This window comes from Botryobacter ruber, from assembly GCF_003347595.2.
Taxonomy (GTDB): Bacteria; Bacteroidota; Bacteroidia; order Cytophagales; family Hymenobacteraceae; genus Pontibacter; species Pontibacter ruber_A.
Window position 1 is genome coordinate 172,627 of sequence record NZ_QCZK02000041.1, and the last position, 85,848, is coordinate 258,474.

Here is an 85,848-nt window from a genome sequence, read left to right on the forward strand (position 1 = left end):
CCATGAAGTGGTGGTTGGTTTTAAACTCCGAAATGTGGCGAAGGTTCACTGCCCGCAGTGGGCCTGGTAGAAGGAACGCTTATCAAAGCAGTAAATTCATGAATTTGAAATATACTTTTCATTTTGTAACAGTTCATGTAGTGCCCTCTAACCTACAGTTTCATTGTTAACCTAAGCGCTCCTCGGCCGCGCGGCCGCGTTTTCGCTTCCGTCGCTGTCTACATGAACCTGCCCTCGCTCCGCTGCGGGCTGCTGAGCAGAGCTCAGCACCGGAACATGTAGAAGGCTCCTCCTGCGAAAACTGGAAAATCTTTTCCTTCGAGCTTTAATAAGTTACCCTTGCTAGCTTTGAATGTCAAACAAAATATATTTTAATTCACAAATTAATGTTAAAACGAAAAAGGGGAGCTACTCAAGCAGTAGGCTCCCTTTTTCGTTTTATTGACCTCCGGAATGTGCAGAGGCTGTGGTGGCAGGTGCTGTAGCATAAAATCACGCTAAAACGTTGAAATTAATCTGCTGCTCCTGCCACCATTCCCGCTGCTGCCCCTTAGCAGGCGCAGCGCAGCATTCTACTGAATCTCCTCAGCTTTAAAGCCGGCTTTCTGCACCGTGCTTTGAATTTCCTGCGGCTCCAGCGAGTCGGTCGTTACCTCCAGCACTTTATTTGGATTGTCGGTATCTACTTTCCACTCCTTAACACCTTCCATTTTATTCAGATGAGGTGTTACAGCTCGTACACAGCTGCCGCAATTGATGGTTGTTTTAAATTTATACGTCTTCATATTTAACATAATTAATTAACTATTAAAAATTCACTACATTATTAATTTGAACATTAGTATGAGGCTTGAAAATTTTCAACCCCACAAAACTTTCTAACTCTTCACATTTCTACCTCTCTACCTCCTAAACTCCCAAACTTTCCAACTTCCCTACTTGTTTTTCAGGCGCAGGCTGTTGCCTACTACCGATACGGAACTCAAAGCCATGGCAGCGCCTGCGATCATCGGGTTGAGTAAAAAGCCCGTGAAGGGATACAGCAGTCCGGCTGCCACCGGGATACAGATCACGTTGTAGAAGAAGGCCCAGAACAGGTTCTGCCGGATGGTCTGCACTGTGGCCCGCGACAGCTTAACGGCTGCTGCTACCTGGCGCAGGTCGGAACGCATCAGCGTGATGCCCGCCACATCCATGGCTACATCGGTACCGTGCCCCATGGCGATGCTTACATCGGCGGTTGCCAGGGCCTGCGCATCGTTTATACCGTCACCCACCATGGCCACTGTTTTGCCTGCTGCCTGCAGTTTTTTCACGAAATCAGCCTTGTCCTGCGGGAGCATCTCGGCCTGGTAATGCGCCACTCCTACTTGTCCGGCTACGGCAGCTGCGGTCTGGGCGTTGTCGCCGGTGAGCATGTACACCTCCAGTCCCGCTTCCGTCAGCGCATGCACACCTTCTGCCGCACCTGGTTTTACGGGGTCGCTAACTGCAAAAACAGCGATGGCTTCTGCATGATTGCTGAAGAAGATGGCAGTTTTGGCCTCCTGCTGCAGCCTGGTTGCCGCCTGCTGCAATGTTGGCGATACCTGTACCCCCTCCTGGCGGAGCAGTTTCTCGTTCCCGGCCAGGTAGCGGGTGCCGTTAAACTCAGCTTCGATACCCAAACCGGTGATGCTGCTGAAGGTAAGCGGATGCAAAGTTTTTTTCCCGGCTTCTTTGTAGAATGTGTACACTGCCTGCGCAATCGGGTGCTCCGACTGGGCCTCCATCGAATAAAAAATCTGCTCCAGCGCTTCCTTGTTCGTCACATCCTCCGACCAGACCACATCGGTTACAGCCGGTTTGCCCGTGGTGATGGTGCCTGTTTTGTCCAGCAGCACCGCATTTACCCGGTGTGCCCGCTCCAGGCTCTCGGCATCTTTTATCAGGATGCCTTTTTCAGCGCCACGACCTACGCCTACCATAATGGCTGTTGGCGTAGCCAGTCCCAGCGCACAGGGACAGGCAATTACGAGCACCGAGATCATAGAGATAAAGGCATGCGTCAGGTGCGCCTGTCCGCCCACTATAAACCACACGGCAAAGGTCAGGAGGGCGATGCCCAGTACCACCGGCACAAAAATTCCGGCAATCTTATCCACGAGCCGCTGCACGGGCGCTTTGCTGCCCTGCGCTTCCTGCACCATCCGGATGATGTGGGCCAGCGTAGTTTCGCCGCCGGTTTTGCGGGCAATCAGCTGCAGGCTCCCCTTTTGGTTGATGGTGCCGGCAAACACCATATCGGCTACCTTTTTCTGCACCGGCAGCGGCTCTCCGCTCAGCATGCTTTCGTCTACGTACGAAGCACCGGCCACTACCTCGCCGTCTACCGGCACCCGGTCGCCTGGCAGCAGCACAACCCGGTCGCCTACGATTACTTCCTCCAGGCTGATTTCCGCTTCCGAATTGTTCCGGATCACCCGGACTGTTTTCGGCTGCAGCCCCATCAGCTTTTTAATAGCAGCGGAACTCCGGTCTTTGGCATTTTCCTCCAGGTACTTGCCCAGCAGAATAAACGCAATAATAACCGCCACCGCCTCGTAGTACACATGCGGATCAAGGTTACGGCTCTGGAAAAAGTCCGGGTAAACCGTGTTAAACACACTGAAGATAAAGGCGATGCCCGTGCTCAGGGCCACCAGCGTATCCATGTTGGCCCGTTTGTGTTTGGCCTGTTGCCATGCCCCCACAAAAAAGCGTTGTCCTGCCCACAGGAGCACCGGCGTTGTGAGCGCCAGCATGGCCCAATTGCCCCACGTGAAGGTATCATGAAAAAACATGCCGATAACAAACACCGGAAAGGCCAGCACGGCCGCTACAATCGTTTTAAACTTCAGCTGCGCCAGCGCCGCCTCCTGCCTTTCCTCCAGTTCTTCGGCCGTTTGCTGCTCCACCAGCATGTCGAACCCGATCTCCTTTACCGTATCGCGCAGTTGCTCCTGGTTTACCACCTCCGGGTCGAAGGCAACCTGTACGGTTTTGGCAGCAAAATTTACGTTGGCCTCTTCTACTCCCGGCGTGGCACTCAGCATACTTTCTATACTTGCAGCACAGGAAGCACAAGTCATTCCTTCTACCGGGTAAGTTTTTTTTTGATATTTAGTTTCTGCTACTGTTTCCATTACTTAGCCTGTTAATATGTTACAAAGATACGTACATGCCCAGGCCAGGGCTTTACACATTTGTACCTATGATTTACAGATTTTTTATATAGCAGTTCTTTTTGTAAATTGAAGGTTCGCTTAACATAAATTTTTAAAATTCCAACAATATTTAATTATCAAAATATAAAACTTTTATCATCTAACATAAGTTATATGATATTATTCAAATAATAAATAGGCAGATACTAACAAAAATAAAAGGAACTAAAACAACTGCCATAAACTTATAAAGGCAGGGGGTATTGCCTTCTTGTATTAAAAATAGACATTAGGAGGTATGGATAACTGTTACATTGGCTCCCGAACTGCCTGTTTAGATGATTTATCATGAAATGAGCCCTTTTCAAAAAGTTAAAAACAAGTTATTTTATCCTGGGGGTAGTGTAATACGCTCAGTCACCATAGCCTTTTCTCTTATTCTATTAGTACTCCTGGCTGTAAGCGCTTTATCGTTTTTAGGCGCACAGAAGATAGAGCGAAAATATAAACTGGTGGTTTCAGACGCCATGCGCAAACTGGAGCTTGTCAGCAAACTGCACGAAAACGAAGATATTATTTACAATGATGTGCTGGGGCACCTCTCCACCTCCAGCCCCAAAATCAAAGCCCATTACGAAGAACGCATTGCTACCGTAAACAAGGAAACCACCGAAATTCTGCAGCAACTCCGGGAGCTGCTCCAGCACGATGGCAGGCTTATCATTTTAAATGAGTATGAACAGGAACGAACCGACTATGCCCAATTTATTCAAACCCACCTGAAACGCAGCAAAGAGGGCAAGTATACCAAGGCAGAACTGATCAGTTCGTTTACACTGGCATCTGTTTCGAGCACCCAGCAACGCCTGCTGGTACAGTTAAAAGACAGCATCCGGAGTGTAGCCAGAGAAAGGGGCGACAGGGCCATAGAGTCTGTTACGAGTAACATCCGGAACTTTAACCTGCTGTTGCTGGTAGCCATGCTGCTGGCCATTGCCTCCGGGTCGCTGGTGCAGGGCATCATTAAACGTTTGAAGCGGGACAACCTGCTCCTTAATGCCGAGATCAAAGACAGGCAACAGCTGGAAGTGGCCCTGAGCGAAAGCCAGCGTCAGTACAAAAACCTGTTTAACTATAATCCTGTCCCGCTCTGGGTTTACAACCTGCAGGACCTTGGCTTTATCGAGGTAAACGAGGCAGCTATAAAAGAATATGGCTACACCCGCGAAGAGTTCCTGGAGCTGAAACTTGCCGACATTATTGCCCCGGAAGATGCGCAGATACTGGATGAAATAGTAGCGGGCACTGCCAGGGGCGCCTCTATGGCCAACAACTGGCGCCATAAACGAAAAGACGATACCGTATTCTGTGTCGAAACCATTGCCCATGCCCTGCCTGCTGCAGGCGATCTGTTCCCGGGCATAGTGGTAGCCATAAACGTAGACGAAAGGCAACGTGCACTGCGCCAGCTGCGGCATAACGAGAAGCAGTTGCGCGAAGTCAGCTCCAGTATACCCGGAGCTGTTTTCCAGTTTCAGCTCAATGCCGAATGGGAGCCCTCCTTTACCTTTATCAGCGAAGGTATTAAAAGACTGTATGGCGTAACACCCGCCGAAGTGTATGCCAATGCGGCAGTTGTGTACAAGCACATACACCCCGGCGACCAGCAACGTGTCCGCAATGCGGTCCGGATTTCTTCCGGAAGACTTACCCCGCTGGAGGAAGAGTACAGGCTGTGGCTTCCGGAACAGGAAGTCTGGAAATGGATCCGGGTTCACGGCCTCCCAACCCTGAAAGAAAATGTGGTTACCTGGAACGGTACTTTTATTGACATTACCAAGCAGAAAGAGGCCCAGAAAAAGCTGATCGGCTCTGAGGCAAACCTGCGCGCGCTGCTAAACAGTTCGCCACAGGCCATCTACCTGCTCGACGACAGCATGCATGTACTCCTCTTTAACAAAGTAGCCATGCGGGAGGTATCTACGTACCTGTTCAAGGAGCTGACCATCGGGCAAAGCATCCTGCAGTTCATAGACGAAGAATCTGCCGAAAGCATGAAAGAGAACCATACCAGGGCAATGCAGGGGGAAACCATTATTTATGAAACAGGAAGAGGCAACCAGTGGTACGAGATCGCATACCGCCCAATTGTAGGCCCCGACGGCAAAGTGTTGGCCGTGGCTTTCAGCACGCTGGATATTTCGGAGCAAAAGCACACCCTGGAAACCATCAGACGCAGCGAGATGCAGCTGGCCCGTGCCCAGCAGCTGGCCCACCTGGGTAACTGGGAGTATGATGTACAACGTGATGAAATGTCGTGGTCGGATGGCGTTTATTCCATCTTTGCTATCAACAAAGATACATTTCACCCCACCATCCTGAACAAAATTGCCTTCGTTCACCCCGACGATAGGGTACGCGTACGCGAAAAGCTGGAAGCCTCCATTCAGGAAAACAAGCTTTTCACGGATGAGTACCGCATTGTGCGTGCCGACGGCAAGGAGCGGGTACTTTACGAAATAGCAGAAACAGAGAACGATGAAACAGGAAAAGCAGTAAAAATATCGGGGGCCGTGCAGGACATAACCGACCGCAAAGAAGCCGAGCGCGCCGTAACCGAAGCCAAAAACCTGCTGCAGTCCACACTCGAGAACATTCCGGAGGTAATTTTCTCGACCGATGAGAAGTTCCTGATCCGGTACATCAGCCCGCAGTGCCTGGAGCTGACAGGCTTTGCCGAACCCGCCTTTTATAAAAAGCCTGCTTTATGGTTCAAGATGATCCACAAAAAAGACAGGCGGATGCTCTCGACCCTGGTTATACCCAACCTGCTTGCCGGGCACCGGCAGCAGTGCGAAGTCCGGATCTGTACGAAAGATAAAACAGAGAAGTGGCTCCTGTTACGGCTTTCTCCTTTGCTGGATACGGCGGCAGGACGTGTGGTACGGATCGACGGTTCTGCAGCTGACATGACCCAGTACAAAATGGCCGAAGAAAAACGCAACCAGCTGACAGAGGAACTGCTCCGGCAGAACCAGAACCTGCAGCAGTTTGCCTATATCGTGTCGCATAACCTGCGTGCGCCTATTGCCAATATTCTGGGCCTCACCTCTATTTACGACCGTAAACAGCTGAACAACGACCGGAACATCAAGGTAATTGACGGCCTCCAGAAGTCTACCAGGCTGCTCGATACCACCATCCGCGATCTGAATGATATCCTCACGATCCGGAGCGACATTAAAAATTTACAGGAAGAAGTTTATTTTAACCAGATACTGGATGAGATAAAAGACAGCCTCTCCGAAGACATCGCAAGAGCCGGAGCCGAGATTGTTTTCGATTTTCATGAAGCCCCCAGTATTATTACCATTAAAAGTTATTTAAATAGCATTATGCTAAACCTGATAGCAAATGCGCTCAAATACAGGGCACCGAAGAGAAATTTAGTGGTACAGCTCAAAACTTTCCGGGTTCCTAACTATATTTGCCTTAGTGTTGGCGATAATGGCCTGGGTATAGATCTGGAAAAATTCAAAGATAAAATTTTTGGTCTGTATAAACGTTTTCATTCGGGTACCGATGGCAAAGGAATTGGCCTGCATTTAGTTAAAACACAGGCAGAACTGCTGGGCGGACGGGTGGAAGTAGAAAGCCAGGTAGATGTAGGAACTACTTTTATAGTGTATTTTAAAAGTTAAAGGGGTAAATGAGTACTTTAAAAAGAGTTGTTCTGATTGATGATGATCAGGTTAATAATTTTGTATGCGAAAGTATTATTAAAAATGAAAAATTCGCCGATGAAGTTATTAGCTTTGAGTGGGCTGAAGATGCATTGTCATTTTTAAAAGAAACTTCAGAACACGACCCCTCCCGTTTTCCGGAACTTATATTCCTGGACATTAATATGCCTGGCATGGATGGATGGGCTTTTATGGATGAGTACCGCCTGCTGCCTCATGAAGTAACGGAAAAATGCAGCCTCTTTGTACTTTCTTCGGCTGTGGACCGCAAAGACATTATGTCGGCCAAAAACCACCAGGAAGTAAGAGATTTCTTTTCCAAACCGCTTTCTCCTGAAATACTGGAGTTTATCAAGGAAGAATTTTTAACGGAACTACATTAGGCTGCTCCCCGGCCTTGTGGTGTTCACCATGCATTACTGCACCTGGTCCAGGGGCTTTCGCTGCTGCGAGGTGTTTTTCTTGTAATCGCTGGGTGTTTGCCCGGTAACCTGCTTAAACTGGTTCGAGAGGTGCGCCACGCTGCTGTAGCCGAGCTGGTAGGCAATCTGGCTTAAAGTGAACTCGTTGTACGCCAGCAGTTCTTTCGCTCTTTCCACTTTCTGCAGCACCAGGTAGCGCGCGATGGTCGTTTGCTCTTCCGAGGAGAAAAGGCTGCTTAAGTAGGCATAGTCGCGGCCGATTACTTTTTCCAGGTAGTCCGACAGGTTTACCTGCAGGTCTTCCAGCCCGCCCGAACGCACCAGCTCAATAATGGCAATCTTGATCTGCTCCACCGTTTCCGCCTTCTTGTCTTCGAGGAGCTCGAAGCCGTTGGCGGCCAGCGCCTTTCGTATGTGTTCCAGCTGAGCAGCAGAGGGTTCATCCCGGAGCAGCACCGAACCTAACTGTACCTCCAGCACCGGTTGCTGCAGGCGTTCCAGTTCTTCCGTTACCACCTTAATGCAGCGCGGGCAAACCATATTACGGATATGAAGCATGTATTGAGCCATTTGAATAGTTGAAAGCAGGAGGAACAAAGCTGCTCCCCCTGTTCTGTGGTATACGGTGTTACTGTTTGTCCCGGATAGTTGCCTGCACTTCGCCGCACTCCAGCATGGCATCGCCATAATAAGGGTTTCGCACCTCTTTTTTGCTGCTGAGCCAGCTGCCACCTGCATTGTTGTTGGCCATCGGGCAATATTGCTTGTACACGGTGCTGCCGGCGCCAAATGCTTCCGTAGCGGCAATCATGTTGGTGGAAAGGGCTGTAAACGCTTTGCGCTGCTGGCCCAGGTCGGTGGTACCGGCAATGTCGGCTGCCCCCGCTTGCAGTTCTCCTGCTACCGAGCGCCATTTCTGAGCCGCATCTCCTTCCAGCATGGAGGCATCTACATCCTCGAGGCTGGCCACCAACGCGGTTGCATGCTGCTTTGCCTCGTCGGCATTGCTCGCCACCAGGGCATCCTTCAGCGCCAGGTAGTTTGCCGTTGCCAGCTCAAATGCATTTTTAAACGTTTCGGGCGTTTCGTAAGCAGCCTGAATTACGTTTCCGTCTGTTTCAGTTGCTTCTTCCTCGGCGTATTCGTCTGTTTCAACCGCTGTGCCTGCTTCGTCGGTGTTGCCTGAGCAGGAGGTGAAAGCAGGTATTCCCGCCGTCAGGGCCAGCGACAGGACCGCCATGGTCATAAAGTTCTTTTTCATGTAACTGTTCTTGCTTAATCTACTGGTAAACTTACAAAATTTTTCGGCTTTCCGCTGTAATAACCCCTCCTGCTCCGGTTTTGCCCATAAACAGGAGCAGCAAAGGCTCTGGTGACAGTGGCTGCAGAATAAAAACTACCCGTAGGCGGGAGTACCAGGCAGCAAACCAGTCCGGATTGTTTTGCTGCCGCAGCCACCAGAGCCTTTGCTGCTCCTTTTGAATTAATTGGGGCCTGAACACGTTGAGAGGGTATACCGTAGCGGCAGCTTTCGTACCGAAGCACCTGCTTCCGGAATAATTAAAACGGGTAAGCAAATTTTTAACCTTACCTTTACAAAGAATTTAAAGACAAAAGATGACATTTAATCAACTACAACTTATAGATCCGATTCTGCGGGCAGTAGAGGCAGAAGGTTATACCTCTCCCACGCCCATACAGGCACAAGCCATTCCGAAAGTACTGGAAGGCCACGATCTGTTAGGTTGTGCACAAACCGGCACAGGCAAAACAGCAGCCTTTGCCATCCCTATTCTGCAACAGCTGCAGCAAAAGCGAACCCAGGGCAGAAACTTTTCCACTGCCATTAAAACCCTGATCCTGACTCCTACACGCGAACTGGCCATCCAGATAGGCGAAAGCTTTACGGCTTACGGCAAGTATACGGCTGTAAAACACACGGTTATTTTTGGCGGCGTTTCGCAGCACCCACAAACGGAGGCATTACGCAGAGGTGTGGACGTAGTAGTAGCAACCCCGGGCCGTTTACTCGACCTGATCCAGCAGGGCTTTATCAGCCTTCGGAACATCGAGGTGTTTGTGCTGGACGAGGCAGACCGGATGCTGGACATGGGCTTTATCCATGACATTAAAAAAATTATCCCGATGCTGCCCAAAAACAGGCAGTCGTTGTTTTTCTCCGCCACCATGCCCGCCGAAATCCAGAAGCTGGCCGATACCATCCTGAAAAACCCGGTGAAGGTGGAAGTAACACCTGTTTCTTCCACCGCCGACAAGGTAGAGCAAACCATTTACATGGTAGAGAAAAGCGACAAACGCTCGCTGCTGCGCCACATCCTGAAAGACGGTTCTATTGCACGGGTGCTGGTGTTTACACGTACCAAGCATGGCGCCGACCGTGTAGCCAAGGAACTGAACAAGTCAGAAATTCAGGCGGAGGCGATACACGGCAACAAATCGCAGAATGCCAGGCAGCGGGCTTTAACCAACTTTAAAGCAGGCACCACCCGCGTGCTGGTAGCTACCGACATTGCAGCCCGTGGCATCGATGTGGAAGAGCTGTCGCATGTGATTAACTACGAACTGCCGAACGAGCCGGAAACCTACGTGCACCGCATTGGCCGCACCGGTCGTGCCGGGAACAAGGGAATAGCACTTTCTTTTTGTGATGCAGAAGAGCGTGCTTACTTAAAGAGCATCCAGAAACTGATCAACAAAAGCCTGGATGTAAACAAAGACCACCCTTATGTTTCTGCTGTAGCCGAAACGGAGGTGCGTAGCGCTGCAAAGCCGGCTGCCGGTAAACCAGGAAACAAAAACAACCGGAACCGGAATAACTGGCGGAACCGCAAAGCTGCCAAAGCATAATCGGCTGATTTTTTCATCACAAAAAAAATCAAAAAGAACATACCAGAAAAGTCAACCTGGCTAAGCCCTGCTCCTAAAGCAGGGCTCTTTCTTTTGTTTTACTTTTTATTTACCACATAACAATCCTTTAATTTTTCACATGAAATAAAAATATTTTTTTATTTCCTAAGCACCCCACCAGGCACCTGCTTCTACTGGTTTAAGCACCGGCCCCTTCCTTTATATATTCAAGTTTAACATTGGTTTAAAAATATTTGTCAAAAATATTTACTAATGAATATATATTTATTTGTAAGATACTAATTATATTAGAGGTTATAAATTGAAAAACCAAACCTGTAAACGTAATTCGTATGAAAAAACTTCTTGTATCGTTCCTGTTCAGTTTAGCAGTAAGTGCTCCTTCATTTGCACAGGAAGCACCTAAACACCTGTCGCCTGAAGCTGAAAAATATTGTACAGAACTAACCAGGGCAATGGCTGCTGAGATACAGTTAAATGAAGCGGAATTTATTGTGTTAAAATCCCTGAACAGGGAAATGATGCTGAAGTCGGAAGAAATAAAAAGCACCTATGCAAACGATGCTGCCACCAAGGAGAAGAAAATGAAAGAAATAATTGCTGGCTTCAACAGCAAACTAACCCCGGTATTAAGGCCTTACCAGTTACAGGCTTTTTCTGCTATGAGCCTCAGCGCTAACACCTGGGCGGTATCAGATTCAAAAATAGCTGTTACCTCTAAATAACCCGGTAAAGGAAGTGCATAAACAAGCCGTGGGCGCCCCGGAATTTCCGGGGCGCCCACGGCTTGTTTTGTTTTTAGTTTATTTAGTATCCAAACTGGTTCGCAGGTATCTTACAACTTACCGGATACTGTCTCTGCCCTTTTCATCGTCCCGCTTGTCGGGGTTTTCTATTTCACGGTCTTTCCCGAGCGGCTGGTCGCCTGTTCTGATGCCGTTAACGCCACCGCTCATGGCTGTGTCGCTGCCTTCGAATTCAAAACCGGGTCCCTGGGCAAATTCCTCCGTGCTATTGGGGTTGTTGCCGCCATAACCTGTGGTTTCGTTGCCGTGTATGCGGAGATTCTCCAGCCTGTCTTTCTGGTCCCCCCGTTCGAGCGCTCCGTTAAGCCCAACATTTCGTTTTGCAGAAGGATCAGGACGATTACTCATGGTCATTCGCTTGTTGTAATCATCAAATATATTTTTCACGCCATCAGCTGGCTTGCGTTTTTCTTCATCTTTAGCCATTTCTCTAAATCTTAAGTTACATTATTAGATATACGCTCCCGGAAAAGACTTGTTCCCGGCAAGAAAGGCAGCCATAGAAAAAAGGAAGTTGTAGTATGAATTCTTCTGGTATTTTTGCAGTCGTAACGGCAGCCCTGCGCTACCTTTAAGGCGTGTTAATTTCAGATAAAACCGTTGCTATGGCACCACTTCCGGTGTTATTTCGTTACAAAGCAGATCTACTACCATGATACAGATGAAATTATCTAAAATATATAACTTCCGGGAGATGAACTCCTACCAGTTTGTTGCCGTAACGGGCCTTGTCATGACGGTGGTGGCGCATATAATCCTGGCCCTTATCGGAAAAAGAGTCGAAAACTTTGAGGCGCTGTACCTGTGCTGGACGGTTTTCTTTGCGCTGGGCACCATTGCCAACTACCGAAGCAAGCCCGAAGACCACGACCACCATCATCACCACTAAAAAGTGTAAACTCCTGCTGCCACCATTTCCTTTGCGGCACAAACAGGAGCAAAGGCTGTGGTGAGAGCAGGAGCCAACAAAAACAAACCTCCCCTGAAACAGGAGAGGCCTGAAAAATCACAAAACTTAAACTTTAACCAAAATACGTTAGAAAGAAAACCCGACAGAGCCTTTTATCACGCCGTTGTACGTTTCGAAACGGCGGTTGCTGTCGACGGTGGTGAGGCCGTAATCGTAGCCGGCACTGATGCTCAGGCCGCTGCTGAAGCGGTAACCCAGGCCACCGGTCAGCGCCACATCAAACTCACGCATGCCGCTCTTCATATCCCACTCCCTGTTCAGCACATTAAAACCTAATGCACCGGCACGGGCCTGTATCTTATTGGAGAGCAGGTACGACACCTGCGGACCGGCAAACAAGTTAAACCCTTCGCCCACATAAATTTTTGCCAGCACCGGCAACTCCAGGTATTCTGCTTTGTTGGTGATGGTCGCTTTCACATTCAGGAACTCGGTCTCTTTCCAGGGCAGGGTACCTACTACACGGGTACCTTTCTGCGAGTACAGCAGTCCCGGCTCAATTTCGAACCCCGGAGCAACCGGTATGCTGATAAAACCGCCGGCATGGAAGCCTTCGCGCATCTCCTGCTTTATGGCGCCATCCGCAAACTCAAAAAGATTGTTGATGCTCTCTACACTTTCGCCCTGCCAGTTCGCCATATTCAAACCGGCCCTGATGCCGACACGCACGGGTTGCTGCTGCGCAACTACCTGGGTGGCAGCTACTGCCATCACCACTACCAGAAGTAAAAATATCTTTTTCATGACTCTGCTTTTCTAAAATCCTATAAAGTACAGCTGCGCAGCTGTTAACACAGTTTGTAAAAACCGTGCCAGAACGAGACCAGTTTTTCAACCGAACCACACAACACATCACAACAACCTGTTTATCAAAATCTTAAATCATAATAAAAATTTCACCTTTAATTTTTCCGGTTGATTTCGGAGCTGGCGCCTTGGCGATAGAGGCTGTAAGCGTACCTTTGCGCTTGGTTAAACAAGCAAAAGCGTAAACACAGAATTGCATGAACGATAAGAAGCAGGTGCAACTGCAACGGCTGGTGGTGCACCGGGTAGGCAACAAAGCAAAAGAAGAAGGTGTAATTATTTCGAAAGACCTGGTGGACCTGCGGGATGAACAGCTGAACGACCTGTTGCTGAACTATTTTCTGACACCATTTAAGCAGGAAGAATTTTTCCGGTTTACGCATACCTCCGACCTGGCCCTGAACGAGCTGTTTGCCTACGCAACGCTCCTGTTTAACGAGCCCGCCAATTTTCATGAGTACTCGGTACACATCCTCAACCACCTGTATGAGCAGTCGGACCATCCGAAAGTAAAGAGCGGGGAACTGTATGTGGCGCATTTTTTGGGTTGCAACGTGGAAGGCGAGGAACTGGTAGACGCCATCGGCATTTTCAAGTCGGAAAATAAAGATACCTTTCTTACGTTCCAGGACCAGGACGACGATCTGCAGGTGAACTACCACTTTGGGGTTAACATAAAGAGCGTAGACAAAGGCTGCCTTATTTTTAACACCGAAGCAGAAGACGGGTACCGCGTAAAACTGGTGGATGCCAACAGCACCGACGCCCTGTTCTGGAAAGAGGATTTCCTGAACATAACGGAGCTGAAAGACACTAACTTTACTACCAAAACCTACCTGAACCTCTGCAAGGACTATTCGGAAGAGGTTTTTGCCCAGAGCGAGAGCAAGAAAGAGCAGATAGAGTTTATCAGCCGTTCTGTGGATTATTTTTCAAAGAACGAGACCTTCGACCTGGAAGAATTCACGAGCAGCGTGATTGAAGAGCCGGAATCGGCGGAGCGGTTTAAAAACTATTCACAGGCCTTTGCCGAGGAGCGTGGCCTGGAAGACTTCAGCGGGTTTGCCATCAACAAAAACACCGTCCGCAATATGAAGCGCAAATTCCGCAACTTCATCAAACTCGACACGCAGATCGAAATCAAGTTCAGCGGCTACAACCCGGAGCAAAGCGAGCAGTACATGGAGCGCGGTTTCGACGAAGAACGCGGCATGCATTTTTACAAAGTATATTTCCACAGCGAAAGCTAAGGGAGTTTGGGAGTTTGGGAGTTAGAAAGGTAGAAAGGTAGAATTTGTAGGGGTTGAAAATATTCAACCCTTTAAGAGAGAGGTAGTGAACATGTAGGGGTTGAAGATTTTCAACCCTGTAACAGAAAGTTAAAGCGTTGGGTGTTATGATCTGTAGAGACGCGGTGCCCGCGTCTCCTGCACAAATCACAAACAAATCCAATCAATCCTACTATTCCTTAAATCTTCTTAATCTTGTTCAGACAGAATAATTCCGTAAATCCTGATTCAGACTAATATAAAATCACAAAGATCACACATCATTACCATCAACGGTTCAGACAGTATTTATAACCACCTGAAACTTAATCGCTTTACTTTCAGTTGCATATTGTCGTAAAAGATAATTCAGCAACCGGAATGGTTTTTGAAGAAGCTTATACTTTCACATGAAGCCTATGAAACACGTAACATTTGCCTTAATCTTCTTTTTTGCGTCTACAGCACTGTTTGCGCAGACAACTACTGCCTCTGCGGTGCAACAGGACCCAAAAGCAGGCCAAAGTACTAATAAAACACTCGAGCAACGCGCCGACGAAATTACGGCCGGTATGGTAAAGCACCTCCATTTATCCGGCGAGCAGGCCAAAAAGGTCAGAGCGATTAATCTTGCCAACATGCAGCATGCCGAAGCAGCCCGCGTGAAGTATAAAAATGATCCGAAGCAGTTTGCACACCAGATGGAGATTATTAGCGAGACCAGGCTGCAGCAGATAAAGGAAGCGCTCACGCAGCAGCAGTTTGAGCAGTACCAGGCCCGCCGCGAAGAGAAAATGGGCGTGCCGCGCGAAGCCCGGAGCAATCCGGGAGCCAGGCAGCAGGAAAGCTCTTACCAGAACCAGTATTAGACCCACAAAGAGGCAGGCGACCAACCTGCCTCTTTTTTTTTGCACCCCCGCCAAATAAAAATAGCCGCTGCACCTCCCTCCATAGCCACACCACAACAACTAACTCAGGATAAGCTATTTGCACGTAAAAAAAGTTTACTGCACCTGCCACCACTGCCGCTGCTGCTACCGTCTTTTTTAACAATAATTTTAACAGGTACCATTTGCAAAATAAAATCTGTCGCTTACCTTTGCCATTGTTTAGAATAAGTCTAAATAAAAATAAACTTTTAAGACAAATTGTATATGAAAAAACTATGTACCCTTTTTGCGCTACTGGTCCTTGTGCTGCAGGTGCAGGCCCAGACCGGAAACATCAAAGGCATTGTGCGGACATCGGACGGAGAACCTGCCGAGTTTGTAAACGTGGGCTTGAAAGGAACATCGCTCGGAGCCACCGCCGACAAAAACGGGAATTACCATTTTAAAAATATTCAGCCCGGCCGCTATACGCTGGTAGCAACGTTGGTGGGCCTGCAGCCACAGGAACAACTGGTGGTACTGCTGGCCAACGAAACACTGGAAGTTAATTTTACACTGCAGGAAACAGCCCAAAAGCTGCAGGAAGTGGTGATATCAGCCAACTCGAACAAATACCGGCAGCCGAACCTCTCCTCTTCCCTCCGCCTCCGCACGCCTGTACTGGAAACACCCCAGAACATACAGGTGGTAACTAATGCCGTGCTGGCCGACCAGCAGGTGTTCGACATGCTGGAAGGCGTAACCCGTAACGTAAGCGGTGTAACACGGCTGGAGCACTGGGACAACTATGCCCGCATCAACATGCGCGGTTCGCAGATTGCAGCTTTCCGTAACGGCATGAATGTGCAGATGCCCTGGGGGCCGCTGGCGGAAGACATGTCGGTAGTAGACCGGATTGAATTTGTGAAAGGGCCGGCAGGTTTTATGATGGCGAACGGCGAACCCAGTGGTTTTTACAACATCGTTACGAAAAAACCGACAGGCCTTACCAAAGGCGAGGCAGCTTTTACCCTTGGCAGCTTCCAGACCTACCGCGCCACCCTGGACCTGGACGGAAAACTTTCTTCCAACGGCAAACTGCTCTACCGCCTCAACCTGATGGGCCAGCAGAAAGGCTCACACCGCGACTACGAATACAACAACCGCTACACTGTGGCGCCGGTTCTTAAATACCTCTTCTCCGATAACACCTCCCTTACCGCCGAGTACACTTATCAGTTTTCTGAAATGTCGGCCATTGGCTCTAATTACGCTTTCTCCCCGAACGGCTACGCCGACCTTCCGCGTAACTTTACCACGGCAGAGCCCACCCTGGCTCCTACCAAAATTCACGACCAGAGCATTTTTGTTACATTACAGCACCAACTGGACGAGGACTGGCAGATGACCGGCCAACTGGCTTACCTCAACTACGACCAGGAAGGCAGTTCCCTCTGGCCAACTGCTTTTGATGAAGCTAAAACCGGCATCCTGAAGCGCGGCACCAGCATCTGGGATGCGCTGGGGCAGAGCAAACAGGGCCAGTTTTTTGTGAACGGCGAAGTAAAAACCGGTTTTATCACGCACCGCCTCCTGGCTGGCGTGGACATGTACCACAAAGATTATTTTGCCGACTGGAGCCAGAGCTTTGAGCTGGTAGGCACCGAACCTTTTAACATCTACAACCCGGTTTATGGAAAAGTACCTGCCGCTTCGCTCCCTGTGTTCGACCGCTCCAGCGACCTCCGCAGCAGAGGCGTGCGCTATAACCAGGGCTCAGCAGGAATCTATGTGCAGGACGAACTGCGCATGTTCCAGGACCGCCTGCGCGTGACTTTAGCGGCAAGGCAAACGTCCGCCCAAACAGTTAACCCCTACTCCGGCATCACCAACGACAAGGCCTTTACGCCACGTGTTGGTGTGAGCTACTCTATAAATCCTGCCGTATCGGTGTATGGACTCTATGACCAGGCATTTGTACCGCAGGCAGGCGCGAACTTCGAAGGCAAATCATTCGACCCGATCACCGGAAGCAACACCGAAGCCGGTATTAAGAAAGACTGGTTCAACGGCACCTGGAATTCGACGCTGGCAGTATACCGCATCACCAAGAACAACGTCCTGACGGCCGATCCGAACAATCCTAACTTCTCTATCCAGCTTGGTCAGACACAAACACAGGGTGCTGAGTTCGATGTGCGCGGGAATATTACGAAAGACCTGAACCTGATCTTCAACTATGCTTATACCGACTCCAAAATCTCCAAAGACACAAATCCGGACCGGGTAGGCACGGCACAACCCGGCATCTCCAAACACATCTCCAACACCTGGCTGTCGTACCAGGTACCTTACGCACCGCTCAAAGGGCTTGGCTTATCGCTTGGGTACCAGTGGCAGAAAGACCGCTCTTCCTGGTATGTATTCGATGGTACCCAGAATTCTCTACCGGACTACTTCCGCCTGGATGGCGCCGTTACCTGGCAAAAAGACAAAGTACGGGTATCGCTGAACGTGAACAACCTGCTGGATGAGTACCTGTATTCCGGTGCTCCTTACGGTGAATACTTTTACTGGCAAACCGAAGCCGGACGCAATGCCCGCCTCAACGTAGCCTATAAATTCTAACATGACAGGCAGAAACATCGCACGAAAACTACACCTCTGGCTCGGACTATTGTCCGGGCTGGTGGTGTTTATCATTTCCGTTACCGGCTGTATCTATGCCTTCCAGGCCGAACTCCAGGACCTCCTGCAGCCTTACCGCTTTGTGGCAGCACGCCAGGCGCCGCAGCTCCCGCCATCGCAGCTGCAGGCAAAGGCCGAAGAAGCTCTTCCGGGGAAACTGGTGCATGCCGTGTTGTATGCAGAGCCCGGCAGAGCGGCAGAAGTAATCTTCTACAGCTACGAGCCAACCTACCACTATGTCGCCTACATAAATCCTTACACCGGGGAGGTGCAGCACATACAGGATGTAAAGAAGAGCTTTTTCGGGTTCATATTACAAGGGCATTTCTACCTCTGGCTGCCTCATGATATCGGGCAACCTGTGGTCGCGTCTGCCACGCTCGTATTTGTGGTGATGCTCCTGACAGGCATTATCCTCTGGTGGCCCCGCAACAAAAAGGGCACCCGGCAGCGCTTCACTATTAAGTGGAACGCCCGCTGGCGCCGCCGCAACTTCGACCTGCACAACGTGCTGGGCTTTTACGTGAGCGCGCTGGCCCTGCTGCTGGCGCTGACGGGGCTGGTATGGGGTTTCCGGTGGTTTGCGCAGGGCGTTTATGGCCTGGCCTCCGGCGGAAAAGAACTGCAGGAGTACCAGGAGCCGCCATCCGATACCACACAAGCAGCCACCATAGCCGCTGCACCTATCCTGGACCGGGTGTGGCACAAGATACAGGCCGAGCACCCGGGCGCGGCCGTAGTGGAAGTGCACCCGCCCCTAAACGAAAGCTCTTCCATTGCCGCCACCATCAACTACCACCCCGACACCTACCATAAAATCGACTACCGCTACTTCGACCAGTACACCATGCAGGAGCTGTCGGTGGATCATATCTGGGGCAGGTACCACGAAGCCACAGCAGCAGACAAACTGATGCGCATGAACTACGACCTCCACACCGGCGCCATCCTGGGGCTGCCCGGAAAAATACTCGCTTTCCTGGCTAGCCTGCTGTGCGCCAGTCTACCGGTTACCGGCTTTTTTGTGTGGTGGGGACGCCGCAACAAGAAGCCGAACAAGCAAAAGCAAGCGGTCAGAAAACTGCAGCAAGCTTCCATATAACAAAGCGTAAGCTTAAACAAAAAAACACAGCAGCCATAAGTTTTGGCTGCTGTGTTTTTTTTTACAGGCAAGGCGCCGGCTGTCGTTATGTTATGCCTTTGCCTTCTCGTACTTCCAGTTCCGCGACTTCCCCTCCGCCAGCCACTCCAGCGCCGTAGCCATGCGCTTTTCGCGCGTGGCATCAGTTTTGGCTTCGGTTAGCCAGCTCACGTACTCTTTGCGGTGGCTGTAGCTGAAGTTTTCGAAAGCAGCCTTTGCCTGCCCGTTTTGCTCCAATGCCTCCTGGAAATACATCGGCACCACCAGCTCCTGCTTTGCACCCGCTTTGGCTTTTGAGGGAGCTTTTACATTGTCCTGGTTCAGCTTAACGGCTTCCGCAATGTACTGTAGCATGATTTCGTCGGAAGGCAGATCTGCCGGGCTTTTGAGCTGGCCCAGGTGCCCCATGGAAGCTCTGTCTGCTACCGCCAGCAACTGGTACGGGTCCGTAAGCAACGATGCTTTAAAGAAGGTGAAGGCGCAGTGTTTTTTAAAAGCGGCCATGCTGCACACAATCCCTTTGAACTCAAAATGCGGAAAGCCCCACTTGATGGTTTCGGTTATGTCGGGACAGGCCTGGTGCACCAACTGCCGCAGGTGGTGCAGGATAGGTTGGGCAAAGGGTTCAGCTTTTTCGATGTAGGCGGTTATGCGGGGGTCGGTGTTTTGCATATGGCTGCAGTTGTTACGTTTCTATTGATTTTAGAAAAGTATGCATTCCGGGGCAGAGTTGCAAGCTGCCTGAACCGTTGATTTTTGTCTGAATTTGGATTTGCCAGATGAAGGGATTAACAGGATGTTTCAGTTAATTTAGGAACAGGCACTGCCGCAAGTTTAGGCGCAGCCGTAACTTGTGGTAATCTATGGCAGGAAGTTTTCAACTTCCGAAATCCACACACAAAATTAAATTTTAGTTTTACACCATTGCTGGCCCTGTTGCCTTTCCGTTTCTGGAACCCGGAAGTTGAAAACTTCCTGTTACATATTACCATAAGTTACGGCTTCGCCTAAACTTGCTGAAGGAAAGGACGGTAGTTGGGTTTACTTCTAAAAATTTAAAATCCTGCTAATCCCTTCATCTGGCAAATCCGAATTCAGACAAAAATCAAAGGTTCAGACAAAATAGTGGCTGCATCAAAAAATAATAACCCGCCACACCTACTATTGCATCAGGTTTTTCACTACTTTAAAGCCACAGACTTCATACCCTGTTCCAGTTTCAGCTGTGTGTCCTGAAAACGCAGCACAAAACAAACAGGAAGTCTGCGGGTTTAATTTGTAGCATACGCAACACCCTTTTGCCATGAAATTGTACATCCGGCTGTTCCTGGTCATCCTCCCCCTGCTGGCCTCCTGCAAAGGGGAACAGGAAACAACTACACCCACCGTAGAACCCATCACGGAATCTGTTTATGCTTCGGGCATCGTGAAAAGCCGAAATCAGTACCAGGTGTTTTCTAAAGTAAACGGGCTGGTGCAGCAGGTTCTGGTAGACGAAGGCGATACGGTTAAGCAGGGAGAGCCCATCATTAGGCTGGTGAACGAAACATCCCGGCTTAGTGCCGAAAATGCACGGCTGGCGGCAGAATATGCAGCTTTAAGCGCCAATACCGAAAAGCTGAACGAACTGAAAGCCAATATCGACCTGGCTAAAACCAAACGACAGCACGACTCGCTGCTCCTGGTACGGCAACGCAACCTGTGGGCGGAGCAGATCGGGACACGCGTGGAACTTGAACAGAAAGAACTGGCTTACAAAAATTCAGTAACGGCCCACGAGGCAGCCATTCTCCGTTACAAAGACCTGAAAAAACAACTCAATTTTGCCGCCCGGCAGTCGCAGAAGAACCTCCAGATCAGCAGAACACAGGTAAACGATTTTACCATCACCAGCGAAACCGACGGCCGTGTGTACAGCATCCTGAAAGAACCGGGCGAAATGGTGACTACCCAGGCACCGGTGGCGGTAATAGGCGATGCCGATAGTTTTATGCTGGAGCTGCAGGTAGACGAATACGACATTGCGCGGGTAAAGCCGGGGCAGAAAGTGCTGCTGACCCTCGACAGTTACCGGGGACAGGTGTTTGAGGCAAAAGTAGAGAAAATAAATCCTGCCATGAACGAGCGGTCGCGGTCCTTTACCGTGGAAGCCGGTTTTGTTACCTCGCCCCCTGCCCTCTACCCCAATCTCACCACCGAAGCCAACATCGTTATCCAGACCAAGGAAAAAGCCCTGACCATCCCCCGCCCCTACCTACTCGACGGCGCTTATGTACTGACCGAGGACGAAGAGAAAAAGAAGGTAAAGACCGGGCTGAAGGATTATGAGAAAGTGGAGATACTGGACGGATTAACCAAAAATGACGTGCTCCTAAAGCCGGCCCAATGAATTTCAGGTTAATTGTACATATCGCCAGAACGTTGCTGCTGGCCCGCGTAGGCCAGACCCTGGTTGCTGCTATTGGCGTAACCTTCAGTATTGCCATGTTCATTACGCTGCTCAGTTTCATGACCGGGCTCAACGACATGCTGGACAGCCTGATCCTGAACCGTACGCCACACGTCAGGCTGTACAACGAGATTAAGCCAAGCGAGAATCAACCGGTTAACATGGCGCCGGAATTCAAGGACTCCTACAATTTTATTTACTCGGTTAAAGCCAGCACCAGCCGGCAGGAGATTTACAACAGCGGCCCCATTATGCAGGCCGTAAAAACAGACGACCGGGTGTTGGGCGTGGCGCCTAAAATAATGGCGCAGGTGTTTTTTAACGAAGGCACCCTGGATATTACAGGCTCCATCCACGGCATTGATGTTGAAGCAGAAAGCAACCTGTTTTTCTTCCAGGACTACGTTACCACCGGCAAAGCCATGGATGCCAAAAACGTAGCCAACAGCATCATCCTCGGAAAAGGCCTGGCCGACATCCTGCTGGCGGAGGTGGGCGATGTGGTGCAGGTAACTACTGCCCAGGGCGAGCGGTTTCCGCTGAAGGTGGTTGGCTTTTTTCAGTCCGGCATCCAGGAGATAGACCGGGTGCAGAGCTATGCCTCTATCGGTACGGTGCAGAAACTGCTTGGCAAATCGAACAGCTATATCACCGATATCCAGGTGAAGCTAAAAGATGTGAATATGGCGCCGGCGGTTGCCAAAGAATATGCCCAGCTTTTCCAGATAGATGCCGAGGACATACAAACGGCCAACTCCCAGTTCGAAACAGGCAGTAACATCCGGACGCTTATCTCCTACTCCGTTGGCATCACGCTGCTGGTGGTGGCCGGCTTTGGTATTTACAACATCCTGAACATGATGATTTACGAGAAGATGGATTCTATCGCCATCCTGAAAGCAACCGGTTTTTCAGGTCGCGATGTGAACCGGATTTTCCTGGTTATTGCCCTGAGCATTGGTTTCTTTGGCGGCATGACGGGGCTGCTCGTCGGCTTTATCTTTTCCTCCATTATCGATCAGATTCCGTTTAATACCGATGCCCTGCCGACCGTAAAAACCTACCCTATTAATTACAGTGCAGCGTTCTACTTTATCGGTTCCACTTTTTCGCTGGTTACCACTTACCTGGCAGGGTTCTTCCCGGCACGAAAAGCCAGCAAAGTAGACCCTGTCGAAATTATCAGAGGCAAATAGCATGAGCGAGATTATCCTGGAAGCAAGGCATATCAACAAGTGTTTTCACGACCCGGTGACGGTGCAGGTGCTGCGCGATATTACTTTTACAGTAGACAAAGGCGAGTTTGTGTCCGTGATCGGGAAGTCGGGTTGCGGCAAGTCTACGCTGCTCTATATCCTCTCTACCATGGACACCGATTACGAGGGGGAACTGCTGATCGACAAGGAGTTGATGACCAATAAGCGGGAAATAGAGCTGGCGCGCATCCGCAACGAGAAGATCGGGTTCGTGTTCCAGTTCCACTACCTGCTCAACGAGTTCACGGTGCTGCAGAACGTGATGCTGCCCGGCCTGAAGCTGAAAAAACTTCCGCAGGAAGAAGTGGAGCACCGGGCCATGGAACGGCTGAAAATGCTGGGCATCGACCACCTGGCCTCCAAAATTGCTTATAAAATATCCGGTGGCGAAAAGCAGCGCGTCGCCATTGCCCGCGCCCTGATCAACGATCCGCACATAGTGATGGGCGACGAACCCACCGGCAACCTGGACATACGGAACAGCGAAATGGTATTCGACATTTTCAAGGAGCTGGCCGAAGTCCATAACCAGACCCTCCTGATTGTAACGCACGACCAGAGCTTCGCGGAAAGAACCCAGCGCATCATTGAAATGGAAGACGGCCGGATTATCAGCGGGTAAATTTTCTGAGACACGGAGCAGCCGCAGTGGCTGTGGTGGCAGGTGCAGAACACTTTTTTATCGGCTGTACCGGGATGAAGCGGGTTAAAGGACTGATGTAACGCAGAAACCAGTAGGAAAAGTCGCCCTTTGAAGGCTAATCTTATAGGGAAAAATGGAATAATAAAATAATTCCTGCCGCCAGTTATCAACTGGCGTAGCTGGATATTCCTGCTTTTGTAACCACGCCAGTTACAAACTGGCCTTAATTGAAACCACAAGTTACCGCTGCGCTCAAACTTGCGGTAGAAAATATTATTAAAATACCACAAGATCCATCACATAATCACAGAAAGGAAGAATCTGACATAAAAAAACCGTCAGGCGCAGCTCATGAATGTAAGCTGCGCCTGACGGTTTGGTAACATCAGAAAACAGGATTAATGCCTGACAACCTGGTGCTTTCGGAGGCGATCCAGCTCCAGCGCCATTTCCTCCCGCAGGTTCATTTCAGTTTGCAGTTCGCGCTTGATCTTCAGTTCGCGTTCGCGGGCTTTCTTCTTGTACTCATTCAATTCTTCTTCCATGGTATTGTATCCCTCCTGCTTCTCGACAGCCACCCGGTTACTGCTTTTATAGCGCTGCATGGCCACAAACAGCATCACAACCAAGGCAATAATAATAACAGCCGTCAGGATAACGTAAAACTGCTTCTGCATATCTATACCGAGCACCGACAGGTTGTTTACAGCGTGCTGGCTTTGCTGCACCTGCTTCTCCTTCTCAATATTATCGAGCTTCAGGGCCTGAATTTGCTTTTTCTGCTCCTCAATGGTCTGGTGGGCCTGTGCTGCCTCCTGCTCAGCCGATTTTTTATCATCGATCAGCCCTTTTTCGGTTGCTTTTATCGATTGCTGCACGCTCTTCCAGAAAGCTTCGAGGGTACTTACATTTACAACTTTGTACTCCCGGTTACCTTCCCGGTAAGAATTGGAACCTTCTTTCAGGCTGTTATACTGCCGGGTGAGGGCGGCAGGCGCTGCGGATTCTTTTGTTGCCGTTTGTTGCGCGGTAGCTGTTATTATTGAAAAAGAAAACAATAAAACCAGGGGATAAAAGAGAGTTTTCATACACAGATTCATAAAGTTTAAGTTTGGAGAACAAGGCACCAGTAAACAAGTTTTAAGTAGCAGACTGAATCAAAATTCATATCCTCCAATTTCAGATTTACCACTTATAACTCAAAAAAGATAAATATATTATATTTTTCAAAAAACAACAACCATCTTTTTTCAAACCTTGCCAAGATGATTAAAGCTGCAATTTACAAAAACATTCTTTAAACTTCATTTTACACCGCTTTCAAAACACATTCCAGCACTAAAAAGGTCCTGTTTTTTACAAAACAACCCACCGGCAAGCCCTCTTCTACATTTTATACACAAGCAAAATACTTAAAAATATTCAAAAACACATCATTATATCCCGGCAAACAATTACTATGTTCTGTCATAACGCAAAAACAAAACCAGCAACAAACAGTCATTAGCCTGCAACAGTACCGGCGCCCTTGCCGGCTAAAGCAGGCAGCTGGTTTGCGAAATCTATCTTACCAGTGTCGCGTACCATAGAGGGCATCCCAAAACCTGAGCCTATGATCGCAGCAATTTTTAGTTTCCTGGTTATGCTGAACCCTTTTGCCCTTTTCCTTTATTTAAAGCCTGTGATGAATGACTTGTCGGACGCCGACTTCAGGTCGGTATTTTTAAAAGCTTCGACCATTTCCTTTTTTATTTTCCTGGTGTTTTTGCTTTTCGGAGACCTGGTTTTCGAGAATGTATTCCGCATCAACTTCGAGTCGTTCCGGATTTTTGGTGGCATTGTGTTGTTTTCGCTGGCTTATATGTTTATTGTGCAGGGCAAAAAGGCATTTATCCAGATAAAAGGCGACCTGCATGACCTGGCATCTGAAATTGCCTTGCCTTTTATGGTGGGGGCAGGCACCATTTCGCTTACCATCCTGATGTCGGAGCAGTTGGTGCTGTGGCAGGGGGTGCTGTCGCTTGCCATTATTATGCTGGTAAACTTTTTGTTTATCATGGGTTTAAAACAGATTCGCCGCAACATGCGCTCCAAAAAAGTACAGACAGCCTTTGATAAAAACATGGAGCTGTTGCTGCGTATCAACGGTTTTTTTGTGGGCGCTATCGGGATCGATATGGTCGTGACAGGTATAAAACACCTGCTAACGGCAGCCGCCCAGCAATAACTTCGATTTCCTTTTTTACTTTATCACCGCTTCAGAATACACCAGCCACAGTGGTACATCAATATCCATGTTATAAAGCTCGGTAGGCACACTGCCCAGGCTCAGGGAGGGCAAGGGGTTACTTCCTTTCAGCCCAAGCACCAACAGGTCGTACTTCCCCTTTTGCAGCTGCAGGTTAATGCGGTCGGCAATGCTTTTCCCGGCAGCGCGCACCAGCGTGTAGGGTACCTCTGCAATTTCAGGATGGTGCCGCTGCAGGGAATTGAATTTCTCTTTTACAACTTCTTCTGCTTTTTTGATTGCTTTTTCTTCCGATATCAGCGGGAAGTACTGGGTAGGCAACTTGTAAACGTGCATAATATCGAGCCGCAGGCCCAGCTGGTCTGCCAGGCTTTTGCTCAGCCGGAGCGCATGCACCGAGGCATCGGAAAAATCGATCGGCGCCAGCACTTTGCCAATGTCGAATCTGGCTGTCTCCGGAAAAACCAACAGACTGCAGGGCAGCACCCGGAGCAGCTTGCTTCCTAAGGCGCCTGTGCTTTTATCGCTCATCCGCTTGCCGAGCAGGGTTACCTTTACCTGGTACCGCTTCACCAGTTCGGCCAGGATCACTTCTGTATTCGGCTCTTCGCTTACCAGTATTTCATAATCGGTGGCGTTGGAAAACTGATCCGTAACGATATCATCAATATTCTCTTCCACCTCTTTTGCCAGGTCTACATCCCCGAAGTACTCCTTAAATTCATCGCTTAGCTCGGATGTTTTGATATTATGCACAAAGTACACCTTGTTTACAGGCAGGCGCATACAGATGGAGCGGGTGAAGGCAACCAGTTTTTCATCTATGTCACTCAGGTCCAGGCAGACCATCATGGAGTCTATTGAAATCATACGTATTACGTTTGTTAAGCCGGTGGTACATCTTTTTTGCCGTTTGCCGTTTCAGCTTCGTGCTTCACGGCACGTTTGGCCAGCATTTCGGCAATCAGCTGCTGGTAATCTTTACGTTGCTGCGTTTTACCCAGCCTGTTTTCTTCTTCAAGCTCCTCGCTCACGCCCCTGTACAGGCTGTAGCACATCAGCAACAAAATAAGCGCGAAGGGCAGCCCGGTAATGATAACGGCTGTCTGCAGCGCCTGGAGTCCGCCCCCCAGCAGGAGTACGGCTGCCACACCACCCTCTGCCAGGGCCCAGAAAATGCGGATACCTACCGGCGAGTCGGTTCTGCCTCCGGAGGTAAGGCTGTCGACAACCAGCGAGCCGGAGTCGGATGAAGTAACGAAAAAGCCGGCCACCAGCACAATGCCGATAACGGAGAGAATCGTGGAGAAAGGAAGCTGCTCGAAGAACACAAACAAGGCTGTAGAAATGTCTGCCGCAACGGCTTCTGAAACAGCTGTTTCGCCTGCCAGTACCTCCCGCAGGGCCGTGCTGCCAAACACCGTCATCCAGAGGAAAGACAATAACGAAGGCACGATGAGCACACCAAGCACAAACTCCCGGATGGTGCGCCCCTTGGAAACCCGCGCGATGAAAATACCCACAAAAGGCGCCCAGGAAATCCACCAGGCCCAGTAAAAGACCGTCCAGCCGCCCTGCCAGTTACGGGTAGAGTAGGCTTCGTTCCAGAAGGAAAGCTGCAGGAAATTGCCCAGGTAAGAGCCGGTGTTCTGCACATAGGACCCCAGGATGAACACCGTTGGCCCCAGCACCAGCACGGCCACCAGTATGAGCAAAGCAATGCGTATGTTCCATTCGCTCAGGATCCGTACACCTTTGTCTACCCCCGTCACCACCGAAATGGTAGCTATGCCGGTGATGCCGGCTATCAGCATAATTTGTGTTGTTACATCGCTGGCAATACCCGGGAAAACGTGGTGCAGCCCGGCGGCGACCTGTTTCACCCCCAGCCCCAGGGAAGTAGCAAGGCCGAAAAGCGTTGCCAGCACCGCCAGTATATCGATAATGTCGCCGATCAGGCCATGGATACGCTCCCCCAGGAACGGGTAAAAAACAGAACGGACGGTTAGGGGCAGTTTGCGGCTGTAGGTAAAATACGCCAGCGAAAGACCAACTAAGGCATAGATGGCCCAGGCATGAAAGCCCCAGTGCAGGAACGTAAAGTTCATAGCTTGCCGGGCTGCAGCCGGTGTGCCCGGTTCACCCAAAGGCGGTGTCTGGAAGTGGTTGATTGGCTCCGCTATACTCCAGAAAAGCAACCCGATGCCCATGCCGGCACTAAAGAGCATGGCAAACCACGACGAGGTGCTAAACTCAGGCTTGGCATTTTTGCCCCCCAGCCGGATGCCGCCAAACTTCCCGAAGGCCATATACAGGCAAAAGCCGACAAAGATGTTCACGCTCAGGATGAACAGCCATCCCATGCTCGAGGTGATGCTTGCCTGCAAATCGCCGAAAAAAGCCTCGGCCCCCTCCCTGAAAACCAGCACCAGGCTGATGATCACGATCAGGATAATAATCGATGTCCAGAACACGGGACCGTTTACTTCGAGCCCCAGGGATTTTTTTGTATCGCTTCTTGTTACTTTACTCATTAAAAATAGCTTAAATCAGAAATAGTATCCCATGTTGATATTGAACCGCATGTGCCAGGCAGTTTCGCCCGGCGTGCCTGCTGCAAAAGCATTGGTCCATTCAGGACCAAGCCAGGGGTGGTTGTACCCGAAAGCGGCATCGGTGTAGATGTACATAGGGCCGGCGGTAAACAAAGCGCCCAGTACATTCATGTGCGCATTTTCGTACCCCGAAATGCGCTTGTTGTAATAGCCATAGTTGTCGTAGAAGGTGATCCCCTGCAGCAGGCGGGACTCTACCGGCAGGTGATAGGCAATGCCTGCCGTATAAATTTCCCCTTTTGTGGCTACGTTATAGTTGGCTCCGTAGGCGCCCATTTCCACAATATCGCGTGCCTCCCCGGCAGCATATTCCGGGTTGATGCGGTAGTACATCGCCTGCAGTTTTACATTCCAGGGACTGTGAGCCGACTGGTACTCATAGTGTATGGCGCCTGCATGACGGGTACCGTTCTGCTCTGTATCCAGGTTGTACAGCAAGCCCCCCTGCAGCGACACCCCCAGCTCATGCTCCAGGCTATCCCCCAGCCGACGAACCGTTTTAAAGTCCAGCTGGTTGTTTTCCTTGTTACGGCCGGTTATATCGTAAGAGTACCGGTTCGGGCTGGGTTCTGCTGCTCCAAACACAAATTCTTCCGCACTTTTATAGTAGGCCGCCTGCCAGCGCCACAGGCCCGTGTCGTGAATGTATTTAACCCCCATATCATGGTCATCCTCGAAACCGACATAATAGGTCATGTTGAAAAACCAGTTGTTGGAATTGTACTGCTGGATACCGAAAGGAATCTGGTTAAGCCCAACCTGTAGTTGCGACTTGTCGGAAAAATCGTACTGGAACCAGCCTTGTTTGAGGAAGGCCCCGCCAAAGGCCTGCGAGTAGTGCCGGAACTCAGCGTTGAGTTTTATGCCCTTGTATTCGGACTCCACATTGATCCGGAACAAATCGAAGCCAAAATCACCGCCACGCTCCAGCTGATCTTCTTTCCAGGTAGACAGGTTATAATTGAAACGAACAGCGCCTCCTAATTTTAAATAAGGTTTTTCTTCCACTTTATCTGCCGGAAACTGCGCATGGCAAACAGCGCTAACCAGCAAGAGTGTGATCAGTAAAAGTACTTTTTGCATAGTTGCTTTTTTTAGTGAGCATTTGCCTGTTCAAAAGCATTTCTATAGGTTGGACGGCTTTGAGAAGGAAAGGTTGTTGCGGGAGAAAAAAGATAAATTTTGCAGCATTCCTCAACTCCGGAGCAGCAGTGGCTGTGGTGGCAGGTGCAGACTGGCTCTCACAGGCTTAAACCGTTTACCGCTAATTCAGGCACCACCAGTTGCTTCTTGGAAACAGCGTTGGGAAAGCTCCTGGTGCAGGTGTGCTTTCACCCGGCACAGCACATCCTGCTACATAAATAGATGAATTACGTATAGCCCTTTGTCAGGCTCTACCACAGATAAATTTTCTACAGGACCGGATCAGATACAACAGCAGCAATCTATTTCTGAAAGACCATGAAAAAGCAAGACGTGCTGGAAAACAATTCGACTGCCACGGACAGCGAAGTTATCCAAAACATTGTAACCGGTGAGCGCGACATGTTTGAAATACTGCTAAGGCGTTACAACAGCCTGCTCTACAAGATTGGCCGCTCGTATGACATTTCGCACGACGATGTGCAGGACCTGATGCAGGAAGCCTACATTTCTGCCTACCATAACCTGGAGAAATTTGAAGCACGTTCGAGCTTTAAAACCTGGCTTGTTCAGATTATGCTGAATAAATGTGCGGACTGGAAACGGAGAGCTGCTACCCATGCAACATCAGGTACTTCCGGCTGCTTTCAGGAGACAGTTTCTTCAGATGTCCGGAAAGAAATTCTGAACCGGGAACTGGGCAGGTTACTGGAAAAAAGTATTGAGGAACTACCTGAAAAATACCGTACGGTATTTGTGCTGCGCGAACTGGAAGGAATGACTGTACCTGAAACAGCAGTAGCACTGCAGATTACGGAATCTAATGTAAAAATACGCCTGAAAAGAGCGAAAACGATGCTCCGAAAGCAGCTGGAAAGCCTCTACTCTCATGTGCTGGTATATGAATTTAACCGCGTTTACTGCGATAGGCTGGTGGACCGGGTGTTCCGGCAGCTGTGACACAAACCAGGGTATTGTAATAGGCGCAAGCTGGTCTGCTGCCCCTGCCACCACAGCCACTGCTCATGACATCCGGTAAGTTTTTTTGATAAAATGTAACGGGCCGTAGCTGCCCGCGTCTAATGAGAAAAAAACAATAAAACTATGGATGCATCATTAACTCATGACGTCAGACATGCTCCAGGAGCAGTTAGTCAGGTAGACCGTGTTACTAGTATCTTAAAATGGACTTATGGCTTAGTGCCTATCGTGGCCGGAGCAGATAAGTTTATGCACCTGTTAACCGATTGGGAAAAATACTTAGCACCAGTCGTAACTGATATCCTTCCGTTTCAGCCGCATACATTCATGTTACTAGTGGGGGTGATAGAAATAATTGCGGGCATCATTGTATTGGTAAAACCGAAGCTGGGGGGGCTTATTGTGGGTTTATGGCTAATGGGCATAGCCCTAAACCTGTTACTCACAGGCCAGTACTATGATATTGCCGTTCGGGATGCCGTTATGGCGATAGGAGCTTTTTCCTTAAGTATGCTGTCAGGCGCAGGAAAAGCTTATGCCGGCTCTTAACATTTCAGATTATGCCTTGATTGGCAATTCCCGGGCAGCAGCACTGGTTGGCAGGAATGGTGCCATCGCGTGGTGCTGCATGCCGGAATTTCATTCACCAGGTATATTTTCGGCTCTTTTAGACCAGGAAAGAGGTGGCTACTTTGCTGTTGCTCCGGAAAGAAGTTACCAGTCTGTTCAGAAGTACCTGCCGGACACCAATGTGGTAGAAACAATTTTCACCACTTCGGAAGGTGAATGCCGGCTGCTGGATGCCTTTACAGCCATGACAGAAAAGGAAAAAACACGCGTTCTTCTACCGGAACAGGAGCTACTACGTGTTGTGGAAGGCATCTCAGGCAATGTTAAAATCAGGATGGAGTACATGCCGCGCATTTTTTACGGAAAAGACATCCCGCACCTCAAAGACCATAAAAGGCTGGGTATCTGTTTTTTCTGGAAGGAAAACATCTTTACACTGCGCAGTACCCTGGAACCGGAACAACTAACCCTAGCCGCCGGGGAAGCAGGCAGGGCAACGGCTGAATTCTTTGTGAAACCGGGAGAGCAGGTGTTGTTTTCGTTAAGCTTCTCCAGCCAGAGTCCCGCGGTTCTACCTGAGTTGCATACTACCGGCTGGAACCGGATGCAGCAAACCATCAGGTTCTGGAAAAACTGGATCGGGCAGTGCCGGTATGCTGGTCTCTACCGGGAAGAAGTAAAGCGGAGCGCCCTTACGCTGAAACTCCTGGCCCATGCCCCTTCCGGGGCAATTATTGCAGCTCCCACCACTTCCCTGCCGGAAGAACCGGGGGGTGAGCGAAACTGGGATTACCGCTACTGCTGGCTCCGGGACGCTTCCTTTACAACCAGGGTGCTGGTAAAGCTGGGATTTGAAGAAGAAGCCCATGCCTACATGAACTGGATACTGCATGCCACGCAACTCACCCGACCGAAGCTGCAGGTGGTGTACTCTGTTTATGGCCATGCATCGCTCAAAGAAGAAACATTGCATTGGCTGACCGGTTATTGCAATTCCACTCCGGTCCGGATTGGCAATGGCGCCGACGGACAGTTTCAGCTGGATGTATATGGCGAAGTGCTGGATGCCGTTTATACCTATGCTCCCCTGGTTAAAGATTTTGACCGGGACACCAGGAAGTTTATTTTAGGCCTGGGTGAGGTTATTTGCAAACAATGGGACCAGCCAGATAACGGGATCTGGGAAGTCCGCTCCTCCACTGTCCACCATACACATTCAAAAGTAATGGCCTGGGTAGGCCTGGACCGACTCATAAAGCTTTCTGAAAAATACAAATGGAAACGTGCGCCACTCGAAAAGTATCGCAACGTAGCTTCCTGCATTCGGGAGCAAGTGGAGCAGTTTGGTTACAACAGTGAGCTGCAGGCCTATACACGCGAATTTAATGGAGAGACCTTAGATTCCAGCCTGCTGGTACTCTCTCTTGTGGGCTTCTGCCATCCAACCTCCCCCAGAATGATCTCTACATCACAACTCATATCGGAGCGGTTAGCAAAAAATAATCTCCTTTACCGGTACCTGCATACCAACGATGGCCTAACAGGTACTGAAGGATCTTTTGGAATCTGTAACTTTTGGCTGGTCGAGAACCTGGCAAAGTCAGGGCAGCTGGATAAAGCAACTCAAATCTTTGAAACTATGCTGCAACATGCAAGCCCTGCCGGGCTACTGTCCGAAGAAATTGATCCGGAATCGCACGAGCTACTCGGAAACTACCCGCAGGGCTTTACGCACATTGGTCTCATAAATGCGGCCCTCACCCTTAATGAGGAGCACCGGAAAGGAGGTCTGGCGGAATGAACATAGATAACCTTCTCTTGTGGGGATTTGCCGCCACGTTGATCCTGACAACCTTAATGGCTGGTTCCAAACCCTTAGGATTTACCCGGATGGATATCCCCTTCTTGCTGGGAACAATGTTTACAGCCAACCGCAACAAGGCACCCTGGATTGGATTTGTCTCGCACCTGGTAATGGGATGGATTTTTGCATTTATTTACGGTGCCGCATTTGAAAGCGCAGGCCTGCACACCTGGTGGTTTGGCCTGGCTATTGGGCTTGTACATGGCGCATTCGTACTGGCCGTAGGCTTACCTGTTTTCAGCTTTCTTCATCCCAGAATTGCCAGCCCGGCACAAGGCCCCACTCCTACCAGACAACTCGAGCCCCCCGGTTTTCTTGCCCTCAATTATGGAAAAGGTACGCCTTTGGTAACACTACTGGCCCATTTAATTTACGGCAGCGTATTAGGCATCTTCTATAACTAAGATGGTGCAGCAGTTCCGGATGCTCATCAGCAAAATTGGTGTAAAGCACCGTTTCAATATGCATTTATCAAAAGATAAAGAGCAGTGGCTGTGGTGGTAGGAGCAGCAGAATTTTTTCGAAGCGTAAAACGATATCACCAAACAAGCTGCAGAAGCTAGCTGGTTTATACATGCTCCCCACCTGATGAGCAGCTGGTCGCAGTGCACCCAAAACAGAAGATAAGTCAGAAAACATAGTACTTAAACAATTAAAATATTTTTTTCATATATAAATCACAATTACCGCAAGGTTTTTGCGGAATTTCAGACCAGTGCAACTATTACCAATATTTCAAACGGAAGCGGGTTTTGATTAAATTTTTACTAAGTTGATAAGTTATATTGCTATATTATCAAATTTTTGTAAATTTGAATCTTCAAGGTTTAAACAACGACTATTAATTCGTTCAAAGGAAATGATGTGGAGGAGCTTTTTTTGGTTACTAATCCCCTGCTTCCTCTTTCATGCTACCCTACAACTAAAGTCAGGCACTACCGGCCATCTGAATTTGCAGCCCAGCCAGGGCAGTTTATTCCTCCCATGCAACGGCACCCTGTCTGAAAACAGCAGCCCCACGGTGGTAGAAACGCTGCTGAATGATTTTGTTGATCTACTCGGCGACTTCCCCAAAACAGAGCAAGTCAAATCCGGACTGAACTACCGCACGAAATCCAGCCGCAACAACCAGGCACTGAGGCGGCATACCGGACTGCTGCCGGAGGTGCTGCAGGTGGCGCTGCTACCGGCAACTACTTACAAACGGCAGAACTTCCTGCTGTCCGATTACTACGACTTTGTGTTTCGGCTAACCCCCTTCTGATCTTCCCTTTTTCCGGTTAGCGTAACCGCTTCCCGCTTACTTTTTCAAATACAGGTTTCTGCAGGAAAGGCCACCTTACCCCAGGCAGTTACCCTGCTTTCTGTTGCTTTTCATATACCAAAACATCATAAAAAAATAATCTGTTAGCTCTATGAACATACTCCGCACAAAATCAAACTGGATGTACCTGATCGCCCTTAGCGCATTTACCTACGGGTGCAGCGCACAAGGCCAGGGCGATTCCCCAGACAAAGTAATACCCGAACTGCCCGTCACCAAACTGATCACGGTAGACACCGTGCTGCACAACGATTACGTGGCCGATATTCAGGCGGTAAAGCACGTGGAAGTGCGGGCCCGCGTCAACGGCTTCCTCGAGAAAATATATGTAGACGAAGGGCAGGAAGTAAAGAAGGGGCAGCCCCTGTTCCGGATCAGTTCCGAAGAATACAAAGCAGAGGTGGCCCGGGCTGATGCCAACTTAAAGAACGTAATTTCGGAGGCGCTGGCCGCGGAACTGGACCTGGACCGGGTAAAGCTGCTGGTCGAGAAAAAAGTAATCTCCAAATCGGAACTGGACCTGGCAAAAGCCAAGCTGAAAGCAGCCATGGCTAAAATCGACGAAGCCCAGTCAGCGAAAGCAAATGCCGCCACCCGCTTGTCCTACACCTACATCCGGGCGCCGTTTTCCGGCATCATGGACCGCATCCCGCTCAAAGAAGGCAGCCTGGTGGAAGAAGGCACCCTGCTGACTACCGTTTCGGACCTGGAGGCTGTGTATGCCTATTTCGATGTGTCGGAGAAGGAATACCTGGCCATCAAAAAAGCAAAGCAAACCAATGCGGTCAATAACAGTGAAGCCGTAAAACTGATACTTGCCGACGGTACGCTCTACCCGCACGAGGGCGAAATTGAAACGATGGAAGGCGTGTTCGAAGCGAACACCGGCTCCATTGCCTTCCGCGCCCGTTTCCCCAACCCGAAGCAGCTCCTTAAGCACCACTCTACCGGCAAAGTGCGCCTGTTTAACGACATCGACAATGCCCTGATGGTGCCCCAGAAAGCAACCTTCGAGGTGCAGGACAAGAGTTTTGTGTATGTGGTGGACAGCCTGAACAAGGTCACAATCAAAAGCTTTCATCCCAAAGCCCGTTTCTCACACTTCTACATTGTAGGTTCCGGCCTGGAGCCGGGCGAAAAGGTGGTGTACGAGGGCATCCAGAACCTGCGGGAAGGCGTTTCCATCCGACCCGATGAACTGCCGATGGACAGCCTTTTCGTGTCGGCGAGCCTGTAAGGGCAGCCGTTACCAGTTCGCCTTTACCTTGCGCAGCTATGTTGAGCAGCAGAGGCTGTGGTGGCTGCTGCAGCAAAACAAAAACAGCAAAAAAAAGCTGTTTCAACAGGAGCAGGTGAACGCGATTTGGTAGTAGATGGATGTTTGGAAAAGCCGGCTCCGGAACAACCCGGGCTGGTGATGTTGGGTTTTTAGTTTGATTAGATACATGTTAAAATTATTTATACAACGGCCGGTTTTGTCGCTGGTCATTTCACTTTTTATTGTCTTTTTAGGGCTGCTGGCCATCCTGCAGCTGCCCGTTACGCAGTTCCCCGAAATTGTACCGCCCTCTGTTACGGTAACCACCAAATATACCGGTGCCAATGCCGAAGTGTGTACCAAAGCCGTAGCCACGCCCCTGGAAAGAGCCATCAACGGGGTACCGGGCATGACCTACATGACCTCCGTTTCGAGTAACAATGGCGTTACGCTGATCCAGGTTTTCTTTGAAGTGGGCACCGACCCCGATCTGGCCGCAGTAAACGTGCAGAACCGGGTAAACACCGTGATTGACGAACTTCCGGAAGAGGTGATTAAAGCCGGTGTGGTTACCGAGAAAGAGGTAAACAGCATGCTCCTGTACCTGAACCTGATGAGCGACGATCCGAAATCGGACGAGAAGTTTGTCTACAACTTTGCCGACATCAACGTGCTGCAGGAGCTTAAGCGGATTGATGGGGTGGGTTTCTGCGAGATCATGGGTTCAAGAGAATACTCGATGCGTGTGTGGCTGAAGCCGGACCGGATGCTCGCCTACAAGGTGTCGCCCGACGAGGTGATCGATGCCATCCGGTCGCAGAACATCGAAGCTGCTCCCGGTAAAGCCGGTGAAAGCTCCGGTAAATCGCCCCAGATGCTGCAGTACGTGCTCCGCTACACCGGCAAATTTAATCAGCCATCGCAGTACGAAGACATGGTCATCCGGGCCAGCTCCGACGGCTCCGGCTCGGTGCTTCGCCTGAAAGATGTGGCTGAAATTGAATTTGGGTCGATGGACTATGGCATGGTTTCCAAAACCGACGGCCGTCCCTCCGCTTCCATCATGATCAAGCAGCGGCCCGGTTCCAATGCCAAGGAAGTAATCGAGAATGTAAAGGCGCGCATGGCGGAACTGAAAGCAGAGTCTTTCCCGCCGGGCATGCAGTACAACATTGCCTACGACGTATCCCGCTTCCTCGACGCCTCCATGAGCGAGGTAATCCGCACGCTTATTGAAGCCTTCATTCTCGTTTCCATCGTCGTATTCATCTTCCTGCAGGACTTCCGCTCCACCCTTATCCCGACGCTGGCCGTGCCGGTATCGCTCATCGGTACCTTCTTTTTCATGCAGCTGTTCGGCTTTTCGATTAACCTGCTCACGCTTTTCGCGCTGGTGCTGGCCATCGGTATTGTGGTGGACAACGCCATTGTGGTGGTAGAAGCGGTGCATACCAAAATGGCCGAACAACACCTCTCTGCCAGAGCAGCGACTTTGGAGGCAATGGGTGAGATCAGCGGGGCCATTGTGGCGATTACCCTGGTGATGTCGGCGGTGTTTGTGCCGGTGGCGTTCATGTCCGGTCCGGTGGGTATTTTCTACCGCCAGTTCTCCCTCACGCTCGCCATTGCTATTGTTATTTCCGGTATCAACGCCCTTACCTTAACGCCCGCGCTTTGTGCCATGATGCTAAAAAATACGCACCAGGAAAAGAAAAAGAGGAATCCGCTGACCTGGTTCTTTGGCAAGTTTAACAAAGGCTACGATGCAGTGGAATCCGGTTACAAAAGCCTGATTACCCGCATCGCCGGCAGAAGGGCCATCACCCTCGTACTGCTGATAGTCTTTTTTGCCGGCACCTGGGGCATCAGCCAGGTACTGCCTTCCGGCTTTATTCCTACCGAGGATCAGGGCATGATTTATGTGAACGTAACTACGCCGTCGGGTGCTACCGTGGAAAGAACCGAAGAAGTGCTGGACCGCATACAACTGGCAGCCGAGGAAATAGACGCCGTGGAAAACGTATCGACACTGGCAGGTTTCAGTCTTTTAACAGATGCCGCAGGCGCATCCTATGGCATGGGCATGATCAACCTGAAATCCTGGGACGAACGCAAAGCTTCTGTTGACGATATCATCGCGTTGCTCGAAGAAAAAACCAGCGGCCTCAAAGATGCCAGCATCGAGTACTTCCCCCCTCCTACCGTACCGGGATTTGGTAACTCCAGCGGATTTGAGTTCCGCCTGCTGGCCCGCGACAAAACGCAGACCCTTGACGAAACGGCAAAGGTAACGAACAACTTCCTGGCAGCCCTGAAAGAGACACCGCAGGTAAGCAGCGCCTTCACCAACTTCGACCCCAGCTTCCCGCAGTACCTGATTCACGTGGACCAGGACATGGCGGCAAAAAAAGGTGTGACTACCGAAAATGCCATGCGCACACTGCAGACACTGCTCGGTAGTTATTATGCTTCCAACTTCATCCGTTTCGGGCAGATGTACAAGGTGATGGTGCAGGCCTCGCCAAATTACCGTGCCGAACCGGAAGACCTGCTGGAGCTGTACGTGAAAAACAACTGGGGCGAAATGGTGCCCTTCTCCTCCTTCCTCAGTATTGAGCGGGTGTACGGACCGGAGCAGCTGACGCGCTACAACATGTACACCTCTGCCATGGTAAACGGCAGCGCCGCCCCCGGCTACAGTAGTGGCGACGCCATCAAAGCAATCGAGACAGTAGCAGAAACCTCGCTGCCGCGCGGCTACGACTTTGAGTGGTCGGGCATGACGCGCGAAGAGATCCTGTCGGGCAACCAGGCCATTTACATTTTCCTGGTGTGCCTGCTGTTCGTATACCTGCTGCTGGCGGCCCAGTACGAAAGTTTCCTGCTGCCGCTGCCGGTAATCCTGTCGCTGCCGACCGGTATCTTCGGAGCTTTCCTGGCGCTGCAGCTTATGGGCCTGCAGAACAATATTTACGCACAGGTGGCCCTGGTGATGCTCATTGGTCTGCTCGGTAAAAATGCGATCCTGATCGTGGAGTTTGCCATCCAGCGCAACAAGGAAGGTGCCACCATTTTACAGGCAGCCGCAGAAGGCGCCGTTTCCAGGTTCCGGCCTATCCTGATGACTTCCTTTGCGTTTGTGGCCGGTCTTATTCCGCTGTGTATGGCCTCGGGTGCCGGTGCCATGGGCAACCGCTCGATCGGTACGGCTGCCGCAGGCGGTATGCTGTTTGGTACCATCTTCGGCATCATCCTGATTCCGGGACTCTACGTGCTGTTTGCCGGACTGGGCAAACGCAAGCAAAAGAACCAGCTGCAGTCAGCCTAACCTTGTCATTTAATTACCAGAGAATATTTTATGCATTCAGATATTATTCGATTGAAACACCTGTATTACCTGCTCCTGCTGGCGCTTATCAGTTCCTGCAAAGTGGGCGAACCAATTCAGTTACCCGCTGCCAGACCAATGCCTGCTACGTTTGCCGGGATCCAGGATACGACCAGTGCAGGCGACCTGCAGTGGCGCGAGTTCTTCGCCGACCCTTACCTGGCCGGGCTTATTGACACAGCGTTGCAAAACAACCCGGACGTGCTGGGGGCGGTGCAGCAGGTAGAAATAGCCCGGGCCAATTTCTTATACAGCAAAGGCATCCTGCTGCCACAGTTAGAGGGCGTTGCATCGGCCGGCGTACGGAAGTACGGCGACTACACCATGGATGGCGTCGGCAACTACGACACCAACTTTTCTACTAACATCGAAGAGAAGCAGCAAATCCCGAACCCGGTGCCCGACTACTTTCTGGGCGTTCGCAGCTCCTGGGAAATTGATTTGTGGGGAAAGTTGCGCAGCGCCAGAAAGGCTGCTTATAACCGTTTTCTTGCTTCCGAAAAAGGGCGACAACTGGTTGTCACCTCACTCGTTGCCGATGTGGCGTATGTGTACTACGAGCTGCTGGCGCTGCACAACGAGCTGGATATTCTGAACAAGAACATTGAGCTGCAGAAACACGCCGTCGAGATAAGTAAAATTCAGAAAGAAGGAGGCCGAACCACCGAACTGGGCGTGCAGCAGTTCACAGCACAATTGCTGAACACGCAGAGCCGGAAAGCCGCCATTCAGCAGGAAATTATTACACTGGAGAACCAGTTGAACCAGTTGCTGGGGCGTTATCCGCAGTCGGTTGCTCTTGACAAATCCTTACTGGAACAGCAACTGCCGGCGCAGCTAAAAGCGGGTATTCCTTCCGGCATGCTGCACCGCCGCCCGGACATCAGGCAGGCAGAGCTGTTACTGGCGGCCTCTAAAGCAGATGTGGATGCAGCCCGTAAAGCATTCCTGCCTTCGCTGAGTATCTCTCCCTACCTGGGGTTGAATGCCTTTGATGCGTCCCTGCTTTTTGCTACTCCGGCCTCCATTGCCTATGGTCTGCTGGGCGGTGTTACAGCTCCCATCCTCAACAGGACGAAACTGAAAGCGCAACTCCGGCGCTCCGATGCCGAAAAAATGCAGGCGTTTTATGCCTACCAGAAAGCTGTCCAGACCGGTTTCAAAGAGGTGGTAACAAACATGCAAGGCATTGAAAACTACCGGAAAGTAGCAGACCTGAAAGCGCAGGAAGTAGCAGTGCTGCAAAATGCCGTAACAACCTCCAACGACCTTTATCGTGCCGGCTACGCCTCTTACCTCGAAATTATCACCGCGCAACGGGGCGTGCTGGAAGCAGAACTCAGCCTGACCAACAGCAAAAAACTTATGTTCCAGTCGATGGTGAACCTGTACCGTGCACTGGGGGGAGGCTGGCAGTAGACACAGTAGCCTGACCAATTGATCTGGTCAATTTGAAAGCTAACATATGACACGCTGGTGTTGTATGTTAGCTTTTTTTGTTTTGGAAATTCTGAGAAAACATTCCGGAGCCACCCATTTTCAGCAGCAGTTGAACGATAGGGCACCTACCGGTGTTGCAGGATAAAGCATTGAAATCCTGAAACATAAGCTAACAGCAATAGCATAGGCCACTTCACAATTTTAAAATACGGTGGTTACAGGGCATGAGGCAGCAGGTAAGGCAGTTGTTGTAATGATTAATATAACCCAGTTTATTTAATTGATTACAATTCCGATAAATACTCCTAACACCTTGCAAATAAGCAACCTATGCTTTAAATTGGATGCCGTGATACTGGATTTTCTTTGCAAAATTAATAGACAATAGTTTTTTGAGCCTTTAAAATACAAATCTAAAGGCTGGCTGTCTGATTAATTAACTATTGTAATATTTAGCTGCTTATGGATTCCCTTACAAATTCTGCTGAGCCTGCATTTAACAATACCAACACGGAAGTTCTCTCGCTTGAGGAGCTTTTCCAGAAATACTATGCCCGCTTAGTACATTTTGCCTTCCAGTTCACCAACAGCAAAGAGAGTGCGGAGGACTTCGCCCAGGACGCTTTTATCAAGTACTGGAATTTAAAAGACGAAATCGCTACTGACGAACGCGCCATAAAAAGCTTCCTGTACACTACGGTTAAAAACGCCAGCCTGAACGCCATTCGCCACCTGAAAGTAGCCGAAAATTTCATGGCGCAATCCGGGTTTTCTGATATCGAAGAGGAAACCGTTGTGCACGCCATCATCAAATCGGAGGTAATTGGTGAGCTTCACCGCGCTATCGAATCGCTGCCGGAAAGTTGTCAGATAGTATCTAAAATGGGCTTCCTGGAGGGCATGAAAAACCATGAGATTGCGCAGGAATTAGGCGTTTCGATCAACACCGTTAAAACCCAGAAAAAACGAGGCCTGCAACTGCTCCGCTCCAGGCTCAGCCCCGAAATCATTACCCTCTTGTTGCTGCTCCTGTCTGACCAATAATTTGTGTGGTTTGATTGATTGAGCTGATTTCTAGGCTGAGAAATTTTCAGTTCATGCCACCTTCTTTTAGTTTTGGAAAATCCCTGATTTTCCCGTGCTCACATTCATGTCAAAATAACGGTTCAGAAATTCTGCTGCTCCAGCCACCACACCCGCTGCTCCTGTCTGAACTTTGATTCTTACTTCTCTCTCTCCTCACATCCTTCAAATCAAAAAAATCACAGTCCGGAAAGCATTCTGCTCCTGCCACCATAGCCTCTGCTGCTCGCTACCATTCCCTCCGCACCAGCGACTCAAAAAAAATAAAATTTTTTTTCATCACTCTTTCACCCACTTTTCATTTTCGGGTGTCTTACCTATGAAAGCAAGCCCACATGGAAACAAACCGGAACGCATTTGACATCGCAGCACTCATCAGCAAGGAAAAAAATGGTGAGCTGACAGCGCAGGAAAAACAGGCCCTGCAACACTGGATTCAGGCCAGCAAACAAAACCAGGACCTGTACAACTCTTTGATGCAGGAGGATGCCGGCACGAAGGCCGACCTGGATTTTATGGCTGAAGTAGATGTGCAGGCGGCCTGGCAAAAAGTAGCAAAAGCAACCGGCCAACAACCTGAAACGAAAGTAATCCCGATGTGGCAACGGCTCCGGCCTATGCTGCAAGTTGCCGCGGTCTTTATTTTACTCGTGCTGGCTGTCGGTATCTACCGGTATAACAAAGGCAGTCAACCGGAAGCACCTGCGGTAGCAGTGAACAACGTGCAGCCGGCGGAGCCTGAAGAAATGCGGACCCTGCTGGTATTACAGGATGGCTCCAGCATTAACCTCGACAGCATACCGGAAGGTACGGTTCGTGAACTGAACGGCATACAGGTAGTCGCAGCAGACGGCGTCGTACGGTTCGATGCAACAGCCGCCGTAGCGCCGGCCAAAGCGGTACTGGCTTACAATACCATCTCCACACCCAGGGGCGGCCAGTACCAGGTGGTACTCCCGGACGGCAGTAAGGTGTGGCTGAATGCCGCTTCCTCGCTTCGGTTTCCGACAGCTTTTTCGGGGGCAGAGCGACGGGTAGCGCTAACCGGAGAAGCTTATTTTGAAGTGGTAAAAGACACAAAGCAGTTTATTGTAGATGCAGGCGAAGTAGATGTCACCGTGCTGGGCACCTCCTTCAACGTCTCTTCCTACGACGAAGATAACACCATCGCCACCACGCTGGTAACAGGGCATGTACAACTTTCGGGCGACCAGCTGAACGGCATCACCAACCTTACCCCGGGCAGGCAGGCTGTATTCACAAAAGCTGGTAATACCATGGAAGTTAACAAAGTAGACACCGAATTCTTTACCGTCTGGAAAGAAGGAAAGCTCTATTTTGAGAAGGAAGAACTGGAGTCGATCATAAAAAAATTAAACAGGTGGTATGCAGTAGATGTGGCGTTTGCTGACCAGGCAAGCAAAAAGAAAACATTTACCGGTGTTGCCTTTAAAAACCGCCCGATCGACCACCTGCTCAGCATGATAAGCCAGACAACCGATGTAACTTTTGAAAAGAAAGGAGGCAAAATTTACATAAAGAAATAAAAAAAGAAGTCCGGAAAATGCGCCAACATTTCCCGGACGGAACAGCAAATTAATACCAAGTGCAATTGATTACTAACCAACTATCCGATTACAATTTATGAAGAAAATTGACTTCAAAAAAGCCTTCACACCCCGCGAAGGCTACAGGGTGCTAGTGCCCAGGCTCTTACGGCGTTCGTTGCTCCTGATTTTTATCTCTCTTTTCAGCTTCTCTGCCTGGGCCTCTGCCCAGAAGCTTACCCTGAACCTGGGTAACGTTACGCTGTACGATGCGCTGAAAGAAATCAGAAAAGAAGCAAACGTCGAGTTCTTTTACAGCAACGATGAACTGGATGTAACCCGTAAAGTGCGCGCCAACTTCCGGGACACCGATGTACTCCAGGCAGTACAGTCACTTGTGGGCAACCAGTACCAGGTGAAGATGAGCGAGGGAAATGTGATCCTGATCAGCCCGCAAGCTCCCCAACCCAAAACTACTTCCCAGGCAGACAGGATTACGGTTAAAGGTAAAATTACCGACGAAAAAGGCAATGCCTTGCCAGGGGTAAGTCTGCAAATCAAAGGCACCTCCACCGGTACCGCTACCGACATCAACGGTAATTATTCTTTACAGGCACCCTCCGACGCTGTACTGGTAGCTTCCTTTATCAGCTATAACTCCCAGGAAATCGAGATCAAAGGACGCGCTGTGCTTAACATTTCCATGGTTCCTTCTACTGCACAACTGAAAGATTTTGTGGTGGTGGGCTATGGCAACACCAACAAGAAAGACCTGACAGGTTCCATCTCCACAATTTCAGCGGAAGACATCGAAACGCTGGCTCCGACCACCAACGTAGAGCAGGCGCTGCAGGGTAAAGCAGCCGGTGTATATGTGGTACAGGAAACAGGTCAGCCTGGCAGCGCTACACGTGTACGGGTAAGAGGCGCCACTTCACTGCTTGGCTCTAACCAGCCCCTTTACGTCATTGACGGGATTCCGGTAGCCGCTCAAAGCAACATGCCCAATAGCGGCGATGCATTTGATACCGGTCTTGCACAACAGGGACTGAACACACCGCTGGGTAATATTAACCCGGCCGATATCGAATCCATCAACATCCTGAAAGATGCCTCTGCAGCAGCTATCTATGGTTCGCGTGCGGCAAACGGTGTCATTATCATCACCACTAAAAAAGGAACACAACTTGGCAAGCCGCAGTTTAACGTTGGCTATTCCGTAAGCACCCAGGAAGCAAAAACGACAGATGTGCTGAACGCCGCCCAGTTCCGCGAAATTTATACCGAAGCTGTAAACAACAGCACGAGCACTGCCGCTTTTGCTAAAGCAGTACGCGACGGCTCTTACTTCGGCACTGCCGACACCGACTGGGAGAAGGAAGTGAGCCAGAACAACCCGATCACGCACAACTTTAACTTTTCAGCAACCGGCGGAAATGCTGCCACCCGCTACTATACCTCGGTAGGTGTGCAGGATCAGCAGGGCCTGTTTGATAACTCTTCTTTCAAGCGTTACTCCCTCAACCTGAACCTGGATACGGAGCTTTCCAAGAGATTGCTGTTTGGCACCAACCTGAACTTTTCGGGCACAGACCAGGAAGCGCCGGATGGAAGCCTGCTAAGCAGAATTTACGCCTTCCGCCCAGACCTCCCGGTAATCGATGAAACCGGCAATTATTCTGTGTCGCCTTTTTACAACCTGGAAAACCCGGTAGCCTTGTCTACCGCCAGCACCACCAACCAGACAAAACTGTTCTTTGGTTCTGCCTTCGGGGAGCTGGAGCTGCTGCAGGGGCTGAAGTTAAAATCGGCTTTATCGGTTAACGTAAACAATGTGAACACCAAAAGCTTCTACCCCAGCGTTACGCTTACCGGTGGCTTTTCAAGAGTAAACGGACCGGGCGACGGCTTTGGTCGCCAGGGCAGCAGCGATGCATTGATGCACCTTTGGGAGAACACCTTAAGCTATAACAAGCTGATCGCAGAGAAGCACAACATCAACTCGGTAGTAGGGGCCTCGTGGCAGGGCAACCGGAACAGCTTTCTGCAGGCATCCGGCAAAGGCTTTCCGAAAGACCAGATCCTCACTAACCTGAGCAGCGCCTCCAACAGCTTTCAGATCGCTTCCGATGAAACGCAGAGCGGACTTGTATCTTACTTCGGCAGGATTAACTACGGATTCGACGACCGTTACCTGTTCACCGTGTCAGGCCGTGTGGATGGTTCTTCCAAGTTTGCCGAAGAAAATAAGTGGGCCTTCTTCCCGACAGCAGCAGCAGCCTGGAAAATCTCGAATGAGTCGTTTATGGCAGGCGCCACCTTTGTCGACGACCTGAAATTCAGGGTGAGTGCCGGTACAACCGGTCAGCAGAACTTTGGCCCTTACCAGTGGCGCACGCTATACGAAGCTACCTTCTATGGCGGCCGTCCGGCTGTTGTGAGAAGCCAGTTGGGTAACAGCAGGCTGAAATGGGAAACGACCGACCAGTTTGATGCCGGCGTAGACTTCTCCATCCTGAAAGGCAGACTGAGCGGCGGTATCGGGTACTATGTAAAGAACACCCACGACCTGCTGTACTTTGTCGAGACGCCAGGCAACACCGGTATCTCCTCGGTTATAGCTAATCTCGGCGATACCCGTAACCGCGGTTACGAACTGGAGTTGTCAGCTGATATTTTCAGATACAACGGTTTTACCTGGAACCTGTCTGCCAACGCCAGCCGTAACGACAACACGCTGGTTCGCCTGAACGATGACTTCCTGGATGAAGAAACTGGTCTGATCAACCCGCCAAACACAGGTTCTGTGCTGAAAGTAGGCTTGCCGCTTGGCCTGATTTACGGTTACGTGGCAGAAGGAATTTTCCAGGAGCAGTCAGAAATTGATGCTTTAAATCAGGCCGCCCCGAATGGTGTTTACCAGAATGCAGCTACTTCGCCAGGCGACATCAAGTTCAAAGACATCAGCGGACCGGATGGCAAGCCGGACGGTATTATCAACTCCTTCGACCAGACCATAATCGGCGATACGCAGGCCGATGTGTTCGGCGGGTTTACGAATACCTTTACCTTTAAAGGCATCTCCTTATCAGCGCTGTTTACCTATTCCATCGGGAACGATCTGCGCTGGGATGCCCAGCGAAACGGGATAAACGTCGCCTCCACCTTCACGAGCGAGAACAGGACAGTTGACATCCTGAACCGCTGGACGCCGGAGAACCCGACCGATCAGCCGCGTGTGGTGTACCTGGACCCGAACCAGAACTCCAGGATCTCCAGCTTCTACGTGCACGATGCTTCTTACCTGCGGTTACGAAACATCAACCTGTCCTATACTTTACCAAAAGCTTTGCTGAGCAAGACGAAGTTCATCCGGACAGCTTCCGTGTACGGCATCGCGACCAACATCTGGACGCTCACAAATTATCCGGGTGCTGACCCGGAGACAAATAACCTCTTCGATAATGACGTGAGCGCAGGTCTGGATAATGCCCGTTTCCCGACACCGAAAGTGTTCACTGCAGGCGTTAAACTTGGTTTCTAATTTTTTAAGTTATTAATCTGATGAAAAAATTCTTGTATATACTAACTGCAAGTACTGTTCTGTTAACCAGCTCCTGCGAGCTTGTGAATGTGTTGGAGGTAGAGCCGCCAAATAACCTGGTGCCGGAAAATGTGGTAAAGGATGCACAGTCGGCAGAGGATCTGCTGAACGGAGCCTATTCGGTTTTCAACGACCAGTATTACTACATGTTTACCGAAACCGTTCCGGGACTGCTGAGCGGCTCCATGAGCAGAAACGGCTTCCTGGCCAACAGCGAACTTGCCAATAATGCAGTTACCATCGAAAATAACGATGTCGCAAATTTCTGGAAGGTATTTTACCGGCAGATTGATGCCGCCAACGCGGTTATCGAACTGGTGCCGGGTGTGCCGTCAGAGCAGTTTGCACCAAACCGCAAAAGCGAGATCCTGGCGGAAGCGCATTTCCTGCGTGCCATGTCGCACTTCGAGCTGCTCCGTTACTTTGGCAAGTTCTACGACCGCAGCAGCCCGCTGGGCGTTATTCTCAGAACCGAGCCCGCCAACTTCACCACGCGCGACAAAGGACGCGCTACCGTACAGGACACCTATGACCTGATTCTGAAAGACCTGGACATGGCAATTGCCAATGGTCCTGCTTTCTCTAAAACCTACTACGCTTCCAAAACAGCTGCCAAAGCCCTGAAAGCAAGAGTGCTGTTGTTTATGGGGGAATATGCCGCTGCTGCAGCGCTGGCCGATGAGGTGATTACAGAAAGTGGCCGGAAACTGGAAGCTACATATGCCGGTGTTTTTGATAAAAACATCAACTCCACCGAAATGATCCTGATGCGCTACACGGATGATGTGACCGTTACATCGGACAGGAAGAAGTTTACCTACGGTTCCCGCCACGCCATTGCCAGCAACTGGCTGGCCTCTTTCATGACCGGCGACCCGCGAGCACCTATTACGTTTGCTGCTTCGAACAAAGCCATCCTGAAAGTAAACAATACCACCAACTTCAGCCCGACTTACTTTATCCGGTTAGCTGAAATGTACCTGATCAAAGCCGAAGGACTGGCCCGCAGCGGCGCCCCGCTCGAAGAAGCGAAAGCGCCGCTCGAAACCGTACGTTCCAGGGCACTGGGATTACCCTACATTTCGCTGGCACTGACACGGGAACAACTGCTGGACGAGATATACCGTGAGTATGTGCAGGAGCTGGCTTTTGAAAATGGCAGCGAGTGGTTCGCTGGCATCCGTTTCGACAAAATCATGACAGTGAAGCCGTCGGTAACCAGCCCGGATCAATTCATTCTGCCAATCCCGTTAAGCGAGATCCAGGCGAATGCCGATCTGGGCATTGCAGACCAGAACCCTGGCTATAACCAATAAGCAGGTAGCCGGTCGCCGGGGTCTCTCCGGTGACCGGAACTACTTTAAGTCCTGCTTGCGTTAGAAAACTGACGCTACAAAGAATAAAACACCTAAAGGAAAAAACTGCAAATCATCTACCAACCTTTTAATAAGAATGAAAAAACGCTATATCAAACCTTTCGCGGCAAAGCTGCTGCTGATGGGCCTCGTTTGCACGGTACCTTTCCAGCCTGCCACCGCACAAAGCAAAAAGAAGAAGAAAAAAGCGGAGGTTGCCGCCGCACAACAGGCTCCTGCCGCAACGCCGAAAGCCGATGCGGCACAAAAAGGAAAATTGAAACCATATGCCGAAATAATCACCAAAGATGCCAAGTCTGACGTTGGTTTATTCACGGTTCACCAGGTAAACGACGCGCATTACTTCGAAATACCGGACAGCCTGCTACAGCGTGAAATGCTGATCGTATCGCGGCGTGCGGCTATGAGCGGCAGCGAACTCGACAACATGGTGGCCGGCGACAGCCCACAGGATGCCCTGATGGTGAAGTGGGAAAAATCGCCGGATGGCAATAACATCCTACTGCGCAAAGTTACCACCCGGAACGTAATGCAGTTCAGGGGGCTGGACAGCTCTTTTGAAAAAGCAGTAGAACTGCAGACCCTGGACCCGATTCTGCTTTCGTTTCCGATCAAAGCAGTTGGACCGGATGCAGCTTCCAGTGTGATTGATGTAGCCAGCCTCTTTTTGGATGATATAAAAGAACTGACGCCTTTCGGGTCCGGTGGCTTGCTTGAAGCGCTGGGTGCTATAGCGCCCAAAAAGTACACTTTCAACAAAGACAGGTCTTTCATCTCCGAAACCAAAAGTTTCCAGCAGAACATCGAAGTAAGATCGATGCTTACCTTTACCGAGATCGAAAAAACCGGCACTAAAGTATTTACTATTTTAATGCACCGCTCCATGGTGCTGCTGCCGAAGCAGGCCATGCAACCACGATTGGCTGACGAAAGAATCGGCCATTTTGCGCTCGGCTTTAAAGAGTACAACGAAAACAAACCGGTAGGCGACAATTACTTCATTAAGCGCTGGCGCCTGGAGCCGAAGGCCGAAGACCTGGAGAAGTTTAAGAAAGGTGAACTGGTTGAGCCTAAAAAGAAAATCGTTTTTTACATCGACCAGACCACCCCTGAAAAATGGCGGAAGTACATCAAACAGGGTGTAACCGACTGGTTGCCTGCCTTTGAGGAAGCCGGCTTTAAAAATGCCATTGAGGCCGTTGACGCTCCGGTAAACGATCCGGAATTTCACCCGGAAGATGTGCGTTATTCTGTCATTCGCTACGTTGCTTCCGATATTCCAAATGCCAAAGGTCCCTCGGTAGCAGACCCGCGATCTGGCGAAATCCTGGAGTCGGATGTGATTGTATATCACAACGTCATTAAACTGTTAAGAGACTGGCGCTTTGCCCAGACAGCCGCCAACGATCCGCGCGTGCGAACTTCAGACATTCCCGACGACATTATTGGCGATGGACTGCGCTACGTAATTGCCCATGAAGTAGGCCACGCCCTGGGCTTACGCCACAACATGGGCGCTTCTGCTGCTTTCCCGGTAGACTCGCTACGTTCGGCCTCCTTCACAAAGAAATATGGCACCACGCCCTCTATCATGGATTATGCCCGCTTCAACTTTGTGGCCCAGCCAAAAGATAAAGACGTTAAATTAACGCCTCCGCACCTGGGCGTGTATGATAAATATGCCATCAAGTGGGCGTACAGACCAATCCCGGAAGCCAGCAACGAATTTGCCGAAACAGATGTACTCAACAGCTGGATAAACGAGCATGCCGGCGACCCGTGGTACCGTTTTGGCGAAGGCGATTTATCAGGTTCCGATCCATCGTCGATGCGGGAAGACCTGGGTGATGATGTGATAAAAGCCAGTAAGTACGGCGTTGCCAACGCAAAATATATCATGGCCAACCTGGACAAATGGCTGTACGCCCCGGGCGCTAAATACGACAATCTAGAGGATTACTATGCAGCTGTGCTTAAACAGTATGGCCGACATATTGGCCATGCAGGTACGCTGATTGGCGGCACCTACATCAGTCGCCCGATTCAGGGCGAAAAGGAAGTGGCTTACCGATATGTGCCGAAAGACAAGCAACGTGAAGCCGTTAAATTTGTCCTGGCGCAGTTCAGGGAGCTGCCTACCTGGATTGAGAACGAAAAGCTGAAATCAAAGCTGAACATTGTGGAAACCAGCGGTTCCGTAAGAAGAATTATCACACCGCCTGCTTACCTGGAGAGACTGTTCAACTCTAGTTTCTTAGCAAACCTGGCTAACGATGGCAACCTGATGATGATGATCGAGGATGAGATTGCGAACGGAGCAGCTGCCTACAAAGTAACTGACTTGTTCAATGACATACGCGGCGACTTCTTCCGGGAAACAGTACGCGGACAAAAGGTTGATTATTACGGACAGCTGATGCAGAACATTTATGTAAGCTGGCTGCTGAATAAGTCGCACTTCAGCGATATTGTTCCGTTCACGCCTACTGCCATGGCTGATGAAAATCAACTGGCTGCGCTGCCTGTAAACGACCTGGTGCATTGTGGCTTTGGAGCGCATGATGCTGAAGTAACCGTACCAATGGACCAGCAGCAATACGTTGCCTATGCCGAGAAACTGGCAAATGAGCAAAACCTTCACTTCCAGATCGTGAACATTTCACGAAACAACAAGCATGATAAAATAACCACGCATGTATTGGCTGAAGTGAAGAAAGTAAAAGCCATTCTGCTAAAACACCGAAGTGCAGCCGATGAAGATACACGGGCACATTACGATTACCTGTTGAAGAAAATCGACCTGTACCTGAAGTCATAGTTTTCTAGCTGAAGGTTAATTTTTAAGGGGAGAGATGGTTTGGAACTGTCTCTCCCTTTTGCTTTCCAGGGTGTGCTGCAGCAGACTATCTGCATGGCATATCCGGGAGCAGAGGCTGTGGTGGCTGCTGCAAAAGTGCCGGACCAGCCTCAAAAATATTTTACTAACACTCGTTAGAAATTATCCAATTTAAGATTATATTTCCTATGATTTTATAACCCCTGCTTCGGCTCCTTACTATTAACCACACCGGCATGAAGTACTTCAACATATGCCTGCGCATCATGTGCTTTCTTTTGCTCTTCAAGGGCTCTCTTTTAGCGCAACCAACTCAGCTGGCCGATGAAGCCAGGGAGGCCATGCTCCGTTCCACCAGGTATATGGTAGAACAGGTGAGTACCAATGGCGGCTACGTGTGGTATTACCTGCCGGACCTGTCGCGCCGTTGGGGAGAGATGGAGGCATACAAAACTATGGTGTGGGTACAGGGGCCCGGCACCGTGAACATGGGCCATGTCCTGCTGGATGCCTACCGCGCCACCGGCAACGACTACTACTACCAGGCTGCCGGGAAAGCAGCTGCCGCATTGGTCTGGGGACAGAGCAAAGAAGGTGGCTGGAACTACATGATCGATTTTGCCGGGGACCGCTCACTGAAATACTGGTACAGCACCATAGGCAAAAACGGCTGGCGGCTCGAAGAATTTCAGCACTACTATGGCAACGCTACTTTCGACGATGACGTGACCTCCAATGCCGCCCGCTTCCTGCTGCGGATGTACCTGGAAAAAATGGATCCGAAATACAAACCGGCACTCGACAAAGCCATCGACTTCATCCTGGAAAGCCAGTACCCGCTGGGCGGCTGGCCGCAGCGTTACCCCCTCCGGCACGACTTCAGTAAAAATGGCAATCCCGACTATTCCTCCTTTTATACTTATAACGATGATGTGATCTGGGAGAACATCAATTTCCTGGTACAGTGTTACCTCACGCTGGGCGAAGAGCGCCTGCTGGAACCAATTTACAGGGGGATGAATTTCTTTGTGATCTCACAGCATGGCAGCGGCGCCTGGGGGCAGCAGTACAACATGGCGCTGGAGCCAGCCGGCGCCCGCACCTACGAACCACCAACGCTTCTGCCTACCACCACCTTCGGCAATGCCATGCTGCTGCTCCGGTTTTACCAATACACCGGCGACCGGAAATACCTTTCCCGCATACCCGACGCCATTGCCTGGCTCGAGAAAACACGTTTACCCAAAAAGCAAACGGAGAATGGTACGTACACGCACCCCACTTTTGTGGAAATAGCTACAGACAAACCGGTCTATGTGCACCGGACCGGGTCCAATGTAAAGCATGGGTATTACTTCTACGACTATAACGACGAAAACCTGCTGGCGCATTACAAAGGCAAAAAAAGCCTGGACCTGGAGCGGCTGAAAGCGGAATACAAACGGGTGAGCGCCTTATCGCCTGCAGAAGCCACCAAAGACTCTCCGCTTAAAGCGGCGCCTTTTCAGGCAGCCGGAACGCCGCAGAGCTACTACAACCTGCACCAGTCTTCCGAAAGTGAAGCAGCCGATGCAGCAAGTGTAAAAACAGTTATCGCTTCCCTGGATGCGCAGAACCGCTGGCTGGTGAAGCATGCTATGATCAGTAATCCCTATCGCGGCGAAGGCCAGCAGCAAGAACAGACAAACAAATATGCCTCAGCGTTTGTAGGAGATGAAACCGATACCTCCCCTTTCCGGGATCCTTCGGACCAGGAATATATTTCAACCGGGGAATACATCAGGAACATGCAACTGCTGATCTCCTACCTGAAAGCAACAGGACAGCAGGCTACCGTAACCGAAGCGCTGAAAGCAAAATTTTAACCTCAAAGAGTTCTGCTGCCCCTGCCACCACAGCCGCTGCTGCTAGCATTTATGCTACAGCCGCGCCCACGGATTGATGCCTTCCGCTTTCGTGACAAAGTAAAACAGCAGCAGGTAAGACAGGTCGAAAATGAAGATACTGATGTAAAGCAAAACCAGCAGGTAAGCATCCGGGAAATACATGTACAGCAGCAGCGAGGGGAAAATCGTCCCAATCATCTTGCACAGCGCAATGTACACCGACTGCCCAAGCGGGCTTTTCCGCCGCAGCAGCATGTGTATGAACAGCACCGACATGAGCAGGTTCTGGCTGAAGGCAGCATACACGCCATTGTAATCGTTAAACTCGCGCGACATCAGCAGGATGAAAAGGGCAGCCAGCACCAACGTGAGCAGAAACACCGGCAGGAAATGATTCGAAGGAAAAAGCTCCGGGAATTCCTTTTTCCCGTAACGCAGGTACTGCACCAGGATGCCCACATCAAATGCCAGCCACACATAATCGATGTACAGCTGCGGCGTGCTGTGCGGGTGCACAAACGAAAAAATAAACTCCCAGGAAATATTGGCGCACAAGGCCACCATCGGCATCCCATACGTTTTGTCGACAAAGCCCCGCCGCAGGATGAGCAGGTACGTGATCGTCCAGAATACGCCGCTGCAGACCTTGAAGATCACATCAAGGGTCTTGTCTACCTCTAAAGGGTTTTCTAACATGGTGAAGTGTGGTGAAAGAACTTTAAGAATTAGTGCTATCCTGCCGAAGCTGCGCATCCAGCCGCCTTCCTTCCCTGATAGCGATCGCAACCAAAGCTTCCAGATCCTGCCACTGCGTCCTGAAGTTGACGATGCAGGCACGCAGGCAGTATTTCCCGCTGATTACTGCGTTGGAAACAAACACTTCTCCAGCCACCTGCAGGTGGTTCAGCAATGCTTCATTTAGCTTGTTCAGGTAATTTTCGTCCGGGTGGTTGGCCATACCCTGTGGTACATACCGGAACGTGGTAATGCTCAGGTTCTGCGAAACAGCTTCCAGTTCGGGAGTGGCCTGGATCAAGGAGAAAAGCTTTTGGGAGAGTGAAATATCATCCCGTATCATCTGGATGTAGCCGTTCCTGCCTGCCTGCTTAAAGCCCAGCCACACCTTCAGCGCCCGGAAACCCCTGGAGTTTTGCATGCCATAGTCGTAGTAGTTTACCGGCGGTTCGTCTCCGGTACCATCAAAATTATAATAGTCGGGATGAAAGCTGAAGGCTTCCTGGAGCAGCTTCGGGTCGCGCACCAGCGCACAACCAGCTTCCAGGGGACTGTAAAACCACTTGTGCGGGTCCAGCGCAACCGAATCGACCTCTGCAAGGCCTTCGAACAAGGCAGCACATTCGGGTAAGCCGGCGGCCGGGGCGCCGTAAGCGCCATCCACATGAAACCAAAGGTTGTTCTTCCTGCAGATTCCGGCAATGCCTGAAAGCGAATCGACGGTGCCTGTTCCTACGGTACCTGCGCTGCCCACAACCAGAAAAGGAGTAAATCCCGCTGCGCGATCATCGGCAATTTGCTGCTCCAGCAGACTAAGATCCAGCTGCTGCTCTTCGTTGGGTTCAATCCAGCGGATGGCGTCGGTACCAAGCCCGAAAAGGTCGGCTGCTTTCTGTATCCAGGTATGGGTGTTGCGGGAGCAGTAGACTAAAAGGCGGCTGTTACGCGACTGCAGTCCATCTTTCCGGATGTCCCAGGCCGCTTTTGCTTTACGGGCTGCCAGGAAACCGACGAAATTGGCCATGTTGCCACCGCTCACAAACAAGCCGCCACAGGATACGGGGTAATTAATGAATTCTGCAATCCACCGGATGGTTTGCTGCTCAATTTCGGTAGCCACAGGCGACAAAGCAAAGGCGGCAACGTTTGGGTTAACAGCAGCCGCCAGCAAATCGCCCAGCGCCCCGATGGGCGTAGCAGAAGAGGTGATGTAGCCCCAGAAACGGGGATGGCCATTAAAAAGAGAATGGTGGAAAAGCAGTTGCGCCGCCTCTGCCAGGATACCGGAAGCAGCACTACCCTCGGCTGGTAAGGAATTATTTCCTAACGCCGCTCTTACGGCCGGAGGCTGTTCGCCGGTAGTAACAGGCTTTTGTTCCAGCCCGGCCAGGAAATCTGCGATCTGGTTTACCAGTTCGTGCCCTGCTTGCCGGAATTCTTCCGGTGCCATTGCCAGTGGAGCATTTTGCCGCCGGCGTGTTTGCGCTTCCTGATCTTCCATAGTGAAAGTACTTTAAGCTTCGGTTATGTTCCTGTGCCCCACACAAACCAGTAGCTGTCTTCCGCAGGCACAGGTACTACTTTCTTTACAATGCCGTTCCAAATAAGTTGTGACAATGCGGGTTGAGCTATTCGTTAGAATGAACTTACAAGCAAAAAGGCTTTAAAAACCGTTCTGCACCTGCCTCCATTGCCGCTGCTCCTCTTATAGGAGACGCGGCAACGAAAGACTTTTACTGTTTCCGCCGGTGCAGCAAATGGCTCAGGTCGCCGGCCCTGAACCAGCGGTAGCCGAAGGCATCCAGGGTAATCCGGTGCTGCCCTTTTTCGTCGGCTACGCTTTTTTCGTTTGCCATCAGGTCGATCAGGCGGTCCTCGTTGTTTTGCTTCAGGCTCAGTGTTACCTCGTGCGGCTGCTCATCAAAATTGTGCAGCACCACCAGCGAATTGCCCCGCCAGCAGTAGTACATGCCCAGTACCTGCGGTCTGCCGGTTTTCAGGATTTCCCAGGTTCCCCAGCCTATTTCCGGGCATTCTTTGCGCAGGCGTATGAGGGCCGTCATCCAGTTGAGCAGCGAGTCAGGCTTGCGACGCTGGTCCTCTGCGTTTACATGGTGATAGGAATATGGCCCTTCGTCTATCACCGGATGTACCAGTTTGTCTGCTGCCGAAAAACCGGCCTGGGACTCGTTTGCCCACTGCATGGGCGTCCGCACCGCATCCCGCTCGTTCAGGCGCAGGTCCTCCCCCATTCCGATCTCATCCCCATATCGCAACACAGGCGTGCCCGGCAGCGAAAACATCAGGCTGTAGGCCATCTCAATCTGCTGGCGGCTGCCCAGCATCGGGTTCAGCCGCCGCCGGATGCCCCGGTTGTACAGCTGCATTTCTTTTTCAGGACCGAAGCGTTTAAAAACTTTCTGTTGCTGCTCCTCCGTCAGGCGGCCCAGGTCCAGCTCGTCGTGGTTGCGCAGAAAGTGGGCCCATTGCGAGGTCGGGTAAATATTTTGAGTTGCTTTCAGGGCGTCGGCCAGTGGTTCGGTGTCGGAGGTAGCCAGCGCGTAAAACAGGTGCTGGTTAACATAAAAATTGAACATCAGGTGCACGCCGTCTCCCTCCTTGCCGAAATAATGCTCCGATTCGTTGGGCAGCACGTTGGCCTCGCCCAGCAGAATGGCATCGCCTTTACGCCACTGCAGGAAGCGGCGCATCTCGCGCAGGTATTCAAACTTCATCTCGTGTTCGGCCAGGCCCGGGCTGGGACTTTCCAGGATAAAAGGCACTGCATCTACCCGGAACCCCGACACGCCCAGCTCCAGCCAATAGCCCATGATCCGGCTGACTTCGGTGCGTACTGCCGGGTTGTCCATGTTCAGGTCGGGCTGGAAATCGTAAAAGCGGTGAAAGTAATAGGCTTTCGCTTTTTTGTCGTAGGTCCAGGTCCGGTGCTGCACGCCCGGGAACACCATGCCCTGGTTCCAGTTTGGCGGTTTGCTTTCGGACCACACATACCAGTCGCGGTAGCGGGAGTCTTTGCTGCTGCGCGCTTCCTGGAACCAGAGGTGCTGATCGGAAGTGTGATTGACAACCAGGTCCAGGATCACTTTAAAGCCATGCTTTTTGGCCTGGTGCATAAACTCTACAAATTCGCCGCTCGACCCGAACCGGGGGTCCACGCCGTAGTAATCTTTTATATCATAGCCATTGTCTTTGTCCGGAGTTGGCTGGAAAGGTGACAGCCAGATGGTGTCCACGCCCAGGGCATCGAGGTAATCCAAACGGCGGGCGAGTCCTTCGAAGTCGCCAATCCCGTCGCCGTTTACATCCATAAAAGTTTTGATATCCAGGTTATAGACTATTGCATTCTTGTACCACAGGTCTTCTATCATGTTCTGCTGATATGTAATCAGGCTTCTGCCTCTATTTATTGTTGCTACATTTACTGTTATCCGTGCGCAGGAGTTACTTTTTCCTGCACGCTTCCCGCCCGCCAGGTTGCGAATAAGATCCTCGAGCCACAGAAACACTAGCACCTATTTCACATCCAATAAAACAAAAACAACAAACAACCAAATATTTATAACTAATTTTATCTTTATTATAAATTATACCGTAACTCCTAACATGTTTTCAGAAATTGTTTTTCAAACAGGCTGTTGCTTATGAAAGCTCTTATCCTGGGTATATTTTGCTTTTTCCTGATCTTGCGGGTGTGGGCGCAGCCGGGGTGTACCGATCCGCAGGCGCAGAATTTCAGCGCTGACGCAACGGAAAACGATGGCAGTTGTACCTATGCCGCTGCCGCTGCGGAGTTAACCAATCGCAAAGAGTTGCCCTCCCTCCTGAGCGAAAGCTCCGGCCTCCTCTATACCGACGGCAAGCTCTGGACGCTGAACGACAGCGGCGGCGAAGCGGCTATCTACCGCATCAGCGAAACGGACGGTTCTGTAGAGCAGGTAGTATACCTTGCAGATGCCAAAAACAAAGACTGGGAATCGATTACAGCCGATGAAGACTATATTTACATTGGCGACTTCGGAAACAACTCCAAAGGCAACCGCAGCAACCTGAGAGTTTACCGGGTAAGCAAAGCAGCCCTTGGTGCAGCCGCAGAAACGACCGTCACCGCCGACATCATCTATTTCACTTACCAGGACCAGGAAGACCTGGAGCCCGCCGATAACAACAACACCGACTTCGACTGCGAAGCCTTCCTGGTGAAAAACAACATAGTGCACCTGTTCACAAAAGAGTGGATCAGCCCCCACAACACCAGGCACTACACCTTCCCGGCCACACCCGGCACGCATGTAGCCGTGCCTGTAGAAGAACTGGCCGCGGATGGCCTTATCACCGGCGCCAGCCTGTCTGACAATAATGAAATCGTGCTGGTCGGTTACACTAGCAATAAGCTGAGTTTGTTTATGTGGCTGCTATTCGATTACCAGGAAGACAGGTTCTTCAGCGGCAACAAACGCCGGATAGCGCTGGGCAGTGCGCTGCAGGGCCAGGTGGAGGGCGTGACCTTTACGACCAACGGGAATGGGTATGTTTCTACGGAGCGCATCAGCAGTCCTTTCGGTACTGTACCGCCCCGGTTGTACAGCTTCTCCGTTGCCGGCTTTGTAAACTCAATTCCAACTCCAGCATTAAAAGTGCGCCCGGTGCCGCTCGCCAAAGGGAAAGCCCTGCACGTGGAATTATCCAACACCCAGGAAACCGCTTCCACCATCACCCTCATCGGCGCCGACGGGAAAGTGTACCTGCTGAAAAACGTAGCTGCAGCTGCCGGCATTAACGAGCAGCTACAGCTCGATCACCTGAACAGCGGCGTCTATTTTCTGCGCGTAACCAATTCCCTGGAAACCTATACAACCAAAGTGCTCCTGCAGTAGCCCCAACCTCCTATCCTGCCGCTCCCAATTTCTTCCCGAACCGGAGGTACAGCAGTGGCTGTGGTGGCAGGTGCAGAAAAACTTTACAAGGCAATAATTTCTCTTTCCGGGTAAAAAAGTGTCTCCGGCACAGCAAATTTTAACTTATCTAATCTTTGTTTAAACATTGTCCTATTTTTCATGCTATTTTTGCAGTGGCTTTAAACTTTCGCGTTTGAATATAGTCTATAAGCAAACCTTAATATATTTTCAGTAAACAGCATGAAGTTTTTTTTACCGTTCTTTCTAGTATTGCTTTCGCTTAACCATGTTTATTCCCAGGATGTCCCGCAAAGCGTCAGGCGGAAAGAGGCACCTGATACCACGGCAGTACCCGGCGGCCAGGTGACACAGGCCAGGATTAAAGGCGTAATCAAAAGTGCTTCCGGCACCACCTTACCCGGTGCTACGGTTGTTCTCCGCAAAGCTGCGGATGAGAGTGTCGTAAATGGTACAGCAACGGACGCCGACGGCAACTTCCGGTTCGACAAAGTACCTACAGGCCACTATACCGTTAAGATTGACTACATGGGCTTCCAGCCTTTTTCCAAAACTATCGTGGTGCAGCAGCAAACGGTAGACGTAGGCGTACTGACGCTACGGGAAGCAGCCACCACCATAGACGAAGTAGTAGTAATAGGACGCATACCACCCTCCGAGCAGAAAGGCGATACCACCCAGTTCAATGCCGCCGCCTTTAAAAGTGCACCGGATGCCAGTGCGCAGGACCTGGTGCAGAAAATGCCGGGCATTACCCTGGAAGACGGGCAGCTACAGGCACAGGGCGAAGCGGTACAGCGCATCCTGATAGACGGCAAGCCCTTTTTCGGGAATGATGTGGATGCGGCCCTGCAAAACCTGCCGGCCCAGGTAATCGCCAACATCCAGGTGTTCGATAAAAAAAGCGACAAGGCAGAACTGAGCGGCTTCGACGATGGCGAACGCATCCGGACGATCAACATCGTAACCAAACCCGAAGCGCGGAAAGGGCAGTTTGGCCGCGTGACGGCCGGCTACGGCACCGATAATTCCTACATGGCGGGGGCCAGCGTGAACTTCTTTAAAAACGACAGGCGCCTGACGGTAACAGGCCTGAGCAACAACGTAAACCAGGTCAGCTTTTCAGGCGACCCCGAAAACAGTGGCCAGACCGAAACCCAGAACGGCATCATCAAATCGAATGTGCTGGGGCTGAACTACTCCAACACCTGGTTCGAGAAAGTAGAGCTATCGGGCAGCTACTCCTTCAGCCACCGAAACAACGAATCAAGCCATGAGCGGTTGCGCGATTATATACAGTCGCCGTGGGCGGGACAGGAGTACCTGGAAAGCAGCCGGAGAAACTACGAGAGCGCCAATCACGGGCTAAACATGCGCCTGGATTACGAGATAAACGAACAGAACCGGATCCGGGTCAGGACGCGGGGGAACCTGAATCAGAATGAGGATATTTCCTATTTCCTGGGCCGTAACATTTACGATGAAGGACCGCTAAGCCAGTCGGAAAACAACTCGGAAAGCGACAACAGCAGCTATAACTTTGATAACCGCATCTTCTACAGCCACCGTTTTTCGAAAGTGGGACGCAGCCTTAATTTCAGGTTGCACAACGGGTTTAATGCCAGCAACGGCGACAGGTACCGTACTTCCGAAAACATATCTTATGTAAACGAAGCAGAATCTACCTTCCTGGATCAGTATTTTGATTCGAAAGGCAATGGTAATTCCTGGGAAACCGAAGTTTCCTACACAGAGCCTGTAGGCCGTTTCGGACAGATGGAGCTGGAGTATGAAATTGGCAACAGGTTTAACGAATCCGACCGCAGGGCTTATGATTATATCGACCATCTTGAAAATTACGACGAGTTCCTCACGAATTTAAGCAACACCTTCAGTAATGAATTCCTGACCCAGGAAACGGAATTAGGCTACCGCTACAACAACGAAGCACTCTATTTCCAGGTGGAGACGAAGTACCAGCATGCCAAACAAGTAAACGAACAGCAGTTCCCGTACCCCAACTACATGCAGCGTTCTTTTGAAAGCATTCTGCCTTCGGCCCGCCTGCGCTATAAATTTACGGAATCGAATAACCTGGAATTCAACTACGATACCCGCACCAATACGCCGTCGCTGGGGCAGTTGCAGGATGTGCTGGATATTTCGAACCCGCTTCAGTTCAGAGCAGGCAACCCGGAACTGACACAATCGTTCAGCAACTGGTTCAGGGCCCGCTACCGGTCACATAACCCGGAAACAAATCGTAACTTTTACGCTTCCATCGAATCTACTATCGAAAGCAACCGGATCGTAAACAGTACTGCCGATGCCGCAACGTCGCCCTTACTGACCGGTGTAGAAGAAATAATCCCCGGAGCCCAACTTATCCGCCCTGTCAACCTGGACGGTTACCGCGAGATCCGGACTTATTTCAGCTACGGCCAGCCGGTTAACTTTATCGAGTCGAACCTGAACCTGCGGGCCGCCATCAGCCACAACAGAAGGCCGGGCATGGTGAACGACCAGGTAAATTTCTCCAACTCCAACAGGTTTATGACCGGCATTTCGCTTAGCAGCAACATCAGCGAGCGCATCGACTTTAACATCTCCACCCGTTCCAGCTACAGTGTGGTGCGCAACACGCTGCGGCCTTCGCAGAACAACAACTTCTTTTCGCAGCGCACCCGCCTCTGGTACAACTGGATATTTGGCGACGGTTTTGTGTACCGCACCAACCTCAGCCACCAGCACACCACCGGATTGGCAGCAGGCTATAACAACAACATGATGCTCTGGAACATGAGCATCGGCAGGAAGCTGTTCGACAGGCAGCTGGGCGAGATAAGCCTGAGTGTGTTCGACCTGCTCAAGCAAAACAACAACATCAACCGGAACATTACCGAAACGTACATCGAAGATGTGGAATCGAATGTGCTGGGGCGGTACTTTATGCTGACCTTTACCTACAACATCCGCAACTTCGGAGGTGGCGCCACCATCGATGATTTCCGTGACAGGGGCCGGGACTAATTCCCATCCCCTGTTCTTCTTTACTGGTTCCGGTTATATGTCAGCACCTGCCACCACAGCCACTGCTCCAAATCAAACAGGAGGTGTGGCTGTGGTGGCAGGTGCTGTTTATTAACCATAAAGCAGCGAAATGGATTTTTTGCCGGAAACCGTTTTTTTGTAGTCTGCCTCTGCTTCATAGCCCGTCAGCAGCGCCACCGGGGCCAGCAGTTTGAACAGGATTTTCTGCGCCCACACTGGATAAGCCGCCAGGTAATACTGGTTGGCGTACTTGTTTAAGGTTATAGCCAACTGGAGCAGCGAAACATGCTCCTCCCCCTCCTGCCATTCGGATTGCGCAAAGGCCAGGACTGTTTCGTACAACGTTTCTGTAGCCAACGCAGGCACCATTTCACACCGAACGTTAAGTTCCTCCTGCCAGCTGGCATTCTCCAGTTGATGGGGAACACCAGCAGGAATCCTGATCTCTTCTCCCGGTCCGTACAGCCTTTTCAGTCCGTCGATGGTCGCCCATATTTTCCCGGATTTAATGTACACCGTCTCCTGCTGCTTCGGGTGCACATGCATTGGCAGGTGGTACAGCGTTCCGCCCGGGGAGATGATGATATCGAGCTGCAACAGCATACCAGCCGTATCAGCAGCAGTCAGCAGGAATGTGACGGTTGCCCTCCTGACCGGATCATAAAGAATGTCGCCTTTTCGTACCATGTTCCGATGGGTTTGATATGGGGTAGCATGCGGTGAAGACTGTAAAGCAGTTAAGCTTGAGGTAATTTGTCCCCCTTTGAAGCTAATCCTGTAGGGAAAAAGAAAAGGTGCTTTAGCAAAGTTCATTTTGCTGGTGCGAGCTTGTAGCTCGTACTTTCATGCCAGATGTAAAGCAGTAAGTCTTGTTTTGTAAAGCTAATTTAGGTAGAAATACAGTTATTTACCTGAGAAATGAAAGTACGAGCTACAAGCTCGCACTAACTCACCCATTTAAGATTGTTCTCTACCAGTTTAGCTTAAAGAGAAGAATTTTCCTGCAACAGTGAACTATGCGTAAGCTCAGTTAATACATCGCGATGTTAAACTTACCTGCAAACGAACCCTTCAGTGTCTTCCCCCCGAGCAAGATTAGGTCATATTCGGTCGTATAGTTAGGTGCTGTGCCCGAAACTTTTATGGTACCGCCTGTAACGAGCGCGGCCGTTTCTTCCTGCCAGTTTTTGTCGCCGTCGGTATCGGTAAACACCATGGCTAAGGGGAAAAAGTACTTGTTCTGGTAACGGGCAATCAGATCTTCTTCCTCCAGGTCCAGGTGGTCGCTCCAGTCGTCGTATTCAAAAACACCGGTTTTAAAAGCAGCTGTACCGGGCGACAACAGCAGAGCCGAGATAACGATTTTACCGTCGTTCATGCTTACCACATCGTTATCTTCAAACACAGGCGTGCCGTCTGTTAAAATGAGGTTGTAGTTGTAATGCGTCGTATGTTCGGCTTCGCTATCTAAAAAGATATCGACGGCCCCGCCATCCTGTATGAAGCCATTTTTGATGGTGTACTTTGCATTGCTGTACTCTGTGTTGGAAAGTACGGGAGAAACATGTTCCGAATCGTCCTTGCAGGAAACGGACAGGAATACGATAAGCAGCGCGCAGGCTTTTAAAACAGGGGCAAAGAAAAGATTTTTCATAGTTTTATTTTGTTAAAGTTTTTAAGTTTTATTTTGGTTTGGTTGTGTGTGTCGGGATATTGTTAAAAGGTAACAGGTAAGAGAGGCTGAAGCCGGAATGATTAAAATTTAGCCGTAACACCAAGTTTCAAAGCCGAAACGCCGTAACCGACTTCCGCAAAACCGCCGATTTTTTCGGTAAAGAAATACCTGGTGCCGGCATGAAAGCCAACAAACATACCGTTGCCGTAGTGGTTGTAAGAGATATCGCTGCCCGTGTTGTCGTTGTAAGAAACGGTGCGCAAACCAACAGACAGGCCACCATAAGGATCGAATTTGCTGTTGCCATTCCCCAGTTCCAGCGCCGCCAGCACATCGCTCAGGTGGTAAGAACCTCTGGCGCCAAAATACAGGAAGTTGTAGTTCCACTTGTACCCACCGGACCGGTAGCCGTAGCGGGCATAATCGACAAAGCCTCCCACCGAGATGTTTTCCTTAATGCCGATTTCAAAGGAAGCACCCACTGGCACACCGCCCGCCGTGTAGGCCGCCAGGCCGACGCCTGCATTCAGGTATTTGTCTTTAGCAGTTGTCTGGTCCTGGGCCTGTGACACAGAAAAAAGGGCGGTTACGCCAAGCAGGGATAGGAATAATTTTTTCATAGTTTTATGTTTTTGGAGGTTTGATCAGCAGGTTTGTTCCTTTTTTACCTGCGTTTTAATATGTCAAAGGTAGGGCGAATAGGTGCAGGCGGGAATAGTCCCTACTGCTCATTTGCATAGGTAGTACTACCCATTTTCAGGGGAAAAGCCGCTTATAGAACCAGTTGTGCAGCTACTGTGGCTGTGGTGGCAGGTGCAGCAGATGATATTAGGACGCTCCCCTTGCACATTCTACAGCCGGATTGGTTATATTTCGGTTTCGAAACCTGCATCCGTGAGAACCATTCTTTTCTGCTTCAGTATCTGCTGGCTGCTCCTGCTGTGGCCTGCCTGCGTGCGCACCTGCAGCGCCGGCACAGTACCGCTTATCCGGCTGCACGACCAGGCGGAGCGCTATGCCTTGGGCAATCAGGTGGTGCTGCTCGAAGACGAAGCAGGTTCTCTTACTTTTCAGCAGGTGAAGGGTTTGCAGAATGCGTTTCAGAAAAGTTTGCAGGAGATCCCGGTGTATGGCCCTTCCTCTTCGGCGGTGTGGTGCATGTTCAGGGTGCAGAACAGGAGCCGGGAAGACAACTGGTACCTGGAAATCGGGAATTCCTACCTGAACCAGGTAGACCTGTACGAAGAAACGGAAGCAGGAAATTTCCGGGTAGTGAAGGGAGGAACAAACGAAGCTTTCCGGACACGGCACCTGAAAACGAACCGCATCATTCTGCCACTCCGCCTGCCACCGGGTACCGAACGCACCTATTATGTCCGCTTTCAGAGCAGGAGCATTTTACGTTTCCCGATCCAGGTTGCCACCATGCCGGCCCTGTACGAGAGCAACCACAGCTTCGACCTGGCTAATGGCATTTACTTCGGGCTGATGTTCTCGCTGGTCATCTTCAACCTGTTTGTCTACCTCTCGCTGCGCGATAAAGCTTACCTGTTTTACATCCTCTACATCCTGTGCCTGACGCTGGATGTGGCCAGTGTCAGGGGATACCTGCTGGAGTGGCTCCCGGAGTCGCTGATGTGGCTTGTGACGAACCGGGTGTTTTCGGGCTTAACGATCTTTTTTGCGGTGCTTTTCACGAATGCTTTTCTGCAGGTAAAGAAGTTTATGCCGGGCCTGTACCCCTGGCGCAGGATTATTTACATTTCGGTGGCCGTCATTTTTGTACTGAGCCTGCTGCACCTTTACGTCTGGAGCTTTACCTGGATGCTGCTCACGTTTATCCCGACGTACATTTATATTTACAGTGCCGGCATAAAAATATACCGCAAGGGCTTCAAACCTGCCCTGTATTACACCATCGCTTTTGCCGCAGTAGGTATCGGGATTACAATTTATATCTTAAAAGACAACAACGTGCTGCCCGAAACGGCTTTTACGGAGGGGGCGCTGCAGCTGGGTTCCGTGATCGAAGCCATTGTGCTTTCTTTTGCCCTGGCCAGCAAGTTTAACTACTACCGCCGAGAAAAAAACCAGGCACAGGAACTGGCCATCCGGCAGGCTAACGCTTTTTCGCAGCAGCTCATCCAGTCGCAGGAGCACGAGCGAAAACGCATTGCAGCCGAACTCCACGACAGCGTGGGCCAGAGCCTGATCCTGATCAAAAACAAGGTACTCATGCTCCGGAAGCGTCTGGACGAACCTGCCAAAGTAAGCCAGCACGCCGAGGACCTGACTGAAAGCGTAACCAACACGATAAATGAAATCCGGGCTATTTCCTATGCGCTCCGCCCCTTCCAGCTGGACATGCTGGGCCTGACGCAGTCCATACAAAGCCTGGCAGACGAAGTGGCCGAGGCAAGCGGCATAGCGGTAACAGTGGAGGCAGATAACGTGGACGGGCTCTTCCCGAAAAACGATGAGATTAACCTGTACCGCATTGTGCAGGAGTGCCTCAACAACATTGTTAAACATTCCGGCGCCACCCACGCCAGGCTCACCCTTACCCGTACCGAACAGGTAGTGCAGTTAATGATCGAAGACAATGGAAAGGGCATGCCCGCCGGTACCGGCAGTGTTCAAAAAAAGCAGGGCTTCGGACTGCTGGGCATCCAGGAGCGCATCAACATACTGGCCGGTAACTGGCTTATCAAAGAAGCGGTGCCGCACGGTACCATCATTCATATTTCCATACCTATAGCTGTAGCACATGCAAACAATTAAGATCCTCATTGCCGACGATCATCCCATCTTCCTGAAAGGGCTGAAAGAAGTTATCGAAATGGAAGAAGGTTTTCAGGTGGTGGCACAGGCGGTAAACGGGCAGGAGGCGGTGTATGCCCTCCAGACAAACCACGTAGATGTGGCCGTGCTCGATATTGATATGCCGCGCATGAATGGCCTGGAAGCAGCTGAAAAAATGTTACAGCACCAGCCACAACTGCCTATCCTGCTCCTGACCATGCACAAGGAACGGGCGCCCTTTATGAAAGCGCTGGAAATTGGCCTGGCGGGTTATGTACTGAAGGAGAACGCGGTGAACGATGTGGTGAATGCCATTTACGCCGTAGTGGAGGGCGGCAACTACATCAGCCCCGACATGTCGGCGTACCTGCTGCGCAAGCCTGCCAAAACTGCTAAACCGACTCTGGTAGACGAGCTGCAGCTCCTCACGCCTGCCGAGCGGCAAATCCTGAAACTGATCGCCCTGTACAAGTCGAGCCGAGAGATTGCCGACGAACTATTTATCAGCGAAAAAACCGTTTCGAACCACCGCATGAACATCTCGAAAAAGCTCAGCCTGACCGGCAAGAACAGCCTGCTGCGTTTTGCCATCGAGCATGTGGGAACAGCAGGTATGTAACAAACTGCTGTTTTTGCTGCTGCTTAAAAATAAAAAAAGCTGCCCATGTATAAACAGAGCAGCTTTTTTCTTGCGTAAAATTGTTACAGCGTAATCACACTATTGCTGCTGCCAAAACTATTTGGCTGCTCGCTGTCAGCTTCCGGCTCATTCAACCATATTGTTTTATTCACCAGGTATCTGAATTCGTGTTGGCTGTTCTTGGGAAGGGCAGCATCGTAGGTAAAGCAGCCACCTTTTTTCTTGCTCATCGGAGCCGGATTTTCCCAATCATTATTTAAACCCAGTATTTCTACTGTCTCGGCGTTTTCAGGTGTTACCGTAAATTTCACCTTGCAATAGTCCTTCGTTTTGAGATAGGTTTTCTGTATCATTTTTTAATATAATTATTGGAAAAATAAAATTATGTTCTTTTATACAAATCACCAAAAAAAAGTAACCCATTGATACTGTAAATTTTACATGAACAAAAATTTTAAGTGCCTGTTTACCCGCTGCTGTCCTGGTCAAATCAGGTTAGTTGTTACAACAGCAACTTCCGAAAATACTTTTACAAGAAAATAGCAATCGTTTCCCGGTAGCAGGGGCAGGAGCGTTACCTACATAGCTGGTGATGCCTGTTTTCATCCTTCACCCACTTCCGGTAACGTAACTTTGGCTAAAATTTTCTGCTGCACCTGCCACCACAGCCACTGCACCACCCTGGTGCTGGTACCTACTGTTCTACAAGCGATTGTTTCAGTTTTTGATTTATTTTCAAATCACAAATTCCTGATCTTACGTTTGATGTTTAAAAACACGTAATATGCTGGACATTGTCATAGAAGCACGCAAAGCCTCCCTGGGTCCGGGTATGGATGTGAAGCGCATCCTGCCGTTCCGCCTGCGCAGAATGGTCGGTCCCTTTATCTTTATGGACCATGCAGGGCCGGTAGCCGTGCAGCCGCCTTTAACCCACGCTATGGACGTACTGCCGCACCCGCACATCGGCTTGTCCACCGTCAGCTATTTATTTGGCGGACAGGTTACGCACCGCGACAGCCTGGGTGTGGAGCAGATCATTCGTCCGGGCGAAGTAAACTGGATGACGGCCGGCAGCGGCATTGCCCACTCCGAACGTTTCGAAGATCCGGCAGCCCTGGCAGGCGGCAACCTGGAGATGATACAGACGTGGGTGGCGCTGCCGGAAAAAGACGAAGAAGCGGCGCCTTCTTTTGAAAACTACAAGCCCGATCAGCTTCCCATTTTTACCGACACCGGCGTGTGGATGCGGCTGATTGCCGGCAATGCTTACGGGTTGAAAAGTAATGTAAAAACAAACTCGCCGCTGTTTTACCTGCACGTCATCCTCGATAAGGGCGCACGCTTCGGCTTGCCCTCCGGGCACACGGAACGGGGCATATACATCGCCAAAGGAAGCCTCGAAATTTCCGGGAGAACCTATGCGGCGGGACAGATGCTCGTTTTCAACCAGGGCGCTGACCCTGCCATCGTGGCGAAGGAAAACACCACGCTCATGCTGCTGGGAGGCGAGCCGCTGGGAGAGCGGTTTATCTGGTGGAATTTTGTTTCGTCGAGGAAAGAGCGGATCGAGCAGGCCAAAGCCGACTGGAAAGCAGGGCGCATCCTGCTCCCTCCCACCGACAACCAGGAATTCGTTCCGCTGCCGGAAGACCGCTCCAGACCGGCAGGCAATCCTGCGCCGGAAGCGCTTTCGTGATTTTCTGGCAGGACACAAGCACAGCAAACTCACCTCAGCTAAAAACAAAAACCACTCTTCGCCAAGGTACCGAAACCACAAAACTTGTAACCATAATCAGGTGCAGCAGTACACATAGTAGCAATTCCCTATATTCTTCCTTCCGGAAATTCAGCAAAAGCGTTACAAAAGCTAACCTATGGCGGGATTCAGAAAACTCAAACGCTTCCTGTTCAGGCACAACCTCATCCCACCAAAAAAGTGGCGGCCTGCCGCTATCGTGGCTGTGGCTACCTTTGTGGGCCTGGGCTTGTATGTGGTAAAACTCAGCAACGCCGCTTCCTACCTTTCCGACGATCCGCAGGCCTGCGTAAACTGCCACCTCATGACGCCCCAGTACATTACCTGGAACCACAGCGCCCACCGCGAAGTAGCCAGCTGCAACGACTGCCACGTGCCACACAACAATGTTTTTAATCAATATTATTTCAAAGCAAAAGATGGCTTGTACCATGCCTCCATCTTTACCTTAAGGGCTGAGCCGCAGGTGATACAAGCAAAAGCGCCTTCGGTAGAGGTAATACAGAATAACTGCATCCGCTGCCACGCGCAGCAGGTAACCGATGCCAGAATGGCCGGCTTTGTAGAAGATCATTACGAAAAAAGAACCGGCAGAACCTGCTGGGAATGTCACCGGGAGGTACCGCACGGAAGGGTGAAAAGCCTTTCTTCGGTTGGCCACCAGATAGAGCCCATCCGGGCGCATGCCCCGCCCGACCTGGAAATTGTACCCGCCTGGCTTAAAGCATCCATGGAAAAAAGTAAACAGAAAGCAGCAAAATCTAACAAAACAGCACCATGAAATACTGGATCCTCTTTATTGCAACCGTACTTGGCGTAGTTTTGCTAGCCATGCTGGTTTACTCCATCATGGACCGGAAAACGGAAGCACGCTTCGCCTACCAGCCCAAGGTAGAAATTGAAGGAATCGAGCCCCGGGATTCGCTCTGGGGACTGAATTACCCGCGCCAGTACCAGTCGTACCAGAAAACACAGGACACCACGTTCAGCAGCAAATACAACACCAGCGGCTTCCGCGATGCCCTGGAAGAAAATCCGGAAACCATCATTCTCTGGGCAGGCTATGCCTTCAGCAAAGGCTACAACCAGCCGCGGGGCCACAACCACGCCGTACGCGATGTACTCAGTTCCGTGCGGATCGGCGCCCCCACAGAGGCAGGTACCGGTCCCATGCCCAGCACCTGCTGGACCTGTAAAAGCCCTGATGTGCCCCGCCTGATGAGCGAGTTGGGTGTTGCAGACTTCTACAGCCATAAGCTTTCAGATTTCGGTGGCCAGGTGATCAACCCAATTGGCTGTGCCGACTGCCACAACCCCAAAACCATGAACCTGACCATTACAAGGCCAGCTTTGGTAGAAGCTTTTAAAGCCATGGGGCGTGACATCAACGAGGCTTCGCACCAGGAAATGCGCTCGCTTGTATGTGCGCAGTGCCACGTGGAGTACTACTTCAGTAAAACAAAACACGAAGGCGCCCAATACCTTACCTTCCCCTGGCATAATGGCTTTACTGTAGAGGCCATGGAAGCCTACTACGACAGCATCGACTTTGCCGATTGGGTGCACCCGCTGAGCAAAGCCAGGATGCTGAAGGCACAGCACCCCGATTTCGAAATTTACACCTTTGGCGTGCATGCCGACCGCGGCATTTCCTGCGCCGACTGCCATATGCCTTACCGGACCGAAGGCGGCCAGAAATTTACAGACCACCACATCGGCTCGCCCCTCAGCAATGTAGAGAACTCCTGTTTTGTCTGCCACCGCGAAAAGGTATCGGACCTGGTAAACGATGTGTATGAACGCCAGACGAAAGTAAAAGAAGCAACCGGCAGGCTGCAGCGGCACATTGCCATGGCCCACCTGGAGGCAGAGCAGGCCTGGAAACTCGGCGCTACAGAAGCCCAGATGAAAAACATCCTGCGGGGTATCCGCCTTGCCCAGTGGCGCTGGGATTATGTGGCAGCTTCGCACGGAGCAGGCTTTCACGCCCCCCTGGAATCGACCCGCATTGTGGCCTCGGGCTCTGCTATTATCCAGGAAGCGCGGGTAGAGCTGGCCCGGGTGCTGGCATCGCTGGGACATAACAAACCCGTTCAAATGCCCGACCTCGACAGCAAGTCGGCGCTGCAGGCTTACATCGGCGTGGACCTGGAACAGGAAAAACGCGAGAAGGCAAAATTCCTGGAACAGGTGGTGCCGCAGTGGCTGAAAGAAGGCAAAGCCCGCGAAGCAAAGCATAAGGTGAACATGATCAACTAAGTGCTTCTCAAAATCTCATCAGGATAAAAACACCCGACATTTTACAGTAGCAGTATGACCTTCTTCAAACTTTTGCTTTCAACCAGGATAACCCTTGTTCTGCTGATTGCCTTTGCTGCTTCCATGGCTGCAGCCACCTTTATCGAAAATGACCACGGTACTGCCGTAGCCCGCGGGCTGGTGTACGAGGCCTGGTGGTTTGAACTGATCATATTGTGGCTGGCTATCAACTTCCTGAGCCACATCGGGCAGTACAAGCTCTTTCATAAAAACAGGTGGCCAATCGGCTTGTTTCATGTGGCATTTGTGATCATTATTGTGGGAGCGGGCGTTACGCGCTACTTCGGACGGGAAGGCATCATCCACATCCGGGAAGGGAAAGCCGAAAATACCTTCTACACCACCGCCCGCTACCTGCAACTGAAACAGCATGGCAACGAAAGCGGCAAACAATTCGAGAAACCAGTCAACCTGATCAGCCACAACTTTAAGCCACAAACCACTACTGCCGGTTTTGAGGAGCAGGAGTTTAAGGTAACCTTCCAGGAACACATAACAGGAGCAAGAGAGGCAATGGTGGCAGGTGCAGAAACATTTTTAGACCTGGCAGTTGCCCTGGGCGGCGAACGGAAAGACGTCCTCATCACGCAGGGCGAAACTCTTCCAATGGGAAATATTTCGCTCGGAACGCAGCAGGAGGCTGAGCAGCCCGTAAAAATTTTCAAAACCGACAGCAGCTGGATGATACAGTCGGAACTGCACCTGCAGGTAATGGAAATGGCGACGCAGAAAATAGGCGTACTGCATGCCGGCGAAATAAAACCGCTGCAGCTGCGCACGCTCTACCAGTGGGAAGAAGGCGCCTTTTTGGTAAAAGCGATACATGAAAATGCGAAGCTGACATACCGGCCCGAGCAGGACGAGAAGCTGGCCAAAAACCTGCCGGATGTGGTAAAGCTGAAAGTGAGCGACCAGCAGGACAAACCGGTAACGGAGCGTTATGTGAAACTGGCAAGCACCGACCCCACCTGGCACCCCTTCACCTACCAGGGAAAGCAGTATACCATAACCTACGGCCCGAAAGCTGAACAACTGCCCTTCCGCCTTCACCTGAAAAAGTTTGAACTGGAGCGCTACCCCGGCAGCCAGAGCCCCGCCAGCTACGCCAGCGAACTGAAAGTAATGGACGCCGGAAACGAATTCCCGTACCGGGTTTTCATGAACAACGTGCTCGATTACAAAGGCTACCGCTTTTACCAGTCCTCCTACGACACCGACGAAAAAGGCACCATCCTGTCGGTAAACCAGGACAGGCCCGGCACCTACCTCACCTACCTGGGCTACACGCTGCTGGCCCTGGGCATGTTCCTGACACTCTTTGCCAAAGGCAGTCGCTTCCGGATGCTCAACCGGAAAACGGGCGCCAGCCGCAAAAAGACGACAGCCACACAAGTTACGGCGATGCTGGCGCTTTGCCTCCTGGAGATACAGGCACAGGCACAACCGGAGGCAAGGCCTCTTGTGGTGCCCCAGGAAAAAGCAGCAGCCTATGGCAAACTGATCGTGCAGGACCTGGACGGGCGCTTGAAGCCGCTCAACACATTGGCCAACGAAATCCTGCGCAAACTCAACGGCAGGTCCACCATCACCCTTCCCGGCAATTCCGGCGAAGTAACGCTTTCCTCTGAGCAGTTCCTGCTGGCCGTACAACTCGACCCCATTACGTTCAGCGGCCTGCCTGTCATCAAAATCGACAAGGAAAAATCACGAGAGGCTTTTGCAGCGATGGGCATTACGCCACGAGACCGGGTTAGCTTTAAAGACTTTATCAACGACGACGGTGACTACCTACTGCATGAGCTGGTGGAGGAGGCAAACAAACTGAAGCCTGCTGAACGGAACGAAGCGCACAAGGAGCTGCTGAAAACGGACGAGCGTTTCAATATTTTCTATGCCCTGCTTACCGGCGATTTCCTACGGATTTTCCCCAACAAGCACGATGAGAACAACACCTGGTTCACGAGCCAGCAGTCGCAGCAGGGTTTTACAGAAGAAGATGCCCGGTTCGTAAAAAGTATCACCTCCATTTACCTGGCGGGGCTGCACAAAGGGTTGCAGAATGGCGACTGGGCGCAGGCCGATGAGGCGCTGGCCTACATGCACCTTTTCCAGCAGCAAGCCGGCGTGAACGTATATCCCGAAGAAAACCTGGTCGAAGCCGAACTGCTCTACAACCGCCTAAACCTGGGCACCAACCTTTTCGGCCCCTTCTGGCTGACCGGCATTTTTATGCTGGTACTGGGGATTACTATGCTGTTTAAAGAGGCAAAGCCCGTGCAGTGGGCCTGGAATGCGGGCAAGGTACTTAGCTGGCTCGGTTTTGTTATCTTTACCTTCCACCTGTGCCTGCGCTGGTATATCGCCAAACATCCGCCCTGGACCGATGGCTTCGAAATGCTGGTGTTTGTAGCCTGGGGTGTGCTGCTGTTTGGCCTGCTCTTTTCCGGCAAATCCAGGTTTACCGTTCCGCTCGGGCTGTTATTTTCGGGCACGCTGCTGTTCGTCGGTTTCCTGGACTGGCTCAATCCCGAAATTACCAACCTGATGCCGGTGCTGCATTCTTACTGGCTGAAGATTCATGTAGCAATTATCGTAAGCTCGTATGCCCCACTGGCGCTGGCGGCCGTGCTGGCCTTGCTGAGTTTGCTCTTCATCATTTTCAAGCCGTCTTCGCCTAAAGCCACCTGGTGGGCGAGCATGCAGGAACTTACCGTCGTAAACGAGCTAGCTGTTACCATCGGGCTGTTTCTGCTGACCATCGGCACGTTCCTGGGAGGCGTGTGGGCTAACGAAAGCTGGGGGCGCTACTGGGCCTGGGACCCAAAGGAAACCTGGGCGCTGATCTCCATTATCGTCTACGCCTTTGTGCTGCACCTGCGCCTGATTCCGGCCCTGAAGAATGCCTTCGTCTACAACCTTGCCAGCCTGTGGGCATTTTCGGCCATCATCATGACTTCGTTTGGGGTGAACTACTACCTATCGGGGCTGCACTCCTATGCCGCCGGCGACCCGGTGCCGGTGCCGGTCTGGGTGTATTGGGTAGTGGCGTTGCTGCTGCTCGTTTCGGCGCTGGCTTTTCTGCAGTACCGGAAAATGAATCAGGAGGAAAAGAAGGAACTGATGGGCTAATAGGCAAACTGAGTATCCAGGACCTATGAAAAAAAGCGATAGCACCTGCCACCACAGCCTTACCTGCTGCTAATCGAGCCAGTGCAATCAGCTGATACCAATATCAGTTGATTTGTACGCTATACATTTACATATTCTGTCCCCGGTCTGGGTGTAGTTTTTAACTACACCCACCTATCCTGTACAGCAGCAAATGTCACAAACCAAGACATCAGCACCGGTCTCCTCAGAAGTAAAATTTTGGTGTAGCTTAAATACTACACCCAGCTACTCCTGGCAATGGACTTTCCGGAAAGTTATGGTATTGTCTATACTCCCTGTTCAAATATACTATATCTAACTAAAACATTATTATAATACAACACATTTCATGTTAAATACTAACCGTGGAACATTTCCCAATTTTGGTGTGTTAACAATGAGATTCAGCAATAGCACAATAAAAAGAATTCCATATAACGACACTAATCTTTCGCTCATGACAGGCTCCACCCCCTTCTGAGCTTTCAATCCTGACATTTATTTCCAGGCGATGCAAACAAACTTAATTTCAACTTTAGCCAACACAAAGATGAATTTCAATTTCCGTAACGTAGTTGTACCTGTTCTTTTAGGCTTGGCAGTGGTGGCCTGCGATAAAAAAGACATGGAAGAAATAGCTCCTGAAGCTGCCATCAGCGCGCAATCAACAAGTTTAGCCACATCCGCCCAGCTTATTTTTGAAGAAACAGCCGAAGGCAGCACTTTTTTTCCGCTCTCAGGGGCTACGCTTAACAAAACCCACGGGATAGAAAACTGCGGCCTCGACTGGACTTTAGCATCCGTAACAAGTCCTGCACGGGAGCATGAGAAAGCGATCCGTTTTGAAATCAGGAAAGGGCAGCCGTTGGTAGGTTCAAGCGGGAAAATCCGTTCCGAGGTTACGGTGATCAAAGGCTCCTCCGACGACAGGTTCTCCAAAGATATCTGGTATTCGTTCTCGGTTTATTTCCCCTCTGTTGGTTTTGAATATGATGATGAAAGAGACTGCCTGATCCAGTGGTACGAAGACGGAAGCGATGAGACGACCATCCGTGCCGAGAACAACAAAGTCTACCTGGAGGTAACACCTGCCAACGACTCAACGGAACAAAAAACCTACGACCTGTTCAGCTCGAACACCGCCCTGAACTCCAAGTCAAAAAGCCTTGCAGCTTTTTCTGACATACCGAAAGATCAGTGGAATGAGTTTGTGTTCCATTTTGTGCACTCCACCGGTTCCGACGGTTTGATTGAAGTCTGGCGTAACGGGGTAAAAATTCACCACATCACCGGGCGAAACATGCACCTGAAATATCCGAAATGGAAAATGGGCCTTTATAAGTCATCGTTCCTGGCCGGCTCTTCCCCCCTTTCTTCCAGGGTAATTTATTTTGACAACATCCGGGTAGGCAAACCTACTGCCACGCTGGCCGACATGTCATCCGGGATAGCAACTGGTACTACCACTGTTACGCTTGCCGATACAACCGCTACGACAGCAACCGAACCGGAACGGGTTACAAGTACGGACACGACCAGTACAACCTCATTTTAAATAATCAAAAGCCGCTCTGCTAAAAAGGAGCGGCTTTTCTTTTGCTTTTCAACGAACCGAACACTTCAACTATACCAACTGGTAAAAAGATGTTACCAAAAATAGAACAGCAGCGGCTGTGGTGGCAGGTGCAGCAAAACAAAACGTTCGGAAAGGAAACAGGTTTAGTTGAAAATAGCGTTAGTTACAGGAATTTACCAGCCGTGGATGTTCCGTATCAGCAGGATTCAACCATGCTAAGGATTTGTAAGTAACAGAAAGACGCTTCGAATCTACTTTTCTGCACAACTTTTGCAGGAGTGGTTAACGTTCGTTCGTAATTTTTTTGGATAAATGTCGTTTTTACGCTTATATTTGACAAAACAAGATTCGTACGATACTTTCTTTTAAACTACCAGCACAAACAAAAGGTATGAACATCCTGAGACTACTAAAACTAACACTTGTCGTGACGTTGCTTCTGAGCGGGATAACAGGCAACGCCCAGAAATTAAAGAAAAACCAATTCAACAACCCGCTGGCCTTACAACGGGCAGATCCGCATGTCTGGAAAGCGAAAGATGGCACGTATTACTTTATTGCCACAGTGCCTGAATACGACCGCATCGAGATACGCAAATCAAAAACCATTAATGGCATAAAAGAGGCGCAACCCGTGGTGGTGTGGCGCAAACACGACAAAGGGCCAATGGGCAATCACATCTGGGCGCCTGAACTGCACCGGATAGATGGAAAGTGGTACATCTATTTTGCAGCGGGTTCAGCTGAGGATAAATGGAAAATCCGCAAATATGTGTTGTCAAACCCGTCGGAAGACCCAACAAAAGGCGAGTGGAAAGAGGAAGGCGAGCTTGTGAGCAAACGCAATCAGTTCACGCTAGATGCCACCACCTTCGAGCATAAAGGCCAGCGCTACATGATCTGGGTAGACAGGGCATCGGACAAAGAAGTGAACACAGGATTGTATATCGCCAAAATGACCAGCCCGACCACCCTCGGCGATAAACAGGTCGTAATTTCACAGCCTGAATATGCCTGGGAACGGAAAGGGCATAACGTAAACGAGGCTCCGGCAGTAATTATCCGCAACGGAAAAGTGTTTGTAACATTTTCGGCCAGTGCCACCGATGCCAACTACGCCCTTGGCTTGCTTTGGGCGGATAAGGATGCCGATCTGCTCGACACGGCCTCCTGGCACAAATTACCGGAACCGGTTTTCTACACCAACGAAAAACTGAAGCGCTTTGGCCCGGGGCACAACAGCTTTATAGTGGCTGAGGATGGCAAAACCGATATCATGATTTACCATGCCCGCGACTACAAAGACATTAAGGGCGAACCGCTGTACGACCCCAACCGCCATACACGCGCCAGGGTCATTACCTGGACCAAAGACGGCATGCCTGATTTTGGCCAGGAACTGGACGACAACGAAACGGCGCTAAAAAAGGCAAAGAAATAACCTGTGCTACTGCTACCCATAACGGGCAGTTGATTTGCAACCTGAAGCAAGTCAACTGCCCGTTATAGTTTTGCAACGCTCTGTTTTCTGCAGCAGGCTGTACCTTCCCGGCACTTGCTGCGCAAACCTTTTCCCAGCACAACGGTTATGCTTCAGAGAAAACGGCAACAGGTTACACTTGGCTAACAAAACTTACGATGCGGTAGTAATTGGCGCGGGCTTCGGGTCGCTGTCGGCGGCGGCTTTGCTGGCGAAGCGGGGGCTGCGGGTTTGCGTGCTGGAGCAGGCAAAGTACCCCGGCGGCTGTGCCTCCAGCTATAAACGGCAGGGCTGCTGGTTCGAGACGGGCGCCACTACCCTCGTGGGATTGGACGAAGGAATGCCGCTGCGTTACCTGGTCGACGAACTACAGCTTAACATCCCGGTGCGCCAACTGGCTACCTCCATGCAGGTACACTTGCCGGACGGGCAGTTGCTGACACGGTACGCGGGACTGCAGGAGTGGATCGCGGAGGCGGAGCGTGTGTTTGGTGTGCGGGGGCAGCGGCCGTTCTGGGAGCAGTGCATGGCCATCAGCCGGGAGGTGTGGCAAACGTCGCTGGTGCAGCAAAGTTTTCCCTTCTCCAACGCACAGGACCTGTGGCAGGCAGCCAGGCAGGTGCACCCGAGTCAGCTGCGCTTGCTCCCAAAGGCTTTCCGGACTGTAGAAGACCTGCTGCGGCGCTACGGATTGCTGGAGAACAGGCTGTTTACAGACTTCGTGAATGAGCAGCTCCTGATAACCGCGCAGAACTATATGGGCGAAGTGAACCTGCTCTTTGGCGCCACCGCCCTCTGCTATACGCTGTTTGGCAACTACTATGTGGATGGCGGCCTGATCAACCTTGTGAAGCCAATCGTGGAATACATTACGAACAAAGGTTCCGAAATAAGATACCGGCAGCAGGTCCGGAAGGTCGTACGGGTAAATAACGGTTACGAAACACACACCGGTTCAGCCTGTTTCCGGAGCCGCTTCGTCATCAGCGGACTGCCCCTGAACAACACGGCGAAGCTGTTCCCAGACAACGAGATACAGGCGGAGCTACAGCCCTACCTGCTCGGCTCAGAGAAGTTGAACGGCGCTTTTACCATGGGACTGGTGTTGCAGGAGGTACCGGCACCCGAAACGCTGCACCACCAGGTCCATGTGCCGGAAGGACTACCCCAGATTGGCAGCAAGAGCTTTTTTGTCAGCTTCAGCCATCCCCAGGACAACACCAGGGCGCCACAGGGGCAAACGGTAGTGTCGGTGAGCACCCACATCGCAGACCCTGAACGGCATTACATCCGGAACAAAGCAGCACTGGAGACGGCAATTCTGGCAAAGATGCAGGAACGGGGCCTGCTGCCGGAAGATACCTTACGCTACTACCATTCGGCCACACCGGGCGCCTGGCTTTTCTGGACGAAGCGGGCTTTTGGCATGGTAGGCGGCTACCCGCAGTACCGCAACATCCGGCCCTGGCAGCTGAAAGACGCGCGGCTCGACCACAAAGGCGCCTACGTATGCGGCGACACCGTGTACCCGGGGCAGGGAATTCCCGGTGTTTGCCTGAGCGGCATACTGGCAGCCCACAAACTGGCGCTGGACCACGGCCTGCTGGTTGGCTAAACCGGGAACAACTCTGCGCTCAAAGGAGAAATTTCTTCTTCATATCAAACTGGAAGTGCAGGAGTTACCGCTCCTTTTAAAAGGTTCGGAAAAAGAAAGCTTACAATTATTAGTTGATTTTGTAAATTTGTTTAATAACAGATGATAGCCTAACTTTCCTCAACCAATTTAAACCAAAGCGAATATCATTAATGATTACACAAAAAACCAGGCTCGCCCTGCTGCTCATGCTCTCCCTGACACTGCAGCTTACTGCCTTTGCAAAAGATGTTTTCCCCGACGGAACCCCGATACCAGACTGGTTCCGGCAAAACAAACCGACGGATATAAGCAAGTTAGGAAAGCACTACCGCATTACAGACTTTAACGTCACAAACGACAGTACAATCATCCAGACAAAACTTATACAGGCAGTAATAGACAAAGCCCATGAGAATGGCGGCGGCGTGGTCATCATTCCGAAAGGGACATACCTGAGCGGCTCGCTTTTCTTTAAAAAAGGCACCCACCTGCACCTGGAAGAAGGCGGCAAGCTGAAAGGCAGCGACGACATCAGCAATTTCCCGCTGGTAATGACCCGCATGGAGGGGCAAACCCTGAAATATTTTGCCGCCCTGGTGAATGCCGATGGTCTGGACGGGTTTACCATTTCCGGAAAAGGCACCATCGACGGCAACGGGCTGCGCTACTGGAAATCGTTCTGGCTCAGGCGCGAATTCAATCCGAAGACGACCAACATGGATGAAATGCGTCCGCGGCTGGTCTACATCTCCAACAGCAAAAATGTGCAGCTGTCAGGTGTGAAACTGATAAACTCGCCTTTCTGGACGACACACCTGTATAAAAGCGAAAACGTAAAGCTGCTCGACCTGTACATTTACTCCCCTGAAAAACCGGTAAAAGCCCCGAGCTCCGATGCCGTGGATATAGACGGCTGTAAAAACGTCCTCATCAAAAACTGCTACATGTCGGTTAACGACGATGCTGTAGCGCTGAAAGGCGGTAAAGGCCCGCGTGCCGACAAAGACCCCAATAACGGACCAAACATCAACATCATCATCGAAGACTGCACCTACGGCTTCTGCCACGGCGCCTTAACCTTCGGAAGCGAGTCGTTGCATGACCGCAACATCATTTTACGCCGGATTAAGATAAACCACGCCCAGCGCTTGCTTTGGTTTAAAATGCGCCCCGACACGCCTCAGCTTTACGAGTACGTGCTGCTGGAAGACATTGAAGGCCACGACATCGGCAACTTTATCTTCATACGCCCCTGGACCCAGTTCTTTGACCTGAAAGGCGAAGAGGTATCGGGCACGTCTAAAATCCAGCACATCACCATGCGCAACATAAATATCGATTGCGAGAATTTTTTTAATGTGGGAGCGGCAAAAGAAGTTAAACCGGCGCAAGGCTTCGGCTACAAGATGTCGGACTTCACGTTCGAAAACATCAAAGTAACAGCGGAGAAATTTCTGGACATAGACACTTCCATTATAGAAAATTTCAAGCTGAAGAACGTAACCGTTAACGGGAAGAAAGTTAAATAAAGGCTACTAGCTGCTGCTGTTACGCAATAGTTTACCTTAATTGAAGCTACTCCTGCAAGCAAAAACTGCTCTGCAGCTGCCACCATTGCCTCTGCTGCTATAAGCGGCCCTGTACCGGTAACAGGTTTAGGAGCTGCGTCAACACCTGAATTGTTAGCTAACCATATGAAAAGACTACTTGCATACCTGTTCGTTTTTTGCCTGACCACCTCGGTGTACGGGCAGCGCATTATGGAAAACCTCGACCGTGGGGTGGTAGCCGTGCGGCACAAGCCTGACTCCGTTTTCATTAGCTGGCGCTTGTTAGGTACCGAGCCGGAAAACCTGCCGTTCAACCTTTACCGCACCACAGGCACAGGAAAGCCGGTAAAGCTGAATCCGAAACCCATCACCGGCGGCACCAACTTTACCGATACCCAGGCGGACTTAACGCAGAACACGGCCTACACCGTTAAAGCCCTGGTGAAGGGCAAAGAAACGGCTGCAAGCAAGCCTTTTGTTATTCCCGCCAACGCACCGGTAGCCCAGTACCTGTCCGTTCCGCTCAAAACGCCTGCGGGGTACCGGCCACACGACGCCTCGGCCGGCGACCTCGATGGCGATGGCCAGTACGAGCTGGTGCTTCACCAGGTGGGCAAAGGCCTCGACAACTCCTTCAATGGCTACACCGACAAACCCGTTCTACAAGCCTACAAGCTCGACGGCACCCTGCTGTGGACCATTGACCTGGGCCGCAACATCCGCGAAGGCGAACATTATACCCAGTTTATCGTGATGGACTTGGACGGCGACGGGAAGGCCGAAGTCGCCATGAAAACAGCCGATGGCACGATAGACGGCAAAGGACAAGTGATTGGCGACTCCACAAAGGATTACCGCAGCAACGATCCGAAAACCCTGGGCAAAGTGCTGGACGGGCCGGAGTTCTTTACCATATTCGACGGCCAGACCGGCGCTGCCCTTGCCACGACCGACTATATCCCGTCCCGCTACCCGACCGACGGCTGGGGCGGCCCCGGCGGCAACGGCGGCAACGACAACAGCGGAAACCGGGTAGACCGTTTCCTGGCCTGCGCCGCCTACCTCGATGGCAAATTGCCGAGCGTGGTGATGTGCCGCGGCTACTATGGCCGCACCGTGCTTGCCGCCTGGGATTATAGAAATGGAAAGCTAACCTCCCGCTGGGTGTTTGATACCAAAGATGGTAAAAACCCTTTCTCGGGCCAGGGCAACCACAACCTGACAGTGGCTGACGTGGACGCCGATGGAAAAGACGAAGTTGTGTATGGCGCGATGGTGGTGGACGACAACGGAAAAGGACTGTTTACCACCGGCTTCCGCCACGGCGATGCCCTCCATGTCGGCGACCTGGATCTGGACCGCCCCGGCCTGGAAGTGTTTGGTCCGCACGAAATAGAAGATCATGCAAAAGGCGACTCCGGCTATGTGAAAGACGCCGGTCCCGGCGTAGCCGTTTACAGTGCCCGTACAGGCGAAGTGCTCTTTAAAGGCGCCATCGACACCGATGTAGGTGGAGGTGTGGCAGAAAACATAGACCCCGACAACCCGGGCGCCGAAATGTGGTGGTCCGGCTCCGGGGGCCTGCATTCCATGAAAGGGGAGAAAATCGGCCCTACCCCCACCGCCTCCTGGTTGATCTGGTGGGATGGTGATTTAACCCGGGAGCTGATGGGGCGCGGCAGGATCAGCAAATACAAAGGCGGCACTGTTTTCACGGCAAGCGAACAAAGAGGCAACAACAGGGGAAACCCGAACCTGACCGCCGACCTGCTGGGCGACTGGCGGGAAGAGTTCATTATGAGTGCCGGTCCGGACGAACTCCGCATCTACACGACCGTCATTCCCACAGACCACCGGCTTTACACGCTCATGCACGATCCGCAGTACAGGCTCAGCATCGCCTGGCAGAACGTTTCGTACAACCAGCCGCCACATGTAAGTTTTTACGTTGGTGAGGATATGAAAAAAGCTCCCAAACCAAATATTGTGCTCACGAAAGGAGTGAAAACCAGGTAACTGCAAGAGGGTGTCCCAACAGGCACCCTCTTTGTTTACACCGGAAGATTGAATAACCCATTAGTTATTACAGGGATGGTTGAGGTTCTGCTGCGGGTACGGGGACTGTTCCCTCGATAAAAAACCTGTAAGGGGCTTTTCCGATTCTTCCGGAATACTCCCTCTTTACTTGAGCCAACAAATATCCCATTTCAGCTATCGCAAATCTCTGTTAAACAACTTTTGCTCCCATCTCTTCCGCTGAATGACTAACTTGTATTAGTTAAAGACTATGTAAGCGACCCGGGCAGACATTTTTTGAGTAGGGATGAAAGAAATTCTTCTTGCTCCGATGCACTTCCTGGTACTGCAGGCAAAGTTCCCCATTGGCTAAATGAAAACTTTAACACAGTACAACAGAACCTGTACCCATTTAATATTTTTGAAATTCAGCACGAAACAAACGAAACTATTGATGCAAAAAAAGATTAAGCACCTGTTTTCCATCGCTGCATTGTTGGCAGCCAACCTCCTCTTCACAACGAACCTGGCGGCACAAGCAGGCGAGCAGCCCCTTGCACACCGCGCCGGCATTGTACTGGAGGAATTTGTCTACACCAAAGCGGACTTTCCGCAGTCTCACTCGGCCACCATTCTGGAGTTGGAGGGGGGCGAGCTGCTGTGTGCCTTCTTCGGCGGCACCCGCGAACGGCATCCCGACGTTGAAATCCGGGTGACGCGCAAGCAGCCCGGCGGGAACTGGACGGCACCCGTAAGCGTGGCCGACGGGGTGCAGCCCAAAGGAGACAGGCTGCCGACCTGGAACCCCGTACTGTTCCAGCCGCGTGGTGGCGATGTCATGCTTTTCTACAAGGTTGGGCCGAGCCCTTCGGAGTGGTGGGGCATGCTGAAGACTTCGAGCGACGGCGGCCGCACCTGGAGCAAAGCGCAAAAGCTGGAGGGCAAGGCGATCGGCCCGGTTAAAAACAAACCTATCCAACTCGAAGACGGCACCATCCTTTCCAGCTCCAGCACAGAGGGCAAAGGGGGCTGGCGTGTGCATGTGGAGCGCAGCACCGACGGCGGAAAAAGCTGGGACATCATTGGCCCCATCAACAACCCCGACAAGCTTGGTGCTATCCAGCCCACGCTGCTGACCCATCCTGACGGCCGCATCCAGATGCTCTGCCGGACCCGCAGCGAGGTGGAGTCTATTTCTCAAAGCTGGTCAGAAGACGGTGGCCTTACCTGGTCGGAGATGAAGACCACGGAGCTGCCCAACAATAACTCGGGTATCGACGCCGTAACGCTGCAGGACGGTCGTCACCTGCTGGTCTACAACCATTCCACGCGCGCACAAAAGGGCATGGGACATAAAGGCCGTGGCGTGCTGAATGTGGCTATCAGCAAGGATGGCAAAACCTGGGACGCAGCGCTGGTACTGGATTACCTCGACGAGCCGGAGAAGCAGTTCTCTTATCCCTCTGTTATCCAGACAACAGACGGGCTGGTCCACATCGTCTACACCTGGCACCGGACACGGATAAAGCACGTTGTTATCGATCCTAACCAGCTGGATACCTACCCCATCGAGAACGGCAAGTGGCCGGCTGAAAAAATCCCGCTCATCACGAGCTTGGAGCAGTAGGATTTTCCAGGTAATAGCTCAATCAGTTTGTAGTAACGAACTGAACTTACGCAAAAAATTACGATAGCAGAAAAAGCCCCCTCCCCTTCAAGTCCCGGACCTGCGGCTTTAAGCTGATCTTGTAGGGGAAAATTCCTGCTTCAAGTTTCCAACCTGGAGCTTTTTATCCTGAAAGCTTTCAGCTTTCGTGGCTGAACCTACCTGATTTCATACCCTCGCAAGTTGAAAACTTGCTGGAATGATAGCCCCAAGTTGGAAATTTGAAGCAGTTTTTTCTCTTTATTAGGAGCAAAGGCAATGGTCGCAGCTGCAGACAAATTTCCCTACAAGATTAGCTTTAAAGCCGCAGGTCCGGGACTTGTTCGGGGAAGGACAAAAAAGTGCTGCGCATCATCAGTTATCAAACGAAAATATTCCAGTAAAAGTCAAACTCAAAAATGAAAAAACCCTTTCGAATTGCCGCCGCAAGCTTGCTAATGCTTGCTGTTTTAGGTCCGGGTGTGGAGGCTAAGGCACAGAATGCCGCCGGACAGCCTGAAGCCGGACAAATACCGCCACATCCGCCACGATTGCCCGAAGCTGCTATTCCTGCCTTTCCGGGAGCATGGGGAGGCGGTATGTTTACCACCGGAGGACGGGGAGGCAAAGTCTTTGCCGTTACAAACCTCAACGATAGCGGTCCGGGTAGCCTGCGTGCTGCCTTAGAAGCAGAAGGGCCGCGCATTGTGGTATTCCGTGTAGCTGGCACGATTAAAGTAAATGACGACCTGAACATCAATCATCCCGACATCACCATTGCAGGCCAATCCGCTCCGGGCGATGGCATCTGTGTGGCCGGTACGCTGAACATCAACACCCACAACGTCATCATCCGCCACCTGCGTGTGCGCCGCGGCGTTCCTACCGGAGGACAAGGTGATGATAACATTGGCGGGTATCCGGACCATCACATCATCATCGACCATTGCTCTACCAGCTGGGGTATGGACGAAAACATTTCACTCTACCGCAACATGAAACCATCGGTAGACGGAAGCACGAAAATAAAAGTACCGGCAGAAAATGTAACCGTTCAATGGACCATCTCCAGCGAAGCGCTCGATGCCAGAGGTCATGCGTTTGGGGGCACCTGGGGCGGAAACCCTTCCACGTTCCATCATAACCTCTTTGCCAGCAACACAGCCCGGAATCCATCCATCGGTATGTCTGGTCCGTTTGATTTCCGCTACAATGTTATTTACAACTGGCAACACCGTTCTATAGATGGGGGCGATGAAACTTCCGAAATCAATCTCATCAACAACTATTTCAGGCCGGGGCCTGCCACCAGGGATAACATACGCGACGTTTTTGCCCGCATCGAACAGCGCAGCATGTACTCTCCCGGCAGTGCATGGGCTGAAGGCGACTGGTACCCGAAAGCCTCTAACCGTCCGGGCAAATGGTACGTGGCCGGCAATATCATGCACGGCAACGAAGCGCTAACCAAAAACAACTGGGCTGGTATGAAAGGGCCTGAGAATCTTGCCCGGGTAAATACACCCTTTGTAGGGTGGCCGGTGGCGCCGCACCAGACAGCCGAAGCCGTTTTCGAGTCTGTACTGGCAAAGGCCGGGGCTACTTTACCCAAACGGGATGCCGTTGACAAGCGGGTGACAGAAATGGTGCGCACAGGCAAACCGATGACCCCAACAGGCATCATTAAAGACGTATCCGAAGTGGGTGGTTATCCAAACCTGACCTTCAAACCGTCCCAGGTTCCTGCTGACAGCGATGGCGATGGGATGCCGGATGCATGGGAAACCAAACACAAGCTTGACCCCAAAAATCCAAAAGATGGCGCGCTGGATGCTGACGGCGATGGCTATACCAATGTGGAAGAGTTCCTTAACGGTACAAATCCGCAGGAGAAAATCAATTACCGCAACCTCAGTAACAACGTCGATACGATCAGTTAAGTGCAACGACCTCCCAGTTTTAGGATGGGTTGTACCAAATCGTTTGTAGTGTAAACTATGCAGCAGAGGGAATGGTGGCAGGTGCAGAAGCCTGTACAGGCGTGCCGGCAAAGCCATCGGCTCTCGCGGCTCGTCCCGAAATGCTTCGGGACGCTGACAACCGCTCCATCCCTCCTGCTGTAATTTTTTTTATTTACAGGGCAAAGCGAGGTACAACCAAGTTATCCCAGCCTGGTTAGCCCTCGCCGTTGCGGTGTGTTCTCCCCGGCAACACCTCAGCCGGCATCTTCTACCCGACAATACTTAATGGAAGGCATTTGGTGCGGCTTCAGCATAAAAAAAGCCCCTCAGCGTTAACTGAGAGGCTTTCCAGTAGTCCGTAGGGGAATCGTGATTCCTGTACAAACAGATAATTATCAATACTTTACGTGGCTTCTGTTTTGCGACTCACCGAATCACGCACCACTTTTTTCTTCAGTTTGGCTGCAAATGCTATAAAACAAATATAGCATTATTGATTTTAAGAGTCAAATGTGTTCGTCCTGGATTGCACCTGTATATTCAAAGTACAAAAAAGTTTATCCCTTCTGAAAGGTGCAGTATCTCGCGGTTTGGTGCGAGAAGCAAGATGTATTTTTGTA

The 85,848-nt window shown here is 50.9% G+C and carries 61 protein-coding genes (1 of these 61 only partly in view); 43 read left to right on the forward strand and 18 right to left on the reverse strand.

Translation table 11 applies throughout. The features are described from left to right. Nucleotides 1-70: the 3' end of a PorP/SprF family type IX secretion system membrane protein gene (locus DCW36_RS13575; protein ID WP_114779129.1), read on the forward strand. Its footprint begins 950 nt before the window's first position; the window shows 70 of its 1,020 coding nt (coding positions 951-1,020); its start codon lies off the left edge, out of view; its stop codon occupies nucleotides 68-70. A gap of 502 nt (nucleotides 71-572) precedes the next feature. Here DCW36_RS13575 and DCW36_RS13580 read toward each other — a convergent pair. Next, on the reverse strand, nucleotides 573-794 hold the full coding sequence (locus DCW36_RS13580) for a heavy-metal-associated domain-containing protein (protein ID WP_394344811.1): 222 nt from the start codon (nucleotides 792-794) through the stop codon (nucleotides 573-575). 141 nt (nucleotides 795-935) lie between these two features. Beyond that, the gene (locus DCW36_RS13585; RefSeq protein ID WP_114779133.1) at nucleotides 936-3,164 is read right to left on the reverse strand and encodes a heavy metal translocating P-type ATPase; all 2,229 of its coding nucleotides are present in this window, start codon (nucleotides 3,162-3,164) and stop codon (nucleotides 936-938) included. A gap of 374 nt (nucleotides 3,165-3,538) precedes the next feature. Between DCW36_RS13585 and DCW36_RS13590 the strand changes: the two genes are divergently transcribed. Together DCW36_RS13590 and DCW36_RS13595 are read left to right on the forward strand one after the other, a co-directional pair. Beyond that, nucleotides 3,539-6,886 (forward strand): PAS domain S-box protein, encoded by a 3,348-nt coding sequence (locus DCW36_RS13590; protein WP_164891134.1) that lies wholly within the window; start codon nucleotides 3,539-3,541, stop codon nucleotides 6,884-6,886. Nucleotides 6,887-6,894: 8 nt separating this feature from the next. Beyond that, nucleotides 6,895-7,311, forward strand: a complete 417-nt coding sequence (locus DCW36_RS13595) for a response regulator (protein WP_114779137.1) — start codon at nucleotides 6,895-6,897, stop codon at nucleotides 7,309-7,311. A 33-nt stretch (nucleotides 7,312-7,344) separates the two neighbouring features. Here the strand turns inward: DCW36_RS13595 and DCW36_RS13600 are convergent, their stop codons facing one another. After that, nucleotides 7,345-7,908 (reverse strand): helix-turn-helix domain-containing protein, encoded by a 564-nt coding sequence (locus DCW36_RS13600; protein WP_240676177.1) that lies wholly within the window; start codon nucleotides 7,906-7,908, stop codon nucleotides 7,345-7,347. 70 nt (nucleotides 7,909-7,978) lie between these two features. Continuing rightward, entirely contained in the window at nucleotides 7,979-8,611 is a 633-nt protein-coding gene (locus DCW36_RS13605; protein ID WP_114779141.1) for a DUF3347 domain-containing protein, read from the reverse strand. A gap of 356 nt (nucleotides 8,612-8,967) precedes the next feature. Between DCW36_RS13605 and DCW36_RS13610 the strand changes: the two genes are divergently transcribed. After that, entirely contained in the window at nucleotides 8,968-10,218 is a 1,251-nt protein-coding gene (locus tag DCW36_RS13610; RefSeq protein ID WP_114779145.1) for a DEAD/DEAH box helicase, read from the forward strand. 353 nt (nucleotides 10,219-10,571) lie between these two features. Next, entirely contained in the window at nucleotides 10,572-10,964 is a 393-nt protein-coding gene (locus DCW36_RS13615) for a hypothetical protein (RefSeq protein ID WP_125185180.1), read from the forward strand. Between the two features lie 117 nt (nucleotides 10,965-11,081). Here DCW36_RS13615 and DCW36_RS13620 read toward each other — a convergent pair whose 3' ends face one another. Further along, nucleotides 11,082-11,471, reverse strand: a complete 390-nt coding sequence (locus tag DCW36_RS13620; RefSeq protein ID WP_114779149.1) for a hypothetical protein — start codon at nucleotides 11,469-11,471, stop codon at nucleotides 11,082-11,084. A gap of 226 nt (nucleotides 11,472-11,697) precedes the next feature. On the opposite strand from DCW36_RS13620, the gene DCW36_RS13625 reads away from it, so the two are divergent. Next, the gene (locus DCW36_RS13625; RefSeq protein WP_240676178.1) at nucleotides 11,698-11,934 is read left to right on the forward strand and encodes a hypothetical protein; all 237 of its coding nucleotides are present in this window, start codon (nucleotides 11,698-11,700) and stop codon (nucleotides 11,932-11,934) included. 147 nt (nucleotides 11,935-12,081) lie between these two features. Here the strand turns inward: DCW36_RS13625 and DCW36_RS13630 are convergent, their stop codons facing one another. Then, entirely contained in the window at nucleotides 12,082-12,759 is a 678-nt protein-coding gene (locus tag DCW36_RS13630) for a porin family protein (RefSeq protein ID WP_240676179.1), read from the reverse strand. 260 nt (nucleotides 12,760-13,019) lie between these two features. Here DCW36_RS13630 and DCW36_RS13635 point away from each other — a divergent pair, with 260 nt between their 5' ends. From DCW36_RS13635 to DCW36_RS13650, 4 genes are all read left to right on the forward strand, one after another. Then, nucleotides 13,020-14,072 carry a nucleoid-associated protein gene (locus DCW36_RS13635; RefSeq protein WP_114779151.1) on the forward strand — a complete coding sequence of 351 codons (1,053 nt, stop codon included), beginning with the start codon at nucleotides 13,020-13,022 and terminating at the stop codon, nucleotides 14,070-14,072. 437 nt (nucleotides 14,073-14,509) lie between these two features. Then, the gene (locus tag DCW36_RS13640; RefSeq protein ID WP_128396977.1) at nucleotides 14,510-14,959 is read left to right on the forward strand and encodes a hypothetical protein; all 450 of its coding nucleotides are present in this window, start codon (nucleotides 14,510-14,512) and stop codon (nucleotides 14,957-14,959) included. A 285-nt stretch (nucleotides 14,960-15,244) separates the two neighbouring features. Next, on the forward strand, nucleotides 15,245-17,587 hold the full coding sequence (locus DCW36_RS13645) for a TonB-dependent receptor (RefSeq protein ID WP_114779155.1): 2,343 nt from the start codon (nucleotides 15,245-15,247) through the stop codon (nucleotides 17,585-17,587). A gap of 1 nt (nucleotide 17,588) precedes the next feature. After that, a complete protein-coding gene (locus tag DCW36_RS13650; protein WP_114779157.1) occupies nucleotides 17,589-18,749 on the forward strand; it encodes a PepSY-associated TM helix domain-containing protein in 1,161 nt (386 codons plus the stop codon). Nucleotides 18,750-18,839: 90 nt separating this feature from the next. Here DCW36_RS13650 and DCW36_RS13655 read toward each other — a convergent pair whose 3' ends face one another. Then, nucleotides 18,840-19,460, reverse strand: a complete 621-nt coding sequence (locus DCW36_RS13655; protein WP_114779159.1) for a YdeI/OmpD-associated family protein — start codon at nucleotides 19,458-19,460, stop codon at nucleotides 18,840-18,842. A gap of 631 nt (nucleotides 19,461-20,091) precedes the next feature. Here DCW36_RS13655 and DCW36_RS13660 point away from each other — a divergent pair. Genes DCW36_RS13660 through DCW36_RS13670 form a run of 3 tightly spaced genes read left to right on the forward strand, consistent with a single transcriptional unit; the run spans nucleotide 20,092 to nucleotide 23,115 of the window. Further along, on the forward strand, nucleotides 20,092-21,177 hold the full coding sequence (locus DCW36_RS13660) for an efflux RND transporter periplasmic adaptor subunit (RefSeq protein ID WP_114779161.1): 1,086 nt from the start codon (nucleotides 20,092-20,094) through the stop codon (nucleotides 21,175-21,177). Further along, on the forward strand, nucleotides 21,174-22,433 hold the full coding sequence (locus DCW36_RS13665) for an ABC transporter permease (protein ID WP_114779163.1): 1,260 nt from the start codon (nucleotides 21,174-21,176) through the stop codon (nucleotides 22,431-22,433). The genes DCW36_RS13660 and DCW36_RS13665 overlap by 4 nt, the downstream gene beginning before the upstream one ends. 1 nt (nucleotide 22,434) lies before the next feature. Beyond that, the gene (locus DCW36_RS13670; protein ID WP_114779165.1) at nucleotides 22,435-23,115 is read left to right on the forward strand and encodes an ABC transporter ATP-binding protein; all 681 of its coding nucleotides are present in this window, start codon (nucleotides 22,435-22,437) and stop codon (nucleotides 23,113-23,115) included. A 419-nt stretch (nucleotides 23,116-23,534) separates the two neighbouring features. Here DCW36_RS13670 and DCW36_RS13675 read toward each other — a convergent pair whose 3' ends face one another. Beyond that, on the reverse strand, nucleotides 23,535-24,224 hold the full coding sequence (locus DCW36_RS13675) for a hypothetical protein (RefSeq protein ID WP_114779167.1): 690 nt from the start codon (nucleotides 24,222-24,224) through the stop codon (nucleotides 23,535-23,537). A 524-nt stretch (nucleotides 24,225-24,748) separates the two neighbouring features. On the opposite strand from DCW36_RS13675, the gene DCW36_RS13680 reads away from it, so the two are divergent. Then, entirely contained in the window at nucleotides 24,749-25,363 is a 615-nt protein-coding gene (locus tag DCW36_RS13680; RefSeq protein ID WP_114779257.1) for a MarC family protein, read from the forward strand. A gap of 15 nt (nucleotides 25,364-25,378) precedes the next feature. Here DCW36_RS13680 and DCW36_RS13685 read toward each other — a convergent pair whose 3' ends face one another. Genes DCW36_RS13685 through DCW36_RS13695 form a run of 3 tightly spaced genes read right to left on the reverse strand, consistent with a single transcriptional unit; the run spans nucleotide 25,379 to nucleotide 29,082 of the window. Further along, nucleotides 25,379-26,254, reverse strand: coding sequence for a universal stress protein (locus tag DCW36_RS13685; protein WP_114779169.1), 876 nt, complete (start codon nucleotides 26,252-26,254; stop codon nucleotides 25,379-25,381). A 14-nt stretch (nucleotides 26,255-26,268) separates the two neighbouring features. Continuing rightward, on the reverse strand, nucleotides 26,269-27,918 hold the full coding sequence (locus DCW36_RS13690) for a BCCT family transporter (protein ID WP_114779171.1): 1,650 nt from the start codon (nucleotides 27,916-27,918) through the stop codon (nucleotides 26,269-26,271). 15 nt (nucleotides 27,919-27,933) lie between these two features. Next, complete coding sequence (locus tag DCW36_RS13695; protein ID WP_240676180.1) at nucleotides 27,934-29,082, reverse strand: hypothetical protein; 1,149 nt, start codon at nucleotides 29,080-29,082, stop codon at nucleotides 27,934-27,936. Between the two features lie 378 nt (nucleotides 29,083-29,460). Between DCW36_RS13695 and DCW36_RS13700 the strand changes: the two genes are divergently transcribed. From DCW36_RS13700 to DCW36_RS13765, 14 genes are all read left to right on the forward strand, one after another. Continuing rightward, complete coding sequence (locus DCW36_RS13700) at nucleotides 29,461-30,102, forward strand: sigma-70 family RNA polymerase sigma factor (RefSeq protein ID WP_114779173.1); 642 nt, start codon at nucleotides 29,461-29,463, stop codon at nucleotides 30,100-30,102. A 144-nt stretch (nucleotides 30,103-30,246) separates the two neighbouring features. Then, nucleotides 30,247-30,672, forward strand: a complete 426-nt coding sequence (locus DCW36_RS13705) for a tRNA (5-methylaminomethyl-2-thiouridylate)-methyltransferase (RefSeq protein ID WP_240676181.1) — start codon at nucleotides 30,247-30,249, stop codon at nucleotides 30,670-30,672. Then, nucleotides 30,659-32,494 (forward strand): glycoside hydrolase family 15 protein, encoded by a 1,836-nt coding sequence (locus DCW36_RS13710; protein ID WP_114779175.1) that lies wholly within the window; start codon nucleotides 30,659-30,661, stop codon nucleotides 32,492-32,494. Before DCW36_RS13705 ends, DCW36_RS13710 begins: the two co-directional genes overlap by 14 nt. Further along, complete coding sequence (locus DCW36_RS13715; protein ID WP_114779177.1) at nucleotides 32,491-32,961, forward strand: hypothetical protein; 471 nt, start codon at nucleotides 32,491-32,493, stop codon at nucleotides 32,959-32,961. Before DCW36_RS13710 ends, DCW36_RS13715 begins: the two co-directional genes overlap by 4 nt. Nucleotides 32,962-33,578: 617 nt before the next feature. Beyond that, a complete protein-coding gene (locus DCW36_RS13720; RefSeq protein WP_114779179.1) occupies nucleotides 33,579-33,821 on the forward strand; it encodes a hypothetical protein in 243 nt (80 codons plus the stop codon). 151 nt (nucleotides 33,822-33,972) lie between these two features. Beyond that, on the forward strand, nucleotides 33,973-35,118 hold the full coding sequence (locus DCW36_RS13725; protein ID WP_240676182.1) for an efflux RND transporter periplasmic adaptor subunit: 1,146 nt from the start codon (nucleotides 33,973-33,975) through the stop codon (nucleotides 35,116-35,118). A gap of 208 nt (nucleotides 35,119-35,326) precedes the next feature. Next, nucleotides 35,327-38,467, forward strand: a complete 3,141-nt coding sequence (locus DCW36_RS13730) for an efflux RND transporter permease subunit (protein ID WP_114779181.1) — start codon at nucleotides 35,327-35,329, stop codon at nucleotides 38,465-38,467. Between the two features lie 30 nt (nucleotides 38,468-38,497). Continuing rightward, a complete protein-coding gene (locus DCW36_RS13735) occupies nucleotides 38,498-39,946 on the forward strand; it encodes an efflux transporter outer membrane subunit (protein WP_114779183.1) in 1,449 nt (482 codons plus the stop codon). A 483-nt stretch (nucleotides 39,947-40,429) separates the two neighbouring features. Then, a complete protein-coding gene (locus DCW36_RS13740; protein WP_114779185.1) occupies nucleotides 40,430-41,011 on the forward strand; it encodes an RNA polymerase sigma-70 factor in 582 nt (193 codons plus the stop codon). 374 nt (nucleotides 41,012-41,385) lie between these two features. Further along, nucleotides 41,386-42,597, forward strand: a complete 1,212-nt coding sequence (locus tag DCW36_RS13745; protein WP_114779187.1) for a FecR domain-containing protein — start codon at nucleotides 41,386-41,388, stop codon at nucleotides 42,595-42,597. A 97-nt stretch (nucleotides 42,598-42,694) separates the two neighbouring features. Continuing rightward, on the forward strand, nucleotides 42,695-46,141 hold the full coding sequence (locus DCW36_RS13750; protein ID WP_114779189.1) for a SusC/RagA family TonB-linked outer membrane protein: 3,447 nt from the start codon (nucleotides 42,695-42,697) through the stop codon (nucleotides 46,139-46,141). Nucleotides 46,142-46,161: 20 nt separating this feature from the next. Beyond that, nucleotides 46,162-47,517 carry a RagB/SusD family nutrient uptake outer membrane protein gene (locus DCW36_RS13755; protein ID WP_114779190.1) on the forward strand — a complete coding sequence of 452 codons (1,356 nt, stop codon included), beginning with the start codon at nucleotides 46,162-46,164 and terminating at the stop codon, nucleotides 47,515-47,517. A gap of 136 nt (nucleotides 47,518-47,653) precedes the next feature. After that, nucleotides 47,654-50,395 carry a zinc-dependent metalloprotease gene (locus DCW36_RS13760; RefSeq protein ID WP_114779192.1) on the forward strand — a complete coding sequence of 914 codons (2,742 nt, stop codon included), beginning with the start codon at nucleotides 47,654-47,656 and terminating at the stop codon, nucleotides 50,393-50,395. 254 nt (nucleotides 50,396-50,649) lie between these two features. After that, complete coding sequence (locus tag DCW36_RS13765; RefSeq protein ID WP_114779194.1) at nucleotides 50,650-52,278, forward strand: pectate lyase; 1,629 nt, start codon at nucleotides 50,650-50,652, stop codon at nucleotides 52,276-52,278. 54 nt (nucleotides 52,279-52,332) lie between these two features. Here the strand turns inward: DCW36_RS13765 and DCW36_RS13770 are convergent, their stop codons facing one another. The 3 genes from DCW36_RS13770 to DCW36_RS13780 form a co-directional block, all read right to left on the reverse strand. Further along, complete coding sequence (locus DCW36_RS13770) at nucleotides 52,333-52,995, reverse strand: transmembrane-type terpene cyclase (RefSeq protein ID WP_114779196.1); 663 nt, start codon at nucleotides 52,993-52,995, stop codon at nucleotides 52,333-52,335. Nucleotides 52,996-53,017: 22 nt separating this feature from the next. Next, entirely contained in the window at nucleotides 53,018-54,535 is a 1,518-nt protein-coding gene (locus DCW36_RS13775) for a pyridoxal phosphate-dependent decarboxylase family protein (RefSeq protein WP_114779198.1), read from the reverse strand. Nucleotides 54,536-54,767: 232 nt separating this feature from the next. After that, complete coding sequence (locus DCW36_RS13780) at nucleotides 54,768-56,423, reverse strand: alpha-amylase family protein (RefSeq protein WP_114779200.1); 1,656 nt, start codon at nucleotides 56,421-56,423, stop codon at nucleotides 54,768-54,770. 273 nt (nucleotides 56,424-56,696) lie between these two features. Here DCW36_RS13780 and DCW36_RS13785 point away from each other — a divergent pair, with 273 nt between their 5' ends. Continuing rightward, nucleotides 56,697-57,929 (forward strand): T9SS type A sorting domain-containing protein, encoded by a 1,233-nt coding sequence (locus DCW36_RS13785; RefSeq protein WP_114779202.1) that lies wholly within the window; start codon nucleotides 56,697-56,699, stop codon nucleotides 57,927-57,929. A gap of 261 nt (nucleotides 57,930-58,190) precedes the next feature. Further along, nucleotides 58,191-60,998 carry a TonB-dependent receptor gene (locus tag DCW36_RS13790; RefSeq protein ID WP_114779204.1) on the forward strand — a complete coding sequence of 936 codons (2,808 nt, stop codon included), beginning with the start codon at nucleotides 58,191-58,193 and terminating at the stop codon, nucleotides 60,996-60,998. 111 nt (nucleotides 60,999-61,109) lie between these two features. On the opposite strand, the gene DCW36_RS13795 is transcribed toward DCW36_RS13790, so the two are convergent. The 3 genes from DCW36_RS13795 to DCW36_RS13805 all read right to left on the reverse strand — a co-directional run bounded on the left by DCW36_RS13795 (nucleotide 61,110) and on the right by DCW36_RS13805 (nucleotide 63,314). Continuing rightward, nucleotides 61,110-61,706 carry a cupin domain-containing protein gene (locus DCW36_RS13795; protein WP_164891135.1) on the reverse strand — a complete coding sequence of 199 codons (597 nt, stop codon included), beginning with the start codon at nucleotides 61,704-61,706 and terminating at the stop codon, nucleotides 61,110-61,112. Between the two features lie 343 nt (nucleotides 61,707-62,049). Further along, nucleotides 62,050-62,673: a hypothetical protein gene (locus DCW36_RS13800; protein WP_114779208.1), complete on the reverse strand. Its 624-nt coding sequence runs from the start codon at nucleotides 62,671-62,673 to the stop codon at nucleotides 62,050-62,052. A 101-nt stretch (nucleotides 62,674-62,774) separates the two neighbouring features. Next, on the reverse strand, nucleotides 62,775-63,314 hold the full coding sequence (locus tag DCW36_RS13805) for a hypothetical protein (protein ID WP_114779210.1): 540 nt from the start codon (nucleotides 63,312-63,314) through the stop codon (nucleotides 62,775-62,777). 274 nt (nucleotides 63,315-63,588) lie between these two features. Between DCW36_RS13805 and DCW36_RS13810 the strand changes: the two genes are divergently transcribed. Together DCW36_RS13810 and DCW36_RS13815 are read left to right on the forward strand one after the other, a co-directional pair. Beyond that, a complete protein-coding gene (locus tag DCW36_RS13810; protein WP_164891136.1) occupies nucleotides 63,589-65,475 on the forward strand; it encodes a sensor histidine kinase in 1,887 nt (628 codons plus the stop codon). After that, nucleotides 65,462-66,115, forward strand: a complete 654-nt coding sequence (locus DCW36_RS13815) for a response regulator transcription factor (protein WP_114779214.1) — start codon at nucleotides 65,462-65,464, stop codon at nucleotides 66,113-66,115. The genes DCW36_RS13810 and DCW36_RS13815 overlap by 14 nt, the downstream gene beginning before the upstream one ends. An 83-nt stretch (nucleotides 66,116-66,198) precedes the next feature. On the opposite strand, the gene DCW36_RS13820 is transcribed toward DCW36_RS13815, so the two are convergent. Continuing rightward, nucleotides 66,199-66,489, reverse strand: a complete 291-nt coding sequence (locus tag DCW36_RS13820; protein WP_114779216.1) for an isoamylase early set domain-containing protein — start codon at nucleotides 66,487-66,489, stop codon at nucleotides 66,199-66,201. A gap of 431 nt (nucleotides 66,490-66,920) precedes the next feature. On the opposite strand from DCW36_RS13820, the gene DCW36_RS13825 reads away from it, so the two are divergent. From DCW36_RS13825 to DCW36_RS13875, 11 genes are all read left to right on the forward strand, one after another. Continuing rightward, a complete protein-coding gene (locus DCW36_RS13825) occupies nucleotides 66,921-67,835 on the forward strand; it encodes a pirin family protein (protein ID WP_114779218.1) in 915 nt (304 codons plus the stop codon). 178 nt (nucleotides 67,836-68,013) lie between these two features. Then, a complete protein-coding gene (gene nrfH, locus DCW36_RS13830; protein ID WP_114779220.1) occupies nucleotides 68,014-68,676 on the forward strand; it encodes a cytochrome c nitrite reductase small subunit in 663 nt (220 codons plus the stop codon). Then, complete coding sequence (gene nrfA / locus DCW36_RS13835; protein WP_114779222.1) at nucleotides 68,673-70,154, forward strand: ammonia-forming cytochrome c nitrite reductase; 1,482 nt, start codon at nucleotides 68,673-68,675, stop codon at nucleotides 70,152-70,154. Before nrfH ends, nrfA begins: the two co-directional genes overlap by 4 nt. Nucleotides 70,155-70,208: 54 nt before the next feature. Then, complete coding sequence (gene ccsA / locus DCW36_RS13840; protein WP_114779224.1) at nucleotides 70,209-73,343, forward strand: cytochrome c biogenesis protein; 3,135 nt, start codon at nucleotides 70,209-70,211, stop codon at nucleotides 73,341-73,343. 571 nt (nucleotides 73,344-73,914) lie between these two features. Then, nucleotides 73,915-74,919, forward strand: a complete 1,005-nt coding sequence (locus DCW36_RS13845; RefSeq protein WP_164891137.1) for a polysaccharide lyase — start codon at nucleotides 73,915-73,917, stop codon at nucleotides 74,917-74,919. A 412-nt stretch (nucleotides 74,920-75,331) separates the two neighbouring features. After that, nucleotides 75,332-76,381: a glycoside hydrolase family 43 protein gene (locus tag DCW36_RS13850; RefSeq protein ID WP_114779228.1), complete on the forward strand. Its 1,050-nt coding sequence runs from the start codon at nucleotides 75,332-75,334 to the stop codon at nucleotides 76,379-76,381. A gap of 178 nt (nucleotides 76,382-76,559) precedes the next feature. Continuing rightward, complete coding sequence (locus DCW36_RS13855) at nucleotides 76,560-78,035, forward strand: phytoene desaturase family protein (RefSeq protein ID WP_114779230.1); 1,476 nt, start codon at nucleotides 76,560-76,562, stop codon at nucleotides 78,033-78,035. Between the two features lie 191 nt (nucleotides 78,036-78,226). Beyond that, nucleotides 78,227-79,585: a rhamnogalacturonidase gene (locus DCW36_RS13860; protein ID WP_114779232.1), complete on the forward strand. Its 1,359-nt coding sequence runs from the start codon at nucleotides 78,227-78,229 to the stop codon at nucleotides 79,583-79,585. A 165-nt stretch (nucleotides 79,586-79,750) separates the two neighbouring features. Beyond that, nucleotides 79,751-81,622, forward strand: coding sequence for a rhamnogalacturonan lyase (locus DCW36_RS13865; protein ID WP_114779234.1), 1,872 nt, complete (start codon nucleotides 79,751-79,753; stop codon nucleotides 81,620-81,622). Nucleotides 81,623-82,076: 454 nt separating this feature from the next. Beyond that, the gene (locus DCW36_RS13870) at nucleotides 82,077-83,249 is read left to right on the forward strand and encodes a sialidase family protein (protein WP_114779236.1); all 1,173 of its coding nucleotides are present in this window, start codon (nucleotides 82,077-82,079) and stop codon (nucleotides 83,247-83,249) included. Nucleotides 83,250-83,686: 437 nt separating this feature from the next. After that, a complete protein-coding gene (locus tag DCW36_RS13875; protein ID WP_114779238.1) occupies nucleotides 83,687-85,207 on the forward strand; it encodes a pectate lyase family protein in 1,521 nt (506 codons plus the stop codon). Nucleotides 85,208-85,848: the final 641 nt, after the last annotated feature.

What these genes read in the sequence shown, in the direction of transcription:
- DCW36_RS13860 (WP_114779232.1), top strand. Translation starts at nt 78,227, where the DNA reads ATGATTACACAAAAAACCAGGCTCGCCCTGCTGCTCATGCTCTCCCTG.
- DCW36_RS13630 (WP_240676179.1), bottom strand. Translation starts at nt 12,759, where the DNA reads ATGAAAAAGATATTTTTACTTCTGGTAGTGGTGATGGCAGTAGCTGCC.
- DCW36_RS13665 (WP_114779163.1), top strand. Translation starts at nt 21,174, where the DNA reads ATGAATTTCAGGTTAATTGTACATATCGCCAGAACGTTGCTGCTGGCC.
- DCW36_RS13610 (WP_114779145.1), top strand. Translation starts at nt 8,968, where the DNA reads ATGACATTTAATCAACTACAACTTATAGATCCGATTCTGCGGGCAGTA.
- DCW36_RS13590 (WP_164891134.1), top strand. Translation starts at nt 3,539, where the DNA reads ATGAGCCCTTTTCAAAAAGTTAAAAACAAGTTATTTTATCCTGGGGGT.
- DCW36_RS13775 (WP_114779198.1), bottom strand. Translation starts at nt 54,535, where the DNA reads ATGGAAGATCAGGAAGCGCAAACACGCCGGCGGCAAAATGCTCCACTG.
- DCW36_RS13705 (WP_240676181.1), top strand. Translation starts at nt 30,247, where the DNA reads ATGGATGCATCATTAACTCATGACGTCAGACATGCTCCAGGAGCAGTT.
- DCW36_RS13795 (WP_164891135.1), bottom strand. Translation starts at nt 61,706, where the DNA reads ATGGTACGAAAAGGCGACATTCTTTATGATCCGGTCAGGAGGGCAACC.
- DCW36_RS13635 (WP_114779151.1), top strand. Translation starts at nt 13,020, where the DNA reads ATGAACGATAAGAAGCAGGTGCAACTGCAACGGCTGGTGGTGCACCGG.
- DCW36_RS13865 (WP_114779234.1), top strand. Translation starts at nt 79,751, where the DNA reads ATGAAAAGACTACTTGCATACCTGTTCGTTTTTTGCCTGACCACCTCG.
- DCW36_RS13740 (WP_114779185.1), top strand. Translation starts at nt 40,430, where the DNA reads ATGGATTCCCTTACAAATTCTGCTGAGCCTGCATTTAACAATACCAAC.
- DCW36_RS13715 (WP_114779177.1), top strand. Translation starts at nt 32,491, where the DNA reads ATGAACATAGATAACCTTCTCTTGTGGGGATTTGCCGCCACGTTGATC.
- DCW36_RS13725 (WP_240676182.1), top strand. Translation starts at nt 33,973, where the DNA reads ATGAACATACTCCGCACAAAATCAAACTGGATGTACCTGATCGCCCTT.
- DCW36_RS13585 (WP_114779133.1), bottom strand. Translation starts at nt 3,164, where the DNA reads ATGGAAACAGTAGCAGAAACTAAATATCAAAAAAAAACTTACCCGGTA.
- DCW36_RS13815 (WP_114779214.1), top strand. Translation starts at nt 65,462, where the DNA reads ATGCAAACAATTAAGATCCTCATTGCCGACGATCATCCCATCTTCCTG.
- nrfA (WP_114779222.1), top strand. Translation starts at nt 68,673, where the DNA reads ATGAAATACTGGATCCTCTTTATTGCAACCGTACTTGGCGTAGTTTTG.
- DCW36_RS13845 (WP_164891137.1), top strand. Translation starts at nt 73,915, where the DNA reads ATGAATTTCAATTTCCGTAACGTAGTTGTACCTGTTCTTTTAGGCTTG.
- DCW36_RS13790 (WP_114779204.1), top strand. Translation starts at nt 58,191, where the DNA reads ATGAAGTTTTTTTTACCGTTCTTTCTAGTATTGCTTTCGCTTAACCAT.
- DCW36_RS13700 (WP_114779173.1), top strand. Translation starts at nt 29,461, where the DNA reads ATGAAAAAGCAAGACGTGCTGGAAAACAATTCGACTGCCACGGACAGC.
- DCW36_RS13770 (WP_114779196.1), bottom strand. Translation starts at nt 52,995, where the DNA reads ATGTTAGAAAACCCTTTAGAGGTAGACAAGACCCTTGATGTGATCTTC.
- DCW36_RS13580 (WP_394344811.1), bottom strand. Translation starts at nt 794, where the DNA reads ATGTTAAATATGAAGACGTATAAATTTAAAACAACCATCAATTGCGGC.
- DCW36_RS13710 (WP_114779175.1), top strand. Translation starts at nt 30,659, where the DNA reads ATGCCGGCTCTTAACATTTCAGATTATGCCTTGATTGGCAATTCCCGG.
- DCW36_RS13690 (WP_114779171.1), bottom strand. Translation starts at nt 27,918, where the DNA reads ATGAGTAAAGTAACAAGAAGCGATACAAAAAAATCCCTGGGGCTCGAA.
- DCW36_RS13745 (WP_114779187.1), top strand. Translation starts at nt 41,386, where the DNA reads ATGGAAACAAACCGGAACGCATTTGACATCGCAGCACTCATCAGCAAG.
- nrfH (WP_114779220.1), top strand. Translation starts at nt 68,014, where the DNA reads ATGGCGGGATTCAGAAAACTCAAACGCTTCCTGTTCAGGCACAACCTC.
- DCW36_RS13820 (WP_114779216.1), bottom strand. Translation starts at nt 66,489, where the DNA reads ATGATACAGAAAACCTATCTCAAAACGAAGGACTATTGCAAGGTGAAA.
- DCW36_RS13850 (WP_114779228.1), top strand. Translation starts at nt 75,332, where the DNA reads ATGAACATCCTGAGACTACTAAAACTAACACTTGTCGTGACGTTGCTT.
- DCW36_RS13780 (WP_114779200.1), bottom strand. Translation starts at nt 56,423, where the DNA reads ATGATAGAAGACCTGTGGTACAAGAATGCAATAGTCTATAACCTGGAT.
- DCW36_RS13645 (WP_114779155.1), top strand. Translation starts at nt 15,245, where the DNA reads ATGAAAAAACTATGTACCCTTTTTGCGCTACTGGTCCTTGTGCTGCAG.
- DCW36_RS13655 (WP_114779159.1), bottom strand. Translation starts at nt 19,460, where the DNA reads ATGCAAAACACCGACCCCCGCATAACCGCCTACATCGAAAAAGCTGAA.
- DCW36_RS13730 (WP_114779181.1), top strand. Translation starts at nt 35,327, where the DNA reads ATGTTAAAATTATTTATACAACGGCCGGTTTTGTCGCTGGTCATTTCA.
- ccsA (WP_114779224.1), top strand. Translation starts at nt 70,209, where the DNA reads ATGACCTTCTTCAAACTTTTGCTTTCAACCAGGATAACCCTTGTTCTG.
- DCW36_RS13595 (WP_114779137.1), top strand. Translation starts at nt 6,895, where the DNA reads ATGAGTACTTTAAAAAGAGTTGTTCTGATTGATGATGATCAGGTTAAT.
- DCW36_RS13735 (WP_114779183.1), top strand. Translation starts at nt 38,498, where the DNA reads ATGCATTCAGATATTATTCGATTGAAACACCTGTATTACCTGCTCCTG.
- DCW36_RS13615 (WP_125185180.1), top strand. Translation starts at nt 10,572, where the DNA reads ATGAAAAAACTTCTTGTATCGTTCCTGTTCAGTTTAGCAGTAAGTGCT.
- DCW36_RS13695 (WP_240676180.1), bottom strand. Translation starts at nt 29,082, where the DNA reads ATGCAAAAAGTACTTTTACTGATCACACTCTTGCTGGTTAGCGCTGTT.
- DCW36_RS13625 (WP_240676178.1), top strand. Translation starts at nt 11,698, where the DNA reads ATGATACAGATGAAATTATCTAAAATATATAACTTCCGGGAGATGAAC.
- DCW36_RS13785 (WP_114779202.1), top strand. Translation starts at nt 56,697, where the DNA reads ATGAAAGCTCTTATCCTGGGTATATTTTGCTTTTTCCTGATCTTGCGG.
- DCW36_RS13675 (WP_114779167.1), bottom strand. Translation starts at nt 24,224, where the DNA reads ATGAAAACTCTCTTTTATCCCCTGGTTTTATTGTTTTCTTTTTCAATA.
- DCW36_RS13680 (WP_114779257.1), top strand. Translation starts at nt 24,749, where the DNA reads ATGATCGCAGCAATTTTTAGTTTCCTGGTTATGCTGAACCCTTTTGCC.
- DCW36_RS13685 (WP_114779169.1), bottom strand. Translation starts at nt 26,254, where the DNA reads ATGATTTCAATAGACTCCATGATGGTCTGCCTGGACCTGAGTGACATA.
- DCW36_RS13805 (WP_114779210.1), bottom strand. Translation starts at nt 63,314, where the DNA reads ATGAAAAAATTATTCCTATCCCTGCTTGGCGTAACCGCCCTTTTTTCT.
- DCW36_RS13870 (WP_114779236.1), top strand. Translation starts at nt 82,077, where the DNA reads ATGCAAAAAAAGATTAAGCACCTGTTTTCCATCGCTGCATTGTTGGCA.
- DCW36_RS13605 (WP_114779141.1), bottom strand. Translation starts at nt 8,611, where the DNA reads ATGAAAAAGAACTTTATGACCATGGCGGTCCTGTCGCTGGCCCTGACG.
- DCW36_RS13875 (WP_114779238.1), top strand. Translation starts at nt 83,687, where the DNA reads ATGAAAAAACCCTTTCGAATTGCCGCCGCAAGCTTGCTAATGCTTGCT.
- DCW36_RS13765 (WP_114779194.1), top strand. Translation starts at nt 50,650, where the DNA reads ATGAAGTACTTCAACATATGCCTGCGCATCATGTGCTTTCTTTTGCTC.
- DCW36_RS13600 (WP_240676177.1), bottom strand. Translation starts at nt 7,908, where the DNA reads ATGCTTCATATCCGTAATATGGTTTGCCCGCGCTGCATTAAGGTGGTA.
- DCW36_RS13760 (WP_114779192.1), top strand. Translation starts at nt 47,654, where the DNA reads ATGAAAAAACGCTATATCAAACCTTTCGCGGCAAAGCTGCTGCTGATG.
- DCW36_RS13660 (WP_114779161.1), top strand. Translation starts at nt 20,092, where the DNA reads ATGAAATTGTACATCCGGCTGTTCCTGGTCATCCTCCCCCTGCTGGCC.
- DCW36_RS13670 (WP_114779165.1), top strand. Translation starts at nt 22,435, where the DNA reads ATGAGCGAGATTATCCTGGAAGCAAGGCATATCAACAAGTGTTTTCAC.
- DCW36_RS13750 (WP_114779189.1), top strand. Translation starts at nt 42,695, where the DNA reads ATGAAGAAAATTGACTTCAAAAAAGCCTTCACACCCCGCGAAGGCTAC.
- DCW36_RS13755 (WP_114779190.1), top strand. Translation starts at nt 46,162, where the DNA reads ATGAAAAAATTCTTGTATATACTAACTGCAAGTACTGTTCTGTTAACC.
- DCW36_RS13800 (WP_114779208.1), bottom strand. Translation starts at nt 62,673, where the DNA reads ATGAAAAATCTTTTCTTTGCCCCTGTTTTAAAAGCCTGCGCGCTGCTT.
- DCW36_RS13825 (WP_114779218.1), top strand. Translation starts at nt 66,921, where the DNA reads ATGCTGGACATTGTCATAGAAGCACGCAAAGCCTCCCTGGGTCCGGGT.
- DCW36_RS13620 (WP_114779149.1), bottom strand. Translation starts at nt 11,471, where the DNA reads ATGGCTAAAGATGAAGAAAAACGCAAGCCAGCTGATGGCGTGAAAAAT.
- DCW36_RS13650 (WP_114779157.1), top strand. Translation starts at nt 17,589, where the DNA reads ATGACAGGCAGAAACATCGCACGAAAACTACACCTCTGGCTCGGACTA.
- DCW36_RS13640 (WP_128396977.1), top strand. Translation starts at nt 14,510, where the DNA reads ATGAAACACGTAACATTTGCCTTAATCTTCTTTTTTGCGTCTACAGCA.